The organism is Streptomyces noursei ATCC 11455 (assembly GCF_001704275.1).
Taxonomy (GTDB): domain Bacteria; phylum Actinomycetota; class Actinomycetes; order Streptomycetales; family Streptomycetaceae; genus Streptomyces; species Streptomyces noursei.
Genome location: NZ_CP011533.1, coordinates 457,766 through 570,087, shown reverse-complemented (window position 1 = coordinate 570,087; position 112,322 = coordinate 457,766). Strand labels below are relative to the sequence as shown.

General features: G+C 70.1%; 97 protein-coding genes and 13 pseudogenes (1 of these 110 cut by a window edge). 39 read left to right on the top strand and 71 right to left on the bottom strand.

Annotated features, from left to right (window positions below; genetic code table 11):
* Positions 1-36 precede the first annotated feature (36 nt).
* On the bottom strand, positions 37-501 hold the full coding sequence (locus tag SNOUR_RS02445; protein ID WP_067343425.1) for a hemerythrin domain-containing protein: 465 nt from the start codon (positions 499-501) through the stop codon (positions 37-39).
* A gap of 597 nt (positions 502-1,098) precedes the next feature.
* Here SNOUR_RS02445 and SNOUR_RS02440 point away from each other — a divergent pair.
* Positions 1,099-2,187, top strand: a complete 1,089-nt coding sequence (locus tag SNOUR_RS02440; protein ID WP_067343423.1) for an MFS transporter — start codon at positions 1,099-1,101, stop codon at positions 2,185-2,187.
* Positions 2,188-2,261: 74 nt separating this feature from the next.
* Complete coding sequence (locus SNOUR_RS02435; RefSeq protein WP_079142099.1) at positions 2,262-3,788, top strand: MFS transporter; 1,527 nt, start codon at positions 2,262-2,264, stop codon at positions 3,786-3,788.
* A gap of 80 nt (positions 3,789-3,868) precedes the next feature.
* On the opposite strand, the gene SNOUR_RS02430 is transcribed toward SNOUR_RS02435, so the two are convergent.
* Complete coding sequence (locus SNOUR_RS02430) at positions 3,869-6,088, bottom strand: FUSC family protein (RefSeq protein WP_067343421.1); 2,220 nt, start codon at positions 6,086-6,088, stop codon at positions 3,869-3,871.
* Between the two features lie 330 nt (positions 6,089-6,418).
* Here SNOUR_RS02430 and SNOUR_RS44450 point away from each other — a divergent pair.
* Positions 6,419-6,600 (top strand): annotated as a pseudogene (locus SNOUR_RS44450) (transposase); the annotation flags it as partial.
* Between the two features lie 169 nt (positions 6,601-6,769).
* On the opposite strand, the gene SNOUR_RS02425 reads toward SNOUR_RS44450, so the two are convergent.
* Both SNOUR_RS02425 and SNOUR_RS02420 read right to left on the bottom strand, forming a co-directional pair.
* A complete protein-coding gene (locus SNOUR_RS02425) occupies positions 6,770-8,281 on the bottom strand; it encodes a serine hydrolase domain-containing protein (RefSeq protein WP_079142097.1) in 1,512 nt (503 codons plus the stop codon).
* Positions 8,282-8,342: 61 nt separating this feature from the next.
* On the bottom strand, positions 8,343-9,140 hold the full coding sequence (locus tag SNOUR_RS02420) for a hypothetical protein (RefSeq protein WP_067357589.1): 798 nt from the start codon (positions 9,138-9,140) through the stop codon (positions 8,343-8,345).
* 125 nt (positions 9,141-9,265) lie between these two features.
* Between SNOUR_RS02420 and SNOUR_RS02415 the strand changes: the two genes are divergently transcribed.
* Complete coding sequence (locus SNOUR_RS02415; protein WP_067343419.1) at positions 9,266-9,946, top strand: TetR/AcrR family transcriptional regulator; 681 nt, start codon at positions 9,266-9,268, stop codon at positions 9,944-9,946.
* Between the two features lie 321 nt (positions 9,947-10,267).
* Positions 10,268-10,555 (top strand): hypothetical protein, encoded by a 288-nt coding sequence (locus SNOUR_RS02410; protein ID WP_067343417.1) that lies wholly within the window; start codon positions 10,268-10,270, stop codon positions 10,553-10,555.
* A gap of 161 nt (positions 10,556-10,716) precedes the next feature.
* Here SNOUR_RS02410 and SNOUR_RS42405 read toward each other — a convergent pair.
* A pseudogene (locus SNOUR_RS42405) lies at positions 10,717-11,558 on the bottom strand (helix-turn-helix transcriptional regulator).
* A 159-nt stretch (positions 11,559-11,717) separates the two neighbouring features.
* On the opposite strand from SNOUR_RS42405, the gene SNOUR_RS02400 reads away from it, so the two are divergent.
* Both SNOUR_RS02400 and SNOUR_RS45955 read left to right on the top strand, forming a co-directional pair.
* A complete protein-coding gene (locus tag SNOUR_RS02400; protein ID WP_067343413.1) occupies positions 11,718-12,509 on the top strand; it encodes an SDR family oxidoreductase in 792 nt (263 codons plus the stop codon).
* A 312-nt stretch (positions 12,510-12,821) separates the two neighbouring features.
* On the top strand, positions 12,822-13,034 hold the full coding sequence (locus tag SNOUR_RS45955; protein WP_159425779.1) for a hypothetical protein: 213 nt from the start codon (positions 12,822-12,824) through the stop codon (positions 13,032-13,034).
* 389 nt (positions 13,035-13,423) lie between these two features.
* Here SNOUR_RS45955 and SNOUR_RS45950 read toward each other — a convergent pair whose 3' ends face one another.
* The 4 genes and pseudogenes from SNOUR_RS45950 to SNOUR_RS02390 all read right to left on the bottom strand — a co-directional run bounded on the left by SNOUR_RS45950 (position 13,424) and on the right by SNOUR_RS02390 (position 17,193).
* On the bottom strand, positions 13,424-13,912 hold the full coding sequence (locus tag SNOUR_RS45950) for a hypothetical protein (RefSeq protein WP_159425778.1): 489 nt from the start codon (positions 13,910-13,912) through the stop codon (positions 13,424-13,426).
* Between the two features lie 358 nt (positions 13,913-14,270).
* Positions 14,271-14,636: a DUF6907 domain-containing protein gene (locus tag SNOUR_RS49130; protein ID WP_376738492.1), complete on the bottom strand. Its 366-nt coding sequence runs from the start codon at positions 14,634-14,636 to the stop codon at positions 14,271-14,273.
* 1,141 nt (positions 14,637-15,777) lie between these two features.
* The gene (locus SNOUR_RS45945; protein ID WP_159425777.1) at positions 15,778-16,023 is read right to left on the bottom strand and encodes a hypothetical protein; all 246 of its coding nucleotides are present in this window, start codon (positions 16,021-16,023) and stop codon (positions 15,778-15,780) included.
* Positions 16,024-16,194: 171 nt separating this feature from the next.
* Positions 16,195-17,193: pseudogene (locus SNOUR_RS02390) on the bottom strand (helix-turn-helix transcriptional regulator).
* A gap of 182 nt (positions 17,194-17,375) precedes the next feature.
* On the opposite strand from SNOUR_RS02390, the gene SNOUR_RS02385 reads away from it, so the two are divergent.
* The 4 genes from SNOUR_RS02385 to SNOUR_RS02370 all read left to right on the top strand — a co-directional run bounded on the left by SNOUR_RS02385 (position 17,376) and on the right by SNOUR_RS02370 (position 23,076).
* On the top strand, positions 17,376-17,774 hold the full coding sequence (locus tag SNOUR_RS02385) for a hypothetical protein (protein ID WP_067343409.1): 399 nt from the start codon (positions 17,376-17,378) through the stop codon (positions 17,772-17,774).
* Positions 17,775-18,161: 387 nt separating this feature from the next.
* Positions 18,162-19,361, top strand: coding sequence for an FG-GAP-like repeat-containing protein (locus SNOUR_RS02380; protein ID WP_067343408.1), 1,200 nt, complete (start codon positions 18,162-18,164; stop codon positions 19,359-19,361).
* Positions 19,362-19,461: 100 nt separating this feature from the next.
* On the top strand, positions 19,462-20,814 hold the full coding sequence (locus SNOUR_RS02375) for an FG-GAP repeat domain-containing protein (protein ID WP_067343406.1): 1,353 nt from the start codon (positions 19,462-19,464) through the stop codon (positions 20,812-20,814).
* A 144-nt stretch (positions 20,815-20,958) separates the two neighbouring features.
* Positions 20,959-23,076: an FG-GAP repeat domain-containing protein gene (locus tag SNOUR_RS02370; RefSeq protein WP_067343404.1), complete on the top strand. Its 2,118-nt coding sequence runs from the start codon at positions 20,959-20,961 to the stop codon at positions 23,074-23,076.
* A gap of 402 nt (positions 23,077-23,478) precedes the next feature.
* Here SNOUR_RS02370 and SNOUR_RS02365 read toward each other — a convergent pair whose 3' ends face one another.
* Positions 23,479-24,426 (bottom strand): LysR family transcriptional regulator, encoded by a 948-nt coding sequence (locus tag SNOUR_RS02365; protein WP_067343402.1) that lies wholly within the window; start codon positions 24,424-24,426, stop codon positions 23,479-23,481.
* A gap of 99 nt (positions 24,427-24,525) precedes the next feature.
* Between SNOUR_RS02365 and pcaD the strand changes: the two genes are divergently transcribed.
* Both pcaD and SNOUR_RS02355 read left to right on the top strand, forming a co-directional pair.
* The gene (gene pcaD, locus SNOUR_RS02360; RefSeq protein ID WP_067343400.1) at positions 24,526-25,332 is read left to right on the top strand and encodes a 3-oxoadipate enol-lactonase; all 807 of its coding nucleotides are present in this window, start codon (positions 24,526-24,528) and stop codon (positions 25,330-25,332) included.
* A 26-nt stretch (positions 25,333-25,358) separates the two neighbouring features.
* A pseudogene (locus SNOUR_RS02355) lies at positions 25,359-25,637 on the top strand (pyridoxamine 5'-phosphate oxidase family protein); the annotation flags it as partial.
* Positions 25,638-25,667: 30 nt separating this feature from the next.
* On the opposite strand, the pseudogene SNOUR_RS45180 reads toward SNOUR_RS02355, so the two are convergent.
* Positions 25,668-25,811, bottom strand: a pseudogene (locus tag SNOUR_RS45180) (IS21-like element helper ATPase IstB); the annotation flags it as partial.
* An 18-nt stretch (positions 25,812-25,829) separates the two neighbouring features.
* Between SNOUR_RS45180 and SNOUR_RS02350 the strand changes: the two are divergent.
* The 4 genes from SNOUR_RS02350 (at position 25,830) to SNOUR_RS02330 (ending at position 31,129) form a co-directional block, all read left to right on the top strand.
* Positions 25,830-26,414, top strand: coding sequence for an ABC transporter ATP-binding protein (locus tag SNOUR_RS02350; RefSeq protein WP_159425776.1), 585 nt, complete (start codon positions 25,830-25,832; stop codon positions 26,412-26,414).
* Positions 26,415-27,018: 604 nt separating this feature from the next.
* Entirely contained in the window at positions 27,019-27,723 is a 705-nt protein-coding gene (locus tag SNOUR_RS02340) for a sensor domain-containing protein (protein WP_067343395.1), read from the top strand.
* A gap of 1,610 nt (positions 27,724-29,333) precedes the next feature.
* Positions 29,334-29,897, top strand: coding sequence for a hypothetical protein (locus SNOUR_RS02335; protein WP_067343393.1), 564 nt, complete (start codon positions 29,334-29,336; stop codon positions 29,895-29,897).
* Positions 29,898-30,511: 614 nt separating this feature from the next.
* Positions 30,512-31,129, top strand: coding sequence for an alpha/beta hydrolase family protein (locus SNOUR_RS02330; RefSeq protein ID WP_067343392.1), 618 nt, complete (start codon positions 30,512-30,514; stop codon positions 31,127-31,129).
* Between the two features lie 408 nt (positions 31,130-31,537).
* On the opposite strand, the gene SNOUR_RS02325 is transcribed toward SNOUR_RS02330, so the two are convergent.
* Genes SNOUR_RS02325 through SNOUR_RS02315 form a run of 3 tightly spaced genes read right to left on the bottom strand, consistent with a single transcriptional unit; the run spans position 31,538 to position 34,325 of the window.
* Entirely contained in the window at positions 31,538-32,914 is a 1,377-nt protein-coding gene (locus SNOUR_RS02325) for a hypothetical protein (protein ID WP_067343390.1), read from the bottom strand.
* The gene (locus SNOUR_RS02320) at positions 32,911-33,999 is read right to left on the bottom strand and encodes a WXG100 family type VII secretion target (protein WP_067343388.1); all 1,089 of its coding nucleotides are present in this window, start codon (positions 33,997-33,999) and stop codon (positions 32,911-32,913) included. Before SNOUR_RS02320 ends, SNOUR_RS02325 begins: the two co-directional genes overlap by 4 nt.
* Complete coding sequence (locus tag SNOUR_RS02315) at positions 33,996-34,325, bottom strand: hypothetical protein (RefSeq protein WP_067343386.1); 330 nt, start codon at positions 34,323-34,325, stop codon at positions 33,996-33,998. Before SNOUR_RS02315 ends, SNOUR_RS02320 begins: the two co-directional genes overlap by 4 nt.
* Positions 34,326-34,758: 433 nt before the next feature.
* Between SNOUR_RS02315 and SNOUR_RS02310 the strand changes: the two genes are divergently transcribed.
* On the top strand, positions 34,759-36,624 hold the full coding sequence (locus tag SNOUR_RS02310) for an NAD-binding protein (protein ID WP_067343384.1): 1,866 nt from the start codon (positions 34,759-34,761) through the stop codon (positions 36,622-36,624).
* A 50-nt stretch (positions 36,625-36,674) separates the two neighbouring features.
* On the opposite strand, the gene SNOUR_RS02305 is transcribed toward SNOUR_RS02310, so the two are convergent.
* The 6 genes from SNOUR_RS02305 to kdpF all read right to left on the bottom strand — a co-directional run bounded on the left by SNOUR_RS02305 (position 36,675) and on the right by kdpF (position 44,595).
* On the bottom strand, positions 36,675-39,221 hold the full coding sequence (locus tag SNOUR_RS02305; protein ID WP_067343382.1) for a DUF4118 domain-containing protein: 2,547 nt from the start codon (positions 39,219-39,221) through the stop codon (positions 36,675-36,677).
* 51 nt (positions 39,222-39,272) lie between these two features.
* The gene (locus SNOUR_RS02300) at positions 39,273-39,956 is read right to left on the bottom strand and encodes a response regulator (RefSeq protein ID WP_067343381.1); all 684 of its coding nucleotides are present in this window, start codon (positions 39,954-39,956) and stop codon (positions 39,273-39,275) included.
* Between the two features lie 78 nt (positions 39,957-40,034).
* Positions 40,035-40,646, bottom strand: coding sequence for a potassium-transporting ATPase subunit KdpC (gene kdpC, locus SNOUR_RS02295; RefSeq protein WP_067343379.1), 612 nt, complete (start codon positions 40,644-40,646; stop codon positions 40,035-40,037).
* Positions 40,647-40,651: 5 nt separating this feature from the next.
* Positions 40,652-42,799 carry a potassium-transporting ATPase subunit KdpB gene (gene kdpB / locus SNOUR_RS02290; RefSeq protein WP_067343377.1) on the bottom strand — a complete coding sequence of 716 codons (2,148 nt, stop codon included), beginning with the start codon at positions 42,797-42,799 and terminating at the stop codon, positions 40,652-40,654.
* Entirely contained in the window at positions 42,796-44,496 is a 1,701-nt protein-coding gene (gene kdpA, locus SNOUR_RS02285; RefSeq protein ID WP_067343375.1) for a potassium-transporting ATPase subunit KdpA, read from the bottom strand. Before kdpA ends, kdpB begins: the two co-directional genes overlap by 4 nt.
* A gap of 9 nt (positions 44,497-44,505) precedes the next feature.
* The gene (gene kdpF / locus SNOUR_RS02280) at positions 44,506-44,595 is read right to left on the bottom strand and encodes a K(+)-transporting ATPase subunit F (protein ID WP_067343373.1); all 90 of its coding nucleotides are present in this window, start codon (positions 44,593-44,595) and stop codon (positions 44,506-44,508) included.
* 557 nt (positions 44,596-45,152) lie between these two features.
* Here kdpF and SNOUR_RS02275 point away from each other — a divergent pair.
* Positions 45,153-47,723 (top strand): ATP-binding protein, encoded by a 2,571-nt coding sequence (locus SNOUR_RS02275; RefSeq protein ID WP_067357586.1) that lies wholly within the window; start codon positions 45,153-45,155, stop codon positions 47,721-47,723.
* 18 nt (positions 47,724-47,741) lie between these two features.
* On the opposite strand, the gene SNOUR_RS02270 is transcribed toward SNOUR_RS02275, so the two are convergent.
* The 10 genes from SNOUR_RS02270 to SNOUR_RS02230 form a co-directional block, all read right to left on the bottom strand.
* Positions 47,742-48,287, bottom strand: coding sequence for a hypothetical protein (locus tag SNOUR_RS02270; RefSeq protein ID WP_067343371.1), 546 nt, complete (start codon positions 48,285-48,287; stop codon positions 47,742-47,744).
* 110 nt (positions 48,288-48,397) lie between these two features.
* Positions 48,398-50,365, bottom strand: coding sequence for an APC family permease (locus SNOUR_RS02265; protein WP_067343369.1), 1,968 nt, complete (start codon positions 50,363-50,365; stop codon positions 48,398-48,400).
* Positions 50,366-50,563: 198 nt separating this feature from the next.
* Positions 50,564-50,857: a hypothetical protein gene (locus SNOUR_RS02260; protein WP_067343368.1), complete on the bottom strand. Its 294-nt coding sequence runs from the start codon at positions 50,855-50,857 to the stop codon at positions 50,564-50,566.
* Positions 50,858-50,882: 25 nt separating this feature from the next.
* The gene (locus SNOUR_RS02255) at positions 50,883-51,659 is read right to left on the bottom strand and encodes a GNAT family N-acetyltransferase (RefSeq protein ID WP_067343366.1); all 777 of its coding nucleotides are present in this window, start codon (positions 51,657-51,659) and stop codon (positions 50,883-50,885) included.
* A gap of 72 nt (positions 51,660-51,731) precedes the next feature.
* Positions 51,732-51,809: a 50S ribosomal protein bL37 gene (locus SNOUR_RS49670; RefSeq protein WP_466872072.1), complete on the bottom strand. Its 78-nt coding sequence runs from the start codon at positions 51,807-51,809 to the stop codon at positions 51,732-51,734.
* Between the two features lie 63 nt (positions 51,810-51,872).
* The gene (locus SNOUR_RS02250; protein WP_067343365.1) at positions 51,873-52,682 is read right to left on the bottom strand and encodes an SDR family NAD(P)-dependent oxidoreductase; all 810 of its coding nucleotides are present in this window, start codon (positions 52,680-52,682) and stop codon (positions 51,873-51,875) included.
* A gap of 334 nt (positions 52,683-53,016) precedes the next feature.
* Positions 53,017-55,113, bottom strand: a complete 2,097-nt coding sequence (locus tag SNOUR_RS02245) for an ankyrin repeat domain-containing protein (protein ID WP_067343363.1) — start codon at positions 55,111-55,113, stop codon at positions 53,017-53,019.
* A 207-nt stretch (positions 55,114-55,320) separates the two neighbouring features.
* Positions 55,321-56,307 (bottom strand): 1-phosphofructokinase family hexose kinase, encoded by a 987-nt coding sequence (locus tag SNOUR_RS02240; protein WP_067343361.1) that lies wholly within the window; start codon positions 56,305-56,307, stop codon positions 55,321-55,323.
* Positions 56,304-56,570, bottom strand: coding sequence for a hypothetical protein (locus SNOUR_RS02235; protein ID WP_067343360.1), 267 nt, complete (start codon positions 56,568-56,570; stop codon positions 56,304-56,306). The genes SNOUR_RS02240 and SNOUR_RS02235 overlap by 4 nt, the downstream gene beginning before the upstream one ends.
* A gap of 377 nt (positions 56,571-56,947) precedes the next feature.
* Positions 56,948-57,256 carry an SHOCT domain-containing protein gene (locus tag SNOUR_RS02230; RefSeq protein ID WP_067343358.1) on the bottom strand — a complete coding sequence of 103 codons (309 nt, stop codon included), beginning with the start codon at positions 57,254-57,256 and terminating at the stop codon, positions 56,948-56,950.
* A 718-nt stretch (positions 57,257-57,974) separates the two neighbouring features.
* Between SNOUR_RS02230 and SNOUR_RS02225 the strand changes: the two genes are divergently transcribed.
* Complete coding sequence (locus SNOUR_RS02225) at positions 57,975-58,811, top strand: ferritin family protein (protein ID WP_312631745.1); 837 nt, start codon at positions 57,975-57,977, stop codon at positions 58,809-58,811.
* 1,396 nt (positions 58,812-60,207) lie between these two features.
* Here the strand turns inward: SNOUR_RS02225 and SNOUR_RS02220 are convergent.
* Complete coding sequence (locus tag SNOUR_RS02220; protein ID WP_067343356.1) at positions 60,208-61,167, bottom strand: GlxA family transcriptional regulator; 960 nt, start codon at positions 61,165-61,167, stop codon at positions 60,208-60,210.
* A 120-nt stretch (positions 61,168-61,287) separates the two neighbouring features.
* On the opposite strand from SNOUR_RS02220, the gene SNOUR_RS02215 reads away from it, so the two are divergent.
* Both SNOUR_RS02215 and SNOUR_RS02210 read left to right on the top strand, forming a co-directional pair.
* On the top strand, positions 61,288-62,013 hold the full coding sequence (locus tag SNOUR_RS02215; RefSeq protein ID WP_067343354.1) for an HD domain-containing protein: 726 nt from the start codon (positions 61,288-61,290) through the stop codon (positions 62,011-62,013).
* Between the two features lie 411 nt (positions 62,014-62,424).
* Complete coding sequence (locus SNOUR_RS02210) at positions 62,425-62,820, top strand: hypothetical protein (protein ID WP_159425774.1); 396 nt, start codon at positions 62,425-62,427, stop codon at positions 62,818-62,820.
* A gap of 109 nt (positions 62,821-62,929) precedes the next feature.
* On the opposite strand, the gene SNOUR_RS45940 is transcribed toward SNOUR_RS02210, so the two are convergent.
* Positions 62,930-63,070 (bottom strand): hypothetical protein, encoded by a 141-nt coding sequence (locus tag SNOUR_RS45940; RefSeq protein WP_159425773.1) that lies wholly within the window; start codon positions 63,068-63,070, stop codon positions 62,930-62,932.
* Between SNOUR_RS45940 and SNOUR_RS42390 the strand changes: the two genes are divergently transcribed.
* Both SNOUR_RS42390 and SNOUR_RS02205 read left to right on the top strand, forming a co-directional pair.
* Entirely contained in the window at positions 63,060-63,578 is a 519-nt protein-coding gene (locus SNOUR_RS42390; protein WP_079142090.1) for a transposase, read from the top strand. The genes SNOUR_RS45940 and SNOUR_RS42390 overlap by 11 nt on opposite strands.
* Positions 63,579-63,871: 293 nt before the next feature.
* Positions 63,872-64,771 (top strand): pyridoxamine 5'-phosphate oxidase family protein, encoded by a 900-nt coding sequence (locus SNOUR_RS02205; RefSeq protein ID WP_067343351.1) that lies wholly within the window; start codon positions 63,872-63,874, stop codon positions 64,769-64,771.
* 46 nt (positions 64,772-64,817) lie between these two features.
* Here SNOUR_RS02205 and SNOUR_RS02200 read toward each other — a convergent pair whose 3' ends face one another.
* Positions 64,818-65,642: an IS5 family transposase gene (locus tag SNOUR_RS02200; protein ID WP_067343349.1), complete on the bottom strand. Its 825-nt coding sequence runs from the start codon at positions 65,640-65,642 to the stop codon at positions 64,818-64,820.
* 882 nt (positions 65,643-66,524) lie between these two features.
* Here SNOUR_RS02200 and SNOUR_RS02195 point away from each other — a divergent pair.
* Both SNOUR_RS02195 and SNOUR_RS02190 read left to right on the top strand, forming a co-directional pair.
* Positions 66,525-66,971, top strand: a complete 447-nt coding sequence (locus SNOUR_RS02195; protein ID WP_099055784.1) for a universal stress protein — start codon at positions 66,525-66,527, stop codon at positions 66,969-66,971.
* Positions 66,972-67,416: 445 nt separating this feature from the next.
* Entirely contained in the window at positions 67,417-67,896 is a 480-nt protein-coding gene (locus SNOUR_RS02190; protein WP_067343348.1) for an Hsp20/alpha crystallin family protein, read from the top strand.
* A 179-nt stretch (positions 67,897-68,075) separates the two neighbouring features.
* On the opposite strand, the gene SNOUR_RS02185 is transcribed toward SNOUR_RS02190, so the two are convergent.
* Positions 68,076-68,507 (bottom strand): DUF2267 domain-containing protein, encoded by a 432-nt coding sequence (locus SNOUR_RS02185; protein ID WP_067343346.1) that lies wholly within the window; start codon positions 68,505-68,507, stop codon positions 68,076-68,078.
* A 502-nt stretch (positions 68,508-69,009) separates the two neighbouring features.
* Here SNOUR_RS02185 and SNOUR_RS02180 point away from each other — a divergent pair.
* Positions 69,010-70,428, top strand: coding sequence for an RtcB family protein (locus tag SNOUR_RS02180; protein ID WP_512700979.1), 1,419 nt, complete (start codon positions 69,010-69,012; stop codon positions 70,426-70,428).
* 330 nt (positions 70,429-70,758) lie between these two features.
* Here the strand turns inward: SNOUR_RS02180 and SNOUR_RS02175 are convergent, their stop codons facing one another.
* Positions 70,759-71,196: an archease gene (locus SNOUR_RS02175; protein ID WP_067343342.1), complete on the bottom strand. Its 438-nt coding sequence runs from the start codon at positions 71,194-71,196 to the stop codon at positions 70,759-70,761.
* Positions 71,197-71,745: 549 nt separating this feature from the next.
* On the opposite strand from SNOUR_RS02175, the gene SNOUR_RS47875 reads away from it, so the two are divergent.
* Positions 71,746-71,943 carry a hypothetical protein gene (locus SNOUR_RS47875; protein WP_067343340.1) on the top strand — a complete coding sequence of 66 codons (198 nt, stop codon included), beginning with the start codon at positions 71,746-71,748 and terminating at the stop codon, positions 71,941-71,943.
* 64 nt (positions 71,944-72,007) lie between these two features.
* A complete protein-coding gene (locus tag SNOUR_RS47870; protein ID WP_067343338.1) occupies positions 72,008-72,268 on the top strand; it encodes a hypothetical protein in 261 nt (86 codons plus the stop codon).
* A gap of 353 nt (positions 72,269-72,621) precedes the next feature.
* Here the strand turns inward: SNOUR_RS47870 and SNOUR_RS49125 are convergent, their stop codons facing one another.
* The 7 genes and pseudogenes from SNOUR_RS49125 to SNOUR_RS02140 all read right to left on the bottom strand — a co-directional run bounded on the left by SNOUR_RS49125 (position 72,622) and on the right by SNOUR_RS02140 (position 77,933).
* Entirely contained in the window at positions 72,622-74,613 is a 1,992-nt protein-coding gene (locus SNOUR_RS49125) for a molybdopterin oxidoreductase family protein (protein WP_376738577.1), read from the bottom strand.
* A gap of 59 nt (positions 74,614-74,672) precedes the next feature.
* Positions 74,673-74,723: pseudogene (locus SNOUR_RS49120) on the bottom strand (hypothetical protein); the annotation flags it as partial.
* A gap of 136 nt (positions 74,724-74,859) precedes the next feature.
* A pseudogene (locus tag SNOUR_RS47850) lies at positions 74,860-75,141 on the bottom strand (protein disulfide oxidoreductase); the annotation flags it as partial.
* 368 nt (positions 75,142-75,509) lie between these two features.
* Positions 75,510-76,058, bottom strand: coding sequence for a CBS domain-containing protein (locus tag SNOUR_RS02150; protein ID WP_312631739.1), 549 nt, complete (start codon positions 76,056-76,058; stop codon positions 75,510-75,512).
* Positions 76,059-76,134: 76 nt separating this feature from the next.
* Positions 76,135-76,782, bottom strand: a complete 648-nt coding sequence (locus SNOUR_RS02145; RefSeq protein WP_079142088.1) for a potassium channel family protein — start codon at positions 76,780-76,782, stop codon at positions 76,135-76,137.
* Positions 76,763-76,825 (bottom strand): annotated as a pseudogene (locus SNOUR_RS49115) (hypothetical protein); the annotation flags it as partial. The gene SNOUR_RS02145 and the pseudogene SNOUR_RS49115, both read right to left, overlap by 20 nt.
* Before the next feature lie 49 nt (positions 76,826-76,874).
* A complete protein-coding gene (locus SNOUR_RS02140) occupies positions 76,875-77,933 on the bottom strand; it encodes an NAD-dependent epimerase/dehydratase family protein (RefSeq protein WP_067343334.1) in 1,059 nt (352 codons plus the stop codon).
* A gap of 253 nt (positions 77,934-78,186) precedes the next feature.
* On the opposite strand from SNOUR_RS02140, the gene SNOUR_RS02135 reads away from it, so the two are divergent.
* A complete protein-coding gene (locus SNOUR_RS02135) occupies positions 78,187-79,482 on the top strand; it encodes an APC family permease (protein WP_067343332.1) in 1,296 nt (431 codons plus the stop codon).
* A gap of 91 nt (positions 79,483-79,573) precedes the next feature.
* Entirely contained in the window at positions 79,574-80,071 is a 498-nt protein-coding gene (locus SNOUR_RS02130) for a DoxX family protein (protein WP_067357575.1), read from the top strand.
* Between the two features lie 159 nt (positions 80,072-80,230).
* On the opposite strand, the gene SNOUR_RS02125 is transcribed toward SNOUR_RS02130, so the two are convergent.
* From SNOUR_RS02125 to SNOUR_RS42370, 3 genes and pseudogenes are all read right to left on the bottom strand, one after another.
* A complete protein-coding gene (locus SNOUR_RS02125) occupies positions 80,231-80,539 on the bottom strand; it encodes an Rv3488 family transcriptional regulator (protein WP_067343330.1) in 309 nt (102 codons plus the stop codon).
* Between the two features lie 343 nt (positions 80,540-80,882).
* Positions 80,883-81,515 (bottom strand): annotated as a pseudogene (locus SNOUR_RS02120) (phosphoribosyltransferase); the annotation flags it as partial.
* A gap of 402 nt (positions 81,516-81,917) precedes the next feature.
* The gene (locus SNOUR_RS42370; protein ID WP_079142082.1) at positions 81,918-82,145 is read right to left on the bottom strand and encodes a DUF1918 domain-containing protein; all 228 of its coding nucleotides are present in this window, start codon (positions 82,143-82,145) and stop codon (positions 81,918-81,920) included.
* Between the two features lie 355 nt (positions 82,146-82,500).
* On the opposite strand from SNOUR_RS42370, the gene SNOUR_RS47845 reads away from it, so the two are divergent.
* From SNOUR_RS47845 to SNOUR_RS42360, 3 genes and pseudogenes are all read left to right on the top strand, one after another.
* The gene (locus SNOUR_RS47845) at positions 82,501-83,832 is read left to right on the top strand and encodes a sensor histidine kinase (protein WP_312631732.1); all 1,332 of its coding nucleotides are present in this window, start codon (positions 82,501-82,503) and stop codon (positions 83,830-83,832) included.
* A gap of 98 nt (positions 83,833-83,930) precedes the next feature.
* Positions 83,931-84,395 (top strand): annotated as a pseudogene (locus SNOUR_RS02110) (IS110 family transposase); the annotation flags it as partial.
* Positions 84,396-85,115: 720 nt separating this feature from the next.
* Positions 85,116-85,991, top strand: a complete 876-nt coding sequence (locus SNOUR_RS42360) for a universal stress protein (protein WP_079143317.1) — start codon at positions 85,116-85,118, stop codon at positions 85,989-85,991.
* Between the two features lie 972 nt (positions 85,992-86,963).
* On the opposite strand, the gene SNOUR_RS02095 is transcribed toward SNOUR_RS42360, so the two are convergent.
* On the bottom strand, positions 86,964-87,830 hold the full coding sequence (locus SNOUR_RS02095) for a universal stress protein (protein ID WP_067343326.1): 867 nt from the start codon (positions 87,828-87,830) through the stop codon (positions 86,964-86,966).
* 545 nt (positions 87,831-88,375) lie between these two features.
* Between SNOUR_RS02095 and SNOUR_RS02090 the strand changes: the two genes are divergently transcribed.
* The gene (locus SNOUR_RS02090) at positions 88,376-88,771 is read left to right on the top strand and encodes an Hsp20/alpha crystallin family protein (RefSeq protein ID WP_312631730.1); all 396 of its coding nucleotides are present in this window, start codon (positions 88,376-88,378) and stop codon (positions 88,769-88,771) included.
* Positions 88,772-88,813: 42 nt separating this feature from the next.
* Here SNOUR_RS02090 and SNOUR_RS02085 read toward each other — a convergent pair whose 3' ends face one another.
* From SNOUR_RS02085 to SNOUR_RS02030, 12 genes and pseudogenes are all read right to left on the bottom strand, one after another.
* Positions 88,814-89,089, bottom strand: coding sequence for a dsRBD fold-containing protein (locus SNOUR_RS02085; RefSeq protein WP_067343323.1), 276 nt, complete (start codon positions 89,087-89,089; stop codon positions 88,814-88,816).
* A gap of 340 nt (positions 89,090-89,429) precedes the next feature.
* Entirely contained in the window at positions 89,430-90,059 is a 630-nt protein-coding gene (locus tag SNOUR_RS02080) for a V-type ATP synthase subunit D (RefSeq protein ID WP_079142080.1), read from the bottom strand.
* On the bottom strand, positions 90,056-91,456 hold the full coding sequence (locus tag SNOUR_RS02075) for a V-type ATP synthase subunit B (protein ID WP_067343321.1): 1,401 nt from the start codon (positions 91,454-91,456) through the stop codon (positions 90,056-90,058). Before SNOUR_RS02075 ends, SNOUR_RS02080 begins: the two co-directional genes overlap by 4 nt.
* Positions 91,453-93,201: a V-type ATP synthase subunit A gene (locus SNOUR_RS02070; RefSeq protein WP_079142078.1), complete on the bottom strand. Its 1,749-nt coding sequence runs from the start codon at positions 93,199-93,201 to the stop codon at positions 91,453-91,455. Before SNOUR_RS02070 ends, SNOUR_RS02075 begins: the two co-directional genes overlap by 4 nt.
* Positions 93,189-93,725 carry a V-type ATP synthase subunit E gene (locus SNOUR_RS02065; protein ID WP_067343319.1) on the bottom strand — a complete coding sequence of 179 codons (537 nt, stop codon included), beginning with the start codon at positions 93,723-93,725 and terminating at the stop codon, positions 93,189-93,191. Before SNOUR_RS02065 ends, SNOUR_RS02070 begins: the two co-directional genes overlap by 13 nt.
* Complete coding sequence (locus tag SNOUR_RS02060) at positions 93,722-93,952, bottom strand: V-type proton ATPase subunit F family protein (protein ID WP_312631724.1); 231 nt, start codon at positions 93,950-93,952, stop codon at positions 93,722-93,724. The genes SNOUR_RS02065 and SNOUR_RS02060 overlap by 4 nt, the downstream gene beginning before the upstream one ends.
* On the bottom strand, positions 93,949-94,371 hold the full coding sequence (locus SNOUR_RS02055) for an ATP synthase subunit C (protein ID WP_067343317.1): 423 nt from the start codon (positions 94,369-94,371) through the stop codon (positions 93,949-93,951). The genes SNOUR_RS02060 and SNOUR_RS02055 overlap by 4 nt, the downstream gene beginning before the upstream one ends.
* Complete coding sequence (locus SNOUR_RS02050; protein ID WP_312631722.1) at positions 94,368-95,765, bottom strand: V-type ATPase 116kDa subunit family protein; 1,398 nt, start codon at positions 95,763-95,765, stop codon at positions 94,368-94,370. Before SNOUR_RS02050 ends, SNOUR_RS02055 begins: the two co-directional genes overlap by 4 nt.
* Positions 95,743-96,672, bottom strand: coding sequence for a hypothetical protein (locus tag SNOUR_RS02045; RefSeq protein ID WP_067343315.1), 930 nt, complete (start codon positions 96,670-96,672; stop codon positions 95,743-95,745). Before SNOUR_RS02045 ends, SNOUR_RS02050 begins: the two co-directional genes overlap by 23 nt.
* A complete protein-coding gene (locus SNOUR_RS02040) occupies positions 96,669-97,148 on the bottom strand; it encodes a hypothetical protein (RefSeq protein WP_067343313.1) in 480 nt (159 codons plus the stop codon). Before SNOUR_RS02040 ends, SNOUR_RS02045 begins: the two co-directional genes overlap by 4 nt.
* A gap of 199 nt (positions 97,149-97,347) precedes the next feature.
* Positions 97,348-97,656, bottom strand: coding sequence for a universal stress protein (locus SNOUR_RS02035; protein WP_067343311.1), 309 nt, complete (start codon positions 97,654-97,656; stop codon positions 97,348-97,350).
* 16 nt (positions 97,657-97,672) lie between these two features.
* Positions 97,673-97,894 (bottom strand): annotated as a pseudogene (locus tag SNOUR_RS02030) (DUF1918 domain-containing protein); the annotation flags it as partial.
* A 377-nt stretch (positions 97,895-98,271) separates the two neighbouring features.
* Here SNOUR_RS02030 and SNOUR_RS02025 point away from each other — a divergent pair.
* Positions 98,272-98,733 (top strand): cyclic nucleotide-binding domain-containing protein, encoded by a 462-nt coding sequence (locus SNOUR_RS02025; protein ID WP_067343307.1) that lies wholly within the window; start codon positions 98,272-98,274, stop codon positions 98,731-98,733.
* Between the two features lie 199 nt (positions 98,734-98,932).
* Here the strand turns inward: SNOUR_RS02025 and SNOUR_RS47840 are convergent.
* Positions 98,933-99,118, bottom strand: a pseudogene (locus tag SNOUR_RS47840) (nicotinate phosphoribosyltransferase); the annotation flags it as partial.
* 295 nt (positions 99,119-99,413) lie between these two features.
* Between SNOUR_RS47840 and SNOUR_RS02020 the strand changes: the two are divergent.
* Complete coding sequence (locus SNOUR_RS02020) at positions 99,414-99,860, top strand: CBS domain-containing protein (RefSeq protein WP_067343305.1); 447 nt, start codon at positions 99,414-99,416, stop codon at positions 99,858-99,860.
* 84 nt (positions 99,861-99,944) lie between these two features.
* Here SNOUR_RS02020 and SNOUR_RS42350 read toward each other — a convergent pair.
* From SNOUR_RS42350 to SNOUR_RS02000, 5 genes and pseudogenes are all read right to left on the bottom strand, one after another.
* Positions 99,945-100,076, bottom strand: a pseudogene (locus SNOUR_RS42350) (pyridoxamine 5'-phosphate oxidase family protein); the annotation flags it as partial.
* A 178-nt stretch (positions 100,077-100,254) separates the two neighbouring features.
* On the bottom strand, positions 100,255-101,115 hold the full coding sequence (locus SNOUR_RS02015) for a universal stress protein (RefSeq protein ID WP_067343304.1): 861 nt from the start codon (positions 101,113-101,115) through the stop codon (positions 100,255-100,257).
* Positions 101,112-101,828, bottom strand: coding sequence for a CBS domain-containing protein (locus SNOUR_RS02010; protein WP_067343302.1), 717 nt, complete (start codon positions 101,826-101,828; stop codon positions 101,112-101,114). Before SNOUR_RS02010 ends, SNOUR_RS02015 begins: the two co-directional genes overlap by 4 nt.
* A gap of 247 nt (positions 101,829-102,075) precedes the next feature.
* A complete protein-coding gene (locus SNOUR_RS02005; protein ID WP_067343300.1) occupies positions 102,076-102,936 on the bottom strand; it encodes a universal stress protein in 861 nt (286 codons plus the stop codon).
* 163 nt (positions 102,937-103,099) lie between these two features.
* Positions 103,100-103,990: a universal stress protein gene (locus SNOUR_RS02000; protein WP_067343298.1), complete on the bottom strand. Its 891-nt coding sequence runs from the start codon at positions 103,988-103,990 to the stop codon at positions 103,100-103,102.
* A gap of 247 nt (positions 103,991-104,237) precedes the next feature.
* Here SNOUR_RS02000 and SNOUR_RS01995 point away from each other — a divergent pair, with 247 nt between their 5' ends.
* On the top strand, positions 104,238-104,657 hold the full coding sequence (locus tag SNOUR_RS01995) for a CBS domain-containing protein (protein WP_067357560.1): 420 nt from the start codon (positions 104,238-104,240) through the stop codon (positions 104,655-104,657).
* A gap of 46 nt (positions 104,658-104,703) precedes the next feature.
* Here the strand turns inward: SNOUR_RS01995 and SNOUR_RS01990 are convergent, their stop codons facing one another.
* From SNOUR_RS01990 to SNOUR_RS01965, 6 genes are all read right to left on the bottom strand, one after another.
* Positions 104,704-104,949 (bottom strand): acyl carrier protein, encoded by a 246-nt coding sequence (locus SNOUR_RS01990; protein WP_067343297.1) that lies wholly within the window; start codon positions 104,947-104,949, stop codon positions 104,704-104,706.
* A complete protein-coding gene (locus SNOUR_RS01985; protein ID WP_067343294.1) occupies positions 104,946-106,349 on the bottom strand; it encodes a dihydrolipoamide acetyltransferase family protein in 1,404 nt (467 codons plus the stop codon). The genes SNOUR_RS01990 and SNOUR_RS01985 overlap by 4 nt, the downstream gene beginning before the upstream one ends.
* Before the next feature lie 2 nt (positions 106,350-106,351).
* Positions 106,352-107,347, bottom strand: coding sequence for an alpha-ketoacid dehydrogenase subunit beta (locus SNOUR_RS01980; protein ID WP_067357557.1), 996 nt, complete (start codon positions 107,345-107,347; stop codon positions 106,352-106,354).
* A gap of 2 nt (positions 107,348-107,349) precedes the next feature.
* Entirely contained in the window at positions 107,350-108,339 is a 990-nt protein-coding gene (gene pdhA, locus SNOUR_RS01975; RefSeq protein WP_174717941.1) for a pyruvate dehydrogenase (acetyl-transferring) E1 component subunit alpha, read from the bottom strand.
* Positions 108,340-108,374: 35 nt separating this feature from the next.
* Positions 108,375-110,168 carry an acetate--CoA ligase gene (acsA, locus tag SNOUR_RS01970; protein WP_067343292.1) on the bottom strand — a complete coding sequence of 598 codons (1,794 nt, stop codon included), beginning with the start codon at positions 110,166-110,168 and terminating at the stop codon, positions 108,375-108,377.
* A gap of 160 nt (positions 110,169-110,328) precedes the next feature.
* Positions 110,329-110,784 carry a pyridoxamine 5'-phosphate oxidase family protein gene (locus SNOUR_RS01965; protein WP_067343290.1) on the bottom strand — a complete coding sequence of 152 codons (456 nt, stop codon included), beginning with the start codon at positions 110,782-110,784 and terminating at the stop codon, positions 110,329-110,331.
* A 258-nt stretch (positions 110,785-111,042) separates the two neighbouring features.
* Here SNOUR_RS01965 and SNOUR_RS01960 point away from each other — a divergent pair, with 258 nt between their 5' ends.
* Positions 111,043-111,915 (top strand): universal stress protein, encoded by an 873-nt coding sequence (locus tag SNOUR_RS01960; RefSeq protein ID WP_067343288.1) that lies wholly within the window; start codon positions 111,043-111,045, stop codon positions 111,913-111,915.
* Positions 111,916-111,971: 56 nt separating this feature from the next.
* Here SNOUR_RS01960 and SNOUR_RS01955 read toward each other — a convergent pair whose 3' ends face one another.
* Positions 111,972-112,322 carry the final stretch of a SpoIIAA family protein gene (locus SNOUR_RS01955; protein ID WP_067343286.1) on the bottom strand. Its footprint extends 417 nt past the window's final position, so the window shows 351 of its 768 coding nt (coding positions 418-768); its start codon lies off the right edge, out of view; its stop codon occupies positions 111,972-111,974.

Here is a 112,322-nt window from a genome sequence, read left to right as displayed (position 1 = left end):
GGCACCACGTCCGCCCGTCGATCCGGTTCCGCCGGATCAGGCGATGTCGGCCTGGTGCCGGTGGGCGTGCCGGCGGAAGTCCTCGCCGAGCCGGGCCAGTTCGCCCGCGGAACAGACCCGGCACACCTCGGGGAACAGCCAGCTCTCGCAGTACCAGACATGCCGCTTGAACGCCGACGCCAGGGCCTGGACCCGCTCGTCGAAGCCGGCGTCACGGACCGAGGCCGACACCGCCGGGTACAGCGCCCGCATCACTTCCGCATACTCGTCCTCCACCCGACCGGCCAGGACGTCGCCACCGCGCATCTCGCACCGCACCACCGGCAGCAGGAAGCGACGCTCGGCCACGGCATGCCGCTCGAACTCCGCGGCGGCGTGGCACACGAGCCGCTCGCGATCCGCTTCGGCGGCGCAGTCGATCCGATCGAACACGGTCTGGATCGCGCGGTGGTCGTGCTTCAGCTCCCCGGTCAGGTCGGACGGGTGCATGGTGTGCGTCATGGGAATTCCTCTCGGGCCATGAGGGGGGCGACGGGATGGGTAATGCGATGTATTTCGTCCCCGGTTTGCGCCCTATATCTTGAGCTTCGCGCTTTACGTCCTCCGCTTTACTTCTTCTGCATTCCGCTTTCCGTCCTCCCTTATCGTGCGGAAAGCTGGCGGGGAATGCGTGCGGGGGTTTCCATTGCGCGGCTTAAATTCCTTATTTCGACGTTATCGGGGCCGCATGGCCGAGAGAATCGGCCGAACGGAGGGTGGAGTGGGGGAGCGGTACTCCACCGACCCGAACCGGATCGGGTCCGGTCCGTTTGTGGGGCGGAATTCTTCATGGCCGATCGTCGCCGACTTGTCACCCGCCGCCTCCTCCGGTCGCCCGAACCGCTCGGCCCCCTCCGTTCCTACAGTCGAAACGGACCAGGCCCGGCAGACATCGGCGCGTCGCGCTGCCGCCGGTGTGCCGGGTCCCCGACGCAGCCCGCCGCCCGACGCACCCACGGGCGCCGCGTCCCTCACCACGGCGCGGCAGCGGGAGGGGGCTGCCGGCTCTTCCACGCCCGAGCGCGAGGTCTGCGCGGGTTTCCGAGGTGAGAGAGAACGATGATGCTGCTGTCCGGCCACACGTCTGCCCGCACCGGTCTCGGCCGCCGCGCCGTGCGGCCCCGCAACGGGACCGGATCGACGGACCTGCGCACCCTCCGCGGGCGCCTGTTGGCGCTGGTGTGCTGTCTGGCGGTCCTCATGGTCGGCACCCTGGTGCTGACCCGTCCGTTCGTACCGGAGTCGCGTTCGTCGGAGGTCCGGCGCACCGATGTCCTGGGCCAACTGCTGGTCGTGGTCCTGCTCGGCTCACTGACGTACGCGATCATCGGGGCCCCGCGCCGCGGTTGGAGCGCGCCGCCGATCCTGACCTGCCTGGCCGCCGCGGTGGTCGCCCTCGCCGTCTTCGCGGTATGGGAGCGCAACTGTCCGCAACCCCTTGTCGACCTGCACTTCTTCCGCAGCGTGCCGTTCACCGGATCGGTGGTCATCTCCGTGGCCTCGTTCGCCGCGCTCGGCGGGTACCTGTTCGTCAGCACCCTGTACCTCCAGGACGTGCGGGGCATGAGCGCGTTCGCCGCCGGGTTGTGGATGCTGCCAATGCCTCTGATGACCGTGGCCTGCGCTCCGGTGGCCGGCCGTCTGTCGGGCAGTCAGGGCCCGCGTATGCCGCTGGTGCTCGCGGGTGTCGCGATGGCGTCCGGCGGCCTGCTGATGGCCGTCTGCCACGGGCAGGACCGGGCCGTGTCGCTGTGCCTCGCCTACGCCCTGTTCGGCGCCGGGATCGGCCTGATGGACGTCCCGGCGACGGCGCTGGCGGTTGCCGGCATGCCCCGGACGCGTGCGGGCACGGCCTCCGCCGTCACCATGGCCGCCTGCCGCATCGGCGTGGTCCTGGGAGTGGCGACCTTCGGGGCGGTGCTGTCCTTGGGGCTGACCCACGATCTGCACCCGGGCCCGGGTGGCAGGTTGGCGTTCACCGCGGCCTTCGGGCAGGCCGAACAGCCGGTCTGGTGGATCGTCACCGGCTGCGGTGCCGCGGTGGCCCTGCTGGGGCTGTGCGTCACCGGCACGTGGGCCCGGGCCACCGCCCACCGCTCAGCCGTCGCGCTGGACGGCGCCCCCGCGCCGGGGCACACCAGGACATGACTGGCCCGCATCTCCCGTCACCCGTCCCATACGGTGGGCACTGCCAGGACTTCGCTGTCCGGAGGATCAGGACCATGGCGGATACGAAACGCGTCGACGGCAACTCGACCCCCGGAGCCCCGGGAGACCGGTGGCGGTCCCGTGGCCCGTTGCTCGCGGTGTGCGCCGGGTACTTCATGGTGATCCTGGACGTCACGATCATCAATGTGGCCGTGCCGGTGGTGGGCCGGGAGTTGGGCACTTCTCTCACCGGGATCCAGTGGATCACCGACGGGTACACGCTGGTCTTCGCCGGGCTGCTGCTGACCGGTGGCGCCCTGGGGGACCGGTTGGGCAGCCGGCGGGTCTTCTGCTGTGGCGTGGCGGTCTTCACCCTCGCCTCACTCGCCTGCGCACTGGCCCAGAACCCGGCCTCCCTGGTCGTGGCCCGGCTGGTGGAGGGGTCCGGCGCGGCGCTGATCGTGCCCGGTTCCCTCGCCCTGCTCCAACAGGCATACTCCGCGCCCGACGCCCGCTCGCGGGCCTTCGGACTGTGGGGATCCATGGCCGGCATCGCCGCATCCGCCGGTCCGTTGCTCGGTGGGCTCTTGGTCACCACGCTGGGCTGGCGCTGGGTGTTCCTCATCAACCTGCCGGTCGGCGTCGCCTGCCTGGCGCTGACCCTGCGGTGCGTCGCGCCCTCGCGCCGGCACGGCGCCCGGTCCCTGGACTGGCCGGCCCAGTGCGCCGTTGCGGTGATGGTCGCCCTGTTGACCGCCGCCCTCAACGAGGCCGGCCGGCGCGGCTGGTACGACCCGGCGGTCCTGGCCATGGCGGGACTCTCGGCGGTGTGCGCAGCCGCCTTCGTGCTGCGCGAGCAGCTGGCCCGGATGCCTGTGCTTCCGGTGCGCCTGCTGCGCTCGCGCGCGATGGGCGGGGGAGCCGCCATCGGCCTGCTGTTCAACTTCGCCTTCTACGGCATGGTGTTCACCGCCAGTCTCGACTTCCAAAGACAGCGCGGTTACAGCGCTCTGGAGACCGGAGTGGCCCTGTTGCCGGCCGTGGTGATGACCACGTTCGCCTCCGCCCTGTCCGGCCGACTGGCCCGCCGCACCGGCCACCGGCCCCTGGTGGTCGCGGGCATGCTGGTGGCAGCCGCGGGCCTGGCGGGCTGGGCGGCAGCCGGCCCCGACCCCTCGTATCCCTTGCTGGTGGCCCCGATGATGGCCGCGGGATTCGGAACCTCCTTCGCCCTGACAGGTTCCACCTCGGCGGTCATGACCGCCGCCCCCACCGGTTACGCGGGCACCGCCTCCGCCCTGTTCAACACCACGCGCCAGATCGGCAGTGCCGCCGGAGTCGCCCTCGGTGGCACGTTCCTCGCCACGGCCGCCGACTACGGGACAGGGCTGCGCCTGAGCATGGGCATCGGTGCCCTCGCCTACTTCACCGCCGTCGTCCTCGCCTGGCTTTGCGTACCGGCAACGGACGCGGCGAAACCGTCGGAAGCCTGCCGGCACACGGGCGCGGGCCGGCGAGGGCCGCACCGTCCCACCACTCCACCGGACTCCCGCCGGAACGCTCCCGATCACCCCACCACTCTCGACACTCTCGACGTATGAAGGGCGACCAGGCACACGATGGGCGACCGGCGACCCGGCGTATGAAGGGCGCCGCCCCGCCAGCGTCCGGCACGCGCATGTCAGTGGCGATAGCCGAGGTCCGCCGTCCGGCCGGCGCGCAGGTCGTCCAGCACCCGATCGACGCGGGTGGCGTCGTACGCGATGCCGGTGAGCCATGTCTCCAGGTCGGCGACGAGGAAGACGGCCGCGGGCCCGGTGCCGGCGCCGTGCGCCGTCGAGGCGATCAGCGGGCCGGACTCGTCGGCCAGGTATCCGCCGCGTTCGTGGGGCTCGACGTGGCCCGAACGCCGGACCAGTTCGGCCGCACGACGGCAGTCGTCGGCCACGCGGGCGGCGAGGTCGACGAGTTGGTCGGCGACGGCCGGCGGCAGCGGGGTGGTGTCGGTGGCGTGTTCGGCGAGCAGCAGGGCGCCGCCGCCCACGGTGCTGTAGCCGGCGGCCATGGCGAGTTCCCAGGGCAGTTCGGGGCCCTTCCGGGAGGCCCCTTCGGTGCGGTACTGGGTGTAGGCGGCTTGGACGAGTCGGAGGGTGCGGTCGGCGTCGCGCAGCACCTCGCCGTCCTCGCCGGCCAGATCCTGGCCCCCGGGCGGCCGGCACAGCCGTTCCGTGAGGTCCTGGCATGCCTGGGCGGATGCCGCCATGAAGCGGACCACGGAGCGGCGGAGTTCGTTCTGCGCACCCCGGGGCCAGGCGAGCAGGGCGGCGGTGGCACCGATGAGACCGCCGATCAGCACGTCCAGGAAACGCCACGTGGGAATGCCCAGACTGGGTGGTTCGACCTGCGCGAAGACGGTCACCAACGTGAGCGTGAGCGCCGCCTGGACCCAGACCGGCCCCAACAGCGGCCCCACCCCGAAGCCGAGGAACACCACCACGGGAGCCGCGACCATGTAGACGGCCGGAGTGTTACCGGCGACGACGACCAACAAGGCCGCCACCACGGCACCCAACCCGGTGCCGAGGAACGCCGGTCCCAGAGCTCCCCGGGTGTCCGAGGCGGAGGTGCGCAGCAGGCTCAGCGTTGCCAGCAGGACCCAGAAGCCGTGCGGCAGGTTGAGGCTGCCGACGAGGAGCCTGGCCCCGGCGAGGGCGAGGGCCGCCCGCAGCGCGTTCTGGAACAGCACCGATCGCGGCGTCAGATGCAGGCGCAGCCGGTACCAGTAGCGAACGGGGGCGCTGACCGTGGCGTACCGGAAGGGGGTGCCCAGGCGGTGCCACAGGTGCTGCGGCGGTGCGTCGAAGGCGATGCGGGCGGCCTCGGTGAGCAGTACTCCGGCCGCGGCCGTGTCATGGACGACCGCGGCCAGGCGCAGTTGTCCGGGGCTCGCGGTGCCGACCGTGGCCTGGCGGGCGCATCCGAAGGAACGCACCGACTCGGCCAACGTATCGGTGGCCAGATCTTCAGGAGCGGCGGCACGGAGGACGCCGGCAGCGCGGCGCAGGCTGCCGGCGGTGGAGTCGAGAAGGCGAGCGGCGTGAGGAGCGGGACCGTGCCGGTCGAGGGCGATCCGATCGAGTTGGTTGACCAGGTGACGCAGTACGGCCCGTACGTCGTACAGACCGCGATGCCGCAGTGAGGCTCCGGTGGGGCGTTCGGGCAGCGCGACCTGCGTCAGTCGGGTGGCGAACAGGGTCTGGCTCACCCTGTCGTGCGGGGGAGCGGCGGTGTCGCCGGACGGCTCCGCGATGCGGCGCGCCAGTGCCGTGCAGTACTCGGCGGTGGCGTCCACCGCGTCGGCGAGCAGCACACGGTACGGCGGCGGCAGTGGACCCTGCCACAGCAGCCGGTCGACGAGCGCGGCGGTGAGCATGCCGACGGCCAGTCCGCCGAGCCGCTGCCCGAGGGATTCCGGGGCGTAGGGCGGGAAACAGGGCAACAGGTAGTAGAGCTGGAACGAGGTGGCCAGTCCGCCGGCGGCCGGGCCGCCCACGCCCAGATAGGACGTGACGAAGGTGACGACGAACATCCCCAGTGCCGCGCTCCAGGAGTGCGCAGCCAGCAAGGTCCCCGCGGTGACCAGCAACAGCCCCACCGGCAGGGCGGCGAGCAAAGGGGCGGTGCGCTCGCGCGCGGTACCCGGCAGCCGGGAGAAGAGGGTGATCGGAATGGCCCCGAACAGGGCATAGAGCGCCATGGCCGGCTCGTTGAATCCGTACCGCAGTAGATAGAAGACGCCGAGGCCGGCGAGCGTGGCCCAGAGCGCCCGCCGCAGCTGCGCGGCCGCGTCGGGACGGCGCAGCACCCAGCCGAGCGGGCCGCGCCAGCACGCCGGGTTCACCAGCCGGTCCTTCCGGGCCGTACCGCCCGGCGCGACGCACAGCCGCGCCCGGGGTCGCCGGCGGTCGACGAGGTCTGGTGGGGGCTCGTTCCCATGGACTCAATCTAGGCGGCGGCCTGGCGGCTGCAACCGGTGTTCCACACGGCACACGGCGTTTCGCCGTCCGTACCGGCCCTCCGTGTGGCTCCGCAGACGGCGAAGAGCAGGAGGACCATCAGCCTGTGTCGAGAGCTTTGTCGGCGGCCGTGCTGTGGAAGTCCGTGGCATGGCCAGTGCAGCCGGAAGGTTCGCCAGGTGGCGCAGACGCCGCACTGCCCACGCCACCGGCCTGCGCAGGCCGGCACCGCCCGGGTGTGGGCGCCGAAACGCCTGCGCTGCGGTTGTTCGCCGTCGCTGCCCAGCTGGTCACCACCGGCCGCCGCCGCATTCTCCGGCTCGCGAAGCACTGGCCCTGGACCAACCAGGTCACCGATGCCCCGGCACGGCTCGAAGCCCTTCCCAACTCCGGCTGACCAGCGCTTTCTCGTCCCTATGGGGGGTACCGAGTAGTACCACCCCACCGGAGCAGTGGAACCCGGCGCCCACCCGACGCGGCTGCCGGGCCGAGGTCATGTCCGAAACTCACAGCACAGACGGAAACAGCCCGCCGGAAGAACCGGCGAGCTGTCATGAAGCCCGAGGCTAGGCGGACTTGGCCGTCGCGCGGACGCCGAAGTGGACGTACCGGCTGCCGTCGGCGAGCGCGTAGAACACCACGGGAATCCACGCGTCCTTCTCGTTGCGGCGGCCGGCGAACACCGTCTTCGCCGGCGTGTGCGAGACCGGGGTCAGGTGCCAGACCAGCGGGTCGAAGGTGCCTGCCAGGCCGTCCGCACCCTCGTACGTCAGCCGCAGTGTGCCCGGGCCGCCGTCGCCGGCGGCGATGGTCATCAGGAAGCCCTCGCGCTGGTAGCTGCCGAGGAACGGCTCCGTCTCCACCGCCACGGGTTCGGAGGCCGGCGCGAACGCGGGCATGGTGACCCCGGCGAGTTCGGCGCAGAGCTCGCGGCAGAGCGTCTCGAAGACCTTGGGCGCGGCCCCGCCGCCGTTGGTCAACAGGGCGATGGCGAGGCCCTTCTCCGGGATGGCACGCAGGTAGGCGAGTTGGCCGAAGGTGCTGCCGTCGTGGCCGAAGCCGCGCGCGCCGTCCCATTCGAACAGGCCCCAGCCCAGGCCCCAGTGGGCGCCGAGGAACCACTGGTCGGGCATCTCGACCTCGCGGGTCAGCATCGCCTCGACCACGGCGGCCGGCAGTGCCCGGGTGCCGTCCGGCGCGGCTCCGCCGTCCACGAAGGCCCGCGCGAACCGGGCCACGTCGGCGGCGGTCGCGCTGATCCCGCCGTAGGGGCCGGCCGAGCGCGGCATCATGTTCCAGAGCGGGGTGGGGGCGGGGGTCTCGCCCGGCTCGCCCATGTGTCCCATGGCGGCGCGGAAGCGCAGCACCTCCTCGGGGAGGGTCATGGTGTGCCCCAGCCCGAGCGGGGCGAGGAGCAGCTCCTTGAGTGCCTCGTCCCAGGTCTGGCCGGTGACCACCTCGACGATCCGGCCCAGGACGTTGTAGGCGGTGCTGGAGTACGACATGGTGGCGCCGGGCGGGTTGGTCAGGCCGACGGTCCGTGCGCCCTCGACGTAGCGGGCCAGGCAGTCGTCGCCCCGGCCGGTGTCGTTGACGTAGTCACCCTCGATGCCGCTGGTGTGGTTGAGCAGCTGGCGCGGAGTGATGGTCCGGGTGGCCCCGGCGTCGGCGACCGCGAAGTCCGGCAGGACGTCCGCGACCGGCGCGTCGAGGTCCAGTTTCCCGGCGTCGGCGAGCAGCACCACCATGGCGGCGGTGTAGCCCTTGCTGATGGAGCCGATCTGGAACACGGAGTCCGGGGTCACCGCGACGCCGGTGCCGGTGTGCAGGATGCCGGCGGCCGCCTCGTGGATCTCGCCGTCGGCGAGCACGGCGAGGGCGGCGCCGGGGATGTGGTGGGCGGCGAGGAGTTCGCCGAGCCGGGTCTGCCAGCGGGCGGTGTCGAACGCGGGGGCGCCGTCGCTCACGCCCAGCGCGCGGTTGACCGTACGGGCCACGTCACGGTCGGTCTGCTCCAGGATCTTGGCCACCTCCTGGTCGACGAGGTTCGACACTTCCCGGCGCAGGCTTTCCGACATGCTTCTCTCCCTCATGGTCACCGTGGATCGGGCGCGGGTGGGGTGGCGCGGTGGCTGCCGGCTAGCCGGCGCTGCGGGTCCGCCGACCGATGAGCCCGGTCAGTGAGGCGACCGTCGTGCGCGGCGGCCGCCGGAGGTCGCGGTCCGGGTGCAGGACGGTGCGGAACGCCGCCCAGGCGAGTGCGCCCAGGGCGAAGCCGTAGCAGGAGACCAGCCCGTGCCCGTTCTCCTGCGCGAACCACATCGCCAGCCCGAGCACCGGCACGCCGAGCGCCAGCAGCCGGTTCTTGCGGGCGGCCTTGCCGCGGTTCGTGCCCTCGTCGTCGGAGCCCTTCTCGGCGGCCTCGCCGGAGTTCTCGTCGGCGCCGCCGCGCAGCAGCAGAGCCGCGGCCAGCGTCGCGCCCAGGAAGTAGGTGGCACCGGAACTGCCGGCGAAGTTGCGGGGGTCGGTGCTGTGGGAGGTCTGGCCCCACAGTCTGTCGATCTGCTCCGGCAGCAGGATGCCTGCGGCGAACAGGCCGAGCGTCAGCGGCGCACCCCAGAACCAGTCGGCGAAGGCCGCGACGGCGGCGAGGGTGGCGATGTTCCAGGCCGCCCCGCCGAGGCCGCCGTTCTGCATGAAGACCGAGGTGACCACACGCCACCAGCCGGACTTCGACGGGTCCGCGTCGAGCGCGCCCATCGCCCCCGGCCAGCAGAGCTGGAGGGCCACCCCGGCGAGTGCGAGCCCGGTCAGGCCGACGCCGGTCCAGGGGATCCGCCGCCGGCCCAGTGTGCTCTGGCCGACCAGGGCCAGTCCTCCGTTGAACATCAGCACCATCAGTGCCGCCGTGGTCACGTTGAACAGCAGGATGTCCATCGTCACCGCCCCCCTCCAAGCCGTGTTCGATTTCGCTGATCACGACATTAGCGCGACCCGGAGCTTTTTCAAACACTGTTTGAAAGTTGCGGTTGAAAGCTGGCGCGGCTCGCTAGACTGCGGCCGTGAAGCTGTCCGCAGACCTGATCATCGACGCGGGGATGGCGGTGTTCGCGCAGACCGGCTACCACGGCTTCTCCGTGCGCCGGGTCGCGGACCGCCTCGACGTGCACGCCGGCAGCCTCTACTACCACGTGCCCAGCAAGGCAGCATTGCTCCAGCTGATGGCCGACCGGGTGGCGGGGCAGGCATACGAGGCAGGCACCGCCGCCCTGGCCGGACTGCCGGCGCAGGCAGGCTGGCCGGCGCGGGTCGCGGCGCAGGCCGTCGCCCTGCGACAGAGCATCCGGCAGCACCCCGGCGGGGCGATCATGCTCGCCGGCAGCCCGAAAACCCTCAGCCCCGGCGCGCTCTCGCTGATGGAACGGCTGCTCGCCACCCTCGCCGAGGCCGGCGTGCCCCCGGAGCACTGCGGCACCGCCGCCGACACCGTGCTCAGCCACGTCACCGGTTACGTGCTCCAGGAGCAGAGCGAGCCACCCGCGGTGCCGGTCACCGCCGAGGACGCCGCCGCCCTCCACCAAAGCTTCCCCCGGACGGCCGCCGCGGCCGCGCACGGGCCGGACGAGAAGTTCACCCGCAGCCTGGACCTGCTCTGCGCCGGCATCGGGACGCTGATCCGCCCACCGTCCGAGGGACCGCCGCCCGAAGGAACCCCGTCCGAAGAACCGGACGGGAAGAGTTAGTTGACGGACGCTTGGACCACGTCGACTCGTCGCTGGCGACAGCAAGGCTGCCGCATGAGCACGTGCGACAAGTCGAATGCCTCATCGGTGACAACCAGGCTGCCTCCGCCGGTCCTGCCCGCCAACTCATCGGGCTCCAGGGCCTGTCCGACAGGTCAGGGTCGGACAGACCCTGGTCCGGCGGCGGGGGCGAACTGGTCGTGTTCTACGCGAGCAACGTCTTCACCCTCGCCGGTCACCCTGTAGGCCGTTTCGGTCGGAGTAAGTCGGAGCAAGATGCCGTGAGTGATCGTTGGCGTTCCCGGATGGGATTCTGGGGAGATGCGCCCTTGGAACACCTCCACGCAGAAGGACCTGCGGCGGCTGCTCAACGAGTGGGATCCGATCGGTGTCGCCGACGACGTCCGGGACGAGTACGACTGCATGATCGGTCCTTTGTTCCGCAGGCTCCATGGTGGCGCGGACCAGGCGGAGATCGGTGAGTTCCTGCGGCATGAGCTGGAGGTCCATTTCGGACTTCCTTCGAGTCGGCCACCCCAGGCGGTGGCCGCTCGCGTGATCGCCTGGTGGACAGCCGCTGATCCGACCGGCGGCGCGGACAGCCGGTAGCCGTTCCTCTCAGGGACGTCTCTGCGTTGGTCTGTGTGTGCCGTTGGCAGATGTGCAGTGGGCGAGGGTTGAGCCGTTGCTTCCGGACCGGGCTACGAAGCGGGGTGGTCGCTGGCGGCCCCTCACGATGTCCGCCCACATGCGATGCTCGAACCGCCGGCCTATACGCCGGGTACTCGCCCATCGGAACGTGGATCAGCCTCTGACCTACCACAGAATCCGGGCACATCCATCTGCTGAGTGCCGACGACGGACAGCAGACGCAGTGCCTGTGCCGACGGCGAGCCGGGGACGGTGGTGTAGATGACGAGTTGCTGGTCCCGGTCGGCGATGTCCAGGACGTCGCAGCTGACGGTGACAGGGCCGACGAGGGGTGCTCGAAGGTCTTGCAGAGGGTGGGGCGGGCGGTCACGTCGTGGGTGGCCCAGAGCCGGCTGAACTCCTCGCTACCAGAGAGGAGTTCCTCGACCAGACCGGTCACCTCCGGGGCGTTGGGGTAGCGAGCCGCGGCGGCGCGCAGGTGCTGAGCGGAGGTCCGAGCGAACTCGTCCGCGCCCGAGACGCCGTACAGCCGCCGGCCGGGCCGGTGCGGGCCAAGGAAGGCACGTCGGATCAGGTTCCGGTCCCGGCGCGACAAGGCGGAGAAGTCCTCCATCAGGGCGGCGGCCAGTCCATTCCAGGCGATGACCTCATACGTCGCCGACAACACGATCGCCGCGGCCTCCGGCAGCCGCTGCAGCAGATCGACGATGCTCTGCCGTACCTCTCGCGAAGGCCCTGGCAGCGGTCCGGGAGGGGCACCGGCGAGATGGTGCAGGTGATCGCGCTCGGCGTCCGACAGGCGCAGCGCGCGGGCGAGTTGGGCCAGCACCTCGCGGGAGGGGCGCGGGGCGCGTGCCTGTTCCAGCCGCGTGTAGTACTCGGCTGAGATGAACGCCAGCTGCGCCACCTCCTCACGACGCAGTCCCGGGGTGCGGCGGCGTGCCCCGGCGGGCAACCCCACGTCAGCGGGGGTGATGCGCTCGCGCCTGCCGCGCAGGAAGTCACCAAGCTCTCGTCGTACTCGTCGATCCACCTCCCCAGTGTGCGTGATCGCCAAGGCGCCCAGCCAGGTACTGCCGGTGCCTGGATGAGCGGGACGACCGGGCACAGGCTCGTCGGCATGAACAACTCACCGATCACGTCCCTCACGACCTCGGGCCTGCTCACCGACAAGGTCGCCTTCATCATTGGTGCCGGCCGTGGCATTGGCGCGGCAGCAGCGCGGCTGTTCGCCCGGGAGGGTGCCCGGGTGCTTCTCGCGGCCCGCACGCAGGACCAGCTCAAGGCGGTGACCGAGGAGATTCGGGAGGCCGGCGGGACCGCGGACTATGTGGTGTGCGACCTGACCGATCCGGCAAGCGTCCGTGCAGCCGTCAACCGGTCGGTGGAGCTGTATGGCAGGCTCGACGTGGCATTCAACAATGGCGCGACGGGGCAGCTGCCCGGCCCGATGGACCAGCTGTCGGAAGCCGATTTCGACCATGTCTGCGCCGTCAATCTCAAGGGCCCCTGGCTGGCCATGACTGCTGAGATCGCTGCCATCCGCGGCACCGCGAAGCACGGAGCCATCGTCAATAGCTCCAGCGTCGGTAGTCTGATGGGCAACCCCCAACTGCCGGCGTACGGCGCGGCGAAGCGGGCCGCCAACAGCCTCACCGCATCGGCAGCCGCCACATACGGCCCGGAGGGGATCCGCGTCAACGCCATCGCGCCCGGCCCCACGCTCACCGAGATGCTGCACGAGTGGGACGAGAAGTCACCCGGCACCATCGAACAGCTCAACGCCCAGACCCCGCTGGGCCGCCCCGCCGATCCGGAAGAGATCGCCCAGGCCGCCGCCTGGCTCCTCAGCGACCGCTCCTCCTACGTCACCGGCACGGTCCTCCGGGTCGACGGCGGCATGGGAGCCTGAGAGACGTCTGCCATCAGGCTGAGGATCGAGGTGCCGGGGCGTGATCGTGCCTCCGGCATCTGGGCGAGTTGCCTCGGACTGTGACCGGAGCTGATCAACGACCTCGGCATGCCGACCACTGCCGTTGAGCCGCCGTGATCTCCAGCGATGCCTGGAGATGCCAGCGCTCGTCGTCGCCGACACCCTCGGTTGTCACGGCAACCCGCCTTGCGTCCGCGACCGGAGGCACCTCAAGGCTCATGGAGGGCCGTTCGGCCCTATGGTTCGGAATCGAGTCGGCGGATTCCGGCAAGACGGCGGAAGAAGACTGCCATGCATGAGCCAGACCGTCATGTCGAGCGCCTTGTCAACGAGGTCAACGAGTTCTTTGCCGCTGGGTATTCTCTTCGGGAAGCAGCCTTCATGCGCTGGCATACCCGAAGGGAGCTCGACCCGGTTACGGCGCTGCCGGTCCGGTCCTGGTCCGTCGATCGCGCCCTTGGCGCCTTCGAATTGAGCAGCTCAGCCGCCCGGCGGCACAGCTGATGGCCGATCATGCCAGGCCGAGTCGGTGGCTCTCGTCGTCCCTGCGGGGCACTGGCCGTCGGGACTCGTAGCCGCGTCCCCGCCGGCATGGACTTCGTGGTGCGTCCGAGCGTTTCCGGAGCAGCGCGACGGTACCTCGGTTCTCGCAGCACCCACAGGATCGGGCCCACAGGACGGCTGCGGGCCCTTTTCCGTGACATCGTGGCCGACAGGAGGAATCCCCTCAGCATGAGGCCAGGGGCAGTGCGTTGCCTTCTCGCGCCAGATGGACCTTTGTGGAGAACCCGCCTCGGACCGACCCAATGCTGTGACCTGCCCACAAAGACGGACCGTGTGAGGCACACGAGATGGGACTACTGGGGCCTGTCCGGCGGAGCGTGCGAGCGGGCCTACTCAGGCCCATGCAGGCCGTTGCGATTCACCTGCGGTTTCAGTCCACGGCGTGCGTGATGTACCCCGGCAGCTGTGCAACCTGTGCCTATGGCTCCGAAGGCGAGCGTCCAGACCATCGCTTTTGCGGCGGCATCCCCATCATGCCGTATGTAATCACCGATGAGAGTGCGTGTCACGGCGATGGACTGCCCTTTCCGGCCGTTCTCGGAGTCCACTTCTGCGCGGTCGTCGACGGTCTCGCTGTTGCTTGCCCTGAACGCGCCCAGACAGACACGTTTTTGCCCGCTTCGAGTAGCGGGTCGCATCTCACAGTGTTCGATCTGCAGACTTCCGGTCGCCGTGCCGTTACCGCGTGCCGCTGCCCACTCAAGGGCGCCAAACGTGACGGAACCACCGAACATGCCTAGACCTGCCGCCAGGTAGCCGGCGGCGTACAGGGCACGCTGCCGTCGTGTCGGTTGCTCGTCCGCAGCGAGAAGTGTCACGTACGTACCTCCCAAAGGGGCAAGTGAAGGTGAAACGCCCCCGTGATCGCATGCCAGGGTGACGATCGGGAATCACCACTTCGGCTCGCACCAGTCACAAGACCCGCCGACCAGGCACTACTGGGGCCCGTCCTCGACTCCCTGCGTGCGGGGTGCATCTCGAACATCGTTTCCCTTCCTTGGGCTGACCTCGAAGAGCACCGCCGTCGCTGGCGTCAGCAGTGGCATCCTCGGTTCGCCACATGCCTGGGGCAGTCAGCGCCTCTCGTGACCCCCTGGAGGCGAGATGCCCGGCCTGGCATGCCTGGTCTCTGCCTTCGGCTCCCACAATTTCTCGGAGGCAGGCACGGTTACTGACTCAGCTGACCCCCTCTAGGCGGCCGGGGGATCCGGTCGCGCCGCCACTCCAGACGGGTGGTTGCCTGCTGCAGGTCGTGGATCCGTCGGTCCAGGTCCTGGGCGGTCGGCACGGGAATGCAGTCGCGCTCAGGGATGCCCTCTTCGTTTTCCAGGCCAAGTTCGATGGTGGGACTACGGCCCTCGTAGGGGTGGTCGCAGTCCTCGCTCCAGATGGTGGCCCAGGCGAGGCGGAGTCGCCGGCCGCTGGCTGCCGGGGTAGCTCGACGGTGATCGGAGTGGACTGGTGCAGGATCGAGTCGCGCTCGGGGGCGTCGTTGACGTGACCCTCGATGCACCATTCGGGGCAATGCTCACCAATACTCACCTGTTACTGATCTTTCCACTCTTCTGCGCCAGTCATCCGAATTCTGCCATGCAGACGGAAAGGTCCTTTCTGGTGGGTGTGGGGCTCAGTGGGGTGCGGTTGCGCCCGGGGCCCATGTCCGGCGGCGAAGGGCACCCAGGGAGCGTTGGTGTCAGGTTCGTCGCGCCTGCGGGCTGCGCCCCGTCATTCCTGCTGTCTGACTTGAGAAGCCGTATCTCAAACAATCATGGAATGTGCGGGTCGAGAAGGTTTCCCGCGGGGGTGTTCTTCCGGCGGTATGTGCATGAAGGTGCGGCCTCTCGGTAGCTCGGGGATGCGAATCGATCCGAGCGATGCCGGGAGGCCCTGTTGTCGTTGTTGTACTCGTCCGAGCCCGTCCCGTTCAACTCGGCTGCTCCATCGCGTGATTGCCTCGCGCACGTGTATGGCAATGCGGCCGATCATCCCGATCGGGTGCGCCGGTATCCGTCGGACATGACGGACGCGGAGTGGGCGGCCGTCCGCCCTTTGCCGCCGGTGCCGGCCTGGCTCCTGGGGCGGGGGGGCAGCCCGCAGGCTACTGTCACCGGTAGATGTTGGAAGCGATCCGCTACCTGGTCGCGGGAGGGATCTGCTGGCGGGCGATGCCCGCGGACTTCCCCGTCTGGGGCCGGCCCCTCACACGCACAGCGTGCCAATGGCCCCTTGCTCGAGCGTCCCGAGTGTGGCGAACCACTGGCCTTGGGCGGGCTGGTGCTCAGTCGACGTGGGCCAGGATGAGAGCGTACCTGCCGGTCCCTGTGGCGATGCTCTGCACGGCATGCGTGGTGGCGCTGGGCTGACCCTGCAGGGGCGCTAGAACGCTGCCCCTATACCGATCTATTCCGGCACCGATATTCACGGCTGACATCAACAACGGCGGACAGGCGTGGAAGTGAACGGACGAGCACAAGTGATCGTCCACCGGCGGGGAACTGTCCTGCAGGGCAGCGCCAGGCCGCGGATCCAACTTCTGGGGCTGTGATGACTTGCGCCAAGGCAGCTCCAGCCCAAAGCCGCTCCGCCGGCCTCTCGAATCGCACCCTTGGCTGCACTCGATCAAGCGCAGCCCGGTGTCTGAGCCGGGTAGCCGGGTCACGTTGCCATGACCCGGCTACCCGATTCAGGCGGAGGCAGCCGCCCCGCCGGACCGGCGCTTCCTGAGCCAGACGGCTACCGCTGCCAGCCCCACGGGCGCCGCGACGGCGGCCTTGACGCCCAGCTTCGCGATGACCCAACCGACCGCCAAGTGCCATCCGGTCCACCAGGCCGTGAGCGCCACCAGTCCGGCAACAGCCAGGCCGCTTGCCGCGGACAGTGCGATGCGCGCCCAACGGCTTAACCGCAGTTCATCGTTCCCTTTACCCATGGGAGCAACTATACGAGCGAGTAGTTCCAGGCGCGGGGTGCCTGGGCACCCGTCTCGTCGCCTCGCCGGGATCGCGAGCGTCAACGGCCTTCGTCCGTCGAGTGATTGGACCTCGGTAGGGTCGGGGACTGGCGCCGAGTAGTGCTCTGTCGGAGGCAGCTTTTCCCGAGCTCAGGTGGGTTGCGACGGCAGCCAGCCGTGCTGCACGGCTCGCGCGCCCGCCGCGAAGCGGCTGCGGGCGCCGAGGCGTTCCATCAGGTCAGTCGCGATGCGTCGCGCCGTGCGCTGGGAGACCCCCAGGCGTTTGGCGATGGCCTCGTCCGTGTGGCCCTGTGCCAGCAGGGCGATGGTGGTGGACTCTTGCGGGTTCAGCCCGTGGGAGTCCTTGGGGGCGGTCTCGCCGAGTGGCTGAGCGCAGGACCAGACGCCCTCGAAGAGGGCGCACAGTGCGGTGAGAGTGCCCTGGCTGGTCAGGACGACGGCGCCGGTGGCGGTGTCGTCGCTGCTGACGGGGATGACCGCGGTGGAGCGGTCAGTGATGATCATTCGAGTGGGCAGGGCCGGGGTGGTACGGATCTGACCGCCCAGGTCTGCTAGCCAGTTGGCATAGTCGACGGTGGGCTGGTCGTTGCGGACGCTGCTGAGGTAGACGGTGCGTATCCGCACCCCCCTCCCCAGCAACTGCTCGTCCAGCGGGCGCGACGCCTTCATCTGGGCCGCGGGCTGAGCGCCGCCCGGAGCGAACGACATGACCTCGGTGGACACATCGCGGGTGAGCCTGGCCAGGCGGTCCCGGATCTGTTCGATGCCGATGAGCTGCTCGACGCCGGGGCCGGAGGCGGCCGGGCGCAGATCCGCGTACTCGGCGATCAGCTGCGCGGCGACGGCGCGCGATGCCTCCAGGCGCTGCTGTTGCGCGGCCAGGTCCGCCTGCTGGCGGGCCATCAGGATCTCCATGCCGATGTCCGGCGAGACCGCCCTCGGCCTTCCTGGCTGCTCGCTCGACGGCTACACCAGGGCCAGCTCGCTGAGCAGGTCGAGAGCATCGCGCACCTCGTCCTCGGGCTTGCCTACCCTGGCGACGAGCTCGGCGACCCCTCCCGACGGATCGGCCAGCATCGCGCGGTAGACGGATTCCGCGACTGCGTCGAGTCCCAATACGGTCAGCAACGCACATCCCCCTCATGCATGTACAACTCCACCCGTGAATCGTGTGGATCATGCCATACGGGGCCGATATCCGTATGTCCGGCATAAGGAAATAGTGCCGTGCTGGACGGAAGTGTCCATGGACGGAAACGTCCACATTCCATTCCTGGCAGGCGAGTTGCCGGTTTGGGACAGTCGGTGCCATGTATCTCATCCACGCCCACCTGCAGGGGCCGCCCGGCGCTTCCCTCCCGCTCGAGACGCGGTCCTTGGTCCGTTCCCAGACCCACGACGGCGACGGCGTCGAACACGTCACCGTCCATCCGGATGCTGTGCCCCACCCGGTGGTCGGTCTCTACGTACGCGCCGACAGCCTGGCCGCCGCGGAATCCCGGGCGGCCCGCCTCTGCCGGCTGCTGCTGGGCTGCGCAAGGTTCGACGGCTGGTCGCTGCCAGTCGTCGAGGCGCCGTTGGTCGCGCCCTTCTACGCGTCGCGATGGTCCGACTGGGGACCCGCCGGTCCGGCGGTGGACGGATGCGGCCAAGGCCATTTTGGTCCAGCCGAAAACCCTTCCACCCCCTCTGACCAGCAGCGAAAGTAGTTCTTGCCAGCAGGGAACACCGCCCGGCGGGCAACGGATCGGACAGCATCACCGCGGGATGCGAACCGGTCGAGGACACCGACCCAACGTCAGAAGAGAGCTTTTCCCATGCTTCGTCTCCGTCTCGCCACGGCCGCCGCGGTCGCCACCATCGCCGCCTCGGCCGCGACCGCCGCCCCCGGGCAGACCATGGGCTGGTCGTAGCCCCCGGCTTCGGCCCCATTACCCCGGACCGTTCCCAGCCGCTCCCGGAGGGCAGCTGCAGCAGCCCGGTGTCCCGGCCGCACACGCTTCGCAACACCGCAGTACCGAGCCGCACCGGGTAGGCCGGCAACTGCCTGTGCCGCCCGTCACCGCATCCCGCATCACCACTATTGAGGTTCCGTCATGCCCGAAACACCCCGCGCCACGTCCCGTACGGCCTGGAAGTCCGCGGCCACGGCCGCCCTGACCCTCGCCGGTCTCACCCTCTCCCTCGTCTCCGCTGCCCCCGCGACCGCTGCCTCCGTCGGCACGTGGGACAAGGTCGCCCAGTGCGAGTCCAGCGGGAACTGGCAGATCAACACCGGCAACGGCTACTACGGTGGTGTGCAGATCTACCTGCCGACGTGGAACGCCTACGGCGGCCGCGAGTACGCCACTTACCCACACCAGGCCACCAAGCAGCAGCAGATCCTGATAGCCGAGAAGATCCTCGCCGGGCAGGGTGCGGGCGCCTGGGGAAGCTGCGGAGCGGGCGCCGGCCTCGGCGGTGACCACACCGACCCCTACCCCACCACCCCGCCCGCGCCTGTCGGCATGGTCCACCTGACGGCCGCGGACTTCACCGGTGACGGCAGGAAGGATCTGGTCGGCGTCGAATCGGCCACCGGAAAGCTGTGGCTCTACCCGGGCAACGGCGACGGCACCTTCGGGACCCGCGTCCAGATCGGTACCGGCTGGAACGCCATGAGCAAGCTCGCCGCCGCCGACTACACCGGCGACGGCAAAGCCGACCTCCTCGCCGTCGAGAACTCCACCGGGAATCTCTTCCTCTACCCGGGCACCGGCAGCGCGGTCGGCATGAACACCCTGGGTGCCCGCACCCAGATCGGCTCCGGCTGGGGCGGCATGCGGGACCTCACCGCGATCGACGTGAACAAGGACGGCAAGCCGGATCTGGTTGCCGTCGACACCAACGGCACCCTGTGGGCCTACCCGGGTACCGGGTCCCTCGCGGGCAGCGGCACCCTGGGCGGCCGCGTCAAGATCGGTTCCGGCTGGGGCAGCATGGCCGAGCTGGCGAGCCCCGGCGACCTCGAAGCGGACGGCAAGGCCGACCTCGTCGCCGTCGACCCGGCCGGCGCGCTGTGGAAGTACCCCGGCACCGGCGCCCTCAACGGCAGCAACACCTTCGGGGCCCGCACCCAGATCGGTTCCGGCTGGAACAGCATGCACCAGCTGGTCGGCGCCGACTTCAACAACGACGGCAAGGGTGATCTGGACGCCGTCCAGGCACAGGCCGGTTCCACCGGCGGCCTCTACTTCTACCCCGGCAACGGCAGCGGCGGCCTCGCCGACCGCGCCCGGATCGGCACCGGCTGGTAGCCGCGCCCCACCCCGACACCGCTATACCTTCACCGCTCGCGCGGCAGTCCGCCACGCCTGCTTCCAGGCTTTCACGCTCTCAGATTTCAGGAGACCCGCCATGTCCACGTTCGCAGCCAAGTTGAAGAAGTCCACCGTCGCCACCCTGGTCGCCGCCGCCGCGGTCACCGGTCTGGGCATCACCGGACCGGCCGCTGCCCCGGCACATGCGGCCGGCACCTCCGTCGTCGGAGGCGAGATCACCACCGCAGAGGTCATGTCCCGTGCCCAGTCCTGGGTCGACCGCGGCGTTCCGTACAGCCAGTCGAACTACTACCCGGACCTCCAGGGCCGCAATTACCGCCAGGACTGCTCCGGGTTCGTCTCGATGGCCTGGCACCTGAACACCAGCCTCACCACCTGGACGCTGCCGCAGGTCGCCACCCGGCTGTCCAGCCTGGACGAGCTGCAGCCCGGCGACATGCTCGACAACATAGACTCCCACGTCGTGCTCTTCGGCGGCTGGGCCGACTCGGGCCGCACCACGGCGAAGGTCTGGGAAGAGGCCCGCCCGGGCACCACCGCCCGCATCAACTCGTCCTATTACACCCGCAGTTACATCAACAACAACGGCTACCGCCCCTACCGCTACACCAAGATCGTGGAGTCCAAGCCGACTCCGAAGGACGTCGGCATGACCAACCTCACCGGCGGCGACTTCGGCGGCGACGGCAAGGCCGACGTGGTCGCGGTCGAAGCGTCCAGCGGCAAGCTGTTCTACTACCCCGGCATCGGTGGCGGCCGGCTCGGCGACCGCGTCCAGGTCGGCACCGGCTGGAACACGATGAGCGAGCTGACCTCCGGCTACTTCACCGGCTCGGGCAAGCTGGACCTCGCGGCCGTCGACAACGACGGAGTGCTGTGGATCTACCCGGGCAACGGCAACGGCACCTTCGGCAACCGCATCAAGGCGGGCACCGGCTGGGACGGCATGCACGACCTGGCGGGCGCCGACCTCAACAAGGACGGCAAGAGCGACCTGGTGGCCGTCGAGTCCTCCACCGGCAAGCTCTACGCCTACCCGGGCAACGGCAACGGCACCTTCGGCAACCGCGTCCAGATCGGCTCCGGCTGGAACGGAATGGACCAGATCGTCAGCCCCGGCGACATGAACAAGGACGGCAACGCCGACATCGTGGCCCGTGAGGTTTCCACCGGCAACCTGTACGTATACCCCGGCACCGGCTCCTTCAACGGCACCAACACCCTCGGCTCCCGTACCAAGATCGGCTCCGGCTGGGACTCGATGACCAACCTGGTCAGCGGCGACTTCAACGGCGACGGCATCGGCGACGTGGATGCCGTCCAGGCCAAGGTCGGCGAGACCGGCACCTTCTACAGCTACCCGGGCACCGGCGCCATCAACGGCACCAACACCCTGGGCGACCGCGTCCAGATCGGCACCGGCTGGTAATCCCGCCGCAAGGCCCCCGACCGCCGCTCTCCGAAGGGCCGCCACCGCACCCACACCGCGGTGGCGGCCCCGCCTGCTCCCCGCCACTCTCCGGGAACCGACTCTCCGGGAACCGACCCGGCCGATGAAAGGACCAGAACCGCCATGGCCCGCCGACACCTCCTCCGCAAGACCCGCACCCAAGGGCGAGGTGCCGCGGTGGCGGGCGTGATGGCGCTCGCCTCCCTGGCCACCGGCGGCCACGCCGTCGCCGGGACCACTCCCGACGGGACCACCGCCACCTACAACAGCATCACCCGGACAAGCACCGACGGAATGGGCCTGCAATCGGACAACGGCCGTGAGACGCGCCGAGTCTCCGCCTTCAAGTCCGCCCACCCCGCACTGCGACGAGTCACAACAGCCGACGTCCTCGCCGACACCTCCGGCGCCGGCGCGGGCCGCGACCTCTGCCACCCCACCAACACCGCGGGCGCCCAGGGCTTCTGCTGGTCCGCCGCGGACGACAACACCGGATCCTGGATCCCGCAAGGGCTCACCGGCTCCGGCGAATCCCCCCGGTCACAGGCCCTGGTCAACGGCCGCAAGGTGCTCATGACGAGTTGGTACGGCGCTTCCGGGAGCGAGCGGGTCACCCTCGCCGATGTGACCGACCCGGCTCATGTCACCTACCGGCACGTCCAGTTGGCCGCCCTCGACGACGCAGGCGACAACTTCGTCCCGATCACCGGCGGACATGCCCACGCGGTGGTCTGGGCCGGCAGCAAGCTGTACGTGGCGAGCACCGGCAGCCGCATCGACGTCTTCGACCTGAACGAGATCTGGAGGATGGACGTCACCACCGACACCTCCTTCGGCATGGACGCGAAGGGCAAGGCCCACGGCGCGGGTCACGGCTACGTCCTGCCACGCGTCGGCACCTACACCTCCACGGGCCAGGGCACGGGCTGCGGCTCGTACGCCGGTGTCCCGCAGCGCCCCTGCATCACCGCGGCCTCGCTCGACCTCAGCGGTCCCCAGCCCGCCCTGGTCACCGCCGAGGGCGACCCGGGCAAGGTCGAGGGGCAGTTCGGCAAGGCCACCGCTCCCGTCGTCCGCTGGCCCATCGACCCGGTCACCGGCGTCCTCAAGGCCGACGCCGGCGGGCGCGTGCGCGCCCATGAAGCCTTCGCGTCCCCGATGGGCGGCACGCAGGGCATCGCCATGAACAACGGCCGGTTCGTCCTCTCGGGCCCCTGCCCGGAGTTCGTGCCCGCCGAGCACCAGCCGGACCAGAAGCACATCCGGAATTTCCCGGGCTGCCTCTATCACGCCCGGCCGGGCGAGCCCGTACGTCTGGTGACCAGGACCCCCACCAATCCGGAGAACCTCTCCTACTGGCCCGGCACCGACCAGCTCTGGATGGTCACCGAGTCCACCGGCGAACGCGTCGTCATCAACACGCCCTGGCCCAAGGCCCCCGCGCCTGTCGGCATGGTCCACCTGACGGCCGCGGACTTCACCGGTGACGGCAGGAAGGATCTGGTCGGCGTCGAATCGGCCACCGGAAAGCTGTGGCTCTACCCGGGCAACGGCGACGGCACCTTCGGGACCCGCGTCCAGATCGGTACCGGCTGGAACGCCATGAGCAAGCTCGCCGCCGCCGACTACACCGGCGACGGCAAAGCCGACCTCCTCGCCGTCGACTCGTCCACCGGCGGCCTGTACGTGTACGTGGGCACCGGCACTGCGAACGGTATGAACACCCTGGGTGCCCGGACCCAGATCGGCACCGGCTGGAGCAGCATGCGCGAGCTGACCGCCCTCGACATCAACGACGACGGCAGGGCCGACCTCGCAGCCGTCGACACCGACGGCGCGCTCTGGGCGTACCCGGGCGCCGGGTCGCTCGCAGGCGGCAACACTCTCGGCAACCGTGTCCGGATCGGTACCGGCTGGGACACCATGACCGAACTCACCAGCCCCGGCGACCTGAACGCCGACGGCAGGGCCGACCTCGTCGCGGTGGACCGCTCCGGTGCCCTCTGGGCGTATCCGGGAACGGGCTCCCTCAACGCGAGCGACACCCTGGGCAGCCGAACCCGGATCGGTACCGGCTGGGACACCATGCGCCAACTGGTCGGCGCCGACTTCGACAACGACGGCAAGGGCGACCTCCAAGCCGTCCAGGCCCCTGCCGGCTCCACCGGAACCCTGTACTTCTACCCGGGCACGGGCAACACGGCCCTGGGGAACCGCACCCAGACAGGCACGGGGTGGTAACCGCTGCGTCGGCCATGGGGGCCTGGGATCCTGCGCAACGATCGTGTCCTGGTCCCTACGCCGGGCGGTGCCGCGACGAAGCAGCTTCGCCGCCCTCACCGGCATCAGCCCGCTGCCTGCCAGCAGCGGCCGGACCACCCGCAACGGACTCGACCGGCGGCGATCGGCAACGCAGCACGCTGTTCACGACAGCGTCCTCACACGATGCCGCATCTGCCTACGAACACACGATTACAGCGCCCGGCGACGAGCCGAAGGACGCACCGACCACGAAATCCGCCGAACCCTCAAGCGCTACCTCACCCGCGAACTCTTCCGAACGGTGAACGTCTCCAACCCACTTGACGACTTGACGACGCATAGAAGCGGCCTTGGTACACCCCCATGGCGATCGCGGCGATGTCACCTGTGGTGTTCCGGTGCTTTCTTCGCCTTGGGCACATGGCCCAGCGTCGGCCGTAGGACCGGTGCATGGCGGGCCAAGAAGTCCCACAGCTGGTCGGCGACTGGCCCGTGCGGCCGGTCGCGTCGGCGAGCTGCCGAGAGTTCCTCGACCACACCGGGAAAGTGCCGTCCGGCGATGGAAAGCAGGCTTCCGTCACGCAACTCGTTCTCGATCATGAACCGCGGCACGTGTCCCCACGCCATGCCGTGCAAGATCAGCTCCTTCTTCATGAGGTGGTCCGGAACGGAGCTCCTGGGCGCGCCTTCGACCAGGAAATGGCCTTGTTCCGACGGATGCCGCGCCGAATCCCGGACCATGCATTGGGTGAAGGCCTGCATCCGCTGCGGTGTGATGTCGGTGTCCGGAGGGAAAGGCAGGAAACCGGGCGCCACGACGGGCACCAGCGCGACGCGGCCGAGATCGATCCACTCCATCCGCACGTCGCTTTTGGGGACGCGGTGCACGATGAGGTCGGCTTCGTCCTCCAGCAGCCGCTCCCAGGGGCCGGTGACCGTCTCGAACTGCAGGTGCAGTCGTGTCTGCGGGCACTGCGCGAAGAAGCGGCTGAGCATCTCCAACACCGGTGGGAGTGGACACAGGTCCCCCAGCACCACTCGCAGTTCGGCCTCTTCGCCCATCGCCAACTGCGCGGCGTAGGTCTGCAACTCCTCGGCCTCGTGCAGCAGGAGGCGCACCTTGCGGTGGAAGGCGTGCCCCGCCTCGGTGAGCTGAACCCGATAGCCCGAGCGATCCAGCAGGTCCAGGCCCAGCTGGCGCTCCAGCTTGGCGACTGCTGCGAACACAGAAGGGTGCGAGCGGTGCAGCCGCTCGGCGGCGGCCTGGAACCCACCGTCGACCACAACGGCGTTGAAGCACTGCAACTCGTGGAGCGTGAAATTCGACATTGTCCATCCAACCTACAGGGCTCGTTCGATCTTTGTAATAGAACTCTGCAGAAGGTGTTCATAGGCTGGGCGCATACCCGCTGGATCACTGGAGCTGACATGACTTCTCAGACCCGTACTGCCATCACCACCGGCGATGGCGTCCGCATCGCCTACCGCTTCGACGGTGACGAGAACAAGCCGGTGCTGCTGCTCTCGAACTCCATCGGCACCGACCTCCACATGTGGGACGGCCAGGTGTCGGCTCTGACCGAGCGCTTCCGGCTGCTGCGCTACGATGCGCGCGGCCACGGCGCCTCCGATGTCCCGAGCGGCCCGTATTCCCTGGACCGATTGGGGCGCGACGTGGTGGAACTGCTGGATGCCCTGGGCCTGCAGCGGGTGCACGTGCTGGGCCTGTCTCTGGGCGGAATCGTCGCGCAGTGGTTGGGGATCCACGTTCCGGAGCGCGTTGACCGCCTGGTGCTCTCCAACACCGCCGCGTACCTCGGCCCGGCGAATCAGTGGGACCGACCGATCGCCGAACTGCTGGAAGCCCCCGACATGCAGGTCACCGCCGAGAGGTTCCTGCACAACTGGTTCCCGGCCCACATGCTGCAAGGCGACGACGAGGTTGTCGAGGGCTTCCGCCGCACCCTGCTCGCCACGCGGCGCGAGGGCGTGGCCGGCAGCTGGGCTGCGGTGCGCGACTACGATCTGCGCCGCACGGCCACGCTCATCCACAACCCGACACTGGTCATCGCGGGCGAGCACGACACCGTCACGTCCGCCGACCACGGTAAGGAGCTCGCCGCGACCGTCCCCGGCGCGCGGTTCACCGTCCTGCCCACGGTGCACATGGCGAACGTCGAAGGGCAGGCGGAGTTCCTGGATGCTGTGGTGGCCTTCCTCACGGAACAGTCCTGACGGCTACCGCGTCGTGTCTGGACGGCTCCTTGGGTATCTTCGCTCCGCTGGTCGGACAGGCCAGCAGCCGAGGTGCTCAGCTCTTCGGACAGGCTCGCGTGCTGTCCGAGGGCGACACTGATTTCGAGCACTACTGGCCGGCTTTCCGCTGGCAGTCCGACCACGTCGAACGGTCGCGCGCTCTCGACGAGCCGCCGTCGGGACCGCTCGTCGTGATCGAGGTCGAACGGATCGTCTATACCGAGCACTGGCTGCGGCGCGCGGGGTTCGCGCCGCGCCAGTTCTGGACCCGATCGGACAGGTAGCCGAGATCCTTCGGCCGACCGTCGGGGCAGTCACGCCGCCTTGGCGGGCATCTCGGAGCGGACTCGTGTGCTGGCGAGGCGGTCGGAGTCAGTGCCGGTCTCGATGATGGTGCCGTTGAACCTGAGCCCGTCGACGATCGCCGCGCGGAGACCGGAGGCGATGAAGGTCTGGGTCACCACTGCCCTCCGGTGGTGGTGCTCGACGAGCCGACCGCCACCATCGACGCCGCTGCGGAGGCGGAGGTCTTCGAGAAGCTGCGGACGCTCTCCGGCCGGGCAACCACCCTGCTCATCGCGCACCGCTTCTCCACCGTCCGGACAGCCGATCACATCGTGGTGCTCGAACGCGGCCAGGTGCTCGAAGAGGGCACCCACACCGAGCTGGCGCAACGGGGCGGCATCTACGCCGAGTTGTTCCGCGTCCGGGCCACCGGCCATCGGGATCACCCGGTGTCCGCGGCGACCTGCCCCGGCCCGCCGCGGCCTTTCCACCATCCCCCATCCGAAGGCGAGTTGACCAGGGAAGCCCCACAGTACGAGCAGACGACAACCAGTACGACGGCTACCCGCACACCGGCGGCCAGGGCTGCCTGGGCCGTGGGCGGACTCGCCCTGATCGTGCTCGGCGCCGTCCTGATCTGGGTGACCCAGACCACGGTCGCCTCCATGGCGGACGACATCAGCACCATGGCCGTGTTCGTGCCCCGCGCTGCGACCTTCGTGCTCTTCGGCGGCGGCGCCTGGTGCCTCGTGCGCGCCGGAAAGCAGCGCATATGACGGCTGAGTCGCAGAAGCCGCGGAAATCCAGTCAGCGCCCTCGACCAGGTCGATCAGCCACAGGACGGTGTCCGCGGCAGAGCCGTAGTGGCCGAGGATCTGGTGCTGCCGGTAGCTGAAGAGCGCGCCGTTGGTGACGCTGAGCGGTCTGTCGGTCGGCCCGACCAGGACCGGCGCTCCTTGGGCGCGAGGACGGTCAGGGTCCGCTCGTGCACGGCGGTGGCACCGGCGAAGTCGAAGGCGACCTCCAGCGCCCGGCCGCCGGTGGCCGCCTGGACGTGCTCGCGCAGCTGCGGATCGACAGGGTTCAGGGCCAGGCAGGCGCCGAAGTCCGCGGCGCGTCGACGGGCGGCCGGAGTGTCCAGGGTGATGCTTTGGACACCCTGGGCGTCCCCTGTGAACCACGCCAGACAGGTCGAGGGCTCGACTGATCCGGTTATGCCGCTTCGGAGATCGAACTCCTTCCCCGGCAGGTGGAAAACCAGCTGAAAGGGTGGGGATAGCCCCAGTGATCCTGCGATGCCCCTTCTGGGACAATGATCTTGTAGCGGTGCGCCGGACCGAGCGCTCCCGCAACGGACGACCAGGAACGGGAACAGCGGACATGGCAGACCACATCGCGTACGAGGCAGAGCCGCAAACGGAGGCGCTGACGCTGCGGGCCGAGGCGGAGCACTGGCGGCCCACCTTGCTCGGCCGCCTGCTGGCACCGTGGCGCGGACTGGTCCTGCTGGGCCTCGGCCTGCTCTCCGCGGTGACGTCCTGGCTACTGCTGATCTCGATGTGCCTGATGTTCGTCTGGCTCGGCTTCGCGCTGGTGCCCGAGGCAGCCCGTGGCCTGCATGCCCTGGCGGGCCGTCAGCTCGAACTTGGTCGTCGCTGGTACGGCATGCCCCCGACCGCACCGGGAGGCTCCGGAGCCACCCGGCCCGCGTTCCGATCCACCTCGCGCCCCACCCCGCCCCTCGTGCGGCGCGTCCTGTCCGTCCTCCGGAGCCCGGCCACCTGGTGCGACCTTGGCTGGGCCCAACTCGCCGCAACTTTCCTCGGGTTCCTCGCGCTGCTCCCCTTCGCCCTGCTCGTCCACGGCGCGCTCGGCATCGCCCTGCCGTTCCTCTGGGAGTCCGTGGCTCCCGCCTTCGACGGCGGCTGGTTCCTGTTCGTCCCGTTGAGCGCCCGCACCACGCACATGGCAGCCGGTGTGGGCGTGGCGGAGCTCCTCCTCGGCCTGTGGGCGGGGCCCTACATCCTGCGTGCCCAGTCCCGCCTCTCGCAGACCCTGCTCTGCCCGTCAGGCATCCACCAGTGATCCATGCCCCGGCAGACTGACGACCTGACTGAACCGGCTATGTCATGTCGGAGATCGGACGTACTCCCCAGCGGACGCCCTTCAGGCCGCGGACGCGGGCGTACTCACAGCGCTGTGCGGCACCTCCAGGGCATCGGTGTGTGCGGCCGTGACCTCGGCTGGGCCACGGCCCCGAAAATGCCGCGACGCGAACACTCCCTGCGCCACAGTGGTCACACGCGAGAGGGCCGTCAGGCCCGATGGCAGGACATAGTGCTCGGACAACGGAACTCCTCGGCAACGAGCTGTCTTGGTCAACTGCCTGTTCCGACGGAGCAGTGATGATTGCGCCGTGGTTCTCCGCCGGGCCTGACCCCCAACGGAGCTGACGCCCTCCGGGGTTGCCATTCTGGAGATTTGTCGGCCCGCTGTGGAGGATCACGACGCACACGGCCTGACGAGCGTTCGTGACCTGATAGGAGCTTGGGCTGGCAGCCCCCGTCACTGCCTTGTCCGTCCGCCCGACCGGAGTGCTGCCTCCTGGATCATCGCGCAAGGGCAGCATCATCATGGCCGATCAGCCCCAGCGCGTCTTTGGCGGCGTGGACACCCCACGCCGACCCCCACCACACAGCCGTCGCCGACCAACTCGGCCGGCACCTCGCCGACTCCCAGTTCCCCACCACCAACCAGGGCCACCGTGCCCTGCTGGACCGGCTGCGCTCCCACGGCACCGTGCGCGCCGTCGGCGCCGAGGGCACCGGCTCCTACGGAACCCGGCTCGCCCGGGTCCTTGATACTCCAGCTGGTTTTCGCTGTCTGAGCTGCGAGGTTCGCCGGGTCGCTGGAGCGTATCGGGCTGGCGGGTGGTCAGGGGTGGTCTCCCAGACCCGAAGTGACGAGGATCAGCACTCCGCCTTGCCGTGTGATCACACGTGCCATCGCACGTGAACCCGCGGACGACCACTCCGCAAGGCCAGGCTCCACGGTCAGTTACCTCCGAACCGCAGCCGCAGCCCAGGCACGATGCTGACCGCATGACCAGAAGGCAGTTCGGTGCCGTCTACCAATTTCGCCACCCTCGCCTGCACAACCGACTTGCTCGGGCTTACGACCTTCAGGTTTCAGGTCTCCGCGACGGACTCCAGCGACCTCTTCGCAACGGGCTCGGCTGGCCCCGCCGTGTGTTTCACCGGCGGGGCGGTGGAGGTGGAGAGCAGGCACACAGGCACGGCCAGCGACAAGAATCGGCCTGGAGCCCGAGTCCGACGACTGGCAGGGCAACTTCCCGTTTGAGGAGATATCCCACCTCCCGCCGACCGCCCGCGGCGAGCGCACGCCCTCCAAGGCGTCCAGGAATCGGGGCGGGGTCGGCCCCGAGACTGCGGCCTGAGCCGAGCGACCTCTCCGCATCCGACCGTGCCCTCCCGAACGTCTCATAGGAGCCACCCCTCGTGGTGGGCGGGGAATCCTCGCGGACAGGAGGACCTGGAAGTCGGCAAAACTGCTTCCAGGGTGGGGAAGGTGAGCGACGGCGACTGGTTGCGGAGCTCGCCGAACACACCGCCGCGGGCGAAGAGGTTCCACTGCAGGTCCAGATCGTGGCAGGCGGCGGCAGTCGCGGTGCACCCTTGCGCCTGTTCCCGGTCCCCGAGACGGGTGTCCAGCTTCTGATCACGGTCCACGCCCCGGCGCTGATCATCACCCCCAAGTTGCAGCAGGAGGTGACGGTGCTGCCCGGGCGGGACTCGGATGTGCTCCGCTTCGGTATCCAAGCGAACCAGCCCGGACTACACGAGGTGACGGTGCGCGCGTTCCGGGTTGGCACCTTCCTCGGGGAGGTGCGATGCCAGATCTCCGTGGATCCTGGCGGAACCTCCCGCGGCGGACCGCAGTACTCGACGGAGCTGGAGACGCTGGCCTTCGACCCCGGCGAAGTCACCCTGCAGGTCCTCAGGAACGGCCCCGGAAGCTTCACCTTCCAACTGCTCAGCGAGACTTGCTATGCGCCCGTGACATACCAGGCACGGGACTTCGCGGATGCCTTCTACGACCAGCTCATCACCCGCGGAAAACCGCTCGGGCAGGCGTCCTTGGCGGCCCGCCAGGCCATCCGGAGCCCGGACGGCGATCCGACCTGGCTGGCCTACGCCGTCTACGGCAGCCCTGCGGCCACCGCCCACACCCGAACGTGAAGGAGGGGCACACGTGCCCGATCCGGTCTTCGTCATCCACGGCGTCGCCAACCGCGACCTCAAGGGCTTCACAGCCGCCGTCGAAGCCCTCCAGGCAGCCTCCGGCGTCGAGATGCATCCGGTGTACTGGGGCGACCTCGGCGCCGAAGACCAGCACATCGCCGCCACCCTCCCACCCCTCCACGCCTCCACCAACACCCTGCGCGCCGAGAACGAGCCGCCGCACACCGTGGCAGACGACGCACTGGCAGCCGACCTGTTCGCCGAGCGCACCCCGGCACCGGATGCCCGCACCGCGTCGAGCAAACGCTGCGCGAACACCTCTCCGCCACGCCGCAGGACCACGAAGCCGAACTGCGGGATGGCGACGTCACACCCGTCGACAGCGACCAGGTCGCGGCGTACCTCGCCGAGGTACGGGACCAGACGACCTGGCTGCAGCGCACCGACGCCCCCTCCTGCTGGCCGAGGTCGGACGGGATCTGGCCCGAGCCCTCCTCGACGCTGCACCCGAGGGCGAGTTCGGCTACGCAGAGCTGCGCGGCTCCGGGCCGACCGACTTCGAAGGCCGGCTGCGCTCACTCGTCCGCAGACGCCTGTCCGACCTGGACCGCGTGGCCGGTGCGGCAATCCAAGCAGCCGTCGGCCGCATCAACCACGCGCTGAGGACCCGGCTCGGACCCGGAACAACACGCTTTCTCGGAGACGTCCTCGTCCACCAGCGCCACCAGGCCGCCATTCACGCCCGGATACGGGCGTCCATCGACACGGTCGACCCCGAGCTCGGTCGGTACCCGGACCGTCCTGTGCGGGTGGTGGCCCACAGCCTTGGTGGAGTCGTCGCCGTCGACATGGCCACCGCCGAAAACCCGCTGTGGACCGAGAAGCTGCTCACGTTCGGCTCGCAAGCGGCCTTCTTCCACGTCTGCGACCCTCGCGGCGGCCAACTTGAGCCATTCGCCGGTGCCCAGCGGGTCGTTCTTCCCACCTCCCTCGCCCGCTGGACCAACCTGTGGGAACCGCTCGACGTGCTGGCTTTCGCAGCCTCCACTGTCTTCCAACCGCATGACGGCAGCAGCCCGGCAGACATCCCCGTGCCGCACTCGGCCAGCACCGGCTTGTGGACCCACGCCGCTTACTGGGAGTCCCCAGCAGTCGCCGCGGCCATCGGCCGAGCCATGCGCGTCGACACCCCACCTGCCGATCCGGCGGCCCCGGCCGCAGAGGCGTGAGAACCAGTCTGGCCGGCTCCGTCTCGCCCGCGGCAATGGGCCGGCGCTTGCCGGGCACCGGGCGTACACAGACGTGCGAGACGCGCCAGGGCGGGCAGGCCGCGCGTGTCGAGGCGGCCCAGCGCGGCCGGCTGGCAGCCGAGCACGAGCGGGGTGGGACGGTCCCCGGTTACGGGATCCGTCGATTGTTGGGGGATCCGGCGTGCGTGGTGTGTCTCACGGCGCAGGCGCGGCACTCCGCGGAGCAGCGCGAGGCACGGAAGGTTGGCGGAGCCGTGGTGCCGTTGAAACGACGCCGGCGACGGCCGGCCCTGCCAAGGATCACCTCGAGGCCAGCAGCGTGGCGCTCGCGGTCGCTCCAGCGCGGGCCTGTCTCGGAGTCGTGCGCCCACATGCGCAGCATGGGCTTCATGTCTGCTGTGCCAGTCTTCGCAGGTAGGTCGTGCGCAGGCGTTGGATCAGCAGGAGGCTCACCAGTGGTCCTCCCGCGGCGGTGAGGAAGCACAGGCTCAACAGCGGTCCACCGTCGTAGTCGACCCCGGCGACGATCAGGCATAGCGCGAGGAAGCCGAGGCCGAAGCCGTACGAACCCGGTCCGTGTACGGCCGGCTGCCACAGTGCGTACGGGCCCACTGCGCGCAACGGGCGGGCGTCCGGGAGGGGGAGGTTCACCGGCTCGCCTTGAGGGAGATCCACCACGCTTCCCGGGGGCGTCAGCCCGTATACGTAGCGGTCGTCGTCGAGGACGAGCAGGGCCGGGACGGACCAGTCGGGTGGGTCCTCCGCAATCGGCGCCCAGTGGAGCCACCCGGCCTGGTCTTCGAGGGCCGAGGCAAGGGCTTGAGGGTCGAGGCAGCGGTCGATGAACAGGTCGCGGGTGCCTTCGGTTGAGGCAAGACGCAAGGCGGGGGAGAGGGTGCGCTGGGGGCCGCCGGAAGACTTTTTGGGATCGGGCGCTGAGAGTCGTTCCCCGGCTGTCCCGCCCGCGATACGCACCCGCAGTCGGCGCGCCGGTCTGTCGCCGAGCACGGACTGCGGAGTCGCCGGTTCGGCCCCGTTCTTGGCCCCGGACCTGACGCACATGAGGAACAGGGCGAGGGGGAGGGCGCTGAAGAGGGCCAGCATCACCATCTCGCCCGGTGATGCCGGGCCTCCCAGGAGAGAGGCGAGGTGCCGACGAGGGGTGAGGATGATTCCCAGGGACGGGGCGTCCGGGGCGTAGAGCCCACCCGCCAGGCGGTCACCGGTGGTCCACCGGCCGGATGCTGAGGTGAGCTGCCCTTTCAACTGCAGTGCTTCGTTGTGCTCGCCGGGGCCCGGTGCCTCGACGGTGACCACATAGGTATACGTCGTGCCGCCCTTGTAGGAATTCTGATATCGGTGATGGATTTTCGTGATCGTGACCGGAGCGTAGCGGTAGTCGTGCCGGGTGATGGCAGCCAGTTGGGAGCTGTTGTCCGAGGCCGAAAGAGCCAGGAGGAGGAAAGGGCCGGCCAAGAGCCAGACCGCGAAGACGGTGCATATACCGCGCAATGGTGGCCACCACCTTCGGCCCGTCTTCAGCCCGAACGTCGGGGGTACGACCCTTCCTATCCGGGAGCCCCACCGTCCGGTTGCCCGCAGCCACCACGCCAGGAACGCCACTGCGGAGAACGCCAAGCAGGCCAGCAGATCCCAGCGCGGAAACGGGGCGATCTTCCGCACCAGCAGGCAGATCACGAACGCCGCGGCACCGGCCCATGCCAGCACCGATGCCGCAGCGGTTCCAAGGTCCCGTTCCCTCACCCGAAAACGTCCTTCACTGAACCCTTCTTCGGTCCCTGTGGTGTGTCGGCGGATCCGCTCGTCGGCTCGTCCGACTTGGGCTGGTCCGGTTCCTGCGGCCAGATGGCGTCGTGCAGCGGTTTGGCGATGGCCCCGCCGCCACCGTAGACAACTCCTTGCGCCGGACCCTCGACCGCGAAGTGCGGGCTCAGACCGGCCGGCACGTGCTTGTTCGCGCCGTGGACGGCAGCCCCGCCGGCGGCACCGGTGACTCCGTTGACGAGGCTGTCCCAGCCCATCTCGACGTCTTGGTCGCCGCGGACCTTCTTGATGCCATCGACGGCGAGCCCGCCGGTCATGCTTCCCACGGCGCCGCCCGCCACGTCACCGACCAGCGGCCCCGTCACTTTGCCCACGAGACGGGCGGCACCGAGCCCGGGCCCGGTGCCGACCACCGCGGAGAGTCCGCCCTGCCAGGTGGCCTCGAAAAGGTTGGTCTCCTGCCCGGTGAGGGTGTTGGTGATGACGGTGCCGCCGGTGTTGCTGGTCCAGTTGACCAGGACGTTCTTCAGGAAGCGGTGCTCCTTCGCCAGCCGGGAGATGACCTTGAACGCCTCGCCGACCTTCCGCAGGATGGTGCCGAGGGTCTTGGCGAGTTTCGCGGCGCGGGCGGCGAGTTGGGCGGCTCGGGCGGCCCCCGCGGCCGCCGAGAAGCCCATGGTCAGGAAGGACATGCCGACCGAGATACCGATGGAGATGCCGATCTCCAGGTAGATCTCGTGGATCTCGCGGTTGATGTCCTCGATGGCGTCCGCGGCCTCGTCGAGGCTCTTGGCCGCCTCGGACAACTGCGGAAGGCTCTTCTTCATCGCGGCGTCGAGGTTCTTCCAGTGCTCCGCGAAGGATTCTGCCGCCGGACCGCGCCAGCCGGAATCCAGTGTCTGCTGTACCTCGCGGTCCAGGTCCTGGAACATGTTCTGGAGGTTCTCGTGCAGATCCCGCCAGCCCTTGGCGGCCGAACGCAGGACGTCCGGATCGCCGCCGGGATTGATGATGTCCAGGCCGGCCTCGTAGACCTGTTCCGCTACGGACTCGTCACCGCTCATGCGTGACGCCCCTGATCGAAGCCGGAACTGATGGACTCGTCCGTGTTCGTGGCGTTCTGCTGGACCGTGCGCAGACCCTGGGAGATCTGATCGAGGTGCTGTCGCAGGGCGTTGAGGGTCTCCGTCATGTCGGTGGACATCTCGATGTACGCGGAGGTGACCTCTTCGGACTCCGTGAGGACACCGAATCCGTCGTGAATTACCTCGGAATCGGTCTTCGACCGGAAGTCCCGCGTGTAGCTTTCCAGGTCCGTGCCGTAGCTTTCAAAGCTCTTCGCCAGTCTGGAAAGCGCTGCCGAATCCACTGACGACTCATTTTTGGACATGAGTCTTTCCCCCGTTCTCTCCGGAGCACGCCAAAGGCGAGGCCGTGTCTCCGGCAGCTTAGGCATGGGTGATCAGGTAAACGGCGGGTCAAGATCCCTTCTTGTCGCGTTCTTGTCGAATCCCTTGGGCTTACCTGTTGGGAGCTTCCGTAGGGCGGCGTCGGCCAGCTCGGGCGTCCGCGGCGCGACCGACGGCCATCGCCCTACTTGGGTCGGGAATTCCTCGTCGGCCGCGTCCTGCCTGCCGACGACATCCTCGGCCGGTGACTCCTCACGACCGCAGGAGGGAGGGCGCCATGGTGGCGCCCGCCCATACGGATCTTTGATGCCGAACTGTTGTGCGTAGCGGAACCGCGTGTCATGTACCGGCAATCTTGCTGTTGTGACGTCAACTCTCCAACTGCACATGCCCTTTGGGCAGCGTTCTCGGCACATGGTGATCTGCGGGGACGACGGGCTCGCGCACCGGCTCGCGGTGACCCTGGACGCGGTGTGCGGTGAGGCGGTCACCGTCGTGCTGCCCTCCCGGCGCGAAGGGCACGCACCGGAGATCGCCGCGCTGCACCGCGATCCGCAGTCGACCGTCGAACTGCTGGTGGCCGCCCGCCCGGACGAGCAGACGCTGCGGGCTGCGGGTGTGGAGCGGGCGGCCGCGCTCGCCCTGACCTACCGCGACGACCAGGTCAATCTCACCGCCGCGCTGCTGGCCCGGAGCATCAACCCCACGATCCGCCTGGTCATCCGCATGTACAACCGACAGCGCGGCGAGCACCTCGAACGGCTCCTGGACCGCGCCGTGTCGGCGCTCGGCCGGAGCGATGACACGGGGCTCGACATGTCCACCACCGTGTTGTCCGACACAGACACCGCGGTCCCCGAGCTGGTGGCCGCCGCCGCGGTCGGGCGGGGCGACACGTTGCAGGTGGAGGGCCAGGTCTTCCGCGGCGTCGTACGCCCCGCCCGTACTCCGCCGAAGTCCGCCGACCTGGCCACCCTCGCGGTGTTGTCCGGTGCCCACCAGGACGACCCGGCGAGCGAGGACAGCCCGGAGACACCGGGGGAGGAGGGCACCCAACTGCTGCCCGACACGGTCACGTCCTACCACCGGCAGTTCACCCACGGCCGGCTCATGCTGGAGGAGGTCACCCATCACCATCGCCCCGAGGCCCCGCAGCGTGACCGGCGCCGTTACGGCGCATGGCTGCGTGGGCGACTGGCGCATCTGCCGTGGAAGGTCTTCCTCTCCCGCGAGGTCCTTTCGGTCTTCGGCGCGCTGGCCGCGATCGTGCTGGCACTGGCCGCGGCCACCGCGTTGGCCGAGCCGGGCCCGCTGTGGAAGTCGGTGTACCTGCCGCTGCTGGACATCTTCACCATGGGCGACCCGGCGACCGACGAATCACCGGCCCGGCGGGTACTCCAACTCGTCGCCGGATTCGTCGGATTGGCGGTCCTCCCGCTGGTGGTCGCCGCGACCCTGAACGCCACCGGAGCGTTCCGCCAGGCGTCGGTCGGCCACCCGCCGGACGATGACCTGCGCGACCACATCGTGTTGGTCGGACTGGGGAAGATCGGCACCCGCGTGCTGGCTCAACTGCGCACCACCGCACATCACGTGGTGGTCATAGAACGGGACCCGCACGCGCGTGGCGTCGGGCTGGCCCGTGAACTCGGCGTGCCGCTGCTGCTGGAGGACGCCAGCGCCCCCGGCGTCCTCGATCGCGCGCGCATCCGCCAGAGCAAGTCCCTGCTGGTGCTCACCCGTGACGACGGCGAGAACCTCGACATCGCGATGGCGGCGCGCGAGAGCAACCCCCGGGTGCGGGTGGTGATGCGGCTCTACGACGACGACTTCGCCGCCAGCGTCTCCCGTACGATGCGCGCCTCGTACCCCGACGCCGCCACGCGCAGCCGCAGCGTCTCGGCGCTCGCCGCGCTTCCCTTCGCGGCCGCCATGATGGGCCGTCATGTCCTGGGCATCATGCCGGTCGAGCGCGGTTCCCTCCTCTTCACCGCGGTGGACGTCGCCGGCCACCCGGAGCTGGAGGGACGCTCCATCCATCAGGCGTTCCGCGAGAACGAGTGGCGCGTCCTGGCGGTGGGCGCCGCCGTCGAGGCCGTGTCTCCTGGACCGACGGACACCCTCGGCGGCCTACGCCTCGACCGGCCGGGGTTCGACTGGCGCCCCGCGCACGGCAGGATCCTGCGTGCCGGCGACCGGGTCGTGGTGGTCTCGACCCGGCGCGGGCTGGACTTCCTGATGACGGGGGTGCCGCCGCGCCCGACAGACCCGCGCGGGTAAGGGGCGCCCGGCCTCTGCCGGGCACGTGGTCACCAGGATGTCCGTGCCGACTACGAGGTGACCGCGTCCGGGAGTTGGGGCGCGGCCGGCAGGTGACCGGCGGCGGTGGGCACCGTGAGGACCATGGTCATCCCGCCGCCGGGGGTGTCCTCGGCGGTGAGGGTCGCCCCGATGGCCTCGGCGAAGCCGCGGGCGACGGCCAGGCCGAGGCCGACGCCCGCGCCGCGCGGGGCGTCGCCGTAGCGCTGGAAGGGTTCGAAGATGCGGTCCTTGGCGTCGTCGGGGACGCCGGGGCCGCGGTCGGCGACGCGCACTTCGACGCGGCTGCCCAGCGTGCTGGCCGAGACGCGGACCGGCTCGCCCTCGGGGCTGTACTTCACCGCGTTCTCGACGATGTTGGCGACGGAACGCTCCAGCAGGCCCGGATCGACGGCGATCATCGGCAGTTCCTCGGGGATGTCGAGAACCACGCTGTCCTCCGGCACTCCGACGAGGGCCATCGGCACGACCTCGTCCAGGTCCACCTCGCGGATCAGCGGTGTGACGGTGCCGGTCTGGACCCGGGACATGTCCAGGAGATTGCCGACGAGGTGATCGAGGCGGTCGGCGCCCTCCTCGATGCCCGCGAGGAGTTCGGCCTGGTCCTCGTCGGACCATTCGACGTCGTCGGAGCGCAGGGAGGTGACCGATGCCTTGATGCCGGCCAGGGGAGTCCGCAGGTCGTGACTGACGGCAGCGAGCAGGGCGGTGCGGATGCGGTTCCCCTCGGCGAGTTTCCGGGCGTGTTCGGCCTGGGACTGCAGGCGCTGGCGGTCCAGGACGATGGCGGCCTGGGCGGCGAAGGCCGCCAACACGCGGCGATCCTCGGCGGGCAGGACACGACCGTAGAGCGCGAGTGCCATGTTGTCGCCGACGGGCATGTCGACGTGTGCGTCCTCCGGGCGCACGAGCGGGCCGGCGTCGCCCACGCTTCCCGAGCAGGTCCAGGGCGCCGTCTCGGATTCCCGCTCCAACAGTGCCACGGCCTCCATCGCGAAGGTCTCGCGCACCCGCTCCAGGAGGGCGTCGAGAGTGGTTTCACCACGCAGGACACTGCCCGCCAGGAACGAGAGGATCTCCGACTCGGCGCGCAGTCGGGCGGCCTGGTGGGTGCGCCGGGCGGCGACGTCGACGACAGAGGCCACCGAGATCGCCACCAGCACGAAGATGACCAACGCCAGGATGTTCCTGGGGTCCGAGATGGTGAGCTGACCCACCGGCGGGGTGAAGAACCAGTTCAGCAGGAGTGAGCCCACCACGGCCGAGGCCAGTGCCGGACGCAGGCCGCCGAGCAGCGCCGCCGCCACGGTCAGGGTCAGGAACAGCAGCACGTCGTTGGCGAGGCCGAGTCCCGTTCCCCCCTTCAACAGCAGCAGCGTCAGCAGCGCCGGCCCCACGACCCCGGTCAGCCAGCCCCAGATGATCCGCGACCGGCCCAGCCGCGCAGCGCGGGCGACGGGGAGACCCCGCCCCTTGGCGGCTTCCTCGTGCGTGACGATGTGGACGTCCAGGTCGGGTCCCGAGTCGCGGGCAACGGTGGAGCCCACGCCGGGACCGAAGGCGTACTGCCACGCCTTGCGGCGGGAGGTTCCCAGGACGATCTGGGTGGCGTTCACGCCCCGGGCGAACTCCAGGAGTGCGGAGGAGACGTTCTCGCCCAGGACATGGTGGAAGGTGCCGCCGAGGTCCTCGACGAGGGTGCGCTGGACGGCGAGTTCCTTGGGTGATCCGGAGTCCAAGCCGTCGCTGCGGGCGATGTGGACGGCGAGGACCTCGCCGCCCGCGCCCTTCTCGGCGAGACGGGCGGCGCGCCGGATGAGCGTGCGGCCCTCGCTGCCGCCCGTCAGGCCGACGACGATGCGTTCGCGGGAGCCCCAGATCTTCGAGACCCGGTGTTCGCTCCGGTACTCCTGGAGGTACTCGTCGACCCGGTCGGCCACCCACAGCAGCGCCAACTCGCGCAGCGCGGTGAGGTTCCCGGGTCGGAAGTAGTTGGAGAGCGCCGCGTCGACCTTGTTGGACTTGTAGATGTTGCCGTGGGCCATGCGGCGGCGCAGCGCGTGGGGAGACATGTCGACCAGTTCGATCTGGTCGGCGCGACGCACCACCTCGTCGGGGACGGTCTCCTTCTGCCGCACCCCGGTGATCGACTCGACGATGTCACCGAGGGACTCCAGATGCTGGATGTTCACCGTCGAGATCACATGGATCCCGGCTTCCAGCAGCTCCTCGATGTCCTGCCAGCGCTTGGCGTTGCGCGAGCCGGGGACGTTGGTGTGCGCCATCTCGTCCACCAGCGCCACGGCGGGTCTGCGTGCCAGGACGGCGTCCACGTCCATCTCGGTGAACACCGTGTCGCGGTACTCCAGCTCCCGGCGCGGGGTCTGCTCCAGCCCGTGCAGCATCACCTCGGTGCGCGGCCGGTCGTGGTGCTCGACGAAGGCGACCACGCAGTCCGTGCCGCGCTCGATACGGCGATGCGCCTCCGACAGCATCGCGTAGGTCTTGCCGACGCCCGGTGCCGCGCCGAGGTATATCCGAAACTTGCCGCGTGCCACGTGGTCCCGCTCTCGTGTCGAATCGTGATGAGGGGGCGAAAGCCCGGGGTGTCAGAGGTCGAAGCGGTAGCCCATACCGGGCGTGGTGGAGAAGTGCCGCGGACGTGCCGGGTCGGCTTCCAGCTTGCGCCTGAGCTGCGCCATGTAGACGCGAAGGTAGTTGGTCTGCGTGCCGTAGGAAGGACCCCACACCTCCTCCAGCAACTTCTGCTGGCTGACGAGCCGGCCGCTGTTGCGCACCAGCACCTCCACCAGATGCCATTCGGTCGGGGTGAGTCGGACGTCGTGCTCGCCGCGCCGGGCCTTCTTGGCCGCGAGGTCGAGGGTGAAGCTCTCCGTGACGATCACGGCGAGTTCGCCGGACGGCTGCGCCGTATCGATTCTTCGCGCCGCCGCCCGCAACCGGGCCAGCAGCTCGTCCATGCTGAACGGCTTGGTGATGTAGTCGTCGGCGCCCGCGTCGAGCGCGGCGACCTTCTCCTCGGAGGTCCGGCGGGCCGAGACCACGAGGATGGAGGCCCGGCTCCAGCCGCGCAGCCCCGCGATCACGTCGATGCCGTCCATGTCCGGCAGGCCGAGATCGAGCAGGACGACGTCCGGCGGGTTCGCGGCCGCCAGGGACAGGGCCTGTGCCCCGTCCGGCGCGGTCTCCACGTCGTAACCGCGTGCCTTGAGATTGATCTCCAGCGCCCGCACGAGCGGTGGCTCGTCCTCGACCACCAGCACCCGAGTCATCGGTATCCCCCTTCTGTTGTGCGTGCGAATGTCGCGGGTGGCCGCCCTCCCCTGGCGGGCCACCCGCGATACGGCTTCTCACTTCGTCGCGAGTTCCTCGACCGCGATGTTGAGCTTCAGGACGTTCACCGCGGGCTCACCGAGGAAACCGACGGTCCGGCCGGTGGTGTTGTCCTGCACCAGCTTCTCGACCTGGGCGACGGTCAGCCGGTTGCGCTCGGCCACGCGCTTGACCTGGATCTCGGCGTAGGCGGGCGAGATACCGGGGTCGATGGCGGAGGCCGAACCGGTCACCGCGTCCTTGGGGACCTCGGACTCCGGCACGCCGTTGAACTCCGCGACCCGCCTCTTCGCCGCCTTCACGTTCTTGACCAGCGTGGGATCGCTGGCGCCGAGCTGGCTGGAGCCGGTGGCCAGCGGGTCGTAACCGCTGTTGGACGGGCGGCCCTGGAACCACTGGGGATCGGGTGTCTTCGTGCCTTTGATGTTCCAGCTCTGGCCGATGAGTTCGGAGCCGACGACCTTGCCGTCGACCTTCACCTCGGAGCCGTTGGCCCTGCCGTGGAACAGGCCCTGGGCGATGCCCGTGACGACCAGCGGGTAGATGACGCCGCACACGACCGTGAGGACCAGCAGGACGCGCAGTGATGCCCACGCCAGGCGGAGGGTGCTGGTTACGGAGTTGTTCATGGCCGTCACCCGATTCCGGGGATCAGAGAGATGAGCAGGTCGATGATCTTGATGCCGATGAACGGGGCGATCAGGCCGCCGAGCCCGTAGACGGCGAGGTTGCGCCGCAGCATCCGGTCGGCGCTCATCGGCCGGTACTGCACGCCCTTCAGGGCGAGCGGGACCAGCGCGATGATGATCAGCGCGTTGAAGATGACCGCGGACAGGATCGCGGACTCGGGCGAGGCCAGGCCCATGATGTTGAGCTTGTCCAGGCCCGGGTACGCCACCGAGAACATCGCGGGGATGATCGCGAAATACTTGGCGACATCGTTGGCGATCGAGAAAGTGGTCAACGCGCCCCGGGTGATGAGGAGTTGCTTGCCGATCTCGACGATCTCGATGAGCTTGGTCGGGTTGGAGTCGAGGTCGACCATGTTGCCGGCTTCCTTCGCGGCGGAAGTGCCGGTGTTCATGGCCACGCCGACGTCGGCCTGGGCCAGCGCGGGGGCGTCGTTGGTGCCGTCGCCGGTCATGGCGACGAGCTTGCCGCCGGCCTGCTCGCGCTTGATGAGCGCCATCTTGTCCTCGGGCGTGGCCTCGGCGAGGAAGTCGTCCACGCCCGCCTCCTCGGCGATGGCCCTGGCCGTCAGCGGGTTGTCACCCGTGATCATGACGGTCTTGATGCCCATGCGGCGCAGCTCGTCGAAGCGTTCGCGCATGCCCTCCTTGACGACATCCTTGAGGTGGATGACACCCAGCACGCGAGCGCCCTCGTCGTCCTCGACGGCCACCAGCAGCGGAGTGCCGCCGGCCTGCGAGATGGCGTTGCTCAGCGTGTCGGCGTCCTCGGTCACCGAGCCGCCGCGCTCGTGGACCCAGGCGATGACGGAACCGGTCGCGCCCTTGCGGATCTTGCGGCCGTCGACGTCCACGCCCGACATCCGGGTCTGGGCGGTGAAGACGATCCACTCGGCGTCCACCAGCTCGCCCTGGTGGCGTTCGCGCAGGCCGTACCTCTCCTTGGCGAGGACGACGATCGAACGGCCCTCCGGCGTCTCGTCGGCGAGCGAGGAGAGCTGGGCGGCGTCCGCCACCTCGGCCTCCGTCGTCCCGCGCACGGGCACGAACTCCGCCGCCTGGCGGTTGCCGAGGGTGATGGTGCCGGTCTTGTCGAGCAGCAGCGTCGACACGTCACCTGCGGCCTCGACCGCCCGCCCCGACATGGCCAGGACGTTGCGCTGCACCAGACGGTCCATGCCGGCGATGCCGATCGCGGAGAGCAGGGCACCGATCGTCGTCGGGATAAGACAGACCAGCAGCGCCGTCAGCACGATCAGGGACGTCTGCTTGTCGGCGCCCGCGTAGAGGGCGAACGGCTTGAGCGAGACGACCGCGAGCAGGAAGACGATGGTGAGCGAGGCGAGCAGGATGTTCAGCGCGATCTCGTTGGGGGTCTTCTGCCGTGCGGCACCCTCGACGAGGTTGATCATCCGGTCGATGAAGGTCTCACCGGGTTTCGTCGTGATCTGGATGACGATGCGGTCGGAGAGGACCTTGGTACCGCCGGTGACGGCCGAGCGGTCGCCGCCGGACTCGCGGATCACCGGTGCCGATTCACCGGTGATCGCCGACTCGTCCACGGAGGCGACGCCCTCGACGACATCGCCGTCACCGGGGATGATGTCGCCGGCCTCGCAGACGACCAGGTCGCCGATGCGCAGCTCGGTGCCCGGGACCTGCTCCTCCACGTCGCCGCTCAGCCGGCGCGCCACGGTGTCGGTCTTGGCCTTGCGCAGGGTGTCGGCCTGCGCCTTGCCGCGGCCCTCGGCGACCGCCTCGGCCAGGTTGGCGAAGACGACGGTCAGCCACAGCCAGGCCGCGATGACCCAGCCGAACCACGCGCCGGGGTTCCCGAGCGCCAGGGCGGTGGTGACCACCGAGCCGATCAGGACCACGAACATGACCGGGGACTTGACCATCACCCGGGGGTCGAGCTTGCGGAAGGCGTCGGGCAGCGACTTCAGCAGCTGCTTCGGGTCGAACAGGCCGGCGCCGACGCGTCCGCCTTCCTGGTGTCCGGTGGGTATGTCGCCGTGCGGCGCCCGGGTCGGGGAACCCGTTGAGCTGGCGGCCATGTCGTCCTCTTGTCGCCTCTGTGCGTTGGTGGTCATGACGTCAGCCCTTCGGCGAGCGGTCCCAGTGCGAGCGCCGGGAAGAAGGTCAGACCGGTGACGATCAGCAGCGTGCCGACCAGCAGCCCCGTGAAGAGCGGCTTCTCGGTGCGCAGGGTGCCCGCGGTCCCCGGGACCGGCTTCTGCTCGGCGAGCGAGCCGGCCAGCGCCAGGACGAACACCATCGGCAGGAACCGGCCGAGCAGCATGCACAGGCCGAGGGTGGTGTTGAAGAACGGGGTGTTGGCACCGAAGCCCGCGAAGGCGGAACCGTTGTTGTTGGAGGCCGAGGTGAACGCGTACAGCACCTCGGAGAAGCCGTGCGCGCCGATGTTCGTCATGGCCGCCTTGCCGTCCGGCAGGGCGATGGCCGCGGCCGTGCCGATCAGCACCAGCGCCGGGGTGATCAGGATGTAGCAGGCGGCGAGCTTGATCTCGCGGGTGCCGATCTTCTTGCCGAGGTACTCGGGCGTGCGGCCGACCATCAGGCCGGCGAGGAACACCGCGATGATCGCCATGATCAGCATGCCGTACAGGCCGGATCCGACACCGCCGGGAGTGATCTCGCCGAGCATCATGCCCAGCAGGAGGACACCGCCGGAGAGGCCGCCGAACGAGTCGTGGAAGGAGTTGACCGACCCCGTGGAGGTCATGGTCGTGGAGACCGCGAAGAGCGACGAGGAGCCCTCGCCGAACCGCTGCTCCTTGCCTTCCATCGCACCGCCGGCGAGCTGCGCGGCGGTGCCCGGGTGGGCGTACTCCAGCCACGTCACCGCGACGACCGCGCAGAGCCAGACGACGCCCATGGCCGCCACGATCGCGTAGCCCTGCTTGAGCGAACCCACCATCTTGCCGAAGGTCCTCGGCAGCGAGAACGGGATCACCAGCAGCAGGAAGATCTCCAGCAGGTCGGAGAGACCGTTGGGGTTCTCGAAGGGGTGCGCGGAGTTGGCGTTGAAGTAACCGCCGCCGTTGGTCCCCAGGTTCTTGATGGCTTCCTGGGAGGCCACCGCGCCGGGGCTGAGGGCCTGCTTGTCACCGGTGAGGGTGGTGATGTGGTGGATGTCGCCGAAGTTCTGGATCGCACCGCACGCCACCAGGATGACCGCGGCGACCACCGAGAGCGGGACCAGGATGCGGACGGTGCCGCGCACCAGGTCGGACCAGAAGTTGCCTATGAAACCGGTACGGATGGGGGTCCCCCCGCTCGAGCGAAGCCGAGAGTGGGGGAGGGCGAAGCCGCGGACGAGCGCCACGGCGACGGCCATGCCGACGGCGGCGGAGAGGAAGTTCTGCACGGCCAGGCCGACGGTCTGGGTGACGTGGCCCATGGCCACCTCGCCCGAGTACGACTGCCAGTTGGTGTTGGAGACGAAGGACGTGGCCGTGTTGAACGCCTGGTCCGGAGTGATCGCCTTGAAGCCGAGCGACAGCGGCAGTTTGTCCTGCACGCGCTGCAACAGGTACAGGAACAGCACGCCGACCGCGGAGAAGACCAGTACGCCGCGCAGGTACGCGGGCCAGCGCATCTCGGCATCGGGATCGGCGCCGACGCTGCGGTAGATCCACTTCTCTATTCGCAGGTGCTTCTTCGAGGAGTAGACGGCGGCCATGTAGTCGCCGAGCGGGCGGTGCACCAGGGCGAGGGCCCCGACGAGCGCGGTGACCTGGAGCACATCAGCTAGAACGGGGCTCATGTGTGGGGCTCAGAACCTCTCCGGGAACACAAGGGCGAGGACGAGATAGCCCAGCAGGGCGACAGCCACGATCAGTCCGACGAGGTTTTCGACGGTCACAGCTTTGCCACCCCCTTGGCGACAAGGGCCACCAACGCGAAGACCGCGATCGTGGTGACCACGAGGGCCAGGTCGGCCATCGTGAACTCCTGGGGAGAGGTGTGGGCGAACGGACCAGGAGAGGGAATCGCGCGGTGGCTCGATCTCGCCCATCGTTGACGGGCTCCTTACGGCAATGGGCGTGACCTTGACGCATCCCTAACGCCCGCGAGGAAACTCAGGGAGGGAGCGCACGACTGCGGGAGGGTGCGAACGGGCGACAGCGACCCGCAGCTCAGTTCCGCTTTCCGGCCGGCCGAGCCGTCGCCGATCCCACCGTCCGAGCCGCTCCGCCACGCCACCGTACCGATTCGGCCGCGGCGGGGCCCGGCGCGCGGCACCGGTGGACGGGTCAGGGTTGCGTCAACGTCTCCGAACTCCCGCACGGTATTTGCCGACGCGAAGCGATGATGCTCCGAAGAACCTTGCACGCCGTCGATCGCCATGCCGTGAGCGTCCCTCCGTCATGCCGTCAGGCGTGCCGTTTTCCTGAAGAGGGGTTTGTGGACGCGTACGCGATGGCGCGGGGCGGCGTGACGACCGACGGGCCCGGGACACGTCCCGGCCGGCTCAAGGTCTTTCTCGGGGCCGCCCCCGGGGTGGGCAAGACGTACCGGATGCTGGACGAGGCGCGGCGCCGGTCGGCACGCGGTACGCACGTGGTGGTGGCCTTCGCGGAGTGCCACGGTCGTCCACACACCACGGCGATGCTCGACGGGCTCGACGTACTGCCACGGGTGACGCGCAGGCACCGCGGTACGGACATCGCCGAGGCCGACCTTGAGCATGTGTGGGAACTGCGGCCGCAGGTGGTGGTCATCGACGAACTCGCCCACACCAACGCACCGGGTGGCCGCAACGCCAAGCGGTGGCAGGACGTCGAGGAGCTGCTCGGCGCCGGGATCGACGTCGTGACCACCCTCAACATCCAGCACCTGGACTCCCTCAGCGACGTGGTCGAGAAGATCACCGGGGTGCCGCAGTACGAGACCGTGCCCGACGAGGTGGTCCGCCGCGCCGATCAGGTCGAACTGGTCGACCTGCCGGCCGAGGGCCTGCGGCGCCGCATGGCGCACGGCAACATCTACCCACCGGAGAAGGTCGACGCGGCACTGGCGCGCTACTTCCGGCTCGGGAACCTCACCGCGCTGCGCGAGCTGGCGCTGCTCTGGGTCGCCGGCCGGGTGGACGAGGCGCTGCGCAAGTACCGCGACGAACACCGCATCGGGCGGGTGTGGGAGACCCGCGAGCGGGTGGTGGTGGCTCTCACCGGCGGCCCCGAGGGTGCAACGCTGATCCGCCGCGCCGCTCGCATCGTGGACTGTGTGTCCGGTGGCGCGCTCCTGGCCGTCCACATCACCCGCAGCCATGACGTGGCCGGCTCGTCGCCCGCCGCGCTCGCCGGACAGCGGCAGCTCGTCGAGAGCCTCGGGGGCAGCTACCACGCGGTGGTGGGCGACGACGTGCCCGCCGCCCTCCTGGACTTCGCCCGATCGCAGAACGCGACCCAACTGGTCATCGGTGCCAGCCGCCGAGGCCGACTGCGGCGCGTGCTGATGCCCCGTGGTGTCGGGGAGACCGTGGTCGAGCTCTCGGGCGACATCGACGTGCACACGGTGACGCATGAACGCGCCGGCGCGGGACGGAAACGGGCCGCGCCGGGCAGCGGTCTGCCACGTTCCCGGCGGGTGGCCGGACCAGTGGCCGGCCTCGTGCTCCCGGTGCTGCTGACCCAGGTACTACGCGTCGTCTCCGGCCCGCTGGCGCTCAACCTGACCAGCGAGGCGCTGCTGTTCCTGCTCACGGTGCTGGGGGTGGCCTGTATCGGTGGTGTGGTGTCCGCGCTGCTCGCCTCAGTCACGACCTCGCTGCTGCTGAACTACTACTTCGTGCCACCCGTCGGCCACTTCACCTTCGCCGGTACCAACATGGTCGTCGCCCAGGCCGCGTTGACGACTGTCGCCGTCACCACCGCCGCCATCGTCGACCGTTCGATGCGGCTGAGTCGGCGGGCCGCGCGCGCGACGGCGGAAGCGGAGACCCTCACCTCGTTGACCGGCGGCATCCTGCGCGGGGAGCGGACGGTACCCGTACTCCTGGAACGGACCCGGGAGACCTTCGGCATGGACGGCATCGAACTGCGTCGGCGACGCGGGGAGACGGATTCCGGTGCCGTGGGCGGCCCGACACCGGACCGTGTCGGCGAGAACGACGAGCACCAGACCAAGGTCGCGATAGGGGACGACAGCGTGCTGGTGCTGACCGGTCGCCGTCTGCCCGCCTCCGAGCACCGCGTCCTGACGGCCTTCGCCGCGCATCTGACCGCGGCCGTCGAACGGGCCCGGCTGGCCGAGGCCGCCGCCGAGGTCGAACCGGTCAAGGCGGCCAACCGCATGCGCACCGCACTCCTGGCCGCGGTCGGCCACGACCTGCGGACGCCGCTGGCCGGTTGCTGGGCCTCGATCAGCTCCCTGCGCAGCCGTGACGTCGACTTCTCCGACGAGGACCGCGAGGAGCTCCTGGCCACCGCCGAGGAATCCCTGGCCAAGCTCAGTCGCCTGGTCGACAACCTCCTCGACATGAGCCGGCTGCAGGCCGGCGCGCTGACCCTGCGCCTGGAGCCGGTCGCGCTCGCCGACGTACTTCCGGCAGCGCTGGACACCCTGCCCGACTCACCCCCTCAGACGCGCGTGAATGTGGTGACCCGGGGGCTGGACGACGCGCCCGACGTGCTCGCGGACCCACCGCTTCTGGAGCGCGTCCTCGCCAACCTCGTGTCCAACGCGGTACGTCACTCACCCGCCGGGCGCCCGGTGACGATCGGCGCAAGTGCGCTCGCCGGGCGGGTGGAGCTGAGGGTCGTCGATCGCGGGCCAGGGATCCAACTCCCCGATCGTGAGCGGGCGTTCGAGCCGTTCCAGCGGCTCGGCGACACCGACAACACCACCGGCCTCGGCCTCGGCCTCGCCCTCTCCCGCGGTCTCACGGAGGCGATGGACGGCACTCTCACGCCCGAGGAGACACCCGGCGGCGGACTGACGATGGTCGTCTCCCTGCCCGCCGCAGAGGGTCCGCCCGTACGCAGTTGACCGCGCCCCACACGGTGCTCACAGCAGCCCGGACGCCGCCAGGACGCCGCGCGCTTCCTGCCCGTCGATCCGGTCCGCCAACTCCCCGAGTGCGTGCGTCCCGTGGCGCAGCGTGCCGAGGGCGAGGGAACGGCGGGCACCGGCGTCGAGCAGGTGCCAGATGAGCGGGTTGGCCTCCAGGACGCGGGAGTCCAGCACCAGTCGCCGACCGCGGGCGTCACGCAGCAGCAGGCGCGTGGCGACGCCGCCGTACCGTCGCACCGCGACCAGCGCGTCGGTGCGCACCTGCCGTCGTCCGACGAGACCGCGAACCGTCAGCCAGCCGTCACCCGCGCTGACGCGGGCCGGCAGGAGGACGGCGAAGGCGACGGCTCCGAGAAGGGCCCACAGTCCGGCGCGGGCCGGGGTGAGGCCGCCCGAGCCCCAGTCGAGCAGCATGAGCAGTCCGACGAAGGCCAGGGCGCACTGCAGGGCGCGCCGGGCGTGCGCACGCCAGTGGCGGTCGACGACTGTTTCCGGCCGTTCGGCGTGGACCGTCGCGACGGGAGCGCATCGTCGTTCCATTCCGCTGACAGTAGGCAGCGAGCCGGGGAACGCAAGGAAACCGGGTGGCATTTTGATGCCGCATTGCTTGTCCTTATCGCGCTCTTGACAGGGATCCGCTGTGCGCGTACTCAGCCCACATGGACGCGGGGGCGGCGCTCGCGGTCGGGTTCGGCCCCGCGGAGGACTTCACGGGTGACAGGGGCGACTTCGCCCTGGCCGAACAGGAAGTAGCGGAGGAACTGGGCGAAGGGGTTGCCTTCGGTCCATTCGAAGTAGATGTGCGGTCGCTCGCCGGTCTCGTCGCGCACATGCAGCAGCAGCGCGGCCAGCGCGTTGGAGATGGCGGAGCTCTCCAGGCAGAGCACGCGGTACCGGCCGTGCAGCACCTCGCCCCGTACCCGCAGCTCGCTTTCGAACTCCGAGGGATCGGCCACGGTCACCTCGACGAAAATGAGGTCGTCGGACGGCGGAAGGTCGTTGTCCGCGCGGATCTGCTGGAGCTTGTCGCGGTACTCGGCCACATCGCGTCGGTCGGGCTCCTTGGCGATGAAGCGGATCTTGCGGTGGGCCGCGTCACGGATGAACCGCTCGGCCATCTCGTCGAGCGCGACGCTCGTCACGCGCAGCTCGAAGGCGCGGGCGAGACGGGAGAGGAACGACAGCAGGACGATGCCGGCGATGAAGCAGGCACCGATCTTCACTCCGTCCGGCCGTTCGATGACGTTGGCCACGGTCGTGTAGAGGAACACCACGGAGACAACCGCGAAGCCGATCGTCCAACCGCGCTCTCCGGCCCGCCTGGCGGCGATCGTCACGGCGATCGCCGCGGAGCTGATCAGGACCAGCACGCCGGTCGCGTAGGCGCCGCCCTGGGCGTCCACGTCGGCGTCGAAGAGCCAGGTCACCAGGAAGGCGACGGCGGTGAAGACCAGCACCATCGGGCGCACCGCCCGGGCCCAGTGGGGCGCCATGCCGTAGCGCGGCAGGTATTGGGGCATGAGGTTGAGCAACCCGGCCATGGCGGAGGCGCCGGCGAACCAGAGGATGGCGATGGTGGAGAGGTCGTAGACGGTTCCGAACGCGGAGCCCAGGTACTCGTGCGCGAGGTAGGCCAGGGCCCGGCCGTTCGCCGATCCGCCGGGCTTGAACTCCGCCTCGGGGATCAGCAGGGTGGTGACCAGGCTGGTGATGATCAGGAAGACGCTCATGATGACGGCGGCGGTGGTGAGCAGCTTCTTCGCGCCCCGGATCCGCCCGGTGGGGCGCTCCTCGGTGTCAGTGGGGTCGCCTTCGATGTGCGGCATGACCGCCACGCCGGTCTCGAAGCCGGACAGGCCCAGGGCGAGCTTGGGGAAGACCAGCAGAGCCACGCCGACCATCGCCAGGGGACTGCCGTGTTCGGTGATCAGCGCCCGGGACCAGTCGGTGACCACGTGGGGCGCGGCCAGGACGTGCCACAGTGCGGCGACGACCACGACGACATTGAGGCCGAGGTAGAGGCCCACCAGGGCGACCGCGACCCCGATCGCCTCCAGGAAGCCCTTGAGGAAAACGGCCCCGAGGAGCGCGACCAGGATCAGGGTGATGACCACCTGCTGGTTGTGCAGGACGCCACTGACGTGGGGGTTCTCCACCAGGTGGGTGGCGGCGTCGGCGGCGGAGAGGGTGATGGTGATCAGGAAGTCGGTGGCGGCGAAGCCGAGCAGGGCCAGTACGAACAGCTTGCCCTTCCAGAAGGACAGCAGCCGCTCCAGCATCGCGATCGAGCCCTGGCCGTGGGGGCTTTCCTCGGCGACCCGCCGGTAGACCGGGAGCGCGCCGGCGAGCGTCACGACGACCAGGACGACGGTGGCGACCGGTGAGAGCAGCCCGGCTGCCAGGGCCGCGATGCCCGGCTGGTAGCCGAGGGTGGAGAAGTAGTCCACGCCGGTCAGGCACATCACGCGCCACCATCGCTGCCCCTTGTGAGCGCTCTGCGGGCCGGCGTGCGGACCGGGATGGCGCTTGGCCATATCGGTCAGCCCCTCCAGCATCCATGCCCGCAGGCGATGCCGCGCGGAGCCGGAACCGGAACCGGCAGGGGCGGAGGCGGCCATCGTGAGCTCCTGTCGTACAGCGACCAGATTCAGCCATCGACGCGACGGCCCGGTCAGGGTACGCAGGCACGGTCATCCCGCCAAGGTGTTCGTCGATACGGCGGCAGCTGTCCCCTGAACAGCCGCCGGGACGCCACGTGTACCGCTGGGCGGAGAAGCACACGGTGGCCGTGGGACGGAGCGGAGGCGGGCGCGACTTCAAGCCGTGGTGGCCGAGGTGTGCAGCATCAGATGGCAGGGGTGCTCCTCGCCGTTGCGGAGGAAGGTGAGCCGCACGCGGATCTCGCATGCCTTGGGCGCGAGGGCGGGCTGTGCGGAGACGGTGCCTCGGGTGTGCGTGCCGTCGGCGGCGTCCGGCAGGGGCGGGGCGATGGTGTAGCGGAGGGTGAAGGAGTCCTCTCGCCGCTTCAGGTCGTGGACGGACAGTTCGTGGCCGCCGTTGAGGATCTTCGCCGACGCGAGGGGAGCACGGGGGACGTGGCGTGTCTTCATGAGGACTCCTCGATGTCGGTGGTGTTCAGGCGGCGAGCCCCGCGACGCGGCGCGCGGGCCGTCCGGTGAGGTAGTGGACGTACTCGTGTTCCAGGCGGAAGCCGGCGGTCCAGGCCAGGAGCCGGCTGGGGCGGTTGTCGCGCGAGCAGGTCCAGCCGGGGGTGTGGCCGCGGGCGGCGATGTCCTGGCACAGGGCGGAGACGCAGGCCAGCGCGAGGCGCTGGCGTCGATGTTCGGGGACGGTGAGGCAGGCGACGTCCTCGTATGCGCTGCCGCGGAAGTACGTGCAGGCAAGGGCGAGCACACGGCCCCTCGCGAAGGCCGCCCAACCGTGCCCGGAAGCGGCGAGACCTTCCGGGCCACCCCAACTGGCGTGAATCCAGGCGGACTCGGGTCCCAGCGCGGCAACCGAGGGAGCATCCGCAGGCAGCAGCCGACGCACCGTCACCCCACGAGGCGGACGCGGCGGCAACACGGGAACGCGGTGGACGTACCCCATGCGCTCCCACGGCACGAGGCCGTCGAACGCGCGGCCCAGCAGGGGGAGGAAGCGGGCCGGTGCCTGGACGTAGTGCGCGGAGAAGGGGGCGAGCGCGAGCGGGGCCAGGGCGGTTGGCTCGCCGCGGAGCAGCAGGTGGTCGGCGCAGGCCACCGCGACGGCTCGCGGGGCGACGGGGCGGTCGGCCCACCAGCGACCGGCTCCCGGGGCCAGCGCGTGTTCGGCCAGCGCCTTCGCCCCGGGGGGCCCGGCGGCGAACCGGTGGGCCACTGCGGTGGCCTGTGTGGGGGAGAGCTCGATCACGGGGGGCTCCTGGTGACGTGACGCTTGCGGGGTGCCAGGGCGGGGCGGCTGGGTGCCGCCCCGCCCGGTTGTTCAGCCCTGGTTGGCTTTGCCGCCGTGGTTGGCCTTTTTCTTGCGGCGGGCCTTCTTCTTGCGGGCGCGCTTGGACATGGGGTGTATGGGCCTTTCATTTCCTGGGAGGCTGCCTGATGGTGCCTCAGCCGGTGGTGTGTTTCAGGCGTGCTGGCCGACGAGTTGGTCGGCGAGCTTGGTGAGGCGCTTGACGGTGCGGTCCTCGGTGGCGGCGGGTGCCGGGTCGACGCGCTGGTCGCGGTCGTAGTAGGCGCCGTTGACGACGTCGATGGACGGGTCGCACAGTCGGACGACGTGGGTCGCGCCCTGGGCGGCGGTGTCGCCCTGGATGTCGTAGAGGGGGAGCAGGTCCGTCTCGCAGATGCCCGGGTGGACGGAGACCGCGGTGACGCGGGGGTCGGCGGCGAAGATGGTGAGTGCCAGCTGTGACTGGGCGTAGGCGGCGAGCCGGGAGTAGCGGCGGGCGCGCTGGGGGTCGTTCCACTGGATGGAGGCGGTGCGGTGCAGCGAGGAGGAGACGTTGACGACGCGTCCGCCGGGTTCTGTGGTGAGTGCCGGCTCCAGGAGGTAGGTCAGCAGGTAGTGGGCGAGGAAGTTGACCTGGAGGGCGAGTTCGTTGCCGTCGGCGGTGAGGGTGTGGCGTTCGGGCGCGGCGGTGGCGGCGTTGTTGACCAGGACGGTCAGGCGGGGGTGTTCGGCGAGGACGCGCCGCGCCATCGCCTCGACCTCCTCCAGGCGCGTGAAGTCCGCGGAGAACGCGCACAGTTGGGAGGCGTCGATGCCCGCGGTGGCGACGAGCCGGTCGGTGGCGGCCTGGGCCTCCTCGGCGGTGCGGCCGTGCACGAGGACGGTGGCGCCGCGTTCGGCGAGCTGGCGGGCGGTTTCGAAGCCGATGCCGGAGGTGGCGCCGGTCACCAGGACGGTACGGGAGGAGAGGTCGTAGACGGACATGATCCATTCAGGGGAAGAGGGACGAAGGGGGCGAGTGCGCCGTACTGGCCGTTCAGGTGAGAAGTTGCTCGGAGCCATGCCGTACGGGCGCACGAAAACGGGGAGCCTGAGCAGGTCAGGGCGCCCCGTCCGAATGCGGGAGAGGTCTCAGCGTGAGGCGGAGGTCTCCGTGCAGCGCGGGGCACGACACAGGGCCGCCGGATGAGGCGGGCGGTCGAGAAGGAGCCAGGCGCTGTTCACAGTCCCATCAAATTCCGCACCGCATCCGCCTTCAAGAGGGCAGCACCGCTTTTGACGCACCCCTGATGAGCGGGTCCGAGGGCCCGGTGGGGGTTCAGTGCCGGTGCGGCTGGGGCTGCGCTCCGTTCGCTGCTCGGTAGCGGTGGACGAGGGCGACGGCCATGGCGCCTTCGCCGACGCCCGAGGCGACGCGCTTGATGGACTGGGCGCGGACGTCGCCGGCGGCGAACACGCCGGGCAGGCTGGTCTCCAACAGCAGTGGCGCGCGGTCCAGGGGCCAGGCGGTGGGGGACGACACGGCGGCCGGCCGGGACAGGCCGGGACCTGTGAGGACGAAGCCGTGGTCGTCGCAGCGGACGACGTCCCCGAGCCAACCGGTGCGGGGGTGGGCGCCGATGAAGGTGAAGACGAAGTGGGCCGTTTCCACGGTTTTCGTGCCCGTGAGCGCGTGCCGGAGGGTGATGCGTTCCAGACGGTCGTCTCCGTCGCGGGCGAGGACGTGGGTGTTGAGGCGTATGTCGATGTTGGGGGTCCGGCGGATCTCGTCGACGAGGTAGCGGGACATCCCGGATTCGAGGGATTCGGCCCGGACGAGCAGGCTGACCCTGGCCGCGTACCGGGCGAAGTGGATCGCGGCCTGGCCCGCGGAGTTCGCGCCGCCGATGATGAAGACGTGATGGGAGACGCGGGAACTGCTCTCGGTCGTCGCAGCACCGTAGTACAGGCCCTCGCCCTCGAAGCGGTCGGCGCCGGGGACGTCCAGGCGGTTGTACGTCACTCCCGTGGACAGCAGGACGGTCTCGGCACTGATCTCCGAACCGTCCGCGAGGGTGAGGATGCGGGCGGGCTCCGCTGACCGGAGGCGGACGACCTCCACGGGGTGCAGGAGTTCCGCGCCGAAGCAACCTGCCTGGCTCACCGCGCGCCTGGCGAGGTCGCCGCCGGAGAGCCCGGCGGGGAATCCCAGGTAGTTCTCGATGAGACTGGACGCGCCTGCCTGCCCACCGGGCGAGTCGGCGTCCAGGAGGAGCGTGGTCAGGCACTCCGAGGCCGCGTCGACACCGGCGGCGAGTCCGGCCGGACCGGCGCCGACGATGGCCAGGTCGTCGTGGGGGCAGGAGGCGGTGGTGGACAGTCCCAGGCGTGCGGCAAGTGCGGCATTCTCGGGCGCGGGAAGGACCGTGCCATCGGGAAAGACGACCAACGGCAGTTCGTCCGTGGGGTGTTGGGTCAACAGCTCCTGGGCTTCGGGGTCGGTGGCGTCGATCAGCACCCGTGCGCACTCCTCGTAGCCGTGCCAGAGGGCGTCGTGGAGCGGCGTGTAGCCGTTGGTGATGCCCTGGAAGTCCAGGTCGGTGCCGGGCTCCTTGACGAGCAAGGCGGTGATGCCGGCGTGGCCGTTGTAGACGGCCTTTTGCAGCGGCACGGCGCCGAAGGTCGGCTCGGTGGCGTTGAGGTCGGCGCCGGCCGCGATCAGTTCCCGGGCGATCTTCTCCTGCCCTTCCCGGCAGGCCACCAGCAGCGGGGTGTGCGCGTCGTTGAAGCCGTTGACGACCGGGAAGCGGGCGTCGACCTCGGCGCCGTCAGCGAGCTGCCGCCGCACCGCGTCCAGGTCGCCGGCGACGACCGCGTCCATCAGCCGCTGTGCCGAGGCGGCGTGCGCGTCGCGCTGCGTGCGGTCCTTGAGCAGTTGTTCGGCGGCGAGCAGTCGTTCCTTGCCGCGGGTGTTGACGTCGAGTTCGTAGGCGAAGTGCTCCCGCATGGGGAAGCCGTAGTGCGTGGAGAGGTTCAGGCCCGCGCCGTGGTCCAGGAGGACCGCCACGACGTCCGGCCACTTGTACCAGAGGGCGTCCATCAGCGGGGTGTGTCCGGTGGTGGCGGCGACCGCGTCCACGAACGCGCCGGCGTCCAGCAGGAGTTGGACGGTCTCCGGGTCACCGCCCTGGACGGCCTTGTGCAGTGCTGTTCCGCCGCCGCGGGAGTCGGCGGTGTACGCATCGGCCCCGGCTGCCAGGAGCCGGTGCACGGCCGGGGCGTTCCCCCGGCCCGCCGCCGTCATCAGCGCGGTCAGCCCGCTCGCGGTGTCGCGGACGTTCGGGTCGGCACCGAGGAGCAGCAGCTGGGAGAGACGCTCGGTATCGCCGTCGCGCACCGCGGTGATGAATTCCTCGCGGGTGGGAGGCGTCGTCATCCTGTTCTTCTGCTTTCTTTCCGGGACGACCTCTGCCATGACGCTGACCAGCGAAAAGCTGGCTTGCGTGAGGGGTGGAGAGGGCCCGTGGGACCTCTCTGGGACATTGGGACGATACGTGCGGTGTCTGCAGCTCTCGCTGGAAGGGGCTGGCATATCAAGAACGAGGCGGAGAGCAGGGGAACGATGCGGCGGTAACGTTCCCGATCACGAGCTGGTTCGGAACCTGATCCCCACGTCGTGGCGGAGAGACTCGGCCAACTCCCGGTCGAAGGGTTCGGTGCCGGGGGTGAGCACCGACGCAGCGGCCACGGCCACCCCCAGTGCGCAGGCGCTGACCGGATCGTCGCCTGCGGCCAGCCGTGTGGTCAGCGCGGCCACCATGCTGTCTCCGGCCCCGGCGTCGCTGAGCAGCTTCCCGGGCAGCGAGGGTGCACGCAGTTCGGTGTGGCCGTGGCGGGTCGAACACAGAGCGCCCAGGTCGCCGATCGTGGTCACCGCGACCTCGGCGGCACCCGTGGTGAGCAGACGTTCGTTGACGGCTCGGGCATCGTCGAAGCTGCGGACGGTCCGGCCGATGAGGTCGGCGGCCTCTGTCCGGTTGCACCTGAGCAGGAAGACACCTTCCGATAGCCCCTGCCGCAGCGCCGGGCCTGACGTGTCCAGCACCAGCCGGGCTCCGGCCGCCCTGATCCGGCGGGCGACGGCCGCGTAAAAGTCGTCTGGCAGGCCGCCGGGAAGGCTGCCGCTGGCCACGACGTAGCGGCTGGTGCCGATGGCCTGCCCGAGCACATCCAGGCAGTGCCATCCTTCCTGGTCGTCGAGGTGCGGACCGGGCGGGACGATGTGATGGCTGCGGCGCGACTCGGTCTCGAACAGTACGAGTGCTTCGCGGGTCTCACCGTGGATCTCGACGGCGATGTGGTCGATGCCTTCTTCATCCAGCAATCTGTTCAGGCGCCGGCCGACCTCGCGTCCGGCGGTGTGCACGGCGGTGGCCCGTCCTCCGAGGCGCACCACATTGCGGGCGACGTTGATTCCGCCGCCCCCGCCAGCTACAGACCTGACCCGGGCGCGGTTCTTGCCGACATCGACAAGGTGGCCGACATCCCAGCACATGTCGACGGTAGGGTTCATCGTCAGGGTGAGGACTGGCGCGGCCGAGGCGGGATCCGGCGTTGCTGCTGTACTCATCGCGAAGGCGCGGCTTCGCCCAGCGCGGCCGGTGTCTGACGCACCGTCTGCTGAGCACCGCCCCACTCGTTGTCGTAGCCGGCCATGACTAGACCGCCCTGGTAGCGGCCAGGTGCGGCCTCCTGCCGGAGGATGTCGTCGGCCTCGGCCTCGATTGTCTTGCGTGTGATCGCGCTGACGAAGCCGGCCGCGTCGAAGGCATGGTCGGTCAGCGTCGACCGGGCGATGCGGCTGGGCCCGTTGATAGCAACCCGGGCGGTCATGGTTCGCTCCCCACGTTCTTGGCCGAACTGCCGACGAAGCGGTTCGGCGCCTGGGGTCTTGGTCCTGCCGATCGCGGTCGGCTCCCACTCCACCAGCCGGCCGGTAACGGCTCTCACCGGCTGGGCCCGGCTACGACGCTAACCCGTCCGGCAGCCCGGCGCACCTCGTCGCGTCACCGACTGGTTGCCGGCGGAGATCACCGGCGCGGCGCCCGGCGCACGGCGTGATCCATGGCATTGCGTGCACTGTGGTGCAACGGTCGGAGGGCAGTCGCCTGTTGTCGCTGTATCACCCTCCGGGCGCCGGTTCAGGTGCGCGCTCCCGCCTCCGCCGGGGCCGGGGGCGAGTGCGCTGCGGGCGGTGGTGAGCAGGATGATCAGGACTCCGTCGGGCCTGGTGGTGAGCTTCGGAGGGTGGCCAGGCGTCGCTGGTATTCCCCTTCGTCGATCTCGCCGCGGGCGTACCGTTCGCCGAGGATCTGCTCGGCGCTGCGCCCATGGCCGGGGGCACCGGGCGGGGGTGGGGTACCCCAGGTGGGGTGTTCGCTGCCGCATGGGCCAGGGCGCTGGGCGAAGGCGCGGAGGATCAGGGCGGCGACGACGATCATCACTGTCCAGAACAGGAGATTGCCGACCACCATCCACGGCCACATCCACCCGCCGCCGTGTCCGTACCAGTACATCATCGCGGTTCACTTCCCCAGGTCAGCGGTCGCTCAGGCGGGCGCCCGCAGGTGACCTCCCTTCATGCTCCCTCCCTGCGGTAGGGGGCGAAGGGGTCCGGACGGCCCCTGCCGGGGGCCGGTGGGCCCGTCCTCGCCGGTCCTTGCAGAACAGGAGGAGTTCTCCCACCTTCTGAGTACCCCTGCCGGCCAATCTCGGGAACTGGCCGCATGCACCGAAATCCTCCAGGCGGCACCCCGCGTGCCGTCATACGCCGACCTGGCCGATCACATGCGGCAGCATCTCAACCACCTGTGCGCCCCACAGGCACTGAGAGACCGACGCAGTACTGAGGACACTTGTCGGGCGGACGCCGCTGTGGTGCAGTGCTCCGCGGTTCGGTACCGGGACTCGTACAGGTCGATCCTCGCCGTCCCTGAGCGCGCCGCCGGGCATTCGGCCCAGAGCACAGCTCCGGTGCCGGAGGGTTCGGCGCGCGGTCGCACCCGTCCCACCTGCGGAATGTCACGGCGCGTGAGGTGCCCCATCACCCGATTGCCGGGCCGCGATGGACCACGGCGTCACTCGTTGGTGTGATGTCTTGGGGGGTTCTCCGGTCCGATGGTGGAGGTCCGCATGATCCCATTCTCGATGCGTATCCGGTCGCTCGGCGCCCTGACCCTGATGGTCTGTGTACCCGCAGGTGCCACCGCAACAGTGGCACCACAGGCGGCTCCCACATTGCACGCACAGACCCGCACCGACCTCGACGCATCGATGCACGGCGAGGCGTACGCCTATGCCACCTACCTCTTGTTCGCCGACGAGGCACGCGCCCAGAACCTGATGTCCGTGCAGCAGCTCTTCCAGCGCACAGCCGACGTGGAGCTGGGCGAGCACTTTGCGGAGGAGGCCAAGCTCAGCGCTCTGGCAGGCAGCAACGTCGCCAACCTCCAGGCCGCCATGACGGGCGAGGAGTACGAGTCGCACACGATGTACCCCACCTTTGCCAAGCAGGCCCGGCAGGACGGCGACACCGCCGCCGCCAACCTCTTCGAGGAGATCGCCAAGGACGAGACGACCCACCACGCCGTGTTCGCCAAGGCGTTGGAGGTCGTCCGCACCGGCAACGGCAGCATCCCGGCACCACCCAGCGTCAAACCCGTGACCGTCCAGGCAGGGGCGCCCAAGGTCCGCGCGGCACGGACGAAGCAGAACCTCGACACCGCGCTGCACGGTGAGGCGCTGGCATCGGCCAAGTACACCCAGTTCGCCAAGGCCGCCACCGCGCACGGCAACCAGGCGCTTGCCCGCCTGTTCACCGGCACCGCCGACGTCGAGCGGCGCGAGCACTTCGCCGGCGAAGCGCAACTGGCCGGCCTCGTCGCACCGACGCGCCAGAACCTCACCACCGCCGTCAACGGTGAACAGTACGAGTCCCGCACCATGTATCCCACCTACGCGCGCCAGGCGAAGGCGGCCGGCGACGCCAAGGTCGCGGAGCTGTTCACTCACAACGCCAACGACGAGGCCGGTCACGCCCGCGCCTTCGAGGACGCGCGCAACCAACTCCACTGACAGCACCACAGCACGGCGGCCGGAGCGGGCACCTCAGGGAAGGGCCCCGCCCCGGCCTTCGGCCAGCCCTGCTGGCCCAGCCGCCGTTGCTCCGGCCTGTGCCACGCCGCCTTCGTGCCCGAGTGCCCGACATCGTAGGTCGCGAGGCCGCCACCCGCCGCGACGATCAACGCGAGCAGCGCACCGCCAGCCAACAGGCGTGTCCAGCCGGCTCCCGGGCCTCGGCCACCCTCGGAGCGGGCACCCGCCTTGGGTACGCGGCCCGGAGAGGTCGAGTGGGGGCCGGCCTGCTGCTGGAGAGTGGCCGCCGGCTCCTGGAGTGTCATGCCTGGCCCGGCGGTTGGCGAGAAGGTATGGGCGCTGGTGCTGCTCGCCTGAAGCGCCGATCACCGACGGCTGCCGGCGGCGGTCTTTCCCGTTCTCGGAGCATCCACCTCCGCTGCTTCGTGGCAGGCAGTGGCAGTGATCTCGGTCTTCTTGGCCGCACACTCACCCCAAATCCGTTGCCACATCCGTCTCTTGAGTGCGCTCTCATCGTGACGGAATCGTTGGTCGCGCTCAGCGCTTCCTGTCGGTCCAGGCGAATCGCCGTCACTGTGTCGATGAGAGGTCGGATGAGCATGCCCCCTGCCGAGAAGAGAACGGAGAGGCAATGAAGCTCGGGAACAGTGTCGCGGCCGTCATCGTCGCGTGTGGACTGGCAGTGACTGGCGTGGCGGGAACCGGTGCGGCACAGCCGGCCACGCCGGCCTCCGCTTCGGTCGACCACGAGGTGAAGGCGGCGGACCAGCTGTCCCTGCCTCAACTCCTCGATGCGGCCGCGGACGAGGTCCACATGACGTTCCCGAATGCCGAGCTCATGGTGGCCGACGGCAGTTCGCCCAGCGGCAGGACCCAGGACATGTCGCAGGTGACCGAGTGGCGGCTCGTCTCACCAGCGACGGTGCTTCCCGCATCAAGTCGATCGAACCCCACGGCACGCTTGAGGGCGAGATCGGCCAGCCGATCTCCCACACGTCGGCGTGGGGCGGCGTCATGCCGATCACCGACCAGGCCGGCCTTACGCCCGACGAGGCATACGGCATCCTCCAGGACGCCGGGCACGGGGACAGTGCGTCTCGCTGGTCGAGCCCCTCGTGGCACGGCCGCACCTGCAGTACCACTTCTCCAACATCCGTGGCGGCTGCGACGGGTACGCGGTGAACGTCGACGACCTCGCCGTCAACCCCATCTGCGGCTGACCGCACACCTCACACAGCGGCGGGACGGCGCGACCATGCCTTTTCATCGCTGCTCCCCAGGCATCGAGAGCGTCCGTTCACGGACATCGGGGTCCGCCAACGTCCCCTCAGGCGGAAGGAGACAGGAGAAAGTGATGCAGGGCGACGAGCAGCACTCAGCGGCGTTGCCGGAAGGAGGCACGGTAGGTGTAGGGGGAGGTTCCGGTGTGGCGGGTGAAGTGGTGACGCAAGGTGGTGGGCGAGCCGAAGCCGGTGCGGTCGGCGATGTGCGTAATGGGCAGGTCGGTGGTCTCCAGCAGTTCCTGGGCACGGTGGATGCGGGCGCGTAGGAGCCATTGCAGCGGGGTGGTGCCGGTCTGGGCGCGGAATTGGCGGTTGAGGGTACGGACACTGACCTTGGTGTGGTCGGCGATGTCGGCGAGGGTGAGGGGTTGGTGAAGGTGACGCTCCATCCAGTGCAGAACGGGCTGGAGGGCGGTGTCGTCGGTCGGGGGTTGGGGACGTTCGATGTACTGCGCCTGGCCGCCATCGCGTTGGAGGGGCATGACCGTCCTGCGGGCGGTAGCGGCCGCGAGTTCCGCGCCGAGATCGCGGCGCACCAGGTGGAGGCAGAGGTCGAGTCCGGCGGCCACCCCCGCTGAGGTGATCAGGCTGCCGTGGTCGACGAACAGGACGGCGGGGTCGACGTCGATGTGCGGGTGGCGCCGGGCGAGTTCGTCGGCGTACTGCCAGTGGGTGGTGGCGCGGCGGCCGTCCAGCAGGCCGGTGGCGGCCAGGGTGAAGGCGCCCACGCACACCGAGGCCAGGCGCGCCCCGCGCTCCGCCCCCCGTTGTAGCGCCTCGATGACCGTCCCGGGCGGCGGCGTCAGAAAACACGAGTGGGCGGGGATGACGATGGTGTCGGCGTCGGCGAGGCCGTCGAGGTCGTAGGGGGTGTGGATCCTGAAGGCTCCGTGCTCCGCGGAGGTGGTTGTGCTGCGGCCAGGAGCGCAGATCCGGAGTTCGTAGTGCAGGGTGCCGTCGGCTTGGTTGGCGGTGCCGAAGACCTGGCCGGGAGTGGACAGTTCGAAGGGGAGGACGCCGTCGAGCGCGAGAACGGCCACCACATGAGTCATGGCCAGAATTTAGCGCAGTTCGTCATTACGGCCACTGGCCGTGGGGGGCGGAAGGTCCCAGGATCAAGGATGTCCCGTTTTGCCAGGGCATCCCTTTCCGTTACCTGAGGAGTGTTTGCGATGGCTGTTGTCCTCCCCGCTGGCTGTGACAAGTTCGACCTGCCCCGGACGGAGCTGGCCGTCCACGCACTGCACTACGTCCAGGAGGTGGAGCCGGGGTTCCTGTTTCGGCACAGCGTGCGCAGCTATCTCTTCGCCCGGGCTCTTGCCGGCCGTCGCGGTATGCAGGCCGGGGCGGACTTCGACGACGAGTTGTTGTTCCTGGGCTGCGTCCTGCACGACCTGGGGCTGTCCGAGCAGGGCAACGGGAACCAGCGGTTCGAGGTGGACGGTGCCGACCTGGCCGCCGAATTCCTGCGTGGTCACGGTGCGACGGATCAGGCCGTAGCGGTGGTCTGGGACGCGATCGCCCTGCACACTTCGGAGGGCCTGGCCTCCCGCAAAGGCCCGGAGGTCGCTTTGGCTCACGCGGGCATCTCTGTGGACGTCCTGGGCCTTGGCAGGGAGTCCCTGCCCGAGGGGTTCGCCGACCACGTACATGACACCTTGCCCCGTGAGAACCTCGCCTACGCGATGACCGACGTCATCGTTGGACAGGCACTGGCCAATCCCACCAAGGCCGGCCCGCTCAGCTTCCCCGGGCAACTGCTGCGCCGCCACCTCCCGCCGGGGACGCTGCCGGACTGGTACGACCTGATCGCCCAAGCAGGTTGGGGCGATCAGCCCACCACCCCGCACCCGACCAGTCCGACACAGTGCTGCCCCTCGACGGAGGCGAGCGCGTAGCCGCGCCTGTCGCCGAATCATGCTGCGGATCTTCCGCCGGACGGCACCGATCTGCTGTTGTTCCGTACGGGGAGCATGTGCTGTGAGGCTGTAGCGGTTGGGAGTTGGGACGTCGACTCAACCGGTGGACTCGTTCGTGGTGTGGGCAGCGCGGTGGCGCTGCCCGGGGCTCGGGGCAGAACTCATACAGCCAGGCGAAGTGCCGGTAGGCGGCTCTGCCCCTCACGGACGGGGGATGCGGCCAGGGACGGACGCGATGTGATCCAACTGCCTTCAACTCAGCGGCTGTTGAGAGCATCACGGAAAAGCGCAGGTGAACACGTCCCCGGCCGCTCTATGCTCACCACACTCGTTCCGGCGTATGCCATATCAAATACCTCGACAGGAGAACTTATGACTCTTCATGGATTGATGCGAACCGCTGTCTCAGCTGTTGCTGCCACCGCGATGGCGGGTGCGGTGGTCACCGGAACCGCGGGAGTCGCTGCGGCGTCCTCGGGCGGTGGCTGTACCGGGCCGGAAACGAAGCAGGTGTGCGTGACTGTGGCCGAAGGAATCCTCTTTGCGGCCCGTATCACTTCCGAAGGCCATGGGGTCGACTGCAAGGCCCGTCTGGTCGCGCACGATGACACCACGGGGTGGTCGTGGGGGCAGGCACTGACGCGCTGCGACCGGTTGACCGGCAACTTCACCCTCCCCAACCCGACGCCAGGTCACCAGTACCGCGGTGAGCTGCAGATCTTCTTCAACGGCAAGAACGCAAACGAGGGCTACGAGTTCATCCAGACCCCGGCTTTCCTCTACTGATCCGTCAGCGGCCACCGGAGCCGTGAAGCGCACTCGTGGCTGCGGACGCCGCGTGACCCACAACTCCTCAGTGCCATCGGGTAGCCGGCCTCTGCACAGCTCCCCTTGGTCAGGGTCGTTTCACCTGGTGCTTCGGCGGCAAACCCTCGCCGTCGGCGAACCGCAGCGCGGACTGACCTGCGATGGGCTGCAGGCTGGCCTGGGAGTCGCCTTCAAAGCCGATTAAGTGATGAGGGGTCATGTCGGTCATGGTGCGTCGTCATGAGCTTTCGGATGCCGAGTGGGCTGTGTTGTCGCGGTTCCTGCCCGCTTCGGGGGTGGCGGGCAGGCCGCGGTCGGGCGACCGGCGGGTGCTGAACGGGATCGTATGGAAGCTGCGGACCGGCACGTCCTGGCGGGACGTGCCGGAGCGCTACGGTTCCTGGCGGACGCTGTACACGCGCCTGGAATGGCGGCGGAGGCCGACGCCGTCCCCTTGCGTCGGCGGCCGTGCGGCCGACGATGGCAGGCACGAGACGGGCGAGCGCCGCCGCCGGCGAGCTGAAGAGTGCGCTTCTCATTCGAGGAGTACCCCAAATGCGCCTGCGTCACATGCGGTTGGCGTGCAACTGGCGGCAAGGGTGGCATGCGCGGGACAAGTGCGCGTCGTGATTCCCCTGGTGCTCGGCACCGATGGAGCCGAGGCGGTCCTCGAAGCGGTGGATCAGGCAGTCGGCAAGGAGTCCGCCACGAGGTATCCCGCCACCTCTTGCAGGTAACCGTGTCGGATCACGTGGCCCCGGCTTGAGCAGTGCGGTCGCACAGACGCCCGGGTACACACCCCCGTCGTGGAGGAGTGTCAGGGCGCCGCAAGCCCCATAGCAGGTCAGGTCTGTCCCAGGCACTGACTCCGCACCGCTCGGTGCTGAGTCGGCGACTCTCCCTGCCAGGCAGCGCGAGACTGGCCTGTCCTGCCGCCCGGACCAGGGTCTCTCGGCCCATGCGGTGGCACGGTGTGCGTGGCACCGTTGGGTACGGTAACAATGTGAGGCCGTGAGGAAACGGTGGCGTCATGCGCGCTCAACTCGGCGATCAGCTCATTGTCGAAAGCCCGTCCACTGGTGTCACCAAGCGTGACGGCGAGATCGTCGGAATTCACCACTCGGACGGAACCCCGCCCTACGACGTGCGCTGGTCGGATACGGACGAGGTGACGCTCGTGTACCCCGGACCCGACGCGCACGTCCGCCACATCGAGCACCGGCCCGCAGGGCAGGAAGAACAGGTGGGGGACAGCCCCGGTAGGCCCCGGCTGGTCGGCGCACCCGATTCCGGGGGCATCGGCCGACGCATCGCTGCGGAGCGCAGGCAGCAAGGACTGTCCCGAGCGGAAACCGCTCGCCGCGCCAGAATGGCACCGGACTACCTGGCGTACCTCGAAGAACGGCCGGTCGCCCCAAGCCTGGCGAGCCTGATCCGGCTGGCTTCGGCGCTCGGCACGAGCGTCGAAGGTCTGCGCGGGGGCGGTGCCGATCTGCCTCCCGGCCAGGGCCAGGCGCTCCTCCACCCCCAGCTGCGAGACCTCGACCCCGACGAGTGCCGCGCCCGGCTTTCCACGCACGGGGTGGGGCGCGTCGCAGTGTCGACGCCCGACGGCCCGGCCGTTCTCCCAGTGAACTACGAGGTCATCGACGATGCGATCGCGTTCCGGACAGCCCCGGATTCGGCCCCTGCGGCGGCAGTGGGGACGGAAGTCGCGTTCGAGGTGGATCACGTGGACGAGACCATGAGTCAGGGTTGGAGCGTGCTTGCCGTCGGCCCGGCGCAGGTCGTCACTGAGCCTGACACGGTGCGACGCCTGGCGGAGCTGGCTCACAGCGAGCCGTGGGCAGGTGGCGAACGCGAGATGTGGGTGTCGATCCAGCCCGTGCGCCTCACAGGGCGTCGTATCAGTCCGGCCGATCAGGAGTAGCCACGCTCAGTGAGCGTTTGATTCTCAGTTGTCTGTTTCATTTGGCTTAGCTGTCGCGCCAGTTGGTGGTGGCTTCGTGGGTGAGGCGGCGGGTCATGAGGTTGATGGCGGCCAGTTGGATCATGGCGGCTGATCGGTGTGGGTGGGTTTCGTAGTCGCGGGCCAGGCGGCGGTGGTGCATGAGCCAGCCGAGGGTGCGTTCGATGACCCAGCGGCGGGGCTGGACGTGGAAGCCGCGGGTGGTGGGGTCGCGTTGAACGATTTCGAGGTCGATGCCGAGGTTGGCAGCTTGCTCCACGGCTTTGGTCTTGTAGCCGTTGTCGGCCCAGGCTTTGGTGATGGTGGGGTGGCGCTGGCGGACTTGAGTCAGGAGTTGGGTGCCGGCGGCGGAGTCGTGGACGCTCGCGGCGGTGACGGTCACGGCCAGTAGGAGGCCGAGGGTGTCGGTGACGATGTGCCGCTTGCGACCGATGATTTTCTTTGCCGGGTCGATGCCTTGGCTGGTCAGGTGGACGGTGGCGGAGGTTTTGATGCTCTGGCTGTCGATCAGGCAGGCGCTGGGGTGGCTCGAGCGGCCTTCGGCCTGGCGGACTTTGCCGCGTAACAGGCCGGTGAGCTGGTCGAAGATCCCGTCGGCTTCCCAGAGGGCGAAGTAGCCGTAGACGGTCTGGTGGGGAGGGAAGTCGTGGGGCAGGTAGCGCCAGGGGATGCCGGTGCGGTCGACGTAGAGAATGGCGTTCATCAGGGTGCGCAGGTCGTGGGTGGGCTTGCGGATGCCGTTGCGGGCCTGACGCCAGGCTTCGAGGGTGGGGCGGATGAGTTCCCAGCGGGCGTCGGACAGGTCGCTTGGGTAGGGCCGTGAGGGCTGCATGATGCCTGGGTATGTGGTGGTGGCCGACCTGGGCAGGGCGTGTGCAGGGGTGTCCGTTGCACCGGGGCGTGCGTTCTCAAGCTCGCGTGAACCGGTAGATTTCTAAATGAGACGGGAGTTTGGGTGTGGAAACCGGCGCACAACTGGCCTGCTGATTGCCGCAGAAGCCATATTTCCGACGGATCGCTTGGGTTGGCGCTCATGCCTGGCCTCCAGAAATCACCATGAACTGGCCGCCAAGCGAATCAAACGCTCACTCAGAGCGCATTTCTTCCTTGCGGCATCCGGTGCCACCAGAACACGGCAGCCGGTGCCGGCCTCAGGTGCCGCAAGCCCCGGGACCAGTCCATGGTCTTTCCTGGTCGGCAAGGACCGTCTCGACGACATCACAGCTCAGGGGCTTGAACTGTGCGAGCAGTTCCGGCAGCGGGAGCAAGTCGGCCTTGCGGGGCGGGTGGCAGCCCTGACCGTCGGCCGCCACGGTCAGGCAGCCAGCCACTGCGCTGAGTCCCGCGGCGAACGTCAGGCGGCGCGGTGTGCTGGCCGTCGGCGTGACGACGCGGCCCTATGGTTTGGAAGGTTGCTGAGATGGCCGGCACGGTCCCCAGAGACGACGGCTGTCTGTGGCGGTGCCGGCTATGAGGTGTGGCAGTGTCGGCTGCGCGGCATGCTCACCGCGATCGGGCCACGATGGCTTGGAGTGTGGGAACCTCCGGGGCGCCGGCGGCCGGCGCTGCGGTGCCCGAGTCGCTGGGTGAGGACACGGCGATCAGTATGGGAGGCGACCGGGTCCATGCAGCGGAGGTGAGCCTCGCCGAGTGGCACCGACAAGTGCGCTGTGTGGAGGCCGAGTCGGCGGCGGAGGGACCAGGGAGGTGCGAGATGAGCATGGCACCCGGCCGTCGAATCGTTGTCGGTGTCGATGGATCAGCGCCGTCGAAGGCTGCCCTAGGGTGGGCGGTCGGCCAGGCCGAGCTGACCGGCGCCGCCGTTGAGGCGGTCTACGCCTGGCAGCTCCCGTACTCCTGGTGGGGATGGGCTCCTCCCACCGAGGAATCCTTCAACTTCGAAGACAACGCCCGCGGAATCCTTACCGAGGCAATCGACGTTGCCATCGGTCCCGATCGGCACGTCCCGATCACACCGCGCGTCATCGAAGGCAACCCGGCGCGTGTCCTGCTCGACGCCGCGCACGGGGCGGACCTGCTGGTCGTGGGCAACCGGGGGCATGGCGGGTTCAGTGAAGCGCTGCTGGGTTCCGTCGGCCAGCACTGCGTCCAGCACGCAGTGTGTCCGGTCGTCATCATCCCCGGCCCGGGAACCCGGTGAGCCAGCCCCTCTCGGTCAGCGGCGGGACGGTGGTCCAGGGGCTGGAGGAGGCGGTCGGCGGCGTCGCGCGGTCGGCAGCGGCTGCATGGGGGTGCTGCGATGAGAGCGGGGGAGTCCTACGCCATGCTGGCGGCAGAGCCCACGGTCCGGACAACGCAGCCTTCACCACCGCGGAACTCGCCGACGGCAGGGGCCCGGTGCCTTCGTCAGCGTGACCTTGGCAGCTAGGCGCGGATTTCTCCGGGAACCCCGCGAACGACGCCCGGCTGTCTGGCGCCTTTCTGCATGTCGCGGAGTTTCTTGGCCAGGTTGTCCCGCACGTAGGGGTGGACAGCCAGCCGGCCGCTTTGGAGCGGATCCCCCGGGTGGCTGAGTCGCGAGGAATGTGGAGGCAGCCCAGCATGGAGGGTGACCTGGTTCCGTCGCTTCGCGGAGGTGAACCGCGATGACTTTGCCTATACGTCACCGTCCCGGCTGGCTCCTGGAACGGCATTTCCCCACCATTCGCTGGGAAGAGCCCTTCGCCGCGGAGTTCAGTGATCTGTTCGAGCGGATGAATCAATTCCTGGAGAACGCCGGCGACACGCCTTCCATGGCAGGGGCCTGGGCGCCGCCGGCCGACATGCACGAGACGGAAGACAGCTATGTGGTCGAGGCCGAACTGGCCGGGATCAAACGCGAGGACATCGACGTCGAGGTCGGCGAACGGCAGCTTCACATTACCGGCGAGTACAAGGAGTGTGAGCGGGAAGGTGTCCTGCGCCGCAGCACCCGGCGCACCGGTCGATTCGAGTACCGTGCGCTCCTGCCCGCCGAGGTCAAGGCCGACGACATCACCGCCACCCTGACCAACGGGATACTGACCGTCACCATCCCCAAGAGCCAGGGCACCGGGCCGCGGCACATCGAGATCACTCAAAGCTGAGGACGCGCTGTCGGCGGCGGGGCGCCATCCGTCCCGCCGCCGGGGACCGACCACGACGCTGCCGTGGTGGGCGACGGTGCGGGATCCCTCCACGACCCGCACACCGTGCGAGGGGCGTGCCTGCCGGGTTGGTCGGCAGTCCCCGGCTTGTGGCGACGCCCGCTGTCTCGTGTCGTCGGTCAAGCAGTCGGCTGGAGAAGCAAGGCACGGACGTCGTGGGGGAGTTGTTCCAGCACTGCTTCCAGGTGCCCGGGTGAGACGTGCTTGCGTACGACGCCGGTGACCGCGGCGGCGATCCGGGGGACATCCTCAGCGGGGACCCTGGCCTCCCGGACGAAGCGGTCGATGTAGCCCTGGCGGTCGTACTTGACCGGTACGACACTGGGGTCCCAGCCGTCGTAGTAGACGCCCCGCAGCAACTCGGGCAGTTGCGCGGCGAAGTGCGCGGCCACGTCGACGGTGAGCCTGTCACGGCACATGTGCAGCCACGTACGCAGGACGCGGTGGGCGAGGTGGCGGTTGTCCGTCTCCAAGGCCTCCGACACCGCTTTGAGCCAGATGTTCGCGCTGTGGATGGCGTGCTCGAAGTCAGCTGTGTGCGTAGGGGGCATGGACGTTCCTTCCCCGGTCTGCCGGTGGAACCCATCTGCTCCGCCGAATGCGGAGCGGCCTCCTCCGTGGACGCGAAGGCACATGTTCAGAAGGACAGGGCAGCCCAGACCCGGTGGAGTCCCCCATGAGCATCGGTGGTGTCCTGGTGGCTTCTCGTTTCCCCTGCCCAGGGCTCCATGCTAGGACGGGCCGAGCTGGTTGGCAGCCGCATCATCCGCACGGCACCACCGGAGCCTGGCCGTCGGAGCATGGAAGGGGTGCACAGACGCGTCGTGCGTCGTGCTCCGAGCGGGGGCACAGTGGAAGAGAGCCAGCCGCGCGCACTTCGCGTGAGGACAGGCGGGAGACGTCTTGAGCTTCTGGCACCCGGGCCGTCCGCGGAGGAGTACTTCTCGCGGACGTCGTCCCGGTCAAGTATCGCGGCGAGGCATGCGTGAGCCACTCACCTCTCCAGCCGGCCCCTGAGGCGGGCCAGGAAGACTCGGCGAGCACGGCATGGACGTGACGGTGACTGAAGAGGGCCCCTTCCGGTTCCGCATCGACGAGCGGGGCGCCATGCGCGTGCCCGGTGTCGTCTTCGCCAGCCGTGGGCTGCTGCCCCAGGCGGCAGGTGACAGAGCGCTGGAGCAGGTGGTGAACGTGGCGACGCTGCCCGGCATCGTCCGTGCCTCCTTCGCCATGCCCGATGTGCACTGGGGGTACGGCTTTCCCATCGGCGGGGTCGCCGCCACGGACGTCGACGCGGGCGGAGTGGTCTCGCCGGGTGGCGTCGGCTTCGACATCTCCTGCGGTGTCCGGCTGCTGGCCGTCGGCATCCAGCAGGCCGAGCTGGCCCCGCGTCTGAACGAGCTGATGGACATACTCGGGGACACCACCCCGCGCGGCATGGGACGCGGCGGGCTGTGGAAGTTGTCCGGACGCGCGCAGATGGAAAAGCTCCTCACCGGCGGTGCCCGGTACGCGGTGGAACGCGGCCACGGCGTCCCGCGCGATCTGGACCGCTGTGAGGACCATGGAGCGCTGGCGGGTGCCGACCCGGAGCAGGTCGGGCAGCGTGCGGTGGAGCGTGGGCTGCACCAGGTGGGCAGCCTCGGCTCGGGCAACCACTTCCTGGAAGTCCAGGCAGTGGACCGGGTCTACGACGAAAGGACGGCGACCGCCTTCGGCCTGCGGGCCGGCCAGGTCTGCGTGATGATCCACTGCGGCTCCCGCGGCCTCGGACACCAAGTGTGCACCGATCACGTCCGGGTCATGGACCACTCACTGCGCGCCTATGGCATCGAGGTCCCGGACCGGCAGCTGGCCTGCGCGCCCGTCGTCTCTCCACCCGGCCGCGACTACCTCGGGGCAATGGCCGCCGCCGCCAACTACGGCCGCGCCAACCGGCAGCTGCTCACCGAGACCGCACGCCGTGCGTTCACCGTCACCACCGGCGTGAGCGTGGACCTGGTGTACGACGTCTCCCACAACATGGCCAAGATCGAGACCCATGAGGTGGACGGCGCGCCACGCCAGCTCTGCGTCCACCGCAAGGGCGCCACCCTCGCCCTCCCGCCCGGTCACCCTGGCCTGCCGGAGGACCTTGCCGAGTTCGGCCAGCCCGTCCTCGTGCCCGGCACGATGGGCACCGCCTCGTACGTCATGGTCGGCACGCCCGACAACGACGCGTTCTTCTCCGCCTGTCACGGCGCGGGACGGGTCTGGAGTCGGCATCGGGCACTGCGCGAGGTCCGCGGGGAGCAGGTGCGTGATGCACTCGCGTCCCGCGGCATCGCTGTCCGGCCGTCCTCCTGGCGCGGTCTCGCGGAGGAGACCCCCGCCGCGTACAAGGACGTCGACGCGGTCGCCACCGCCACCGAAGGCGCCGGGCTGGCCCGGCTGGTCGCCCGGCTGATTCCGCTCGGCGTCGTCAAAGGATGACTCCAGGCGGTACGGCCACATGGCGCCACCGACGGGTAGCCGTTGCCCACTGTGCCGGCAACCGCACTGGGGGCATCCGCCCGGGGCGCACCGGCCGCTCGGCGACCGGGCCAAGGCGCATGCGTCGTGCGGCGAGACATCACCGTCACCGAGGAGACCAGGACCGACGTTCTGACCCGCGCCCTCGGCCCGGTCCCCGGCTCGGCCGCGGTCCGGGTCACGGACGGGTGGCGCTCAGCAGGACTGAGGCCAACAGCGGCCCGATCCGACTGGTCTGCCGCTGAGCCGAAGAGGCGTAAGCAAGGACGACAAGGGTGTGGAGACGAGCGGTCACACGTCGAGCGTGACCGAGCACCGCCAACCATCCGGCCCGCGATCGAACGCCAGCTCATGGAGGGTGGCTGCTTTCGGCGCAGCCCCCGTCACCGGAAGCGATCCGATCTCCGCCATGCACAGCCGGGCCTGCAGCCCCTCATGGACGGCGGTCAGCTCTACCTCGATCGGGACCTCGTCGTGGGCGTCAAGCCAGTAGATGACCTCTTCCAACAGGGCCACCAGCAAGTCCTCGTTCGTGTCCCCGCGCACCACGACATCCCTCTGGCGCACACCGACCGCGCCCGCCATGTCCAGGAAGGACTCGCAGACGCCCCGCACGGCCTGCGCCAGGCACACCTCACGGGTCGGGCCCCATGCCTCGACCCGCAGATCGGCGGTGTGTGGAACGTCGCGGTGCCCGCCGAGCCGCGCGGGGTCTTGTGGCCGTTCCATTCGCGCCTCCCTCGTGTGATGGTCCGCCCTCAGACCGGCGACCCGGCCGGGTCGGTGAGGCGGCTGACGGTAGCCGGGCTGCGGCCGAAGGCGCCCGGAAGCAGCCAGTCGCAGCCGACGATGACTTCTACGACCCTCGCACCATGCCACGCGCTGCGTCCCCACGGGGAGTGGCACGGCGGTGACCGAGTGGCCGCAGGCCGACCAGGCCAGGACCGGTGACATCGAGGTGATCTGCCGCCGAAACCACAGTCCGGAATCCGACCGGGCACCGCGACGCCCCTGCCGGCTGGCCCGTCCGGGGTGTTGCCGCCCATCCGGCGAAACCCGATCAAGTGTTCGGCCGGGAGGTCGAGTGGACCGCTCTGACTGACTTCGTGAGTGATCCACGCCCTGGAGCCACGCTCGGCCTGGTCTCGGGGACAGGAACTCCTGGTTCAGCCCTTCGGCTTCCGCGAGGCAGCGCGATTCTGGGGCATCCGATCCCCACGGCTTGCCGTCCAGGTGCACGCCATCGTGGGCGGAACTCCCGCCTATCGAGGCGACCTTGTGTGTGATGACACCCCTGCCGGCCCGGATGACTTCGACGCCTGGGTGTGCAGAACCGTCCTCAACCCACGCGTCCCCCTGTTCTGGGAGGCGCGCAATCTGCTGGAGGAAGAGAACGACGCGGACCGGGCGCTGTCCCACTCCGTGCTGGTCGCGATCGCCGCCGGCCGTTCCACACCCGGTGGGATCGCCGAATGAGTCGGAGCCCAGCTGCCTGACGTGTCCCATACCCTGGCCATGCTGCGGAACACTCGATGTCGACGTGGCGGTACGAGGGAACGTCAAGGGACGGCCCGGTGTCCTGCTCTCGGTCGGACTCGCCCGCTGGAACGAGACCATGGACATCCAGCACCTGGAACGGCTGCGCCATGTTCTGTCCGTCCTCGGAGCTTCCGGCGAGGACGTCAACGGGGCCACGCCGGCGTGTTACAGCGGGATCGGGTTCGGCCCGGAACTGCGGGCCGCGGAAGCCAGGGGAGAGGTCCTCCTGGTCGACGTCGACAGGCTCTACCACGGCGAGTGACTGACCGTGACGCGGTCAAGCAGCCAGCGGACCAGGACGTTCTCTCCTGGTCGTGGGCGCGGGCGCCCACCGCTGCGAAGACCACGATCACCACGGCACTGTGCAGCGGGCAGCCGCCACAGGTGGTGCGACGCGTTCTCCGGTCGCCATGCCCGCCGATGACACGATGACAGCCGGGCTGTGTGCGGTTGATGTCGATCGACTCCTGGACGGAGCGGGTGAGGCACGCTGACCACGGTCCGCCAGGCCCCGCCGGATTCAGGCCCAAGCCGGGCGCCTTCGACCGGGATTCCGACGAGGAACCGGGCCGTCCGCTCCGGCTCCGGAGCGGACGGCCCGGCCGCCGACTGTCGTCACCCGGGCGCAGTAGCTGCGTCTTGCTGTGCGGGGTACCGGGTCACCCGTACAGCGGTGACCTTGTATTCGGGGCACGACGTGACGGTGTCCGCATGGCTGGAGGTCAACCGGTTCACTCCGTGGGCCGGAAAGTGGAACGCGCAGAAGACCTGCCCCGGGTTCACCTCGCTGCTGACTCGGGCGAGCAGCCGCGCCCGGCCGTGGCGGCTTTCCACCGTGACGGGTTCGCCGTCCCGCAGGTCGTAGCGGTCCGCGTCATCGGGGTGGAGGTCCAGCCAGTCGGCGGACTCCAGCAGGAGGTTGGCCGTGCGCCGGGTCATGCCGCCGGAGTTGTAGTGGGCCAGCCGCCGCCCGGTGACCATGATCAGCGGGTAGTCGTCGTCGGCCTCCTCACCCGGCGGCAGGTAGGGGCAGGACGCGAGGTGCGCACGTCCGTCCGCGGTAGCGAACCGTCCCGTGTACAACGTGGCTTCGCCCGGCTGGTCGGCGTACGGGCAGGGCCACGGGATCGCCCCCGCGCGGTCCAGCCGGCCGTGCGAGAGCCCCGCGAAGACGGGAGCGAGCAGTCCGCACTCGTCCAGCGCGGCGGCCGGGGTGGGGCAACCGAGATCGACGCCCATGGCAGAGGCCACCGCGTGTACGGTCTCGAAGTCCGTACGGGCCTGCCCCGGTGGCGAGACGGCTGCACGGACCCGCTGGAACCGGCGGTCGAAGTTGACGAAGATGCCGTCCTTCTCCAGCCAGGAGGCGACCGGCAGGACGATGTCCGCGTGGAGTGCGGTCTCAGAGAGAAAGAGTTCGTTGCAGATGACGAGCGGGCCGGCGCGCAGGGCTTCGGCCACCCGGTTCGTATCGGGGTCGGTGGCGCAGACGTCCTCCCCGATGACCCACAGTGCGCGCAGGTCCCCGGCTCGTGCCGCCGCGAACATCTGCGGGATCCGCAGTCCGGGGCGGGCCGGGACCCGTGCCCTCCATACTTCCTCGGCACGTGACCGGACGGCCGGGTCGGTCACCTTCCCGTACCCGGGGAGGGTGTCGGGCAGCGCGCCCATGTCGGAGGCGCCCTGGACGTTGTTCTGGCCGCGCAGCGGGTTGACGCCGTATCCGCGGCCGGTGCCGACCGCCCCGCGCAGGATCGCCAGATTGGCCAGGGCCCGTACACCGTCGGTGCCGTGCAGATGCTCGGTGACTCCGAGGCCGTAGGCGATGGCGGGCCGCTCGGCGCGTCCATAGAGGCGGGCAGCCGCGACCAGGTCCGAGGCGGGGACGCCGGTGATGTCCGCGACCCGGTCGGGCGGGTAGTCGGCGAGCAGCTCGGTGAATTCCGGCAGTCCGGCGGCCCGTTCGTGCAGGAACCGCTCGTCCATCAGTCCTTCGGCGAGCAGGACGTGGGCGAGCCCGTGGCACAGCGCGACATTGGTGCCGGGGCGCAACCGCAGATGCATATCGGCGTACGTGGCCAGGCCGACGGAACGGGGGTCGGCGACGATCAACCGGGCTCCGCGCAGCTCGCGTTGCAGCAGGCGCGCACCGATCACCGGGTGGGACTCGACCGGGTTGGCTCCTACCACGAGCACGCAGTCGGCCCGCTCGACGTCGTCGAAGGAGTCGGTGCCGCCGGGGAGCCCGAAGGAGGCGGACAGGCCGGCGGCGGACGGGGAGTGGCACAGCCGCGAACAGTTGTCGACGTTGTTGGTGCCGATCGCGACCCGGAGGAACTTCTGGGCGAGGTAGTGCTCGACCCCGGCCGCGCGGGCCGAGGAGACGGGAAACCGCCCGGCGGTCCGCCGACCTGAAGGACCGCCAGATCGACATCGCTCCGCAGACCGCCACCCAGCTCCGTGACGATCCGTTCGACCGGTGTACCGAGTTCCACCTCGTAACAGCCCGGGCGGGCGAATCGCTCGGACAGACAGACCAGCTTCGTACCGGGCTCGCCGGGCGCCCCGCGCCGGGCATAGGCGGCGCCACCGTGCGCGACGATCCACGGGACGGTCGCCAGTGTCTCCACGTTGTTGACCACCGTCGGCGTATCCCGCAAACCACGATTCGCGGGATACGGGGGGCGCGGCCGGGCACAGCCCCGGCTCCCCTCCAGGCTCGCGATCAGGGCGGTCTCCTCGCCCGCGGCATACGAACCCGCACCTCGCGACCTCGACGTCCAATGTCACCCCGCTGTCGTGCACCGCCACACCGAAGTGTCCGTCCTCATAGGCCCGGTCGACTGCTTCCCGCATCCGGGCCACTGCGCGGGGATACTCCGAACGCACCAGCACCACTGCCTGCCGGGCGCCACAGGCGAAGCAGGCCAGCGCCAGGCCCTCCAGCACCCGGGCCGGATCGCGCTCCATCAGCAGGCGGTCGGCGAAGGAGCCCGGATCGCCCTCGTCCCCGTTGACGACGACCACGGTGTCGGGTGACTGGCCTGTCGCGGCCCATTTCGCGGCCACCTGGAAGCCGGCTGTGCCGGCCGCCGCTCGCGGCGAAGCAAGCCGTGGCGGCGCACACCCGCACATGGCGGCGGCCGTGCGGGGTGGTCAGGTCCGCGTAGTACTCGGCCGGCCCGAGCGCGGCAGCGGCCGGCAGGCCGACTCCGGCCGCGATGACCGGCGCCCAGGTCTCAGGACTGTCCGCCGTTACTGCCCGGGCCCGGGCCAGGTGTTCCATCAACCGGTCTCCGGGCCTCCCCCGCCGGTCGGCGAGAGCCCGGAAGGCGTCGAAACGGTCGGCGGAAGGGACGGGCACCATGCCCTCATCGTCACGGTGGTCGCGGGGCGCCGCATCCGGGGACCGGCACGGTCCGGGCAGCGCGGCCCGGTGTCTCCGAACGCCTCGGCGTACGGGTTTACCGCGACCGTCGCGCGCCGGCACGCCCAGGCGGCATTCAGCTCTGATCCGTGGTGCACGACCCGGCTGATCCCTCCACCATGCTCCAGGCCACCGGGCCCAGCAGATCGCCCACTCGCTGGAAGACGTCCATGAGCAGGTCGTCCACGGTCAGCATGCCTACGGGCCGCCGCCCGTCCAGTACGGGCAGGCGGCGTACCCCGGAATTACGGAAGGCCCGGTATGCGTCGTGAACGTCGTCGGTCACATCCACCGTGATCACGGGCAGGGTCATCACCGCATCCACCCGCTCCTCCGCGTCCAGCCCCCTGGTCAGCATGCGCACCGCGAGGTCGCGGTCGGTGACGATGCCTTGCAGCCTCCCGCCGTCCGTGACCACCAGGCAACCAACCCCGTACTCTTCCATCTGGCGGGCCGCTTCCCGCAGATGCGTCCCGACCGGAACGGCCACCGCCGGAGCACTCATCACCTTTGAGACGTTCATCGGCCGGCTCCTTTCGGTTTCGACCACGATCTCCCTGGCGGAACGTGGAGTCGCGTACCCCACGAACACGATGAGCGAAGGCGGCCTGGCACGTTCGGTCATGGCCCGTCACCGTGCGGGCGACGAGGAAGTCGGCGCTGTCCACCAGTGTACTGAGGGACAGGGTGGCCTGGCCTTGTCAACGATCCTGCCCCCGTCGTTCGCAGAGGGCCCCGACGAAGCTCAGGAAGTCGACGGTGGCGATGACGGTACCGGCGGGGAGCGCGATATCGGCAAGGGCTCGTCCGGCCGCACGGGACTGCGGCGTGATCGCGGTTTCGACGACATTGACGCCTGCCTTGCTGAGGCGGAGCAGTGCGACGGTATCGGTGGCTCCGGTGGCCTCCTCGATGAGGGAGATCAGCGGGGTGGCGGCGGGTACGGGGACGTCGACGCCCCAGCGGTGGTCGAACAGCCAGGTGTTCTCGGTGTCGTTGACGCGGGCGGCGACCCGCGGAACAGCGAACCGGCGCTTGGCGGGCAGGCTGATGAGGAGGTTGTCCGCGTCGTCGCCGGTGGTGGCGATGACGACGTCGGCGGTGAGGGCTCCGGCGTGCTCGAGGACATCGGCCTGGCAGGCGTCGCCGGCCTCAAGACGTACGGTGCGGCGGCCCGCGAGTTCGGCGATGCGGTCCTCGTTGCGGTCGACGAGGGTGACGTCGTTCTGGGCGGCGGAGAGCACCTGGGCGATCTGGGAGCCCAGTCGGCCGCCGCCGGCGGGCGTGCGGCAGCTCGTTGGGGCCGCAGCGGTCCCGCCTCGCCGTCGCCTCGGCCGCGGTGAGCCCACGCGGCGAGGTGCCCAGCGCGGCGAAGACCTCCGCCGGCGGCACGGTCTGCAGGAGGGGGCCGGCCGGTCCGGTTGCGGCGGCCGGCTCCCGATCAAGCACCGACCACCCTGGTCTCGGCCTCGCGCGAGCGCCGTGCCGTGGAGGCCAGCGGTGGGGTGGGCAGGCTCGCGTTCTCGTGCAGACCGGCCAGCCACACCCGCAGCGCCTCCTGGGCCGTGTACCGCGGCGTCCAGTCCAGTTCCCGCTGCGCCCGCGAGGTATCCATGATCGGGAAGTGCAGGACGGCGTCGAACAGGGACGGAGGCGTGCGCAGCAGATGCGTGCGCCAGGCTGCGGAGACCGCGGCCCGAGCCGGCCAGCCCGGCATCGGGAAAGTGCGTGCGCTGAACATCTCGCCCAACACGGCCGCATCCACGACCGGTTCGGCCGCCAGGTTGAACGCGCCGTGGACCGTGCGCACGGCGGCTTGCCGGCACGCCTCGGCCGCGTCGTCGGTGTGCAGGACCTGGTACCGCATGCCGGGGATGGCCGGGAACGCGGGCATGTGCTCCGGCCGGGTCAGGTGCTTGGGCACCAACGGGCCGCGGAAGAGGCGGTGCTGCTCGCCTGCGGATTCGCGCTTGAGCATGAAACCGGGCCGCAACCGCACCACCCGGGTCTTGGGGTGTTGGAGTTCGAAGGTGTCCAGGACACGCTCGACGTACGCCTTCTCCCGGCACAGCATCGACTCCGGCCAACCGTCGGTGGGCCAGGACTCGTCCACGGCACGGTCCTTGGGGCCCGGCGAGTAGGCTCCGACGAAGGACGCGTAGATCAGGGCGGGTACGTCGGCCGTGGCCGCGGCCTCGAAGACCCGAGTACTGCCCTGCACGTTCGTGCGCCAGGTCGTCGCCGGGTGGTGCGTGGGCTGGAACAGCCACGCCAGGTGGATGACGGCGTCGGCGCCGACGAAGTGACCGGCCAGGTCCGTGTTGTCGTCCGCGATGTCCACGCTCGCCCACCCGGTCTTCGCCGGAGACCACCGCGGAAGCCGTCGGGCCAGCCCCAGGATCGACTCGATGCCCGGCTCCGCACCGAGTGCCAGGATGACGCTCGTGCCTACGTTGCCGGTGGCCCCGACGACCACCACCCGCATGCCAGGAGATGCCATGCGTAACGCCCGCCTTTCGGCGTGAGGTGAAGACTCGCGTCCACCCCCTCACTGCCACCGTAAGACGGCAGCGACGGCGTCGCACGATCTCACAACGCCCCGCAGGCCGCACGTTTCCACGGGCTGTCCGGGCCCCGCACCTGTGCGGCGAGTCGTTTCCTCGCGGTACGCGTCGCATTAGCAGCCCGTGGGCATATATCGTGTGCCGATATCGGATGACGTAATTGTTCGCATGATGCGGAGGGCAAGCCGTATGAGCACGTCACCGACCGCGGCCGGGCCGTCGGGGGAGTTGCTGCGGCGGCTGGGAGTGTTCGACGCCGTGGTCATCGGCCTGGGGTCGATGATCGGGGCGGGGATCTTCGCCGCTCTGGCTCCGGCCGCACGCGCAGCCGGTTCCGGTCTGCTGCTGGGGCTGGCGTTGGCTGCCGTGGTCGCGTACTGCAATGCGACCTCATCGGCACGGCTGGCCGCCCGCTATCCGGCGTCTGGCGGGACGTACGTCTACGGGCGGGAGCGCCTCGGCGCCTTCTGGGGGTACCTGGCCGGGTGGGCATTCGTGGTGGGCAAGACTGCTTCCTGTGCGGCGATGGCCTTGACCGTCGGTTCGTATGTCTGGCCAGGTCAGGCGCATGCGGTGGCGGTGGCCGCTGTGGTGGCGCTGACTGCGGTCAACTACCGAGGGGTGCAGAAGTCGGCCTGGCTCACCCGCGTGATCGTCGCCGTAGTGCTGGCCGTGCTCGCCGCGGTGGTGGTGGCCGCCCTCACCTCGTCCGGCGCGGACGCCGGGCGGCTGGACGTGGGCGCCGACGCCACCGTCGGCGGGGTACTCCAGGCAGCGGGCCTGTTGTTCTTCGCCTTTGCCGGGTACGCGCGCATCGCCACCCTCGGCGAGGAGGTGCGCGACCCGGCGCGCACCATCCCTCGTGCGATCCCGTTGGCGCTGGGCATCACGCTCGCCGTCTATGCCGTGGTTGCCGTCGCCGCCCTGATGGTGCTCGGTCCGGCGGGGCTCGCGCATGCGCCCGCGCCGCTGACGGACACCGCGCGCGCGACGGGCATCGACTGGCTGGTGCCTGTGGTCCGTGCCGGTGCGGCCGTGGCCGCGCTCGGCTCGCTGCTGGCGCTGATCCTCGGCGTCTCCCGCACCACGTTGGCGATGGCCCGTGACCGGCACCTGCCGCACGCCCTGTCCGCGGTGCACCCGAGGTTCGCGGTGCCGCACCGGGCCGAGATCACGGTCGGTCTGGTCGTGGTGGCGCTTGCGACCCTGGTGGACGTGCGCGGGGCGATCGGCTTCTCATCCTTCGGGGTGCTCGTGTACTACGCCATCGCCAACGTCTCGGCGTGGACGCTGTCTTCGGATGAGGGACGCCCGCCGCGCATCGTCCCGGCCGTCGGCCTGGTCGGCTGCCTGGTGCTCGCCTTCGCCCTGCCGGTCTCCTCGATGATCTATGGTGCGGCGGTCGTCGTGGTCGGCGCCGCCGCCTACGGGTTCCGGCGCGCGCTCGGCGAGCGGCGGCAGCGGCGGGCCGGTGCGGTGGGGTAAGCCGAACGGGCGTGACAACCGCCCGCTCCCGGGCACGACGCGGGACGATATCGGTATCCGATACGCCTTCGACGGCGAAGGGGCCGACGGCATGGCACAGCTTGGCGACTGGATGGCGAAGCTCACAGGGACCACCGCACCAGCCTCGGTCGTCCTTATCCGCCTGTACGTAGGTGCGGTCTTCCTTGTCGAGGGGATCCTGAAGTTCCTGCGCTCCCATGCGCTGGGCACGGGCCGGTTCGACAAAGCCGGCATTCCCGCGCCGGACTTCTTCGCCCTGCTGGACGGGGTGTTCGAGATCGTCTGCGGGGTGCTGGTCCTGGTCGGGCTGCTCACTCGGCTCGCGGTGGTACCCATGGTCGTGGACATGCTCGGCGCACTCCTGATCACCAAGGTGCCGATCCTGTGGGGCGGTTCCGGGTTGTTCCGCGGGGAGTCGGGCTGGTGGGACTTGGCGCACGAGGCCCGCCTGGACTTCGCGCAGCTGTGCGGCAGCCTCTTCCTGTTCATCGTCGGCGCAGGCGCCCTCTCCCTCGACGCGAGCTTGCACCGCCGTCGCGTCCGTCCTGCCGCCGCCGGGCAGGAGTGACGAACAGAGGCCGAAGCCACGTTTCGCGGGGGTTGGTCCGCCGACCAGGGCCGCTTCCTCGGGAGCCCGCGTGAACCTCTGCGTCTCCCCATGACTCGCGCTGCGCAGGTCGGTACTGGCGCGTCACCCTCGCATACGCGTCAGTTGACTCGGTGCTCGTTAACGCACCTCGTCGTCGCCGAGGACTTCGCGGGCCAGCTCACGCAGCGCCTTGCGGTCCTCGGCCAGGGCCTTCCGGCCGGCGGCGGTTGCACGGTAGATGCGTCGCATGCGGCCGTCGACCACATGCTGCTCGGATTCCAGCAGGCCGTCCGCCTCCAGCCGGTGGAGCGTCGGGTACAGCGTGCCCGGGCTGATCTGGTAACCATGGGAAGCCAATTCCTCCGTCATCCACGCACCGTGGATCTCCCTTTCGGCCGCGTGATGCAGGATGTGCAGCCGCACGGCTCCCCGCTGGAACTCCCTCACCCTGGTCCTGCCTCCCCGCCTGTCCCGGCTATGACGAAGCCGATATCGGCATCCGATCTTACGCCGGGCCAGGTCCGGTCACCGGCGCGGCACGGGCCGGGTGAGGCTCCCGGCGATGCGCCGGGCTGCGACGCGATACCAGCCACGTGGAACGGATTCGGAGTCTTCGCCTACAACCCCCAACGGATGACCACCCTCAGCCGGTGGGGCTGTGACCAACGGCGGGCCGACGGTCTGGTGCCGGCCAACAACTTTGTCCCCCGTCACCAGCCCAACCTGTTTCAGAGGCAAGTAGCTAGGGCGCGGCATGACCTGGCGGAGTTCGGCGGGTGCTCACTGGGCGGGGGAGTCTCTCCTCCAGGCAGGCGACGACCTCGTCGTCGTCGATCTGGGAGAAGTCGGCGTAGAACTGCCCGATCGCGTAGAAGGTCCACGGCGTGTGCATGCACAGCAACTCGTCGGCGTCCCCACCCAACCGTGCGGTCCAGCCGTGAGGTGCCACGGGAACTGCCAGCACGATCCGTACGGCACCGCGGGCGCGGGCGATCTGACAGGCCGCCCGTGCCGTCGACCCCGTGGCCACCCCGTCGTCGACGACCAACACGGTGCGGCCTGTGACAGGCGTCGGTTCACGTCCACCCCGGTAGTGCCGGGCGCGGGCCTCCAGGGCGTCCCGCTCACATGCCTCGACCTGGGCCAGCTCGTCCGGGGTGACACGGGTGGCGCGCACCACCTCGTCGTTGATGACGCGGACCCCGCCTTCACCGATCGCCCCCATCCCGAGTTCCGGTTGGAACGGCACGCGCAGCTTCCGCACCAGGCAGACGTCCAACGGCGCGCCCAGCGCCCTGGCGACTTCCGCGGCGACCGGGACGCCTCCGCGGGGTAGCCCCAGGACCACGACATCGGCGCCTTTGAGGTGTTTGAGTCTCGCCGCCAGCTGTCGACCGGCGTCTCGACGGTCCGTGAAGAACACGATCCGGCCTCCTTGCCGGGGGGACATGGCAGAGCACGGCGGGCAACGTCCCCCGCATGTCCATCCTTACTCCGGTGGAGAACGAACGCGCCTCGCTGCGGCGCGCATTGCTCTCTCGTTCTGGATCCGGAGCCGATAACGTGGCGCGAAGTCTTCACAGCTGGACTCGGCACGCTTGCGACAGCAAGTCGGCCTGCCGGTGTCAGCTGAAAAGACGGCGTACACGTATGGTGTCGACGCGCTTCCAGCCCGACTTGGCCAGCAGCAACCACCCGTGCCGGTTCTCGGGGGCACTGGTACCCCTCGATCGTGTCGCCGTCGATCCTCGTGCCGCTCTGTGCAACGGGAGCTTGGCTCCACAGGCAGGCCGAGCGGACGTGCTCCCGCCATCGGCGAGCGCGGTCATCTCCTCTCCCGATGCGGCTGCCCGAACGAGGCATCGTGTGCTGGATGGGTCTCGATCACGCAACCGGGGCCAGGGAAGATCTCTGCCTCGTGACCGTCTTCGTAGCGAACCTGATAGGGCGGTTCGCCGTTCGGGCCCAGCACGCGCACGACGGTCGCATGGTGCTCGGGCGTTCCCACGGTTCTGCCGGTGAACCGCAGCATGTCTCCTTCATGCGCTTTCATCGTGGCTCACCTCGTTTCCTGTCTCGCTTTCTTCTCCGTGTCCAGGGTGACTCCGGGAGGCGGGTCGCGCCGATGGGCCGTCTGGGCACTTGCGGGGGCTATGGGGCCATGACGGGCTCGGAGCAAGATGCCGAATCATGCCGCAGGACGGGCGTGGCCCGTCGGGCAGACGCTGTCCTGCCGCCGCTGTGCGGACCGAGCGGCAACGACTCCGATGCCACTTCGTACTACGGAGTCGGGCACACGAGGGCCTCGGCCGCCAGGTGCCCGTCGGCTCGTCGCACTACCGTGAGCGGTGTGGCGGGACCACCGATTCCGGCTGCTGCGGAGGCTTGCGCTGGCGGTGGCGGCGGGGGTGGCCGTCGAGCACGCCCGGCTCTACGAGGAGGCCCGCTACCGCCAGCAGTGGCTGGAGGCCAACAGCGAGATCGTCGCCGGGCTGTTGCCGGATGCCGAGGAGACGCATGTGCTCGCGATGATCGTCGGCCACGCGGTGCGCATCCTCTCCGCTGATCTCGGCGTCCTGGTCATGCCTGTCGACGGCGACCGTCTGCGCGTGGAGCTGGCGTCCGGTGTCGACGCCGTAGCCCACCGCGGCCTGGTTCTTCCCCGCCGTGGGTCGTTCGCGGGCGCGGCGATCACCGCCAAGGGCCCGTTGATCAGCCATGACATCGAGCACGACCCCAGGGTCACCGTCGGTCCGCCGCGCTGGTCGGGGCTGGGGCCCGCCGTCGCGGTCCCGATGGCTACCGGTGAGCGGGTACGCGGAGTCCTGCAACTGGCCCGGCTGCAGGGACGCGAATCGTTCACGGAGCCGGAGACGGGGCCGCTGCTGACCTTCGCCGGTCAGGCCGCGCTGGCAATGGAGCTGGCGGAGCGGCGCATCGCTGCGGGCCAGGTGGCGCTGCTCAGGGATCGGGAGCGGATCGCGCGCGATCCGCACGACCTGGCGATCCAGCGGCTGTTCGCCACCGGGATGACATTGCAGAGCGCGATCCGTTTCGTCGACCACCCGGAGGCGAGTGATCGGCTGTTGCGCGCGGTGGAGGACCTGGACGAAACCATCAAGATCATCAGGTCCACCGTCTTCGGGCTGCGTACCCCCGATCCGGTGCGGGGCAGGAAAGGGCTTCGATCCCAAACCGTCAACGCGACGGAAGAGGCGTCACACGTACTGGGGTTCACGCAGCCATGGTTCCCGATTGCCGACTGCTGGTGCGACGTGCCATCCGGCTGTTGTTCCAGGCCAACGACCTATGACACGACGGCATTTGGCTGGTGGCCTCCGGGGACCAGACGCTATTTCTCACGTGACCTGGACTGGCAGCCGGCCGCCTGGGAACTGCGTCTCCTGCGGCCGGCTGTCCTACTGCAGCCTGGCACCCCGCCGAAGCCAGGAGTTCCCTCGCCTCCTCAGGCAGCTGATCAAGTTTATAAGTCGGCACTGCACCGGTTAGGCGGTCGCGCAGACGACCTCTACGAAGTGGCCCACCTGGTCCTTCGGCAGGCGGTGAGCGAGGTCTGCCTCGCTGATCATGCCGACCGATCGGTCCTACCTTGTTCGTGGGTTGGACGGGCCGTCGTAAGGTCCAGAGACCCAGAGACACCAGGTATGGCTTCCAAGCGGTTGCCCTCGATGGTTCCATCCACCTGGCCGCCCGGTGTCTCACGACGACTCGGCCGCTGACCAGGAGCTGCGAACGCCTTCGGGCGGATCTCCGAGTAGGACCACGCCGGCGAGGTCGTCCGGGAGAACAGCGCAACAGCGAACGACCGGAGGAACCGGTGGCCCAGATCTGGACGGGTACGGACATCGGCAAGGCCCATCACCACTGCGTGGTCCTCAACGCCGAGGGCGCACGGCTGCTGTCGCGGCGAGTCCTGAACGACGAGCCGGAGCTGCTGGCCCTGCTCGCCGACGTGCTGGCCATCGACGAGGACGTGGTCTGGGCGGTAGACGTCGCCGACGGCATGGCCGCCCTGTGGATCAACGTGCTGCTCAACCACGGCCAGCACCTTGTCCACATACCCGGCCTGGCCGTCAACCGGGCTTCGGCCGGCTACCGGGGCACGGGCAAGACCGACGCGAAGGACGCCACCGTCATCGCCGACCAGGCTCGGATGCGCCCTGACCTGACCATCCTGAGGCCGGACGACGAGCACGCCATCGAACTGCGGGTCCTCACCAGCCGTCGGGCCGACCTGAACGCAGACCGCACCCGTCGGATCAACCGCCTGCGCGGCCAACTACTTCCAAGACATGCGCAGATCCGTCTCGGAAGCTCACTCAGGAACCGTTTGGTGCACCACTTGTGTGTTTCCCCTGTCCCTGGGCGTCAGCGGCCAGAGTTTCGGTCGTCGAGACCTGCGAGGCGCATGAAGACGTGAGCAGAGGAGGGCGTGAATGCAGGCGCAGCACTGACCCGTGCCCGGAGTCGAAGCGTCGTGCTGCGCCTGCGTCATCCGGAGCGAGGAGGTCCGGCTCCGATTTTGAGAGTTCACACCTATCGGTGAGCAGACTCAAGGAAGTGGCGGATCGGGCATGGCGGGTCTCTTCCGAATTCACCGCGCCATGGTGTCCAGTGTCGGCTCGGCTCGACGTTTCGCAGTGGCGTCCCCACCGTCCACCGGCCGTGGCCAATACGCGCTGCGACACCACAACCAGCCTCACGCCCCGTACATCACAGCGCGGATGAGGGGTTGGACCGACAGGCTCCTCGTGGAAGCCGAGGGTGCCGGACCGCACCGGAGTTGCTTCCAACAGGCCGGTCTGCGCGGCCCGCGCGCCAACGTGGAGCTGCACCAGGAGCCGCGCGGGGACATGGAGCCGCAGGGTGCCAGCCTGAGAAACGCGGTAACGCCCGGCCGTACTCACACCATGTCCTGCCGTCATCGCACGTCGAGACACCTCATGCCGACGGAGTCATGCTGGAGGAGAGGGGCAAGACCTGGAGGTGTAGCGGGGAGATGATGACGGCCCCAGCGCAACTGTGCCGACCAATCGTGGTCGGTGTCGCCCCAGATACCTCCAAGCGGATGGCTCTGGCCTGGGCAGCGGACGAGGCGGCTCTGCGCCAGGTGCCCTTGCACCTGGTCCACGCCGTGACAGGGCCTACCGGCGGCTACGGGAATGCGGCCGGGGAGCACGTGGCCAAGGAGGCGCTGGCCTTTGCTCGAACGCGGCAGCCGCAGGTGGAACTCTCCAGCCTGCTGGCCGAAGGGAAGCCGGCATGGGTGCTGCAGGAGGAGGCCCAGGACGCCGCCATGGTGGTGCTGGGTTCCTACCACCTGAGCCGGGTCCAGGAGGTGTTCAGCCCGCTTTCGGTCGCGCTGCCGGTGATGGCACACGCCCGCTGCCCGGTGGTCGTGGTGCCCGAACCCGAACACCTCACTCAGCAGCCCTGGTATTTCGTCGTCGGGGTCGACGGCAGCGCGCACTCGGCGGTAGCCGTCGACGTCGCTTCCCAGGAGGCCGCCCTGCACGGCGCCGCCTTGCGAGCACTGTACGTAAGGCATCCGCACCGGCTCGGTTCACCGGAAGAGCCCGCTACGGAGCAGGAGTGCCGCAGCCTGCTGTCAGAGACCGTGGCCAGCCGTGCCGAGTCCTGGCCCGAAGTGGAAGTGCACCTCGAAGTCCTCACAGGCCATCCCGTGGAAGAGCTCACCAAGGCGTCCGTCCATGCACTCGGTCTGGTGATGGGAACCCGGGGGCTCGGCGGCTTCACCGGCATGCTGCTGGGCTCGGTGAGCCAGGGCGTGCTCCACTACGCCCGCTGCCCCGTCATCACCGTCCCGCTTCCCGGACGCCTGGCACGTGAGCACGAGCACGTGCCCGCCGCCCACTGATCGACGAAACGACAGGCACGGCCGAGACATTCGACTTTGATCCGTCGGACGTCGACTTCAACGCTTTCTACCAGGGGCGCTCCCCGGCGCCCGGGCTCCCGGCGATCCGCACGGTGCTCTGAAACATCGGCGAGGCCCGTTGACGAGAACGGCCGACTGCGCGCGTCAAGAACATCGCAGACCGGGGAGAGGCACTGAGCGCGGAACGCCTCGCCGGGGCCGCTGACGTCATCAGCGCCCACCCGGTCGCCCTGCACCTGCGGAACCCGCAGGTCCTCTCCGAGATCGTCGCGGAGAAGAACTCCACCATCGTCTTCCCCGCCCAGTTCCTGGAAAGCGCCCGCGGCCTGGCCCAATTCGTTGAAGAGGAAACCAGACGTACCGCCGCACCGTTGCCGCACCAGGCAGTACGCCGACGCCGCGGCAAGACCGACGCCATCGATGTGGAGGCGGCAGCCCGCGCTGTGCTGTCCGGTGCGCGACTGTGACTGGGAAGGCAGGCGCGGCGGCGCGCACCTCGGATCGGTGCGACACCGGCCTGGTAGGTGGCGGGCCTGTTCGTCGGGAGGTTGCCGTGAGCGACTTCGAACGCCATGCCGCTGCGAAGGAAGCCCGTCGCGCCGTGGCGGGTCGGGCCTGGTCGCCGGATGAAGAGCACCGCCAGGAGGTGCTGCGGCGCTATCTCGGCGCTGTGGCTCACGCCGCGTCGTCCAAGCCCCCCGAACGGGCCGCGGGGCCGGCAGAGGTTGCCCCGGAAGCGACCACGCCGCCTCTCGGTCCTGCCCGGCGGCTTGGCGAGAAGACCAAGGGACGCGTCTGGTACGAGGCGGAGCTGATCCCGCGGATCGGCGCGTTGTCCCTGTGGGGGCTGCTGTTCACGAGCGCCGTGCCCCGTCGCTATCGCCCCGCCCACGACTGGCGACTTCTGGGACTGGGGCACACCCACGGCGGTCTACGCCCGCCCTGCAATGCTCAGCTGTGTGGGACGACGGCGACCGGGGCGGGGCAGTGGTGCAGGACGGCTTGCGCGGTATGCCCGATGTGGGGCAGCGAGGTTGCCCGGCGGTGCCGTCCGATGACGACGAGCGCGGCGTTTGCTGCCGCGTCGAGCAGGTGGTGTGCGGGCTCGCCGATGACGGCCTGCGCCACGACCTCCACACCCGGGTAGCGTTCCCGCCACGGTTGTAGCGCCTGGCGTACGGATTCGCGATCCTCGGCCGAGAGGTCGGTGCCGAACTTCAATGCCGCGCCGAGTCCGTAGAGGTAATACGGCGGTGGGTTCCAGCCGTGCACAACTACCAGGGATGTGGCGCGCACGTTTGCGGCCTTGAAGGCAAAGTCGACTACCTCGCCGCAAGGGCGGCTGAGATCCAATCCGAGCACCACCGGAGGGGGCGGTCCCGGTGCCGCACCGGGAAGCGGCTGTCCTTCTGAAACCCCGATCCGCACGAGGACGACGGGTGCTTCGGCGTGGGCGACGGTGGCCATGCTCACCGAGCTGAGCAGGAAGCCGGCGAACCTGCCCACTCCGGCCGTGCCGATCACCAGCGCTTCGGCTCCCTTCGAGGCTCGGCACAGTACGTCGCGCGGCGGGCCGATGATGTGGTCCGCTGTGATGTCGAGGCCCGGGTAGCGACGCCGCAGCCGGTCGGTCACCACCAGGGGAATGCCCTCCGACCAGCGGCTGGGGGCTGCCGGCCAGGGAAGCGAGGTGTGCGAGTGGTGCTGCCGCTCCCAGGCGTGGATCAGTCGCAGTGGTAGGTCTCTGAGCAGCGCCTCGCGGGCACCCCAGTCAGCGGCGGCCAGGCCCGCGGGCGAGCCGTCGACTCCAACGGTCACGGGGCGTGTCATGGCTGCCTCCCACGCGACGGACGCGCGCGTCGTGTCTCCCAGACTGCGCAGTGCGCGCGCTTCGCGGGAGGGCCGGTCGGTCCCCGCGACGAGGAGCGCTCTGGCCGGTCGGCCGGAGGTAGCGCCGGACGACCGGCCAGGGGTGGGCCGGCAATCGCACCCTGAAGGTGCCGCAGCCTCTCGTCGTCTGACAGTGCGTGCAGTTGTGTATGCACCCCGTCCGTCCGGCAGCTGTCCTCGCCCACAGCACGCCTCCACCGCGGCCGGTACCGGTATACGTGGCTCGGCCACCCCACCACGGTAGTGCGAGCGACTGACGGGCACCTCACGCGCGCAGTCCCCACCGATGCACCATCCGTCGCCGCACCGTGGGCCGTTCGGTCCGGGACCGACGCCCATCGGCTCATTGGCCGGCAGAGGGCCGAGGCGCAGGCTCGACAACGAGGGGCAGCCTCCCACCGCCCCATGGCCGTCTTGACTGAGGAGCAACGATGGGCAACGTACTGCAACGCCACCCGGCACGGACCCTCTCGATGCAGGACGTGTTCGACCGGTTGGAAAGCGGGATCCTTGGCGGGCCGTGGCACTTCGGTACACACGAGATCCGCATCGAGGAACACCTGGAGACGGACGCGTACCAGGTCAAGGCGGAGCTGCCGGGCATCGAACCGGAGAAGAATCTGGAGATCGACGTCACGGGTGACTTCCTGACGATCCGCGCCGAGCGCGAGGAGCGCGCAGAAACCAAGGAGAGCTCGGAGTTCCATTACGGCTCGTTCGCCCGCGCGGTGCGGCTGCCCGCAGGCGCCCGAGGCGACAGGGCGACCGCGGATTACACCGACGGCATCCTCACCGTCCGGGTGCCGCTGGAGGCGGCGAAGGGCGAGACCACCAAAATCCCCGTTACTCGGGTCACGCGGCCCAGCTGAGCCCGCAGGGCAAACGGAGCCCCGCGCCATGTCAGCCCCGCGTCACGTGGTCACCTCGGCCGAGCGCCGCAGCGGCTCCCGTAGGCCCTCCAGGTCGTCGGACGCGGCGCGCGCCAGTTGTCCGGCAAGGTCGTCCATCGCGCGGCTCGCGGCCAGTTCGTCGCCGATCTCGGGCACGTTCGGGTCGTGCGGATTGCACCGTGCTGTCCCGTGTCCGGTGAGCGTGGTGGTCCCGGTATCGAGGACCACATGGGCCTTCGTGGTACTTCCCTCCTCGAAGAGGTGCAGCTGTACCTTCCACTCAAGAGTCCTGGCCACGACGTACCTCCTGCGGCGATCTCCCAGTACCAGGTTCGGCCCGCGCCATGAGTCTCCAGCAGGGCTGAAGCGTCTCGATCCATGAGCCGACCGGCCCTTTCGTGGACTCGTCCCGCGACCGCGCGAAGGGTGCTGACCTCAGCGTCCGAATTCCGCGCCGCGGCGGGGCGCGAGGTCCTGCTCGATCCGTGCGACGAGCGGGGCAACGGTGGCGGCGGTCCGGGCGGGGAGCCGGAGGAACCGTCCATGGCGCCGGTCCTTCCCCGTCCGGGGCGCACCAGTACGGGCTGAGGGACGGGCCGGGGTCGCTTGTGCGTGTTGTGGTCGTCGGGTGGTGGTGTCAGCCGCCGGCGGCCGGACGGGTGCGTCGCGCGGCCCAGCGGCGTCGGAGGGCGTCCTCGTGCTCCGACTGTTCCAGGGCCAGCTCGATGGCGGTGAGGTTCTGTTGGAGACGGGGTATGCGGAGCCGGTGCAGTGCTCTGACCCGGACGGTGGTGTCGCGTAGCCGGGCCTCGACCAGGCGTGCGGCGGTCGAGGCGGTGCCGTACCGCGCGGCCGCCTCGACCGCCGCGCGGTACGAGGTACCGGCGTGGGCCAGGGCGGTGTTGCGGGGGGCGGCGTCGGACGCGTCCGTGACGCCCGGGTACACGGCGGTCCGGCCCGGGTGGCGCACGCCCAGTGAGTCCTCCCATGCCACGGTGACGTGCGCGGGCGGCACGCGCGAGGCCGTCCGCAGGGCGTCCTCCCCGCTGATCAGCAATCCGCGCAGCAGCCAGGTCCGGGCCTCCCGCACCCGTGCCTCCCACTCGTCACGGGCCGCGGCCTCCGCCCGCCGCAGCTCCGCGAGTTCGGCCCGGAGGAGGTGGAGCTGCCGGTCGAGCAACTGCGCACCGCGGGTGGCGACGTGAAGGGTGCGCCGCAGCCGCAGCCGGGCGGCGCGGCCGACGGGAGGAGGGGCGGACGCCGTCACGGCGCGGCTCCCGGAGAGACGTCGGAGTTCCGTGCGTCCAACAACGCCGTCGGGAGCATGCCCAGTTCGCCGGGCGGCAGCGTCAGCAGGACCCGCCAGGCACGCTCCAGTGACTCGTCCAGGGCCAGTGTCCGGTCGCGCTCCTGGTGCAGGAAGTCGTGGAGGTACCTCGGATACATCGCCAGGTAGCGGCGGTCGGCCGGGCTCAGGGCGGATTCCCCGACGAGTTCGGCGAGTTCACCGGCCTGCCGGGCGCGGGCGAGCGCGGCGGTGAGCTGTGCCGCCACGTCCAGGTGGTCGCCCCGAGTCCGACCGGGTCCGGCTCCCTTGCGCATCAGGCGGGAGAGGGAGGACAGCGCGTCCACGGGTGGGTACACGCCTTCGGCGTGGATCTGCGGGGCGAGGACGATCTGTCCTTCGGTGATGTAGCCGGTGAGGTCGGGGACGGGGTGGGTGATGTCCCCGGCGGGCATGGTCAGGACGGGCAGCACGGTCACCGAGCCCGGCCGGTCGACGATGCGGCCGCACCGCTCGTACAGGGAGGCCAGGTCGCTGTAGAGGTAGCCGGGGTAGGCCCGGCGGCCGGGCACCTCCCCGCGGGCTGCGGAGACCTCGCGCAGCGCCTCGGCGTAGGACGTCATGTCCGTCATGATCACCAGGACGTGCCGCCCGCCGTCGAACGCGAGGTGTTCGGCGACCGTGAGCGCCAGCCGCGGTGTGAGGATGCGCTCGATCACCGGATCGTCGGCGGTGTTGAGCAGCAGGCACAGTTCACCGGCGGCGGCGCGTTCCGCCAGCGCCTCTTGGACGAAGAACGCGTCCGCATGGGTCAGCCCCATGCCCGCGAAGACGACGCTGAACCGCTCTCCTGTCGTGGTGGCCTGGGCGGCGATCTGCACCGCGAGTTCGAGGTGCGGCAGACCGGCGGTCGAGAAGATCGGAAGCTTCTGCCCGCGCACCAGGGTGGTGAGCACGTCCACCGCGGCGATGCCGGTCAGCACCGGCTCACCGGGCGGCCGCCGGCGCACGGGGTTGATCGCCACCCCCTCCACGGGGGCGGAGGTCCGGCCGAAGACGGGTGGCCCGCCATCGCGCGGAGCCCCTTTGCCGTCGCAGGTCCGACCCAGCCAACCCTCCCCGACCGGGACCGTCAGCGGGTGGCCGTCGAACGCCATGCGCAGCCCCGCCGGATCCATGCCGCCGGTGCCTTCCAGCACCGCGACGACCGCGAGGTCGTCGCGCACCTCCAGGACGACACCGTGCCGTCGTTCCCCCGAAGCGAGAGTGATCGTTGCGAACTCGTCCCAGCCGACCCCGCCGACCCCCGCCACCACGATGAGCGGCCCGCGCAGTTCGCGCACCGAGGTGTATTCGACCGGTGTGCGGTCGGGGCTCATCGGAGTTCCCCCAGGACGGCGAGGGTGGTGTCGCGGGCGGCCCGCACGGTGGCGGCGTCGCCGGGCCCCGCCTCCTCGCGGGCCCGCAACAGGGCGGTGAAGTCCGCCTGTTCCACGACGTCCGGCGGAGTACCGGATGCCACCAGGGATCGGCACCGCTCGATGACGGCGAGCACCGCGTCGGCGAGCGCGGCCGTCTTCGCCGGGGTGCAGTGCGTGTCGTTGGGGGAGAGGGCGCTCTGCTGGAGCAGTCCCTCCCGGATGAGGCGGCCGGCCAGCACGCTGACCCGTTCCGGTGCCGGCAGTGCACCGACGCCGACCAGTTCGACGAGGTCCGCCAAGCGGTCGGCCGCGGTCAGTAGTTCGGCCACGGCGGCTCGACGGCCGGCGGTCTCCCGCCCGTCCGGGCCCGTGCTGAGGACGTCGGTATCCCTGGAGAACGAGTGCGACCACGACACCGCGGGGTAGTGGCGCGCGTAGGCCAGATCCCGGTCGAGCGTCCACCGGCCGCGCACACAGCGTTCGGTGTGCGCGGTGACCGGCTCGGCCAGGTCGCCGCCGGGTGGTGAGACGGCCCCGAAGACGGTCACCGAGCCGGGCCCCGCCCCGAGCGTGGTCACCGCTCCGGCCCGTTCGTAGAAGGCCGCGAGGGCCGAGGCCAGACCGGCCGGATAGCCCTCCTCCGCGGGCAGCTCGCCGGTCCGCGAGGCGAATTCCCGTAGCGCCTCGGCCCAACGGGAGGTGGAGTCGGCGATGACCACCACGTCGTGCCCCATGTCGCGGAAGTACTCGGCGACGGTGGCACCGGTGTGGATGCTCGTCTCCCGGGCCATCATCGGCATGTTGGAGGTGTTGGCGATGATCACGGTGCGGTCCGCCAGGCGCCCGCCGGTCCGGGGGTCGGTCAGCTCGGCGAACTCCGTGATGACGTCGGCCATCTCGTTGCCGCGCTCACCACAGCCGATGTAGACGATCACGTCGGCGTCGCACCACTTGGCGATCTGCTGGAGCAACAGCGTCTTGCCCGTGCCGAAGCCCCCGGGTACTGCGACCGTGCTGCCCCGGGCCACGGGGAAGAGCAGATCGATCACCCGCTGTCCGGTGGTCAGCAGTGTGCGCGCGGGGACCCGTTCCCGGACCGGCCGCGGCCGGCGCACCGGCCATTCGGTCACCGACCGGATCTCGGTGCCGCCGACCACGGCCAGCGCCGTGTCCTCGGGGTGCTCGGCGGAGTCGGCCACGTACGTGACCTCGCCCGCGCAGCCCGGCGGCACGAGAATCCGGGTCCGCGGACCGTCCGGGTTTCCCGCCTCCCCGATCACCGTGCCCTCGCTCACCTCCTGCCCCTTGGCGACGGCCGCGTCGAACGCCCAGCGGCGTGCCGGGGGTGCGTCCGTCCCGGTGCCCGGCGCGAGCCGGTCGCCGAAGTCCGTCAGCGGGCGGAGCAGGCCGTCGAACACCCCGCCCAGCAGGCCCGGGGAGAGCCGCGCGCAGACCGGTGCGCCCAACGGGAAGGCGTGCCGGCCCGGTGCCAGACCGCCGGTGTACTCGTAGGCCTGGACGGTGACCCGGGATGTGGTGATCTCGACGACCTCGGCCGGTACCCGCTCCGCGCCGAGCAGCACCAGGTCGTTCATGGCGACCCCGCCGGCGTTCTCCAACTCGACGAGTGGCCCGGCCACCCGCAGGATACGGGTGGCGGCGGTCGGGCGGGCAGGCGCCTCCGCCGCCGTCAGGTCCGCCACAGCGACTCGATCCCGGCACCGGCGCCGTCGAACACACGGAGTGCCAGGGCGTCCAGGCTCAGATCCACGGTCCGCCCGCCGGCCGTGCCGATCACCCCGCCCCGCGGGTGCTCGATGACGACGGCCTCCGGGCCGAGCAGCCGGCGCACCTGGTCGGACAGCTGCTCCCGCACGGCGGGGTACCCCGGTTCCCTCCGGCACTGCCGCACCCGCGACAGGACCGTCCGGCGCAGTTCGTCGTACGCCTCGGCCTGGGCGCGGAGGAGCCCGGTGCGCACGGTGTGGCGGGCTCGGGCCGTGGCGTCGGCCGCGGCTCGCCCGCCGTCCTGCTCTCCCTGACGGCGTGCCTCGCGCAGTACGGCGGTCGAACGGGACCGCGCGGTGGCGATGACCGCCTCGGCGTCCCGGTGCGCCGCGGCCACCAGTTGGTGGGCCTCCTCCTCGGCGGCGCGCAGCAGCGCCGTCCGGACGGGTGCCAGCGGGTCGGCCGGGGCGATCGCGTGGGTCTGTGCGGCGGGGGTCACGGCGGCATCACCACCGTGAGCGGCCCCGCCGCGTCCAGGAGATCGGGGCCCAGTGCTGCGGCGGCTGCCGGGGTGAGGATGACCAATGCCGCGTCCGCAGGCAGCTCCCGCCACGAGGTGCGGACCTGGTCGGGCTCCTCGGCGGGCCTGATCTGTACCCCGGCCAGGGCGAATCCCGCGGTTCGGGCCCGCTCCCCGATGGCGACGACGGCGCCCATGACCTTCATGCCCTGCCGATCAGGAGCACGGCGACGACCAGTCCGTAGATGGCGATTCCCTCGGCCAGTCCGACGATCACCATCGCCCGGCCGAAGAGCTCGGGGCGTTCGCTGAGTGCGGCCAGGGCCGCGGCACCGGTGTACGCCACGGCGATCGCCGCGCCGATCGAGGCACCGGCCACCGAGATGGCCGCACCGATCAGCGCCGCGGAGTTGGTGCCCGCTGTGCTGGTCTGCGCCGCGGACGCGGCCTGGGCCGACTGCCCGCTCAAGGCCACGACCAACAGGGCCACCGCCCCCGCCAACAGCACGAGGTTGGCCCCGACGGCACAGCGCAGCGCGCTCTTGCCCCCACGCTTGCGGAACAACAGGCGCACTGCCCACCACATCAGGACGACGACGGGCAGCGTGACGAGCCAGGTGATCACGGCACGACCTCCGAACGACGAACGGGCAGGCGCCAGGGACGGAACGGCCGTCCCTGGCCCTCGAAGACCCGGGAGAAGAGCTCGAAGTACTCCAGACGCAGCGCCTGGACGCCCGCCACCAGAGCTTCCAGCGTGAAGACGAGCGCATTGCCCACGGCGAAGAGCGCCACGGCTCCCAGCAGCCCTGCCGGGCCGTGCCGGGCGAGGCCCGTGACCCCAGCCCAGACCACCGCGCCGAGCGCCGCATGGGTGAGGCCGAAGGCCGCCAACCGTGCGAAGGACACCACGTTCGACAGGATGCGGACGACGCCGTCGAAGAGCTGCACGCCGGTCTGGAAAAGCCCGGAGACACCGCGGTCGGTGCCGGCGTACAGGCCGACCGCCGCCAGCGCGGTGCCGGTCACCGTCGCTGCGGCTCCCACCGCCACCAGCCACCCCAGATGCCCGACGGCACCCGCCGCCACCCCGGCCAACCCCAGGAAGACACCGCCCCCGGCAATGCCGGACAGGGAGTACAGGGCGCCGGACAGGCCCCGCTCGCGCCACCGGTTCACCATCCCGGCCACGTACGCGAGGAGAAGCAGGACGGCACCGACCGCGACCGCCGACAGCAGCAGCCGAACGGGAGCGTGCAGCGGCGCCAACCACAGGACGGGCAGTACCCCGGTCGGCCCGAAGAACTCCCCATAGGCCAACCCGGCCACGATGCTGGAGACACCCGCGGCGGCCACCAAGGGCCAGACACCGTGCCAGGCAGCCAGCCGGCGGGGCCGCCATACCGCGAGCCCGAACGCGGTCAGGACCAACAAGGCACCGTGCCCCACGTCGCCGAACATCATCCCGAACATCGCCGCGTACAGGACCGCAGCGCCCCACGAGGGATCGAGGTCCGGGTAGGGAGGAGTGCCGTAGGTCGTCACCAGGGACGAACACGCGCCGCGTACCGGGCCCGTGCGGCGCAGCGCCGTCGGCGGATCGATGCCCCGCGGCGCCGCCATCGGCACCAGCGCACCACCGAACTCGGCCAGCCGTGCCCCCAGCGGCGCGACCTCGGCGCGCGGACACCAGCCCGCGAGCGCGGCGATGTCCCGGCGTCGAACCGCCTCGCCCAGGCGCGCCGCCACCTCCTTTTCCCCGGCCACCAGATCAGCGCGCCCCGCTTGTTCCAGCGCGCCCGGTGCGGGAGCGGTGGCGGCGAGCTCCGCCGCTGCCCGGCGATCCGGGTACGACGGCGTTTGCCCGGGAGACCCGAGGGCGCCGGTCCGGTCCAGATCCACACATCCGGCCTCGGCGAGGCAGACCAAGGCGTCCCGCTCGGCCGTCCGTGGCACGACCACCGCCACGCGCTGCATGGGCACCGGGAACAGTGCCTCAGCCCAGGACACCGAAGCCATCGAAGCCCTCCAAGGTAGAGGCGCCGCGCGAGGCGAGTTCCAGCGCGGCGCGGGTGCGCCATGCGTCGGTCGAGAGGACCGCGACCACGCCCACCACGGGAATCGCGTCGTACCGAGCGCGGCGCGCCATACCCCGGCCGTCCTGCTCGATATCCCGCCACCACCGCCCCTCCGCCTGCCACAGATCGGCCGGATCGTCGACGTCGTTCAGTGCCCACCGTGCCGACGGGGGGAGCTGACGCGTGAATGCGCGGAAGTCAGGAGCGCGGTGGGCGACGCCGAGGAGTCGTGCGGCCGGGCCGGTGGCCTGCGCCGGCAGTTCCCGACCGTGTACGAACCGTTCCCGGGCGACGAGAAGGGCGGCGCGGCCCGCCGACCAACGGGACGCGCAGGGGACTGCCACGGCGGTTCTGGCCGCTGCGGTCAGTCGAAGCCCGACGGCCAGCTCGGCTGCCGTACCGCCGAGATCACGCCAGGCCGAGGCGGCCAGAGCAGCCCGCAGCCCCTCCGGCCGGGTGGTGTGGGAGAGGCGGCGCCAGGCGGTTGCCAGCGCTCCCAGCTCATACGGTGGCGGCTCCGACGCAGCACCGCTCAGCAGCCGGAAGCGGCTCTCGATGTTGGTGATCTCGAAACCCGACGCCAGTAGCCGCAGACACTCCACCCCGCGTCGTGGCAGCCAGCCGGCGAGCACCCGAAGATGCCAGAGCAAAGTGGCCGTGACGGCCCGCTGCGCCGCCGGCAAGGACATGCCGACCGCCAGCCGACGTTGGTAGGGGGTGGTGGTCAGACGACGCAGGGCCTCGTCCAACGTGCCGCCCGCCGCGACCCGCCGGGCGCCGGCGGTGCCAGGACAGCGGCCCAACAGCTCGCGCGCCCTGGTCACCCCGGCTACCCATGCGGCACTCATGGGCCGCCGTCCCGCTCCCCTGAAGCATCGGGGAGTCCGGCGTGGGTGGTGGGCAGGCCGAGTTGACGACGAACCTCGTCGGCCAACCGGTCCGCCATGGCCGGGATCCGTGCCGCGGCCCGGCGTCTGACTGCGGCTTCCGTGCATCGGCCTTCCTCGCGCAGCGCGGCGGCCTCTTGTCGGCCGAGCTCCAGCCGCCGGTCCGCGGTCTTCGTTCGGATGCGCTGGGAGAGGGCAGCCGCACGGGCCGTGATGACCTCCGCGCGGTGGGCGGCGTCCCGGCGGATGCGGTCGGCGTCGCCGCGCGCCGCGCCACGGACCGCTTCGGCCTCGTCGGCCGTGCCGTCCAGTAGTGCCAGGGTCGGCGTCAGCTCCAGGGTCAGCTCCGCGGTGCGATCGGCGGGTACGCCGGTGGCCGCAGGCCCCGGCGTGCCGACCGGACGGAAGCGCATCAGCAGATCACGCAACCCGGCCATCGCCGATCCTCCCTCCGCCGACTGTGCCGCCCGGTGTGGTCGTGCTTCCAGTTTCCTCGGGGTGCGGCGGATAGCACGCGGAGAGGCACGACGGCTCACCGCCGTGGAACGACAGCGACCGGGCAGTGGGAGTGGTGCAGGAGGGCGAGCACGGACGGCCCGAGGGGCATGGGCATGCGCTGTGTACGACGTCCGATGATCAGCAGCCCGGCCCGTGAGCAGGCATCCAGCAGCGCGGGCCAGCAGCTTCCTCGTCGACCTGCTCGGCCTTCACCGGAATTTCCGGATGCAGCTCCTTGGCCGCGGCCTCGGCCCGGCGGAGAACTTCGGTTCCGTAGCGGCGTAGTTCGGCGTCCTCCGCCACTGAGGAGACCGGCCTGGGCTGGGAGGTCCAGGCATGCAGGAGGTGCAGCGGCAGGTTGCGGACGGCCGCCTCCTCGGCGCCCCAGCGCACGGCCGGCTCACTGTTGCCGGTGCCGTCGAGTCCGACGAGGACCGCGTCGCCCATCTCACGCCTCCTTCGGAGTGACGGTGCCCGGCGGTGCGTTTCCCGACGAGCAGTGGAGGTGCCGGATGCGGGTGTCCGGGCCGGGGAAGAAGAGCGAGACCTGATCGGTGTCCGACCAGCGGACGTCGTAGGGCGGGGTCCCGTCCTCGTGGTGCAGTCCGACGACCTCGCCGTCCCGCCGTGGGGTTCCTGTGGTCGGCGACGAGACCACGAGTTGATCGCCTATGTGTGCCTTCACCGCCCTCACCTCACTTGTGCACCGGTGCCCAGTGCCGAACCTGCCACAGCCGGAGCCAGGCGGGTTATGGGGCGAGGTGCCTGGCCAAAGGGTCGTTCGGCCCATGGTGCGGGGGCCGACCGGAACTGTCCCTCGGAAGCGCCATGCGCTTCACTGAAAGTGACAAGGAGGACGGGCAGACGCGGAGAAGCGGAGCGAGACCGCGCACCGCGCAATCAGGGCCTGCGAGAAGTGGGCGGTCCTCCTTGATCGCGAACGCCGGCTCGCCAGTGCGGGCCGGCACGTTCATGGTCCGTCCGCCGGCGGGCCCGCGGCTCCGGTGCCCTGGTCCTCCGGCGGCTGCCTCCTTCGGGCGGCCGGTGATGAGGAGGACCGCCATGGCCACCACGCCCCTGCTCCAGCGGCTCCCGTCCGAGGGGCGGGACCGCCTGCTGGCCTTCGCCCACGAGGTGACGTTCCCTGAAGGTGCCCACATCTTCGAGGAAGGCGGGGCGGCCGACCATTTCTGGATCATCCGCACCGGTTCGGTGAACCTGGAAGTACGGCTGGCCGGCCGGCGGCCGGCGGTTGTCGACCTGCTCGGTCCCGGGGACCTGCTGGGCTGGTCGTGGCTGGTGCCGCCGTACCGCTGGCGGATGGGTGCGGAGGCGTTCACCCTCGTGCGGGCCCATGAGTTCGACGCGAGCGGGGTGCGCGCGCTCTGCGAGGCGGACCCGGTCCTGGGACTGGCGGTGACCCGGCAGGTCCTCGACGTCGTCGCCCGCCGGCTGCTGGCCACCCGGCACCGGCTGATCGACCTGAGTGGCGCGGGCGCGAGCCTTCGACCCACACCGCCTTGAACGACCCGCGGTGCCTGTTCCCGTCAGCCGGGCACGCGGCCTCGGTGCGCCACCCGGGACGGGCCGAACACTTCCCGCTCGATCTGCTGGCGCACCTGGTTCGTCAGCCGGGCGAGCAGTTTCGACACGGCCGGCCGTACCGGCACCGGCGACCTGATCTCCCTGGCCGCGGCCGGAAGTTGCGCCACTTCCGCGGCGAGCCGTCGCCTGGCGTCCTCCGGCGGCGCAGCGAGAAGTCCACCACCGCATGTCCCCGGGCGGCGAGGACACACCGGACGCACTTGGAGGCCACCAGGGTCTGGTGGCTGAGGTGGTTCAGCACGCTCGTCTCGACGAGCTGCGCCTGCGGCAGGGGCGCCGTGACCTCCAACAACGGCTCCCCGGCCGTTCCTTCCACGCCTTTTGCTGTCGGTACGCCGGCATGGCCGCCACGGGGCGGGCGTCCGTGTGCGCGTACCGGGGCTGGCTTCCAGCGCATCAGCTCGGACGACTCGGGGGCAGGACCGGACGGTTCCCGTCCTGCGGGCCGGGCGGCCGTTCCGCAGTCGTCCGAGGCTGCTCCCCGGGGCGTCGGTGGGCGGAAACCGTGGGCCCTTCGGCTGCCGGCGGGGACGATCGGCCCACATCTGCGACCACGTTCCCGCGCGACAGTGGGTTCGACGCCGGTGAGGAGGCCAGTCATGCGGGTTCGAGACGTGATGCGGACGCCGGTGGTCTCAGTCGCGCCCGAAGCCACGCTGGGGGAGACTGCGCGGTTGATGCAGCAGCGCACCGTCGGGTGTGTGGCGGTGGTGTCCGGGGAGACGGTCCTCGGCATGGTCACCGACCGGGACCTGGCCGTGCGTGGACTGGGCGCGGCGCGGAGCGCGACCGCGCCGGTCAGTGAGGTGATGACGGTGCCGGTCCATGCCGTCGGTGCGGGTGACGACGTCGATGCCGCGTACCGCACCATGCGTCGTTCGGCGGTCCGCCGGCTTCCGGTCCTGGACAAGGGCCGGCTCGTGGGCGTGGTGGCGTTGGACGACCTGCTGATGGACGTCTCTCGGAGGCTCTCCGAACTGCTCGGCGCGGTCTCGTGGTGCGTCCTCGCCGAACCACCGGACGGACCGATGCCGCGGGCCGGTTGACGCGCTGAAGCTTCGTTCGGCGCAGTATCACGCGGTGTGGCCGGTCCGGTTCACGCGTTGGTGCTGTGTTCGGCTTCTCCGGTCGGCGGGACCGGAGCCCGCCTGGGTGCGGTAGGCGATCACGTCGTCGACGACGGTGTAGTTGACGGGGAAGACCGCGGGGGTGTCGTTGGGGGTGACGGCCACCCTGCCGATGCCGTGGGTGGAGAGCAGCGCGGCGGCCCAGGGCCGCGACCTCCTCTTGGGTCAGCACCAGCTGCCGACGACGCAGTGCGACGCGCCGCCCCAGGTCACCGCGGCGCCGTCCCTGCTCACCGGATCGGCTGCTCGGTCGGTCGTCATCGCGCACGCTTCCTTCCTACAGGCGACTCCAGCCACGTCCCTACGGAGCGGGTCACTCGTGCGGCACGATCGCCACGGGGCATGGTGCGTGGTGGACGGCCGCGTGGACGACGTGGCCGATGCGCGGGACCCCGGGGCCCAGGTGTCGACGGCCGACGATGAGCAGTTGCGTGCCCGCCGCGCCGTGCAGGAGGGCGGGTGCTGGACTCTCCATGACCACCTGCTCCTCGACGCGTACGTCCCGGAACTTCTCCCGCCACGGGCGCAGCGCCTGGGACAGTTCTTCACGCGCGAAGAATTCAGCCTGTTCCGCGGCGGCTCGCTCCGCGGCACCGCCCTGGTCGTAGGCGAATGGGGGCAGGTTCCTGCCGTGCACGGCCCGGAGCGGGACGGCCCGCCGGGCGGCGGTTTCGAAGGCGAAGGCCAAGAGGTTTTCGCATGCCGCGTGCAGGCTGACACCGACCGCGACGCCGCTGCCCTCCTCGGTCGCCGGGCGGTCGTGCCTGGCCCGCACCAGGACGATGGGGATGGTGACCCGCGGCACCAGTTCCAGGCCGGTTCCGCCCAGTGTGAAGCGGGCGGCGGGGCCCAGCCCTCGCGATCCCAGGGCCAGCAGGTCTGTCTGTTCGGCGGCCTCGACCAGGGCCTTCAACGGCGGCTCGCGCACCAGGCGCACCTCGAGGGCCACGCCCGGCTCCGTCGACTCGACCGTGGCCCTGGCTTCCTCGATGATCCGGTCCGGCCAGTGTGGCATCTCCGGTGCCCAGGGGGGCCGCGGCTTCGCCGTGAGCGGTTGCCAGGCGGTCAGCAGTCGTAGTCGGGACTGCCGCAGCCGGGCCTCGTGTGCCGCCCACTGTGCCGCTGCCAGGGCCTGGGGCGTACCGTCCACACCGACGGTGACGACGTCCTTCATGACAGCGACCGGCCTTCGCCCGCTCGCCCTTCGACCGTCACGACGGAACGGCCGGACCGGTCGGCGGTGGCCGGTGCTTGCTTGACGTCCTCGGAGACCGACACCACGCCGTCGACGCTCGCGCACATCCGGACCAGGACGGGGATGAGCAGCGGATCCACCACCGTGCCGTGCAGGGCGACCTGCCCTCGATTGACCTCGGCGGTCACCCCCGACGCACCAAGGCGTGCCGTGCGCCCGATGACTTCCCGGGCGATCTCCTCCCGGATCGCCTCGTCCTTCCGCAGGAAGACGCGCAGCAGGTCGCTGCGGCTGACGATGCCCAGCAGGACATCGGTCTCGTCGACCACGGGGAGCCGCTTGAGGTGCTGCACCTCCATCAGGCGCGCCGCCTCCACCACCGTCCAGTCCGGATGGGCGCACACTGCCGGAGCGGACATCAGCTCTCCGGCGGTGCGTCCCTCCGCGCGGGCCTTCTCCCACGCCTCCAGGTGAGGTAGTGGGGTCCGGCCGGAGAGGTCGGATCGGTCGGCGGCCTTGCGCAGCAGGTCGGCCTCCGAGACGACGCCGGCCGGTCTGCCGAGGCTGTCGAGCACCGGTACGGCGCTCACCGCGTGGTCGGTGAGCGTCTGCGCGATCTCCTTGAAGGGGGTGTCGAGCCGCACGCTTACGACTTTCCGGGTCATTAGCTCACTTATCGTGCGGTGCTCCATCTCCGGCTCCTTCCGGCCCGGCGGCCGGCGGCGCGGCCGCACCTCCAGCGTGGCTGGGCCGCCGGTCGCACCGAAATGAGCCACTCGGCCCTGTTGCGCGGCCGGCCGTCCCCGCCGGGCCGACCGGTCACTCGATGCGCGGAGCGGGACGAGGGAGAGGGGAGAGACGGTCCCGACCGAGGAGGACAGCCGGGCCTTCGGCCGCACCTCAGGATCGATGCCCGGGTGCGGGACACTCCGCGCCGCCTCACCCACCGGCCGGCTGTACCGGGACGATCACGACGGTGCACGGTGCCTGGTGGAGCATCGCGTGGTTGACCGGCCCAAGTTGCGGGCCGAGCGGATTCGCTCGCCGACGAGCCCCCAGTACCAGTAGCTCCGCGCCTTTCGTCGCCGCGAGGAGCGCCGGATGAGCGCGGCCGGCGACGACGACGCGGCGTACCGGTACGTCGGGGTGGCCCGCGACGGACCGTGCCAGCGCCGCGTCCAGCCAGTCCTCGACTTCCTGCCCTCGCTGGGCCGGGCCTGCTGCGGACCGGCTGACGCGGACGGTGGCGTGTACGACGGTGACCCCGTAGCCGTGCAGTGCCGCTTCCGCGAACGCGAAGTCGGCCGCCGCCGGATTCCGGTGCGGTGCCGCGAGCCCGAGCACGGCCCACTGCCCTCCCACCCGGCCGGTGTCGCGTCCGGTCCGCACCACTGCCACCGGGCAGTGGGCCTGTGCCGCGACGGTCAAGCTCACCGATCCCAACACCACGCCGGACAGGCCGTGCCCCTGACTGCCGACCACGACCATGGCGGCATGGTCGCTCGCGTCGACCAGCGCGTGGACCGGGTCCTCTTCCCGGACCGCGCCGGACACCGTCACCTCCGGCCGTCGCTGCCGGACCCGCTCCTCCGCGCCGGCTACCACTTGCCTGGCCGCGGCGTCCCGCCGTGCTTGCGGATTCCGGGCGGTGGGCATCGCGGAGGTTGCGTAGGACTCCCACAGCGACGCGTGCAGAAGACGCAGCGGACAACCGCGCAGGGCCGCTTCGTCGGCGGCCCAGTCCACCGCGCGCAAGGCGTCGTCGGAGCCGTCGGTGCCGACGACCAGCGGCGTACTCATACAGACCCCGCGTGCACGCGTGAACTTCCCGCAGCGAGTTCGCGCGGCCGCTCGTATCCCCTCATCGGCACGTGGATGCACACGGCCGCCGGGAAGAGCGGCACCGCGCTGACGGGCAGGGGTGAGGGGCGGACGCCGGACCTCGGAAGCGCCTCGTCGGGCATCAGGTGGTGTCTTTCTCGGGCTGCGGTACGGCGATGACGGGACACTGTGCGTAATGGAGCAGGCCCTGGCTGACCGAGCCCAGCAGCATGCCGGTGAAGCCGCCGCGCCCGCGGGTTCCCACCACCAGGCACAGGGCGTGGGCGGATGCCTTGGCGAGCGCTTCCACCGGGTGTCCGAGGACGACCTCGTGGTGCAGTTCCACCTCGGGGTAGGTCGCGGTACGGCCTGCCACGGTCTCGGACAGCAGACTGCGGTATTCGCCTTCCACGGTGTCCTCGTCCCGCACACGGAACCGCTCCGGGCTCCGTACGTACACAGCTCGCAGGACGGCGCCGTGCAGGGCGGCCTGCTGGAAGGCGATGTCCACGGCGGCCGCGGAGTGCGCGCTGCCGTCGACCCCGACGACGACGTACGGCGGGTCCTGGGTGACGTGTTCCGCTTCGGGCACCACGACGACCGGGCAGGAGACGTGTGCCATGACGGGCAGCGCGACGGAAGCCGGATTGAAGACCTCCTGCACCCGGCCCAGGTGGCGGGAACCCAACACCACCTCGGCGGCATCACGGGCCTGCTCCCGAAGGACCCACGCCGGTCTGCCCTCGGCCAGCAGAGCCGAGATCCGCACCTGTGGTTGCCGGTTCTCCACGAACGCCACCGCGTCCTCGAGCACGCGCTCGCCGGCTTCGTGCAGAGACTGGTTCCACTCCTCCCACGAAGGCCGTACCTCCGTCTTCCGGTAGCCACCGGTGGGTACTCCCTCGGCATGGACCACGCACAGTGGCATCCGGCGGCGCGCCGCCTGGTCCGCCGCCCAGGCCAGTGCTGTCCGCTGGGAAGGATCCGGATCCACGCCGACCACGATCGACCGGCGTCCTTCCACTGAGGTCATCGCCCTCTCCCTACCACGCCCGTTGGCAGCTCCTCTTCCAGAATGGCGCCCTCGACGGCGAGTGGCACGACAGACAGCCATGGGAGAGGGATGTCGAGGTGAGCCGGACCTGGTCCCGGGCCTTCGACTGGTGACCGTCCCGCACTCGGCGCGACACTGGGGGAGAGACGCCTTGCCACCTGACCGCCCGCCGGCGGGCGAGGCGGCCGGCGAGGTCGACTTTCCGGACGTGGAGGGATGGATGGCCATGACCATCGCACGAGACATCATGCACGCCGGTGGCACCTGTGTGCGGGAAGACGAGACGTTGGAGAGCGCCGCGCGCCGGATGAGCGAACTGAATATCGGTTCCCTGCCGATCTGTGGTCCGGACGACCGGTTGCACGGGATCATCACCGATCGGGACATCGTCGTGAAGTGCCTTGCCAAGGGCAAGGATCCCAAGGTCATGACCGCGGGTCAGCTTGCGCAGGGGAAGCCTGTCACCATCGATGCCGAGGCCGACGCCGAACAGGTCCTCCGGGCCATGGAAGGGCACCGGATCCGCAGGCTTCCCGTCATCTCCGAGCACCGTCTGGTGGGGATGATCAGCGAAGCGGATCTCGCCCGTCATCTCTCGGAGAAGCAGGTCGGTCGCTTCGTCGAGATGGTCTGCACGCCTTCCTGACGGGCCATCAATTCCTCGGCATCGTGCCCGTTCACATCGTGCCCGTTCACTCCGCTCGGGCCAGGAGAAACCCGGTGCTGTCCGCGAGTGTGGTGAGATGCGGAGCGTCCTCGTCGTCGATCCGGACGCCGGTGCGCCTGGTGAGGATCTCGATGAAGCTCAGGAAGTCGAGCGAGTCCATTCCCAGCGCGTCCCGGAACGTCTCGTCGGGGCCCAGGGTGTTGAGGTCGGCCTCCGGCACGACATCGGCCAGCGCCCCCTTCACGATGTCTTCTGCTTCGTCGCGCTTCATAGCTCCTCCGGCCTCTGCAGGAGTCGGTCGACGGTGGCGAGATAACGGGCCCCGACTGCGCCGTCGGTCGCCCGGTGGTCGGCCGAGAGGCTGGCCGTGACCACCGGCCGTACGCCGAGCAGGCCGTCGACCGCCCACGGTCTTTCGACCACCCGGCCGAAACCCACCAAGGCCACCTGCGGTGGGTAGATGACACCCAGCACCGCCTCCACCCCTTGATCGCCGAGGTTGGTGACGGTGAGGGTGGGATCCGCCACTTCGGAACCGCGCAGTCGGCCGTTTCGGGCGCGGGCGACCAGGTCCTTCAACTCGGCCATCAGCTGGGGGAGTTCAAGTGCGTCAGCGTGCCGCAGAACGGGGGCGACGAGCCCACCGCCGCGCAGGGAGACGGCCACGCCGAGGCGTACCTCCTCGCCGGCGGCGAAGCGGCCATCGAGCCAATGGCCGTTCAACTCGGGTACTTCCCGGGCCGCCCGCGCCGCGGCCTTGAGCAACAGGGCCGCCGGAAGCAGCCGTTCGCCCACGGGGCAGTGGTGGTTGTGCTCGTGCATCCAGTCCAACGCGGTGGCCATGTCGATGCTCGTGGACAGGTAGTAGTGCGGGATTTCCCGGTTGGCGCGGCTCATCAGGCCAGCGATGGCCTCCCGCATCCCCTCCTCCCGCCGAACCGCCGAGGCGCGGGCCGGCACCCTGGCGCCGGACTGCGGAGTGGTCGGAGTCGTCGGGCCGGGAGCCGCCGCGCGGACGTCCGAAGCACGGAGGGTGCCGTCCGGGCCGGTGCCCGTCAGCCCGCGGAGATCGACGCCCAGTTCGCGGGCGAGCCTGCGCGCGTACGGGGTGACCCGAGCCGGGGACCGCGCTGCCGCAGCGGCCCGCCCGACATCGGCACGGGTGACACGCCCGCCACGACCGGTCCCGTGGACCGTGTCCAGATCGACGCCCGCCCGCTCGGCGAGATGCCGGACGAGCGGCCCTTCGTCGTCGTGGCCGCGATGCTTGATGGCGTGGTCGGCGGGCGGGGCGGTCGCCGCCGGCGCCAGTGGGGGTGTCGGTTTCCGCCGCGGGGGCTTCCGCGCCGTCGACCGTGCCCCCTCCGCCGCCGGTGGGCGGGGGGATCGCGCGGGCTTTGCGGGCGCTGCCGGCTTTGTGGGCGTGCCGGCCTCCGCCGTCGGCTCGATCCGCGCGAGCGGCGTGCCCACCGGCACCGTCGTGCCCGGGGTCACGAGCAGCTGCCCGATCGTGCCCGTCTCGAAGCACTCCACCTCGATCGTGGACTTCGCGGTCTCGACGACTGCGACCGGATCCCCTTTGCGCACGGGGTCACCGGCGTGCACGAGCCACTCCTGCAGCGTGCCCTGATCCATGTCGGCGCCCAGCGAGGGCATCGTGAACTCGGCCATCGTCAGTCCACCGCCCGGTGCGCCGCCGCGATGATGTCGGCGGTCTGCGGGAGGGCGGCCTGTTCGAGCAGCCGTGCGTAGGGGATGGGTACCTCCGCGCTGCACACCCGCTCGACCGGTGCGTCCAGTTCGTAGAACGATGTCTCGGCGATCCTCGCGGACACCTCGGCCGCGAGACTGCCGCTGCGCCATGCCTCGTCGATCACCACCGCGCGGTGCGTGCGGGCCACGGAGGCGGCCACGGCCGTGCCGTCGAGGGGCCGCAGGGTGCGCAGATCGACGACCTCGGCGTCGATGCCGTCGTTCGCCAGCTCGTCCGCCGCGGTCAGCGCTTTCGGGAGGGAACCGCCGTAGGTGATAAGGGAGATGTCGGTGCCCGGCCTGCGGACCGCGGCGTGGTCCAGGTCCACGGGGCCGGCTGGCGGGGCGAGCTCGCCGGAGGCGTTGTAGAGACTGCCGTGTTCGAAGATCAGCACGGGGTCGGGGTCGGCCAGTGCCGGTGCGAGCATGTGGCGAGCGTCCTCGATGGTCGCCGGTGCGAGCACGCGGATGCCCGGGATGTGTGCGTACCACCCTTCGAGGCTGTGCGAGTGCTGGGCGGCCAGCTGTCGGCCGGCGCCCGTCGTCATGCGGATCACGAGCGGTACGGACAGTTGGCCGCCCGACATGTGCAGGAGCGTGGCGGCGTTGTTGAGGATCTGGTCGAGGGCGAGCAGGCTGAAGTTGATCGTCATGATCTCGACGATCGGCCGCATCCCGTTGAGGGCAGCGCCGATACCCGCGCCCACGAACGCGGACTCCGACAGGGGGGTGTCCAAGATCCGCTCGGGTCCGAACTCCTCCAGCAGCCCGAGGCTCACACCGAAGCAGCCGCCGTACCGGCCCACGTCCTCGCCCATGAGGAAGACCCGGTCGTCGGCGCGCAGTGCCTCCCGGAGAGCTTCCCGCATCGCCTCCCGATACGTCGTCTTCGTTGCTACGGCAGCATCCGGGGTCATGATCACGTCGCCTCCGTCCGGGGGCTGGTGACGTGCTGCAGCAGGCTCTCGACCGGCTCTTCAGGTGCGCGCTCGGCCCCGTCCACAGCGGCGTCGATCTCCTCGGTGACCTGGCGTTCGATCTCGCCGAGCCGGTCCTCGACCGGCTCGGCGTCCGCACGCATCCGGTCCGTGAGCCGGGTGACCGGGTCGCGGGCCTTCCAGCGCTCGATCTCCGCCTTGTCGCGGTAGCGGTCCGGGTCGTACATGGAGTGGGCACGGAAGCGGTAGGTGCGCATTTCGAGGAAGTACGGCCCGCCGCCACCCCGAATGCCCTCGGCGGCCCGACGGGCGGCCCGCTCGACGGCTTCGACGTCCATGCCGTCCACCGCCCACGCCGCCATGCCGTAGGAGGCGGCGCGCAGCGCCAGGTCGGTCTGCGCCTCGTGGCGTTGCAGGGCCGTGCCCATGGCATACAGGTTGTTCTCGCACACGAACAGCAGCGGCAGGTCCCACAGGGCGGCCAGATTCGCCGTCTCGTGGAACTCGCCCTCGGCGAAGGCACCGTCGCCGAAGAAGCAGCACGTGACACGGGACCGCCCGCACATGCGGTCGGCGAGCGCGAGCCCGGCGGCCAGCGGCAGCCCGCCCGCGACGATCGCGTTCCCGCCGTAGAAGCGACGTCCGGCGTCGAAGAGGTGCATGGACCCGCCGCGCCCTCCGCTGCAGCCGGTGGCCCTGCCGTACATCTCGGCCATGATGGCTTCGGCCGGGAGACCGCGGGCCAGCGCGTGGCCGTGCTCGCGGTAGGTGGAGACCACCGCGTCCTCGGCGGTCAGGGCTTCGTTGACGCCGACGGCGACGGCCTCTTCCCCGATGTAGAGGTGGACGAAGCCGCGGATCTTCGCGGCGCTGTACAACTCGACGCAGCGCTCCTCGAAACGTCGGATGCGCAGCATGGCGTGCAGCAGTTCGCCGCGGTGCTCGGCCCGGGTTGCCACGTCGGCGCTCATCGTCGCCTTGCGTCTGCGGGTGCCACGGACGGAGGTCATACGGATCCCTCCAGTGTGGACAGGTCGCCGGTTGGCAGCCCGAGTTCACGGGCGCGCAGCAGCCGGCGCATCACCTTGCCGCTGCGTGTCTTGGGCAGATTCTGGTCGAAGGCGATCTCCCGGGGAGCGACGGCGGGGCCCAGCCGCCGACGGCCGAAGGCCAGCAACTCACGCTCCAGCGCGGCGGTCGGCTCGACACCGGGTCGCAACGAGACGAACGCTTTGACGATGTTCCCGGCCATGGGGTCGGGCCGTCCGATCACCCCGGCCTCGGCGACGGCCGGGTGTTCCATCAAGGTGCTCTCCACCTCGAAGGGGCCGATCAGGTGCCCCGCCGACTTGATGACGTCGTCGGCCCGGCCCACGAACCAGTACCACCCGTCCTCGTCCCGCCTGGCCAGGTCTCCGGTCAGGTACCAGCCGTCGGCGAACGCCGCCTCGTAGCGCTTCTCGTCGTGCAGATATCCGCGGAACATGGAGGGCCAGCCAGGACGCAGTGCCAACTCGCCCACCACGTCCGGTTCGTGCACCGCACGCACACCGCCGTCGGTGATCCGGGCGCGGCCGTCCTCGCCGCGTTCCAGCACCGTGGCCTCAACGCCCGGAAGTGGTCGGCCCATCGACCCGGGCCGGATCTCGCAGGCGGCGAAGTTGGCGATCATGATGCAACCGGTCTCGGTCTGCCACCAGTTGTCGTGCACAGGCAGGCCCAGCGACTCCTGGCCCCAGACCACGGCCTCGGGGTTGAGGGGCTCGCCGACGGACGCGACGAAGCGCAGGGCCGGCAGGTCGTGCACCGCTCGCCCGTCGTTGGACCGCTGTGGCGGCGCGCCGCGCATGAGCATGCGCAGCGCCGTGGGCGCGGTGTACCAGACGCTCACCTGCTGCTCGTCGAGAATGCGGTACCAGCGCAGGGCGTCGTAGTCCCCCTCGTCGACCACTACGGTCACGCCATGGACGAGCGGAGCGATGACGCCGTAGGACATGCCGGTGACCCAGCCCGGGTCGGCGGTGCACCAGTACACGTCCTCGGGGTGCAGGTCCAGTGCGTAGGCGGCCGTGGCGTGGTGGGCGACGACGGCTTCGTGGACGTGGATCGCACCCTTCGGGGTACCGGTGGTTCCGCTCGTGAAGTGCAGTAGTGCCATGTCCTCGGGCGAGGTCGGCGGGATGGCGAAATGCCCGGAAGCGGCGGCCATGAGCGCGTCGAACGAGAGCGTCCCGGGCAGTTCCTCGGCACCGGGCCCGACGATGAGGACGTGTGCGAGTCCGGGGAGGTCCGGCCTGCGTTCCGCGACCTTGCGCCGGTAGAGGGCCGCCGTGGTGACCAGCACGAGGGCGTCGCCGAGCCGAAGGCGCTGCTCGACCGGGTCGGGGCCGAATGCGGAGAAGAGCGGACAGAGCACGCTGGTGTTCTTCAACGTGCCGAGCACGACCGTGTACAGCTCCGGACACCTGCCGAGCAAGGTGAACACCGCGTCACCGCGGCCGACTCCCAGCGAGCGCAGGACGTTCGCGAAACGCGCCGTGCGGTGGGCCAACTCGGCGTACGTGGCGCTGGTGACGGTGCCGTCACGCGCGAGACACCGCAACGCGACCTTGCCGCCACGCATCGTCCCCACATGACGATCGACGGCCTCGTACGCCATGTTCAGGCCGCGCCCGCAGGGCAGACCGTCCAGGCACTTCCGCGCTCGGGACCAGGTGAACTCCGAGCGTTCCCGCGCGTAGTCGGCGAGGTTCGGCGCCACCTGCGCAGTGCTGTCCTTGCGTATGGTCTCCCACGTCATCGCGGTTTCCTCCGACGCTTCGCACCCACTACAGGATCGCGGACCCCGCGCACAGGCGCATGGGGCCGAAGGGCCCGGGACACGGACCGGCCGGGCAGAGGGGCCGTGGGTCGGGCCGTCGCGGCGCTGAGCCCTCCGGTACGGACGGATGCCACAGTCGTCACGGGACGTCGGCGAGGGACGCCGCGCCCCGCTCGCCGCCGCGCGGGTGCCCGTGCAGGAGGCGACCGCTCACGAGATCGGGGGTGATCCGGACGAAGGCGTCCTCCGCCACGGACACCCACGAGCGGAGCCCGACCGTTCGCAGCCGTTCCTGATCCCTCCGGTCGGTGACCAGGGCGGCCCGCCCGGTCACGACCACGCTCCAGCCCGACTGCGACTCCTCGTCGAACCAGTCGGTTTCAAAAGCCACAACGGCGCCGTCGACGGCATGCGCCACACGTGACCGCGCCGAAGTCCGGAACACCACCGCGTGGTCCTGGTCCAGAGAGAAGTTGACCGGCAGGGCGGCCGGCAGAGCCTCGTGCGTGTACACGATGCGGCCGATGGGCACCAACGTCAGGAAGCGCAGGCACTCCTGCCGGTCCAGCTGTCGAAGGCCGTTGTCCCACTGCATGGCCTCAGCGTGCGCGCACCGCACGGACAGGGCGTAGGGCCGATGGTCCCCCGTCGCGGGGTGGTTCGGGCCGTTCCGCCGCGCCCGTACGCCGTCGCCTGGCCCCGCCCGCGTCGGCTTCGACGCCTTCTCCGCTGCCGTCGGCCCCGGTCCTTGGGCCAAGGGGCCCTGTCGCCGGACGGACGGTGACCGCACGCTGGAGGGAGGAAGACCTGTTCGTACCCCGCTCCGGCTCGCGGTGAGAAGGAGGCAACTGCCATGGACCACGCCGTCACCGTGGGGCTCGACGGCTCGGCCGAGAGCCTGGCGGCTGCCCGCTGGGCAGCCGGGGAAGCCGATCGCCGAGGGCTCCCGCTACGCCTGCTGCATGCCTGGCCCATGCTCGCACCGGAGGCCGTCGGGCCGGCCCCGGAGGTGGACCAGAACTACTGGGCGAAACGTATCGTGCACGATGCGCAATCGGAAATTCACGGGCGCTACCCGGACCTCCCCGTCGTCGAGGACCTGGTCGCATCTGACGCCGAGACCGCCCTGCTCGGCGCGTCGGCGCGGTCCGAACTGCTGGTACTCGGATCGCGGGGACTGTCCACCGCCGCATGCTTCTTCCTGGGCGACACCAGTATGGAGATCGTGGCACGAGCAGAGCGGCCGGTCGTGCTGGTGCGCGCCGGCCTGCGCCCCGCCCCGGATTCGGCTCGCGGCCCGGGCGGAGTCGTGGTGGTCGGGGTGAGCCTGCACGGGCAGTGCGACGACCTGCTGGAGTTCGCCTTCGAGGCCGCCGCCCTGCGCGAAGTGCCCCTGCACGCCGTCCACGGGAGGAGCTTGCCGGTGGATACGTACGTGCCGTGGGCCGGGAATCCCGACGTCATCGAGGAGATCACCGAGGAAGCCCGGCAGCGGCTGGGCGAGGCACTCCGCTCGTCGCGCGAGAAGTTCCCCGGTGTGCGGGTGATCGACAGCGTACTTCTGGAGAGCCCGTCCCGGGCCGTCGTACGAGCGGCCTCGGCCGCCGATCTCCTGGTGATCGGACGCCGTCGGCAACGGCCCGCCCTGGCGCCACGGCTGGGCAACGTCGCGCATGCCGCCGCACACCACGCGTCGTGCCCCGTCGCCATCGTGCCGCACGGCTGACGAATCCGGGACCGGTCCACAGGGGTTGCACTGGTGCCCCGAACGCCACCAGGTGGTCAACATGCCTTGCCCGGCTGTTGCGTCTCGGCATCGGCGGCCCACGCGAGCGCGTCGTCGAGCTCGTCGTATGCGAAGCGTTGCACCTCGGCATGGACGAAGTGGTTCGCGAGGTGGGGCACCAGCGCGGCGACCCTGCTGTCCGCTGCCAACGCGATCCTTTCGACCTTCCGATGGTGGTCACGGATGAACCGCACGTGGCGTACCAGGCTGCCGAGGTTTTCCCAACCGGGAAACTCGCGTGTGTGGATCACGACGCCGGCCAGTGCGTCGTGGGTCTGCAGCCAGATGTCCGCGGTCGCCGCCAGTGCCTCGAAGTCCTGTGAGCGCAGCGGCTGTTGGACTTCGAC

Excerpts from the sequence above, each read along its gene's own strand:
- SNOUR_RS02090 (WP_312631730.1), top strand. The coding sequence starts at position 88,376 with ATGCAGGACGTGTTCGACCGGTTGGAAAGCGGGATCCTTGGCGGGCCG.
- SNOUR_RS02245 (WP_067343363.1), bottom strand. The coding sequence starts at position 55,113 with ATGACGACGCCTCCCACCCGCGAGGAATTCATCACCGCGGTGCGCGAC.
- SNOUR_RS01995 (WP_067357560.1), top strand. The coding sequence starts at position 104,238 with ATGACCATCGCACGAGACATCATGCACGCCGGTGGCACCTGTGTGCGG.
- SNOUR_RS02175 (WP_067343342.1), bottom strand. The coding sequence starts at position 71,196 with ATGGAACGGCCACAAGACCCCGCGCGGCTCGGCGGGCACCGCGACGTT.
- SNOUR_RS45955 (WP_159425779.1), top strand. The coding sequence starts at position 12,822 with ATGCATGAGCCAGACCGTCATGTCGAGCGCCTTGTCAACGAGGTCAAC.
- SNOUR_RS02420 (WP_067357589.1), bottom strand. The coding sequence starts at position 9,140 with ATGGACATCCTGCTGTTCAACGTGACCACGGCGGCACTGATGGTGCTG.
- SNOUR_RS02375 (WP_067343406.1), top strand. The coding sequence starts at position 19,462 with ATGTCCACGTTCGCAGCCAAGTTGAAGAAGTCCACCGTCGCCACCCTG.
- SNOUR_RS02020 (WP_067343305.1), top strand. The coding sequence starts at position 99,414 with ATGCGGGTTCGAGACGTGATGCGGACGCCGGTGGTCTCAGTCGCGCCC.
- SNOUR_RS02190 (WP_067343348.1), top strand. The coding sequence starts at position 67,417 with ATGACTTTGCCTATACGTCACCGTCCCGGCTGGCTCCTGGAACGGCAT.
- SNOUR_RS02265 (WP_067343369.1), bottom strand. The coding sequence starts at position 50,365 with ATGGCCGCCTCCGCCCCTGCCGGTTCCGGTTCCGGCTCCGCGCGGCAT.
- SNOUR_RS02340 (WP_067343395.1), top strand. The coding sequence starts at position 27,019 with ATGGCAGACCACATCGCGTACGAGGCAGAGCCGCAAACGGAGGCGCTG.
- SNOUR_RS02445 (WP_067343425.1), bottom strand. The coding sequence starts at position 501 with ATGACGCACACCATGCACCCGTCCGACCTGACCGGGGAGCTGAAGCAC.
- SNOUR_RS02310 (WP_067343384.1), top strand. The coding sequence starts at position 34,759 with ATGGTGATCTGCGGGGACGACGGGCTCGCGCACCGGCTCGCGGTGACC.
- SNOUR_RS02005 (WP_067343300.1), bottom strand. The coding sequence starts at position 102,936 with ATGAGTACGCCGCTGGTCGTCGGCACCGACGGCTCCGACGACGCCTTG.
- pcaD (WP_067343400.1), top strand. The coding sequence starts at position 24,526 with ATGACTTCTCAGACCCGTACTGCCATCACCACCGGCGATGGCGTCCGC.
- SNOUR_RS45940 (WP_159425773.1), bottom strand. The coding sequence starts at position 63,070 with ATGACCGACATGACCCCTCATCACTTAATCGGCTTTGAAGGCGACTCC.
- SNOUR_RS42370 (WP_079142082.1), bottom strand. The coding sequence starts at position 82,145 with ATGAAAGCGCATGAAGGAGACATGCTGCGGTTCACCGGCAGAACCGTG.
- SNOUR_RS02140 (WP_067343334.1), bottom strand. The coding sequence starts at position 77,933 with ATGGCATCTCCTGGCATGCGGGTGGTGGTCGTCGGGGCCACCGGCAAC.
- SNOUR_RS02075 (WP_067343321.1), bottom strand. The coding sequence starts at position 91,456 with ATGAGCCCCGACCGCACACCGGTCGAATACACCTCGGTGCGCGAACTG.
- SNOUR_RS45945 (WP_159425777.1), bottom strand. The coding sequence starts at position 16,023 with ATGGGTAAAGGGAACGATGAACTGCGGTTAAGCCGTTGGGCGCGCATC.
- SNOUR_RS02200 (WP_067343349.1), bottom strand. The coding sequence starts at position 65,642 with ATGCAGCCCTCACGGCCCTACCCAAGCGACCTGTCCGACGCCCGCTGG.
- SNOUR_RS02320 (WP_067343388.1), bottom strand. The coding sequence starts at position 33,999 with ATGAGCGGTGACGAGTCCGTAGCGGAACAGGTCTACGAGGCCGGCCTG.
- SNOUR_RS01980 (WP_067357557.1), bottom strand. The coding sequence starts at position 107,347 with ATGACCCCGGATGCTGCCGTAGCAACGAAGACGACGTATCGGGAGGCG.
- SNOUR_RS02260 (WP_067343368.1), bottom strand. The coding sequence starts at position 50,857 with ATGAAGACACGCCACGTCCCCCGTGCTCCCCTCGCGTCGGCGAAGATC.
- SNOUR_RS49670 (WP_466872072.1), bottom strand. The coding sequence starts at position 51,809 with ATGTCCAAGCGCGCCCGCAAGAAGAAGGCCCGCCGCAAGAAAAAGGCC.
- SNOUR_RS01965 (WP_067343290.1), bottom strand. The coding sequence starts at position 110,784 with ATGCAGTGGGACAACGGCCTTCGACAGCTGGACCGGCAGGAGTGCCTG.
- SNOUR_RS02410 (WP_067343417.1), top strand. The coding sequence starts at position 10,268 with ATGCGCCCTTGGAACACCTCCACGCAGAAGGACCTGCGGCGGCTGCTC.
- SNOUR_RS02425 (WP_079142097.1), bottom strand. The coding sequence starts at position 8,281 with ATGTCGGAAAGCCTGCGCCGGGAAGTGTCGAACCTCGTCGACCAGGAG.
- SNOUR_RS02215 (WP_067343354.1), top strand. The coding sequence starts at position 61,288 with ATGGCTGTTGTCCTCCCCGCTGGCTGTGACAAGTTCGACCTGCCCCGG.
- SNOUR_RS01960 (WP_067343288.1), top strand. The coding sequence starts at position 111,043 with ATGGACCACGCCGTCACCGTGGGGCTCGACGGCTCGGCCGAGAGCCTG.
- pdhA (WP_174717941.1), bottom strand. The coding sequence starts at position 108,339 with ATGAGCGCCGACGTGGCAACCCGGGCCGAGCACCGCGGCGAACTGCTG.
- SNOUR_RS01985 (WP_067343294.1), bottom strand. The coding sequence starts at position 106,349 with ATGGCCGAGTTCACGATGCCCTCGCTGGGCGCCGACATGGATCAGGGC.
- SNOUR_RS02010 (WP_067343302.1), bottom strand. The coding sequence starts at position 101,828 with ATGGAGCACCGCACGATAAGTGAGCTAATGACCCGGAAAGTCGTAAGC.
- SNOUR_RS02130 (WP_067357575.1), top strand. The coding sequence starts at position 79,574 with ATGGCACAGCTTGGCGACTGGATGGCGAAGCTCACAGGGACCACCGCA.
- SNOUR_RS02275 (WP_067357586.1), top strand. The coding sequence starts at position 45,153 with ATGGCGCGGGGCGGCGTGACGACCGACGGGCCCGGGACACGTCCCGGC.
- SNOUR_RS02365 (WP_067343402.1), bottom strand. The coding sequence starts at position 24,426 with ATGTCGAATTTCACGCTCCACGAGTTGCAGTGCTTCAACGCCGTTGTG.
- kdpC (WP_067343379.1), bottom strand. The coding sequence starts at position 40,646 with ATGAACAACTCCGTAACCAGCACCCTCCGCCTGGCGTGGGCATCACTG.
- kdpB (WP_067343377.1), bottom strand. The coding sequence starts at position 42,799 with ATGACCACCAACGCACAGAGGCGACAAGAGGACGACATGGCCGCCAGC.
- SNOUR_RS02235 (WP_067343360.1), bottom strand. The coding sequence starts at position 56,570 with ATGACCGCCCGGGTTGCTATCAACGGGCCCAGCCGCATCGCCCGGTCG.
- SNOUR_RS02250 (WP_067343365.1), bottom strand. The coding sequence starts at position 52,682 with ATGTCCGTCTACGACCTCTCCTCCCGTACCGTCCTGGTGACCGGCGCC.
- SNOUR_RS02210 (WP_159425774.1), top strand. The coding sequence starts at position 62,425 with ATGCGAACCGCTGTCTCAGCTGTTGCTGCCACCGCGATGGCGGGTGCG.
- SNOUR_RS02400 (WP_067343413.1), top strand. The coding sequence starts at position 11,718 with ATGAACAACTCACCGATCACGTCCCTCACGACCTCGGGCCTGCTCACC.
- SNOUR_RS02135 (WP_067343332.1), top strand. The coding sequence starts at position 78,187 with ATGAGCACGTCACCGACCGCGGCCGGGCCGTCGGGGGAGTTGCTGCGG.
- SNOUR_RS42390 (WP_079142090.1), top strand. The coding sequence starts at position 63,060 with ATGTCGGTCATGGTGCGTCGTCATGAGCTTTCGGATGCCGAGTGGGCT.
- SNOUR_RS02440 (WP_067343423.1), top strand. The coding sequence starts at position 1,099 with ATGATGCTGCTGTCCGGCCACACGTCTGCCCGCACCGGTCTCGGCCGC.
- SNOUR_RS02205 (WP_067343351.1), top strand. The coding sequence starts at position 63,872 with ATGCGCGCTCAACTCGGCGATCAGCTCATTGTCGAAAGCCCGTCCACT.
- SNOUR_RS02000 (WP_067343298.1), bottom strand. The coding sequence starts at position 103,990 with ATGACCTCAGTGGAAGGACGCCGGTCGATCGTGGTCGGCGTGGATCCG.
- SNOUR_RS02015 (WP_067343304.1), bottom strand. The coding sequence starts at position 101,115 with ATGAAGGACGTCGTCACCGTCGGTGTGGACGGTACGCCCCAGGCCCTG.
- SNOUR_RS02035 (WP_067343311.1), bottom strand. The coding sequence starts at position 97,656 with ATGGGCGACGCGGTCCTCGTCGGACTCGACGGCACCGGCAACAGTGAG.
- SNOUR_RS02195 (WP_099055784.1), top strand. The coding sequence starts at position 66,525 with ATGAGCATGGCACCCGGCCGTCGAATCGTTGTCGGTGTCGATGGATCA.
- SNOUR_RS02025 (WP_067343307.1), top strand. The coding sequence starts at position 98,272 with ATGGCCACCACGCCCCTGCTCCAGCGGCTCCCGTCCGAGGGGCGGGAC.
- SNOUR_RS02040 (WP_067343313.1), bottom strand. The coding sequence starts at position 97,148 with ATGGCCGGGTTGCGTGATCTGCTGATGCGCTTCCGTCCGGTCGGCACG.
- kdpA (WP_067343375.1), bottom strand. The coding sequence starts at position 44,496 with ATGAGCCCCGTTCTAGCTGATGTGCTCCAGGTCACCGCGCTCGTCGGG.
- SNOUR_RS02380 (WP_067343408.1), top strand. The coding sequence starts at position 18,162 with ATGCCCGAAACACCCCGCGCCACGTCCCGTACGGCCTGGAAGTCCGCG.
- SNOUR_RS01990 (WP_067343297.1), bottom strand. The coding sequence starts at position 104,949 with ATGAAGCGCGACGAAGCAGAAGACATCGTGAAGGGGGCGCTGGCCGAT.
- SNOUR_RS02370 (WP_067343404.1), top strand. The coding sequence starts at position 20,959 with ATGGCCCGCCGACACCTCCTCCGCAAGACCCGCACCCAAGGGCGAGGT.
- SNOUR_RS02315 (WP_067343386.1), bottom strand. The coding sequence starts at position 34,325 with ATGTCCAAAAATGAGTCGTCAGTGGATTCGGCAGCGCTTTCCAGACTG.
- SNOUR_RS02185 (WP_067343346.1), bottom strand. The coding sequence starts at position 68,507 with ATGCCCCCTACGCACACAGCTGACTTCGAGCACGCCATCCACAGCGCG.
- SNOUR_RS02240 (WP_067343361.1), bottom strand. The coding sequence starts at position 56,307 with ATGAGTACAGCAGCAACGCCGGATCCCGCCTCGGCCGCGCCAGTCCTC.
- SNOUR_RS02230 (WP_067343358.1), bottom strand. The coding sequence starts at position 57,256 with ATGATGTACTGGTACGGACACGGCGGCGGGTGGATGTGGCCGTGGATG.
- acsA (WP_067343292.1), bottom strand. The coding sequence starts at position 110,168 with ATGACGTGGGAGACCATACGCAAGGACAGCACTGCGCAGGTGGCGCCG.
- SNOUR_RS02150 (WP_312631739.1), bottom strand. The coding sequence starts at position 76,058 with ATGACCGAACGTGCCAGGCCGCCTTCGCTCATCGTGTTCGTGGGGTAC.
- SNOUR_RS02045 (WP_067343315.1), bottom strand. The coding sequence starts at position 96,672 with ATGAGTGCCGCATGGGTAGCCGGGGTGACCAGGGCGCGCGAGCTGTTG.
- SNOUR_RS02385 (WP_067343409.1), top strand. The coding sequence starts at position 17,376 with ATGTATCTCATCCACGCCCACCTGCAGGGGCCGCCCGGCGCTTCCCTC.
- SNOUR_RS02270 (WP_067343371.1), bottom strand. The coding sequence starts at position 48,287 with ATGGAACGACGATGCGCTCCCGTCGCGACGGTCCACGCCGAACGGCCG.
- SNOUR_RS02060 (WP_312631724.1), bottom strand. The coding sequence starts at position 93,952 with ATGAAGGTCATGGGCGCCGTCGTCGCCATCGGGGAGCGGGCCCGAACC.
- SNOUR_RS02435 (WP_079142099.1), top strand. The coding sequence starts at position 2,262 with ATGGCGGATACGAAACGCGTCGACGGCAACTCGACCCCCGGAGCCCCG.
- SNOUR_RS42360 (WP_079143317.1), top strand. The coding sequence starts at position 85,116 with ATGACGGCCCCAGCGCAACTGTGCCGACCAATCGTGGTCGGTGTCGCC.
- SNOUR_RS02300 (WP_067343381.1), bottom strand. The coding sequence starts at position 39,956 with ATGACTCGGGTGCTGGTGGTCGAGGACGAGCCACCGCTCGTGCGGGCG.
- SNOUR_RS02050 (WP_312631722.1), bottom strand. The coding sequence starts at position 95,765 with ATGGCTTCGGTGTCCTGGGCTGAGGCACTGTTCCCGGTGCCCATGCAG.
- SNOUR_RS02220 (WP_067343356.1), bottom strand. The coding sequence starts at position 61,167 with ATGACTCATGTGGTGGCCGTTCTCGCGCTCGACGGCGTCCTCCCCTTC.